The 114791-nt window shown below is 61.2% G+C and carries 105 protein-coding genes (2 of these 105 running past the window's edge); 64 read left to right on the forward strand and 41 right to left on the reverse strand.

The window, feature by feature from the left end; translation table 11 throughout:
* On the forward strand, positions 1-101 hold the end of the coding sequence (locus tag AC07XZ_RS03520) for a DEAD/DEAH box helicase (RefSeq protein ID WP_102685998.1). Its footprint begins 1240 nt before the window's first position; 101 of the gene's 1341 nt are visible here — the last part of the coding sequence; its start codon lies off the left edge, out of view; the stop codon is at positions 99-101.
* A 63-nt stretch (positions 102-164) separates the two neighbouring features.
* On the opposite strand, the gene AC07XZ_RS03525 is transcribed toward AC07XZ_RS03520, so the two are convergent.
* The 6 genes from AC07XZ_RS03525 to AC07XZ_RS03550 all read right to left on the reverse strand — a co-directional run bounded on the left by AC07XZ_RS03525 (position 165) and on the right by AC07XZ_RS03550 (position 3608).
* Positions 165-764 carry a hypothetical protein gene (locus AC07XZ_RS03525; protein WP_102685999.1) on the reverse strand — a complete coding sequence of 200 codons (600 nt, stop codon included), beginning with the start codon at positions 762-764 and terminating at the stop codon, positions 165-167.
* Positions 761-1360 (reverse strand): C39 family peptidase, encoded by a 600-nt coding sequence (locus tag AC07XZ_RS03530; RefSeq protein ID WP_102686000.1) that lies wholly within the window; start codon positions 1358-1360, stop codon positions 761-763. Before AC07XZ_RS03530 ends, AC07XZ_RS03525 begins: the two co-directional genes overlap by 4 nt.
* A gap of 249 nt (positions 1361-1609) precedes the next feature.
* On the reverse strand, positions 1610-1885 hold the full coding sequence (locus AC07XZ_RS03535; RefSeq protein ID WP_007956561.1) for a hypothetical protein: 276 nt from the start codon (positions 1883-1885) through the stop codon (positions 1610-1612).
* A 96-nt stretch (positions 1886-1981) separates the two neighbouring features.
* Positions 1982-2593 carry a Fic/DOC family protein gene (locus tag AC07XZ_RS03540; RefSeq protein WP_085605659.1) on the reverse strand — a complete coding sequence of 204 codons (612 nt, stop codon included), beginning with the start codon at positions 2591-2593 and terminating at the stop codon, positions 1982-1984.
* The gene (locus AC07XZ_RS03545) at positions 2590-2760 is read right to left on the reverse strand and encodes a YhfG family protein (RefSeq protein ID WP_007956564.1); all 171 of its coding nucleotides are present in this window, start codon (positions 2758-2760) and stop codon (positions 2590-2592) included. The genes AC07XZ_RS03540 and AC07XZ_RS03545 overlap by 4 nt, the downstream gene beginning before the upstream one ends.
* A 113-nt stretch (positions 2761-2873) precedes the next feature.
* Positions 2874-3608 carry a DUF899 domain-containing protein gene (locus tag AC07XZ_RS03550; protein WP_085747177.1) on the reverse strand — a complete coding sequence of 245 codons (735 nt, stop codon included), beginning with the start codon at positions 3606-3608 and terminating at the stop codon, positions 2874-2876.
* A 177-nt stretch (positions 3609-3785) separates the two neighbouring features.
* Here AC07XZ_RS03550 and AC07XZ_RS03555 point away from each other — a divergent pair, with 177 nt between their 5' ends.
* Complete coding sequence (locus AC07XZ_RS03555) at positions 3786-4178, forward strand: transcriptional regulator (RefSeq protein WP_102686001.1); 393 nt, start codon at positions 3786-3788, stop codon at positions 4176-4178.
* 61 nt (positions 4179-4239) lie between these two features.
* Here AC07XZ_RS03555 and AC07XZ_RS03560 read toward each other — a convergent pair whose 3' ends face one another.
* From AC07XZ_RS03560 to AC07XZ_RS03570, 3 genes are all read right to left on the reverse strand, one after another.
* Positions 4240-5109, reverse strand: a complete 870-nt coding sequence (locus tag AC07XZ_RS03560; RefSeq protein ID WP_102686002.1) for a DUF6279 family lipoprotein — start codon at positions 5107-5109, stop codon at positions 4240-4242.
* A 77-nt stretch (positions 5110-5186) separates the two neighbouring features.
* Positions 5187-5903 carry a TorF family putative porin gene (locus AC07XZ_RS03565; protein ID WP_085747175.1) on the reverse strand — a complete coding sequence of 239 codons (717 nt, stop codon included), beginning with the start codon at positions 5901-5903 and terminating at the stop codon, positions 5187-5189.
* 216 nt (positions 5904-6119) lie between these two features.
* Positions 6120-6308: a PFL_1563 family small protein gene (locus AC07XZ_RS03570; RefSeq protein WP_016985943.1), complete on the reverse strand. Its 189-nt coding sequence runs from the start codon at positions 6306-6308 to the stop codon at positions 6120-6122.
* Positions 6309-6659: 351 nt separating this feature from the next.
* On the opposite strand from AC07XZ_RS03570, the gene AC07XZ_RS03575 reads away from it, so the two are divergent.
* The 3 genes from AC07XZ_RS03575 to AC07XZ_RS03585 all read left to right on the forward strand — a co-directional run bounded on the left by AC07XZ_RS03575 (position 6660) and on the right by AC07XZ_RS03585 (position 9104).
* On the forward strand, positions 6660-7496 hold the full coding sequence (locus AC07XZ_RS03575; protein ID WP_085747174.1) for a CvfB family protein: 837 nt from the start codon (positions 6660-6662) through the stop codon (positions 7494-7496).
* Between the two features lie 45 nt (positions 7497-7541).
* Positions 7542-7946 carry a DUF2177 family protein gene (locus AC07XZ_RS03580; protein WP_085747173.1) on the forward strand — a complete coding sequence of 135 codons (405 nt, stop codon included), beginning with the start codon at positions 7542-7544 and terminating at the stop codon, positions 7944-7946.
* Positions 7947-8171: 225 nt separating this feature from the next.
* Positions 8172-9104: a DMT family transporter gene (locus tag AC07XZ_RS03585; RefSeq protein WP_102686003.1), complete on the forward strand. Its 933-nt coding sequence runs from the start codon at positions 8172-8174 to the stop codon at positions 9102-9104.
* On the opposite strand, the gene AC07XZ_RS03590 is transcribed toward AC07XZ_RS03585, so the two are convergent.
* On the reverse strand, positions 9049-10230 hold the full coding sequence (locus AC07XZ_RS03590) for an MFS transporter (RefSeq protein ID WP_102686004.1): 1182 nt from the start codon (positions 10228-10230) through the stop codon (positions 9049-9051). The genes AC07XZ_RS03585 and AC07XZ_RS03590 overlap by 56 nt on opposite strands.
* Before the next feature lie 104 nt (positions 10231-10334).
* Here AC07XZ_RS03590 and ptrR point away from each other — a divergent pair, with 104 nt between their 5' ends.
* The gene (gene ptrR, locus AC07XZ_RS03595; RefSeq protein ID WP_102686005.1) at positions 10335-11228 is read left to right on the forward strand and encodes a putrescine utilization regulator PtrR; all 894 of its coding nucleotides are present in this window, start codon (positions 10335-10337) and stop codon (positions 11226-11228) included.
* 142 nt (positions 11229-11370) lie between these two features.
* Positions 11371-11499, forward strand: a complete 129-nt coding sequence (locus AC07XZ_RS03600) for a PA1414 family protein (RefSeq protein ID WP_003184145.1) — start codon at positions 11371-11373, stop codon at positions 11497-11499.
* A gap of 94 nt (positions 11500-11593) precedes the next feature.
* On the opposite strand, the gene AC07XZ_RS03605 is transcribed toward AC07XZ_RS03600, so the two are convergent.
* The 6 genes from AC07XZ_RS03605 to speB all read right to left on the reverse strand — a co-directional run bounded on the left by AC07XZ_RS03605 (position 11594) and on the right by speB (position 17105).
* Complete coding sequence (locus AC07XZ_RS03605) at positions 11594-11842, reverse strand: phosphopantetheine-containing protein (RefSeq protein ID WP_102686006.1); 249 nt, start codon at positions 11840-11842, stop codon at positions 11594-11596.
* 43 nt (positions 11843-11885) lie between these two features.
* Positions 11886-12611 carry an MBL fold metallo-hydrolase gene (locus tag AC07XZ_RS03610; protein ID WP_085747170.1) on the reverse strand — a complete coding sequence of 242 codons (726 nt, stop codon included), beginning with the start codon at positions 12609-12611 and terminating at the stop codon, positions 11886-11888.
* 84 nt (positions 12612-12695) lie between these two features.
* Positions 12696-14075: a sodium:solute symporter family protein gene (locus AC07XZ_RS03615; RefSeq protein WP_102686007.1), complete on the reverse strand. Its 1380-nt coding sequence runs from the start codon at positions 14073-14075 to the stop codon at positions 12696-12698.
* A 79-nt stretch (positions 14076-14154) separates the two neighbouring features.
* On the reverse strand, positions 14155-15666 hold the full coding sequence (locus AC07XZ_RS03620; protein ID WP_085747168.1) for a purine-cytosine permease family protein: 1512 nt from the start codon (positions 15664-15666) through the stop codon (positions 14155-14157).
* A 55-nt stretch (positions 15667-15721) separates the two neighbouring features.
* Entirely contained in the window at positions 15722-16144 is a 423-nt protein-coding gene (locus AC07XZ_RS03625) for a YybH family protein (protein ID WP_102686008.1), read from the reverse strand.
* A 10-nt stretch (positions 16145-16154) separates the two neighbouring features.
* Positions 16155-17105: an agmatinase gene (speB, locus tag AC07XZ_RS03630; RefSeq protein WP_003222717.1), complete on the reverse strand. Its 951-nt coding sequence runs from the start codon at positions 17103-17105 to the stop codon at positions 16155-16157.
* Between the two features lie 294 nt (positions 17106-17399).
* Here speB and AC07XZ_RS03635 point away from each other — a divergent pair, with 294 nt between their 5' ends.
* Together AC07XZ_RS03635 and AC07XZ_RS03640 are read left to right on the forward strand one after the other, a co-directional pair.
* Positions 17400-18293 (forward strand): LysR family transcriptional regulator, encoded by an 894-nt coding sequence (locus AC07XZ_RS03635; protein WP_007956593.1) that lies wholly within the window; start codon positions 17400-17402, stop codon positions 18291-18293.
* Positions 18294-18298: 5 nt separating this feature from the next.
* Positions 18299-18892 carry a tRNA-uridine aminocarboxypropyltransferase gene (locus AC07XZ_RS03640; RefSeq protein WP_085747166.1) on the forward strand — a complete coding sequence of 198 codons (594 nt, stop codon included), beginning with the start codon at positions 18299-18301 and terminating at the stop codon, positions 18890-18892.
* A 72-nt stretch (positions 18893-18964) separates the two neighbouring features.
* On the opposite strand, the gene AC07XZ_RS03645 is transcribed toward AC07XZ_RS03640, so the two are convergent.
* From AC07XZ_RS03645 to AC07XZ_RS03655, 3 genes are all read right to left on the reverse strand, one after another.
* Positions 18965-20326 (reverse strand): HlyD family type I secretion periplasmic adaptor subunit, encoded by a 1362-nt coding sequence (locus tag AC07XZ_RS03645; protein ID WP_085747165.1) that lies wholly within the window; start codon positions 20324-20326, stop codon positions 18965-18967.
* A gap of 10 nt (positions 20327-20336) precedes the next feature.
* Positions 20337-22496 carry a type I secretion system permease/ATPase gene (locus tag AC07XZ_RS03650; protein WP_102686009.1) on the reverse strand — a complete coding sequence of 720 codons (2160 nt, stop codon included), beginning with the start codon at positions 22494-22496 and terminating at the stop codon, positions 20337-20339.
* Positions 22497-22661: 165 nt separating this feature from the next.
* Complete coding sequence (locus AC07XZ_RS03655) at positions 22662-24020, reverse strand: TolC family outer membrane protein (RefSeq protein ID WP_064383226.1); 1359 nt, start codon at positions 24018-24020, stop codon at positions 22662-22664.
* 531 nt (positions 24021-24551) lie between these two features.
* Between AC07XZ_RS03655 and AC07XZ_RS03660 the strand changes: the two genes are divergently transcribed.
* Positions 24552-33206 carry a retention module-containing protein gene (locus AC07XZ_RS03660; RefSeq protein WP_102686010.1) on the forward strand — a complete coding sequence of 2885 codons (8655 nt, stop codon included), beginning with the start codon at positions 24552-24554 and terminating at the stop codon, positions 33204-33206.
* A 107-nt stretch (positions 33207-33313) separates the two neighbouring features.
* On the opposite strand, the gene AC07XZ_RS03665 is transcribed toward AC07XZ_RS03660, so the two are convergent.
* The 4 genes from AC07XZ_RS03665 to AC07XZ_RS03680 form a co-directional block, all read right to left on the reverse strand.
* Positions 33314-33691 (reverse strand): DUF6124 family protein, encoded by a 378-nt coding sequence (locus tag AC07XZ_RS03665; RefSeq protein ID WP_102686011.1) that lies wholly within the window; start codon positions 33689-33691, stop codon positions 33314-33316.
* Positions 33692-34168: 477 nt separating this feature from the next.
* On the reverse strand, positions 34169-36127 hold the full coding sequence (locus tag AC07XZ_RS03670) for an Ig-like domain-containing protein (protein WP_102686012.1): 1959 nt from the start codon (positions 36125-36127) through the stop codon (positions 34169-34171).
* Between the two features lie 129 nt (positions 36128-36256).
* Positions 36257-36652, reverse strand: a complete 396-nt coding sequence (locus tag AC07XZ_RS03675) for a YbaN family protein (RefSeq protein WP_085747160.1) — start codon at positions 36650-36652, stop codon at positions 36257-36259.
* Positions 36653-36662: 10 nt separating this feature from the next.
* Entirely contained in the window at positions 36663-37250 is a 588-nt protein-coding gene (locus AC07XZ_RS03680) for a UPF0149 family protein (RefSeq protein ID WP_007958400.1), read from the reverse strand.
* Positions 37251-37527: 277 nt separating this feature from the next.
* Here AC07XZ_RS03680 and recQ point away from each other — a divergent pair, with 277 nt between their 5' ends.
* The 3 genes from recQ (at position 37528) to AC07XZ_RS03695 (ending at position 42309) form a co-directional block, all read left to right on the forward strand.
* Entirely contained in the window at positions 37528-39657 is a 2130-nt protein-coding gene (gene recQ / locus AC07XZ_RS03685) for a DNA helicase RecQ (RefSeq protein ID WP_007958398.1), read from the forward strand.
* 302 nt (positions 39658-39959) lie between these two features.
* On the forward strand, positions 39960-40394 hold the full coding sequence (locus AC07XZ_RS03690; protein ID WP_007958397.1) for a MarR family transcriptional regulator: 435 nt from the start codon (positions 39960-39962) through the stop codon (positions 40392-40394).
* 127 nt (positions 40395-40521) lie between these two features.
* Positions 40522-42309 (forward strand): motility hub landmark protein FimV, encoded by a 1788-nt coding sequence (locus AC07XZ_RS03695; protein ID WP_102686013.1) that lies wholly within the window; start codon positions 40522-40524, stop codon positions 42307-42309.
* Positions 42310-42315: 6 nt separating this feature from the next.
* Here the strand turns inward: AC07XZ_RS03695 and AC07XZ_RS03700 are convergent, their stop codons facing one another.
* Entirely contained in the window at positions 42316-44517 is a 2202-nt protein-coding gene (locus AC07XZ_RS03700; protein ID WP_102686014.1) for a patatin-like phospholipase family protein, read from the reverse strand.
* 71 nt (positions 44518-44588) lie between these two features.
* Here AC07XZ_RS03700 and AC07XZ_RS03705 point away from each other — a divergent pair, with 71 nt between their 5' ends.
* Positions 44589-44876, forward strand: coding sequence for an Rdx family protein (locus AC07XZ_RS03705; RefSeq protein WP_085747156.1), 288 nt, complete (start codon positions 44589-44591; stop codon positions 44874-44876).
* Here AC07XZ_RS03705 and AC07XZ_RS03710 read toward each other — a convergent pair.
* Positions 44870-45763 (reverse strand): DMT family transporter, encoded by an 894-nt coding sequence (locus AC07XZ_RS03710; protein WP_102686015.1) that lies wholly within the window; start codon positions 45761-45763, stop codon positions 44870-44872. The genes AC07XZ_RS03705 and AC07XZ_RS03710 overlap by 7 nt on opposite strands.
* 72 nt (positions 45764-45835) lie before the next feature.
* Positions 45836-46600, reverse strand: coding sequence for an AraC family transcriptional regulator (locus AC07XZ_RS03715; RefSeq protein ID WP_085747154.1), 765 nt, complete (start codon positions 46598-46600; stop codon positions 45836-45838).
* Positions 46601-46732: 132 nt separating this feature from the next.
* Between AC07XZ_RS03715 and AC07XZ_RS03720 the strand changes: the two genes are divergently transcribed.
* Complete coding sequence (locus AC07XZ_RS03720) at positions 46733-47548, forward strand: UDP-2,3-diacylglucosamine diphosphatase (RefSeq protein ID WP_007958385.1); 816 nt, start codon at positions 46733-46735, stop codon at positions 47546-47548.
* Positions 47549-47562: 14 nt separating this feature from the next.
* Here the strand turns inward: AC07XZ_RS03720 and AC07XZ_RS03725 are convergent, their stop codons facing one another.
* Both AC07XZ_RS03725 and AC07XZ_RS03730 read right to left on the reverse strand, forming a co-directional pair.
* A complete protein-coding gene (locus AC07XZ_RS03725) occupies positions 47563-48153 on the reverse strand; it encodes an HD domain-containing protein (RefSeq protein ID WP_085605701.1) in 591 nt (196 codons plus the stop codon).
* Positions 48154-48176: 23 nt separating this feature from the next.
* Entirely contained in the window at positions 48177-48488 is a 312-nt protein-coding gene (locus AC07XZ_RS03730; RefSeq protein WP_085747153.1) for an Mpo1-like protein, read from the reverse strand.
* A gap of 167 nt (positions 48489-48655) precedes the next feature.
* Between AC07XZ_RS03730 and AC07XZ_RS03735 the strand changes: the two genes are divergently transcribed.
* A complete protein-coding gene (locus AC07XZ_RS03735) occupies positions 48656-49717 on the forward strand; it encodes an AraC family transcriptional regulator (RefSeq protein ID WP_207252641.1) in 1062 nt (353 codons plus the stop codon).
* Here AC07XZ_RS03735 and AC07XZ_RS03740 read toward each other — a convergent pair.
* Complete coding sequence (locus tag AC07XZ_RS03740; protein ID WP_102686017.1) at positions 49674-51128, reverse strand: TrkH family potassium uptake protein; 1455 nt, start codon at positions 51126-51128, stop codon at positions 49674-49676. The two genes, AC07XZ_RS03735 and AC07XZ_RS03740, sit on opposite strands and share 44 nt — an antisense overlap.
* Positions 51129-51249: 121 nt before the next feature.
* Between AC07XZ_RS03740 and AC07XZ_RS03745 the strand changes: the two genes are divergently transcribed.
* Positions 51250-51816, forward strand: a complete 567-nt coding sequence (locus AC07XZ_RS03745; protein WP_102686018.1) for a nitroreductase family protein — start codon at positions 51250-51252, stop codon at positions 51814-51816.
* Positions 51817-52056: 240 nt separating this feature from the next.
* On the opposite strand, the gene AC07XZ_RS03750 is transcribed toward AC07XZ_RS03745, so the two are convergent.
* The 6 genes from AC07XZ_RS03750 to AC07XZ_RS03775 all read right to left on the reverse strand — a co-directional run bounded on the left by AC07XZ_RS03750 (position 52057) and on the right by AC07XZ_RS03775 (position 56164).
* Complete coding sequence (locus AC07XZ_RS03750) at positions 52057-53397, reverse strand: sensor histidine kinase (protein WP_102686019.1); 1341 nt, start codon at positions 53395-53397, stop codon at positions 52057-52059.
* A 67-nt stretch (positions 53398-53464) separates the two neighbouring features.
* Positions 53465-53914, reverse strand: coding sequence for a Spy/CpxP family protein refolding chaperone (locus tag AC07XZ_RS03755; protein WP_007958371.1), 450 nt, complete (start codon positions 53912-53914; stop codon positions 53465-53467).
* Between the two features lie 136 nt (positions 53915-54050).
* Positions 54051-54728 (reverse strand): response regulator transcription factor, encoded by a 678-nt coding sequence (locus AC07XZ_RS03760; RefSeq protein WP_007958370.1) that lies wholly within the window; start codon positions 54726-54728, stop codon positions 54051-54053.
* Positions 54729-54735: 7 nt separating this feature from the next.
* Positions 54736-55146, reverse strand: a complete 411-nt coding sequence (locus AC07XZ_RS03765) for an SH3 domain-containing protein (protein WP_085747147.1) — start codon at positions 55144-55146, stop codon at positions 54736-54738.
* Between the two features lie 120 nt (positions 55147-55266).
* A complete protein-coding gene (locus AC07XZ_RS03770) occupies positions 55267-55566 on the reverse strand; it encodes a YciI family protein (protein WP_011333002.1) in 300 nt (99 codons plus the stop codon).
* A gap of 1 nt (position 55567) precedes the next feature.
* Positions 55568-56164, reverse strand: a complete 597-nt coding sequence (locus tag AC07XZ_RS03775; RefSeq protein WP_007958367.1) for a septation protein A — start codon at positions 56162-56164, stop codon at positions 55568-55570.
* Positions 56165-56251: 87 nt separating this feature from the next.
* Between AC07XZ_RS03775 and AC07XZ_RS03780 the strand changes: the two genes are divergently transcribed.
* The 9 genes from AC07XZ_RS03780 (at position 56252) to arfB (ending at position 64664) form a co-directional block, all read left to right on the forward strand.
* Positions 56252-57115 (forward strand): PHP domain-containing protein, encoded by an 864-nt coding sequence (locus AC07XZ_RS03780; RefSeq protein ID WP_102686020.1) that lies wholly within the window; start codon positions 56252-56254, stop codon positions 57113-57115.
* 13 nt (positions 57116-57128) lie between these two features.
* The gene (locus tag AC07XZ_RS03785) at positions 57129-57758 is read left to right on the forward strand and encodes an L-threonylcarbamoyladenylate synthase (protein ID WP_102686021.1); all 630 of its coding nucleotides are present in this window, start codon (positions 57129-57131) and stop codon (positions 57756-57758) included.
* A complete protein-coding gene (locus AC07XZ_RS03790) occupies positions 57759-58577 on the forward strand; it encodes a segregation and condensation protein A (RefSeq protein ID WP_102686022.1) in 819 nt (272 codons plus the stop codon). It begins immediately after the preceding gene.
* Between the two features lie 11 nt (positions 58578-58588).
* The gene (scpB, locus tag AC07XZ_RS03795) at positions 58589-59596 is read left to right on the forward strand and encodes an SMC-Scp complex subunit ScpB (protein WP_102686023.1); all 1008 of its coding nucleotides are present in this window, start codon (positions 58589-58591) and stop codon (positions 59594-59596) included.
* A gap of 2 nt (positions 59597-59598) precedes the next feature.
* Positions 59599-59790: a DUF1289 domain-containing protein gene (locus tag AC07XZ_RS03800; protein WP_007958358.1), complete on the forward strand. Its 192-nt coding sequence runs from the start codon at positions 59599-59601 to the stop codon at positions 59788-59790.
* Positions 59791-59943: 153 nt separating this feature from the next.
* Complete coding sequence (rluB, locus tag AC07XZ_RS03805; RefSeq protein WP_085747142.1) at positions 59944-61161, forward strand: 23S rRNA pseudouridine(2605) synthase RluB; 1218 nt, start codon at positions 59944-59946, stop codon at positions 61159-61161.
* Positions 61162-62009: 848 nt separating this feature from the next.
* On the forward strand, positions 62010-63425 hold the full coding sequence (locus tag AC07XZ_RS03810) for an amino acid permease (RefSeq protein WP_102686024.1): 1416 nt from the start codon (positions 62010-62012) through the stop codon (positions 63423-63425).
* A 108-nt stretch (positions 63426-63533) separates the two neighbouring features.
* Positions 63534-64229: a pentapeptide repeat-containing protein gene (locus tag AC07XZ_RS03815; RefSeq protein ID WP_102686025.1), complete on the forward strand. Its 696-nt coding sequence runs from the start codon at positions 63534-63536 to the stop codon at positions 64227-64229.
* Positions 64230-64250: 21 nt separating this feature from the next.
* The gene (arfB, locus tag AC07XZ_RS03820; protein ID WP_011333010.1) at positions 64251-64664 is read left to right on the forward strand and encodes an alternative ribosome rescue aminoacyl-tRNA hydrolase ArfB; all 414 of its coding nucleotides are present in this window, start codon (positions 64251-64253) and stop codon (positions 64662-64664) included.
* On the opposite strand, the gene AC07XZ_RS03825 is transcribed toward arfB, so the two are convergent.
* The 6 genes from AC07XZ_RS03825 to phhA form a co-directional block, all read right to left on the reverse strand.
* Positions 64661-65860 (reverse strand): MFS transporter, encoded by a 1200-nt coding sequence (locus AC07XZ_RS03825; RefSeq protein WP_102686026.1) that lies wholly within the window; start codon positions 65858-65860, stop codon positions 64661-64663. The genes arfB and AC07XZ_RS03825 overlap by 4 nt on opposite strands.
* Before the next feature lie 83 nt (positions 65861-65943).
* Positions 65944-66123: a hypothetical protein gene (locus AC07XZ_RS03830; RefSeq protein ID WP_007958348.1), complete on the reverse strand. Its 180-nt coding sequence runs from the start codon at positions 66121-66123 to the stop codon at positions 65944-65946.
* 73 nt (positions 66124-66196) lie between these two features.
* On the reverse strand, positions 66197-66328 hold the full coding sequence (locus AC07XZ_RS03835) for a hypothetical protein (protein WP_256584349.1): 132 nt from the start codon (positions 66326-66328) through the stop codon (positions 66197-66199).
* 240 nt (positions 66329-66568) lie between these two features.
* Positions 66569-67762, reverse strand: a complete 1194-nt coding sequence (locus AC07XZ_RS03840) for an amino acid aminotransferase (RefSeq protein WP_085683027.1) — start codon at positions 67760-67762, stop codon at positions 66569-66571.
* Positions 67762-68118 (reverse strand): 4a-hydroxytetrahydrobiopterin dehydratase, encoded by a 357-nt coding sequence (locus AC07XZ_RS03845; protein ID WP_003222798.1) that lies wholly within the window; start codon positions 68116-68118, stop codon positions 67762-67764. The genes AC07XZ_RS03840 and AC07XZ_RS03845 overlap by 1 nt, the downstream gene beginning before the upstream one ends.
* Before the next feature lie 110 nt (positions 68119-68228).
* The gene (phhA, locus tag AC07XZ_RS03850) at positions 68229-69020 is read right to left on the reverse strand and encodes a phenylalanine 4-monooxygenase (RefSeq protein ID WP_011333014.1); all 792 of its coding nucleotides are present in this window, start codon (positions 69018-69020) and stop codon (positions 68229-68231) included.
* A 280-nt stretch (positions 69021-69300) separates the two neighbouring features.
* On the opposite strand from phhA, the gene AC07XZ_RS03855 reads away from it, so the two are divergent.
* From AC07XZ_RS03855 to fliG, 38 genes are all read left to right on the forward strand, one after another.
* Entirely contained in the window at positions 69301-70863 is a 1563-nt protein-coding gene (locus tag AC07XZ_RS03855; protein WP_011333015.1) for a sigma-54-dependent phenylalanine hydroxylase transcriptional regulator PhhR, read from the forward strand.
* Positions 70864-71067: 204 nt separating this feature from the next.
* A complete protein-coding gene (locus AC07XZ_RS03860; RefSeq protein ID WP_007958343.1) occupies positions 71068-71808 on the forward strand; it encodes a flagellar basal body rod protein FlgF in 741 nt (246 codons plus the stop codon).
* A gap of 45 nt (positions 71809-71853) precedes the next feature.
* Positions 71854-72639, forward strand: coding sequence for a flagellar basal-body rod protein FlgG (flgG, locus tag AC07XZ_RS03865; RefSeq protein ID WP_007958342.1), 786 nt, complete (start codon positions 71854-71856; stop codon positions 72637-72639).
* Positions 72640-72692: 53 nt separating this feature from the next.
* Complete coding sequence (flgH, locus tag AC07XZ_RS03870) at positions 72693-73388, forward strand: flagellar basal body L-ring protein FlgH (protein WP_085605729.1); 696 nt, start codon at positions 72693-72695, stop codon at positions 73386-73388.
* A gap of 27 nt (positions 73389-73415) precedes the next feature.
* Entirely contained in the window at positions 73416-74504 is a 1089-nt protein-coding gene (locus AC07XZ_RS03875; protein WP_074692277.1) for a flagellar basal body P-ring protein FlgI, read from the forward strand.
* Between the two features lie 11 nt (positions 74505-74515).
* Positions 74516-75808, forward strand: coding sequence for a flagellar assembly peptidoglycan hydrolase FlgJ (gene flgJ / locus AC07XZ_RS03880; RefSeq protein WP_102686027.1), 1293 nt, complete (start codon positions 74516-74518; stop codon positions 75806-75808).
* A gap of 21 nt (positions 75809-75829) precedes the next feature.
* The gene (gene flgK / locus AC07XZ_RS03885; RefSeq protein WP_085747132.1) at positions 75830-77875 is read left to right on the forward strand and encodes a flagellar hook-associated protein FlgK; all 2046 of its coding nucleotides are present in this window, start codon (positions 75830-75832) and stop codon (positions 77873-77875) included.
* A 13-nt stretch (positions 77876-77888) separates the two neighbouring features.
* Positions 77889-79460 carry a flagellar hook-associated protein 3 gene (locus tag AC07XZ_RS03890; RefSeq protein ID WP_102686028.1) on the forward strand — a complete coding sequence of 524 codons (1572 nt, stop codon included), beginning with the start codon at positions 77889-77891 and terminating at the stop codon, positions 79458-79460.
* Positions 79461-79577: 117 nt separating this feature from the next.
* Positions 79578-83171, forward strand: a complete 3594-nt coding sequence (locus tag AC07XZ_RS03895) for a glycosyltransferase (protein WP_102686029.1) — start codon at positions 79578-79580, stop codon at positions 83169-83171.
* A 217-nt stretch (positions 83172-83388) separates the two neighbouring features.
* On the forward strand, positions 83389-85146 hold the full coding sequence (locus tag AC07XZ_RS03900) for a calcium-binding protein (protein WP_102686030.1): 1758 nt from the start codon (positions 83389-83391) through the stop codon (positions 85144-85146).
* 244 nt (positions 85147-85390) lie between these two features.
* On the forward strand, positions 85391-86164 hold the full coding sequence (gene rfbF / locus AC07XZ_RS03905; protein WP_085605742.1) for a glucose-1-phosphate cytidylyltransferase: 774 nt from the start codon (positions 85391-85393) through the stop codon (positions 86162-86164).
* A complete protein-coding gene (gene rfbG, locus AC07XZ_RS03910) occupies positions 86146-87228 on the forward strand; it encodes a CDP-glucose 4,6-dehydratase (protein ID WP_102686031.1) in 1083 nt (360 codons plus the stop codon). Before rfbF ends, rfbG begins: the two co-directional genes overlap by 19 nt.
* Entirely contained in the window at positions 87225-87785 is a 561-nt protein-coding gene (rfbC, locus tag AC07XZ_RS03915; RefSeq protein WP_007958330.1) for a dTDP-4-dehydrorhamnose 3,5-epimerase, read from the forward strand. The genes rfbG and rfbC overlap by 4 nt, the downstream gene beginning before the upstream one ends.
* Complete coding sequence (locus AC07XZ_RS03920; protein ID WP_102686032.1) at positions 87782-89008, forward strand: class I SAM-dependent methyltransferase; 1227 nt, start codon at positions 87782-87784, stop codon at positions 89006-89008. The genes rfbC and AC07XZ_RS03920 overlap by 4 nt, the downstream gene beginning before the upstream one ends.
* Positions 89005-89856, forward strand: a complete 852-nt coding sequence (locus tag AC07XZ_RS03925; RefSeq protein ID WP_102686033.1) for an NAD-dependent epimerase/dehydratase family protein — start codon at positions 89005-89007, stop codon at positions 89854-89856. Before AC07XZ_RS03920 ends, AC07XZ_RS03925 begins: the two co-directional genes overlap by 4 nt.
* On the forward strand, positions 89853-90926 hold the full coding sequence (locus tag AC07XZ_RS03930; protein ID WP_085747125.1) for a class I SAM-dependent methyltransferase: 1074 nt from the start codon (positions 89853-89855) through the stop codon (positions 90924-90926). Before AC07XZ_RS03925 ends, AC07XZ_RS03930 begins: the two co-directional genes overlap by 4 nt.
* A 17-nt stretch (positions 90927-90943) precedes the next feature.
* A complete protein-coding gene (locus AC07XZ_RS03935) occupies positions 90944-91681 on the forward strand; it encodes a cephalosporin hydroxylase family protein (RefSeq protein ID WP_007958324.1) in 738 nt (245 codons plus the stop codon).
* Between the two features lie 55 nt (positions 91682-91736).
* Positions 91737-94652: a glycosyltransferase family 2 protein gene (locus AC07XZ_RS03940; protein ID WP_102686034.1), complete on the forward strand. Its 2916-nt coding sequence runs from the start codon at positions 91737-91739 to the stop codon at positions 94650-94652.
* Positions 94653-94682: 30 nt separating this feature from the next.
* A complete protein-coding gene (gene pseB / locus AC07XZ_RS03945; RefSeq protein WP_102686035.1) occupies positions 94683-95684 on the forward strand; it encodes a UDP-N-acetylglucosamine 4,6-dehydratase (inverting) in 1002 nt (333 codons plus the stop codon).
* A complete protein-coding gene (gene pseC, locus AC07XZ_RS03950; protein ID WP_102686036.1) occupies positions 95681-96838 on the forward strand; it encodes a UDP-4-amino-4,6-dideoxy-N-acetyl-beta-L-altrosamine transaminase in 1158 nt (385 codons plus the stop codon). Before pseB ends, pseC begins: the two co-directional genes overlap by 4 nt.
* A 30-nt stretch (positions 96839-96868) precedes the next feature.
* The gene (locus tag AC07XZ_RS03955; RefSeq protein ID WP_102686037.1) at positions 96869-97489 is read left to right on the forward strand and encodes a pseudaminic acid biosynthesis-associated methylase; all 621 of its coding nucleotides are present in this window, start codon (positions 96869-96871) and stop codon (positions 97487-97489) included.
* Positions 97486-98181, forward strand: coding sequence for a pseudaminic acid cytidylyltransferase (pseF, locus tag AC07XZ_RS03960; RefSeq protein ID WP_102686038.1), 696 nt, complete (start codon positions 97486-97488; stop codon positions 98179-98181). The genes AC07XZ_RS03955 and pseF overlap by 4 nt, the downstream gene beginning before the upstream one ends.
* On the forward strand, positions 98178-99680 hold the full coding sequence (pseG, locus tag AC07XZ_RS03965) for a UDP-2,4-diacetamido-2,4,6-trideoxy-beta-L-altropyranose hydrolase (protein ID WP_102686039.1): 1503 nt from the start codon (positions 98178-98180) through the stop codon (positions 99678-99680). Before pseF ends, pseG begins: the two co-directional genes overlap by 4 nt.
* A complete protein-coding gene (gene pseI / locus AC07XZ_RS03970; protein WP_102686040.1) occupies positions 99677-100729 on the forward strand; it encodes a pseudaminic acid synthase in 1053 nt (350 codons plus the stop codon). Before pseG ends, pseI begins: the two co-directional genes overlap by 4 nt.
* A 226-nt stretch (positions 100730-100955) precedes the next feature.
* Positions 100956-101882 carry a ketoacyl-ACP synthase III gene (locus tag AC07XZ_RS03975; RefSeq protein WP_085611535.1) on the forward strand — a complete coding sequence of 309 codons (927 nt, stop codon included), beginning with the start codon at positions 100956-100958 and terminating at the stop codon, positions 101880-101882.
* 86 nt (positions 101883-101968) lie between these two features.
* Positions 101969-103261 carry a motility associated factor glycosyltransferase family protein gene (locus tag AC07XZ_RS03980; RefSeq protein ID WP_102686041.1) on the forward strand — a complete coding sequence of 431 codons (1293 nt, stop codon included), beginning with the start codon at positions 101969-101971 and terminating at the stop codon, positions 103259-103261.
* Positions 103258-103524 (forward strand): hypothetical protein, encoded by a 267-nt coding sequence (locus AC07XZ_RS03985; RefSeq protein WP_085747116.1) that lies wholly within the window; start codon positions 103258-103260, stop codon positions 103522-103524. Before AC07XZ_RS03980 ends, AC07XZ_RS03985 begins: the two co-directional genes overlap by 4 nt.
* 243 nt (positions 103525-103767) lie before the next feature.
* Positions 103768-104619 carry a flagellin domain-containing protein gene (locus AC07XZ_RS03990; protein WP_007920059.1) on the forward strand — a complete coding sequence of 284 codons (852 nt, stop codon included), beginning with the start codon at positions 103768-103770 and terminating at the stop codon, positions 104617-104619.
* A gap of 71 nt (positions 104620-104690) precedes the next feature.
* Complete coding sequence (locus AC07XZ_RS03995) at positions 104691-105047, forward strand: flagellar protein FlaG (RefSeq protein WP_085605774.1); 357 nt, start codon at positions 104691-104693, stop codon at positions 105045-105047.
* A gap of 80 nt (positions 105048-105127) precedes the next feature.
* Positions 105128-106570 (forward strand): flagellar filament capping protein FliD, encoded by a 1443-nt coding sequence (fliD, locus tag AC07XZ_RS04000; protein WP_102686042.1) that lies wholly within the window; start codon positions 105128-105130, stop codon positions 106568-106570.
* A 129-nt stretch (positions 106571-106699) separates the two neighbouring features.
* Entirely contained in the window at positions 106700-107098 is a 399-nt protein-coding gene (gene fliS, locus AC07XZ_RS04005) for a flagellar export chaperone FliS (RefSeq protein ID WP_007958302.1), read from the forward strand.
* Between the two features lie 10 nt (positions 107099-107108).
* Positions 107109-107405 (forward strand): flagellar protein FliT, encoded by a 297-nt coding sequence (fliT, locus tag AC07XZ_RS04010; protein ID WP_007958300.1) that lies wholly within the window; start codon positions 107109-107111, stop codon positions 107403-107405.
* A gap of 172 nt (positions 107406-107577) precedes the next feature.
* Positions 107578-109053 (forward strand): sigma-54 dependent transcriptional regulator, encoded by a 1476-nt coding sequence (locus tag AC07XZ_RS04015; protein ID WP_003222863.1) that lies wholly within the window; start codon positions 107578-107580, stop codon positions 109051-109053.
* Positions 109054-109163: 110 nt separating this feature from the next.
* Positions 109164-110375: a sensor histidine kinase gene (locus AC07XZ_RS04020; RefSeq protein ID WP_102686043.1), complete on the forward strand. Its 1212-nt coding sequence runs from the start codon at positions 109164-109166 to the stop codon at positions 110373-110375.
* Between the two features lie 5 nt (positions 110376-110380).
* On the forward strand, positions 110381-111772 hold the full coding sequence (locus AC07XZ_RS04025) for a sigma-54-dependent transcriptional regulator (protein ID WP_102686044.1): 1392 nt from the start codon (positions 110381-110383) through the stop codon (positions 111770-111772).
* Positions 111773-111900: 128 nt separating this feature from the next.
* On the forward strand, positions 111901-112230 hold the full coding sequence (fliE, locus tag AC07XZ_RS04030) for a flagellar hook-basal body complex protein FliE (RefSeq protein WP_007958292.1): 330 nt from the start codon (positions 111901-111903) through the stop codon (positions 112228-112230).
* A gap of 15 nt (positions 112231-112245) precedes the next feature.
* Entirely contained in the window at positions 112246-114033 is a 1788-nt protein-coding gene (fliF, locus tag AC07XZ_RS04035; RefSeq protein WP_007958290.1) for a flagellar basal-body MS-ring/collar protein FliF, read from the forward strand.
* Positions 114026-114791: the 5' portion of a flagellar motor switch protein FliG gene (fliG, locus tag AC07XZ_RS04040; RefSeq protein WP_007958288.1), read on the forward strand. It continues 254 nt past the right edge of the window; the window shows 766 of its 1020 coding nt (coding positions 1-766); its start codon is at positions 114026-114028; its stop codon lies beyond the right edge, outside the window. The genes fliF and fliG overlap by 8 nt, the downstream gene beginning before the upstream one ends.

Genomic DNA, 114791 nt, shown 5'->3' on the forward strand with positions numbered 1-114791 from the left:
AGCGCAAGAACGCTAATCGTCCGAAACCAGACTCTCTGGTGAGCAGCGATGGCATGGCTCCGCTCAAGCGCCGCAAGCCGGAAGCGCCGGCGGCTGAGTAAGTCGTTTCAGGCAGGCAAAGAAAAACCCGGACATGGTCCGGGTTTTTTTATCGCCAGGGTTTATCAACTGCCCAGCAGGCCAGTGGTGTCGGCATCAAAGCGCCGCTTGGCCTGATCGGCTATCGGTTTGAGCTGCGCGAGCAGGGCTGCCTCGCTGTACAGCCCGGGCAGCGCCGACTCCTTGGGCGTCGGCTCGATCGGGATCAGCACATCTTCACCCGCCGCGTGCAGCCAGATCGCTACAACGTGCAGCGCCGAAACGAACAACACTCGCAGCTCAACGGTTTTGCCCTGCAACTGTGGCGATTGCTCGGCCAGTTTCAGCGCATCGACCGTAGCGGCCGCCAGGTTGCCGTGGTTTAACGAGGCGAACTCGACGTGACCGCGGACTTCGGCCAATTGCGCATCGGCAATCGACACACCGTCGGCAAACACCAGGTAATGCCAGTCACCGAGCCGGGCGTCTTTCAGGCCTTTGCCATCGCTCAGATCTTCCAGGCTGAGCGAGTAGCCGCGATAGGCCTCGCTCAGGCTGATTTTCGCAGGCGCCGCACTGGCGAACTGGCGATTGACGCCGAAGCCCTGGGTCTGCAACGCGGCCTGCAGGGCCGGACGCAAGGTCTGTACGCCGTTGGAAGGCGCTTTTGGATAAGTCAGTTTCATGATGCCGCCCCCTGGTTTTTCGCCGTGAAGTAAGTGTGAGTCCAGTTGCCGCCGCCATTGTAGGAACCGGGGAAGGCACTCAGCGCGCGGGTCGAATAGCCGTAGATCGAATCCGCAACCAGCACGTAATTGCCGTTGGTGCCATAGATCGCCAGAAAGTGCGCACCGCCGCCATACCAGGCGCAACGCAGACCGACAGGGCGGCCCATGTTGATTTGGTTCTGGATGGCCGACATCTGCAACGAACCCTGATTCATCCCGTTGTAGCTGCGGGTGGTTTGCAGGGCCGAATCCAGATAGCCGTAGACGTTGCACGGCCCCGGTTGGCTGCAGCAATTGCGGTCCAGTTGGGTGCTGGCCACGCCGCACTGCGTCCAGGACCCGGTGCCGTAGTAATTGCCGACCGAAGCGGAAACCGCCGCCCAGCACCAGTTGGTCTGGGTCTGCTGCTGCATCGTAAAGTTGAGACTCGAGGCAGCCAGGGCCCTGGCCTGTGGGGCCGCTTCGACCTCGACCAGTTGCGGGTCGAGCAGATGGCCGATCAGGCACCCGGGCAGGGTGTTGCCAGTGAATGCCGTTGTTTCAGTGGTTAACATTTTTCAATCCTCCATGAATGAAAACAAACGTTCCGCGTTTGCGGGATAACGGTATTGCCGAGCGATCGGTGTTCAAGGGTTGCCATCTCCGATGGCCGGTTCTGATCAGGCTCGGGGTAACCCTAGGTCTGAATATGCGTTTATGCAAATAATAAAATGCACTAATGCAAATTTCCGGACAAAAGGAAGCAGGCTTTGGTATCGATTTAGCCTGATCGATGCCGAAGCCTGCCGTTGTCTGAGCGGGTGTTATCCCTCGGTTTTTTTCTCCGCCGAACCCAGTTCCTTCAAGCGCTGATCGATCAACTGGCATTTGTCCGGGAGGTCGGCGGAGGCAGTGCCCAGGTCCATTTTCTGCAACTCGGCGTTGATCTCCTTGGCCTTTGTCGGGTTTTGCTCTGTGAGCTTCGCGACTTCCTTGGCCAGTTGCTCGCGTTTGGCGGTGGCTTCCTCCGGCGTACAGGCCCAGACGGGCAGGGCGCAGGCGAGCGTGGCGGCGAGGGTGAGCTTGAGCAGGGTTTTCATGGGGAATGGCCTCAGTTCCGGTTAAGGCGGGTTAACCGGTTGAGGGTTCTGGCTAGCGAAAAGTTCACTGCGACTGGCGTTGGGGGGATGCCTTGTTCAAAAGTCGACCTCGGCAATTGAAATGCCTATGCATCGGTTGAATACATCGACAAGAAGATCGTCATCACCGTGGTAGGAGTGAATACATGCCTTGATCCATTCCTCTTGATCGACCATCCCCCAGTCGATGAGATAACCGGCGTTGAAAATGATGTATTCAAACAGGATGCGCTGGGTTCGGCCATTTCCTTCCCTGAACGGGTGAGCCACATTGAGAGTGCCATACGAAGCGGCGACTGCTGAAACCAGTTGTTGACGGGAAAACCCTTCAAACCACCCAGCGTCCGCCATTTTCGAAAGTTCTCTTGCGACTTCACGCTCAATGTATTCCGGGCTGCAAAATCGCGTACTGCCTTTACTGATCGCCAGTGTCCGGATTTCGCCAGCCCATGGATAGATCGCTTCAAACAAGGTGCGGTGCACCCGTTTTAACGTTGCAAGGCTGTAGGGAGGAGGAATGAATTCCAAACGCGCAGAGGCGACTTCATTGATGTAGCGTTCTGCTTCATCCAGGTCTTCGGCGTTGCGTAAGTCGAGCAAATTGACAAGAACGTCAGTGCCCGGATAACAATCCGGGGCTTGGTCAGAACCGTATTTATCGTTGCTCAAGCTTTCAAGAGCTGGACCGCTCTCAAGGCAGCGGCCCTGGTGGGAAGTTTGATATCGCCATCAGTCGGAGATGGAACAAAGCCTTCCAGGCGCAGACTGGCCGCGAAATTGGCTCTGCGTTGCTTCGCGAACCAGGCTTTCTTGGTTTGCAGACTCAGCTTTTCCATATCGGCCTCTTGATGCGGGAATGCGCCAATTATAGTCGAACGAAGCCGTGACGGCTCGTTCGACCTAGCATCGCACATCCTGCGGCACCATTGAACCCGTTCACGCAGACGGGCTACCCATCATGGCAGCAACTGGATTTTGCGGCGCCGTCATAGCGGTCATGGTGCCGCACCCATTCCATGATCTCGTCCTCGTTCCGGCCCTTGGGCGTGAGGTCGAGGTAGTTGTAGGCACCGACCAGCAAGTCCAGGCCTCGCGCGTAGGTTGAGTAAGTGTGGAAAATCTCGCCGTTGTCAGCGCGATAAAACACGCTGAGCCCGGGCATTTCTTCCTCGGCGCTGTCGGTCTTTTCGTAGTTGTACGTAGCTTTGCCAGCGTCGACATCCTCAGCACGGGCGCACACGCCGAAGTCGTAGTTGAAATCGCAACCGTCCGACGACACCCAGTCGAATGTCCAGCCCATCCGCCGCTTGAAGGCCTGGAATTCGGCGAACGGTGCGTGGGACACCGCCACCAGCGCAATGTCGTGATGGGCCAGGTGCAGGTTGGCGCCGTCGATGTGGTCGCTGAGGAATGAACAGCCCGGGCAACCTTCCTCCCAGCCCTTGGCGAACATGAAGTGGTAAACGACGAGTTGGCTGTGCTTGCCGAACAGGTCGGCGAGTTTCAATTCGCCGTTCGGCCCCATGAAGCGGTAATCCTTGTCGATCTTTACCCAGGGCAGGGCGCGGCGTTTGGCGCTGAGGCGGTCGCGTTCTTTGGTGAAGGCCTTTTCATCGGCCAGATGCTGCTTGCGGGCGGCGAGCCATTCTTCGCGCGACACCACCGGATGATTCTCAACGTTCATGATGATTTCTCCTGCGGGGGTTGAAACCGTCTGTCTCAGACTAGTCGTTCAACCACCCGGGAAATCGACAGACCGCCGGTCGGTCGGGGCGCCGAATAATCCTGAACGGTGGCGCAACGCTCCGGTCACAACCTGTGAACGCGCCAAAAAATCACGCGCACCGGAGGTTGAATCAGGATGACGACTTATAACTGGGATTTGATTGAACGCCTGCTGCATGAAGTGCAGAACGGCGCGGGCCACAGCTTTGCGCCACGGTCTTTTGCCGAAGACTATGCGGCGGAGAAAGCGGCGGCGGGCCAGCCGATCGAGAATCTGGATCACCTGAAAACGCTTGCCTGCGACTATGAGCAACTGCTGCTGTTGCGCGGTTACATCCAGCCCCGTGGCGAAGACGAGGGCAGCACCGGCAACAACTTCAGCCTGACCCCGCGCGGCTCCAGTCTGTTGAGCCTGATCGACAGCAGCATTCCCGGCAATGATCATCCGCGCGAAGTGCTGGATGATCAGGAAGACGCGCTGGATGAGCTGACGTTCGATGAGGTAGCTTCCAAAGCGCAGATCGCCTGAGGTTTGCACAAAAAAATGTGGGAGCGAACGTGCTCGCTCCCACATGGGTTTCGCAGTGGTCTCAGCTTTTTTGTGCGGCCTTCAGGCACTTCAAATCATTGAAGTCCTTGCGCACTCCCTCGATCTTTTTCAACAGGCGCTGGCGCTGCTGCGGCGTACTGTCGGCCATCAGATCGACGAACAGCGAACGGGCCTGCGCCTCCGTATTGGCGTAGGCCTTTTGGTAATCCGCTGTCCATAACCGCTCGCGATTGACCAGAAGCGTCTCGATCCGTTGTGGAAATTCAGGACTGTTGCGTTGCGCCACCGCCGCGCTGAACTGCTTCTGCCAGTGAGCACGGTTGGCAATCCACTGGGTGTTCTGATCGCCCAGAGCGGTCGACCAGGCCATCACCCGCTGTTCCTGTTTGGCGTTCAACGGGCCGAGCCAATCGTTGAGACGCTTGTCCATGCGCGCGCCACGCTCGGCAATCTGCTGTGAAAGCGGTGGCTTGAGGTATTCCTGTTGGCGTTTCTGCAGGTCTTTGGCAAAGGCGTCGTTCATTTCAGCGACCTGCCGATCATCCAGGCCTTGCAGCAATTCAATCGCCGACGGGGTGATTTCCCGGGCGGTTTCGGCGATTGCCTGCTTGGCCTCTGCGGTGCGGGCCTGAAGTGCGGCGTCGGTGACCTGATTGGTCTCGACCATGGTTTGCAGGCGATCAAGCCAGTCCAGATAACCCGGTAACTGCGTGGTGCAGTGCCAGCTCAGGTGTTCCCTGAGGCGTTCGTTGAACCAGCCTTTCTGCTCGCCGTTCATGTCCAGGTAGTCGCTGAGCGTCCACGGAATGATCACGTCGAGATTGCGATAGGCCAGGCCGACACGGCTGCAGGCGCCGAGGGCGAGGGTCAGGATCAGTAGAATCGCGATGCGTTTGAACCAGCTAGACATGGGCGAGTCCTTGCGAAAGCCAGCCTTGAGGGTCTGATGCTCATGTGAACGCAGGATGGCCCCGGCAGTTCAGCCAATCAATAGAACGCGCGTTCGGCCTTGAGCGTGACCAGCCCGTCGCACTGACTGTTATGCCCGGAATAGGCTGAGCAATCGCTGCCGCTGAGGCTCGAATTGCTGTAGATCAGGTCGAGGTCGATGCCCATGAACGGCCGGGAAAATTTCACCGACCAATCGGTAAAACTGCTGACATACCCCCCGTCCACCGAGACCGGCGTGTTGAGCTGATGGGTGGTGTATTTCATGCTGATCCCGATGCCGAACGGCTGATTGCCGCCCAGGTCGGCAAACAGGGTGTTGTTCTGTTTATCCGGGTCGTTGCTCAGGGCGATGCCGATCCGGCTGCCGAGCAAGGTCAGGCCACCGAACAGTTCCTGGCTGTCGAGGGTGTCGACCTTGGGATAGCTGTAATGGATCATCCCGACTTCGTAGCCGAGGGTCTGATCGAAAGGTTGTTTAAAGCCGACGTAGGAATCGATTTCGAGATTCTTCCCCGGCGTGAGGCCCATGCTCGGTGCGTACTGACCGACATACAGGCCGCTGTCGTGGCTCAGGTCCAGGCCGCCGTGGAACGAGCCGACCGCCGAAGGCTTGACCAGCCCCTGGGCCATGCTGCGGCTGGGCGTGGTGCCGAGCTTGAGGTCGAAGTCACCGAGCTCACGCTGGAAAATCTGCGCGTGCGCCACCGGGCTCGCCAGCAGGCCTACAAGCAATAAACAGGAAGATTTGAGCATGCGTCACTCCTTGAGCAGCGAGCGCAGGTGCGACAAACCTGCTGAAACGCTTGATCCAGACGCGTGCAAGGATACCGGCGAATGATCGGCATCGAGGGCCGTTCGTCGATTTTTGCAGTTTTGAATGTTTGATTAAACGTAAGAGAGGTCTTGCGAGGGATCCGGTCCAGACGCTTCGAAGCTCAAAGCGCCTTTGGACAGGTGTGCTGCGGGGTGTTACTTCTTGCCCAGGCTGATCTGCTTGGACGGGCCGAACGTCTGGCCGCTGACGCCCTTGGCAATTTGCTGGATCTCGCCGCCGGACTTGAGGAATGCCGCGATCTGATCGTTGATCGATTCGCTGGTTTCAACGGCTGGAGCTGGCTTTGCTTTGCTGGTGGATGCTTTTACACGCATGGCGGCCATTAACCTGTAGAAAAGTAACTCGGCCAGGCATCGTACAGGAATAACTTGACAATTGCTTGGTAAATATCCCTCGGAATAACCCAGCGTGCAGGTGGATTATTCTCGATTAATTATTCGAAATATCCCGCTAACCTGCTGTTTTAAATAACAACATTTATTCGATTTGAGGATGCTGGCCGGCCTCGGGATCAGGCAAAAGCCGTCACGCTGGCCTGACGAGTGGTGCTCGTGCGGCGCGAAATCCAGGAAAATCAAGGCCTCCCGCAGATTTTCACTCGGCCGTCCGATCTGGCGACCGACGAACCCGGCAAAACCGGGTAGAATGCCGCCCACGCAATGAGGGTATTGGAAATGGCTTTAGTCGGGCGTTACAACAGTTTGCAAGTGGTTAAACACACTAACTTCGGTTTATATCTGGACGGCGGTGCCGACGGCGAAATTCTTTTGCCCAACCGTTATATTCCTAAAGATATTCCCAGCGAAGATGAAGACTGGCTCAATGTTTTCATTTATCTGGACAGTGACGACAAACTTATTGCCACCACTGAAAAACCAAAAGTTCAGGTCGGTGAATTTGCCAGTTTGAAAGTTGTTGAAGTCAACAGCATCGGCGTGTTCCTCGACTGGGGCCTGCCGAAGGATCTGCTGCTGCCTTACTCCGAAGAAAAACGCCAGATGACCGCCGGCGAGTACTGCGTGGTGCATGTCTACCTCGACAAGCACACCCGCCGCATCACCGCGACCGCGCGCCTGGATCGTTATCTGGACAAGACCCCCGCCAACTACAGCGTGGGCCAGGAAGTTGATCTGCTGGTGGCCGAATCCACCGACATGGGTTTCAAGGCCGTCATCAACAACAAGCACTGGGGTTTGATTCACAAGAATGAAATCTTCAAGTTCATGCGTTCCGGCATGCGCGAGAAAGGCTTCATCAAGGAAGTGCGCGCCGACGGCAAGATCAGCCTGAGCCTGCAACCGGTGGGGCAGGAAGCAGCCAGCAGCCTGAACTCGAAGATCCTCTCCAAGTTGCGCGAAAACGATGGCACCCTGGCCGTCAGCGACAAGAGCGACCCGGCGCTGATCAGCAGCCTGTTCGGTGTCAGCAAGGGCAACTTCAAGAAGGCCATCGGTTCGTTGTACAAGGAAGGCAAGATCGTCATTCACGCCGATCGCATTGAACTAACCTGAGCCTGACGTGGCCCATGTTGCATGGGCTTACTTGAGGTCGGGCAGATGAAAAAACCACTGATTGCCTACGTCGCCACGCTGCTGACGTTTCTTCTGCTCGACGGCGTCTGGCTTGGCGTGCTGATGGCGCCGACCTATCGCGAACTGCTCGGTTCGCTGATGCTCGAAAAACCGTTGCTGGTGCCAGCAGCGGTTTTTTATTGCCTGTATGTTTTCGGCTGTGTGGTGTTCGTGGTGTTGCCGTCGCTGACCTGGCAACGCGCCGCCCGGATGGGAGCGCTGCTCGGGCTGGTCGCTTATGGCACCTATGACCTGACCAACTGGGCGACATTGCGCGGCTGGTCGGCGCAGGTGTCGCTGATGGATTGGGCTTGGGGGACGTTCGCCACGGCGCTGGCCTGTACGGTCGGATTTGTTGTGGCCAGCCGGTTTGGCAGATCAGCTCGTTGATCTTGGTCGCCTGACCTGACGCCATCGCTGGCTTGCCAGCGATTGACGGCGCAGTCGTCAGCCATTCTCCGCTGACGTTGCAGGAGCATGAAATGTCTTTTCCAGACGGCTTTTTCTGGCTGACTGGTTAATAATCCACTCACTACTTTTCGCCCCGGACAAAGAGCCGGGGCTTTGTTTGACCATTGGAAAAACTGCCATGTTGTGTGTGTTAGAGGTGTCGAGGTGAGCGTCAGTCGGCGCAGTGCCGACGGGTTTGCCCTGCAAGTGATGATCGGCCTGTGCCTGATCTGGGGCGTGCAGCAGGTGATGATCAAGTGGGCGGCGACCGACATTGCGCCGGTGATGCAGGCGGCGGGGCGGTCGGGGATATCCGCGTTGCTGGTAGGACTGCTGATCTGCTGGAAGGGCGGCTGGGATCAGGTCGGCGCTACCTGGCGCGGCGGCTTGCTGGCCGGTGCCTTGTTCGGGCTCGAATTCCTGTTCATCTCCGAAGGCTTGCAGTTGACCACCGCCGCGCACATGTCGGTGTTCCTCTACACCGCGCCGATCTTCACCGCGCTGGGCGTGCATTTTCTGTTGCCGAGCGAGCGCCTACGACCGGTGCAATGGGTTGGGATCTTCCTCGCATTTGTCGGCATTGCCATCGCGTTTGCCGGCGGCGTGTCGTGGGACAACCTCGACCGCCGGATGTTGATGGGCGATGCCCTCGGCGTGCTGGCCGGTGCCAGTTGGGGCGCGACCACCGTGGTGGTGCGCGCCTCGCGCCTGTCCGAGGCGCCGGTGACCCTGACCCTGTTCTATCAACTGATCGTCGGTTTCATCGGCCTGTTGCTGATCGCGCTGCTCAGCGGCCAGATCACCCACGTCAGCCTGACCGTCGTGGCCGTGGGCAGTGTGCTGTTCCAGGGGCTGGTGGTGTCGTTCTTCAGTTACCTGACCTGGTTCTGGCTGCTGCGCCGTTATCTGGCGGCCAACCTCGCGGTGTTTTCCTTCATGACACCGTTGTTCGGCGTCACGTTCGGCGTGGTGCTGCTCGGCGAAGAACTGAGCCTGAACTTCATCATCGGCGCCGTGCTGGTGTTGCTCGGCATCACCTTCGTCAGCGCGGAACAGTGGGTGCGTCGGCGTTTGCGCAAAGCCCTCGGTCAGCCGTAACCGATTTGCAGGCCAGACCGCCGGCAATCAGCAGGCCGCTGCCGGCAATCACCAGCGCCGGTTGCAGGCCGCCGCTGAAATGGCTGCTGACCGCCGCCAGCAACGGCCCGCTGAGTTGACCGACGGCGAAGCACGCGGTGAGCAGGCCGGCGTTGCGCTGGGTGGCGTGGGGCGCCAGTTCCCGGGAGCGTTGCATCACCAGTTGCATGCAGGCCAGGAACGGCGTGCCGCACAGGACCACGCCCAATGCCAGACCGAGGCCGCTGCCCAACAGGCAAGCGAACACCCCGGCAGCCTGCAGCCACAACGTCGCCATCAACCAGTGCCGGGTGGTTTGCGGATCGTGCCGACGCAAACTTACCAGCAAAACGCCAATTGCGGCACCGAGGCCAAAGCACGGCCAGAACAGATCGGCCTGCCACTGCCCGTGAAATTGCGCGTTGGCCATCTGTGACAGAAACGTGGCCGGGATGATGTAGCCCACGCCATACAAGGCATACACCGCCGCCAAGCGCCCAATGCCACGATTTGATGAACTCACGGCAGCCGGCACGACCGGCACACCGCCGCCCGGTTGCGGCAGGATCCGCACGATTCCCAGCAACATCACCAGCGCCACGGCGGCATAGATCAGCCACAGAGTCGCGGAAGTCTGCTGCGCCAGATGTGAGAACAGCGCCAGCAATCCCGTCAGAAAAATCCCCAGCCCCGGCCCGGCAAAGACCAGCGCGCCCAATCGCGGACGACCCGCCGCCGCAGCCAGCGGCTGACTCAACGCAGTAATCATCACCAGCACCCAGGCACTCGCCACACCGGTACCGAAGCGCAGCAACAAATGCGACCAGAAACCGTTGGCCCAGAACGATGCCAGCGTCAGCAACACACACAACCACAGACCGCCGTGCAGGCGCCGCTGCACTTGATCCGGCCGGCGGGAAAACATCGCATCCACCGCGCCGAGCAGATAACCGAGGTAGTTGGCCGCCGCAATCAGACCGGCGGCAGTCAGGTCGATCTGCCCTTCACTGAGCAGGTGCGGCAGTTGCGGGGTGAGGGCGAAACGCCCGATGCCCATGGCCATCATCAGGGCAATGAAACAGGCGGATAAGCGAATCAGCGGTGACATGTTCTGAATTCCGTTGGAGGTTCAATGACCGTCAGGCTAGGACTGATTGACTTTCTTTAAAATTGAATAATAGTGAGTAACTTGTTCTGTTCAGGAGAAAGGTTGTGGAGTTCAGCCAATTGCGGATCTTCCAGGCCGTGGCAGAGGAGGGCTCGATCACCCGCGCCGCCGAACGTTTGCACCGCGTGCCGTCGAACCTGTCGACCCGGCTCAAACAGCTGGAGGAGCAACTGGGTGTCGAACTGTTCGTCCGTGAGCGTCAGCGTTTGCAGTTGTCGCCTGCGGGAAAAGTCCTGCTGGACTACACCGGCAAACTGTTCGCCCTTCGCGATCAGGCGAGTGCAGCGGTGATGGGCGGGCAACCGGCGGGGGATTTCGTGCTCGGCACGCTGTACAGCACGGCGGCGATCCATTTGCCGGCGCTGCTGGCGCGCTATCACAAGCAATATCCGGCGGTGAATCTTCAGGTGCAGTCCGGGCCCAGCGGTGAATTGCTCGAAGGCCTGCTCACCGGGCGTCTCGACGCGGCGCTGGTGGACGGCCCGCCGCAATTGGCCGGGATCGACGGTGTGCCACTGTGCAACGAACGGCTGGTGCTGATCAGCGAGGCCGATCACCCGCCGATACGCAGCGCCAGGGATGTCGAAGGTCGGGCGGTATTCACCTTTCGCCATGGCTGCGCCTATCGTGCGCGGCTGGAAGCGTGGTTTGCCCACTATCAGGCGGCGATGGGGAGGGCGATGGAGATCGAGTCCTATCAGGGCATGCTTGCCTGCGTGATTGCCGGCAGTGGTGTGGCGCTGATGTCGGAGTCGATGCTCGCAAGCCTGCCGGGGCGCGAAAGCGTGGCGGTGCACCCGCTGGCCGAGCCTTTTGCCAGTGCGACAACATGGCTCATGTGGCGGCGGGGCATGGTCGGTGCCAACCTCAACGCATGGATCGAACAGCAGCAGACGCTCTATCCCGTGGCTGGCGAAGACGTGCGGGACACGGCTTGAACGTACGGTCAGGGATTTGGATCAATTCAGTAACAGATCATTGCGGATTTGGCCGAGCATTGCGTAGGACTTCGGACTATTATCAGTGCGAAGCGGCCTCAGAATTCCGGACGCTCAGCACCACCCTGAAGGGGGCATGACGATGAAAGAGAAAATTCAAAACTGGCTGCACGATTTGGGTGTTGCCCTCGGCTTGATCGAACCGCCTCTGCAACCGGTCCCGATTCGCACCGATGACGAACAGCGTCGGCGTCAGCCACGTCGGCGGTAATGCCCCGCTTTGAAGGATCAAAGGATTTAAACGACAAAAGATCGCACCCGGCTGTCGCTCCATTGGAGTGGCGGGCGGGTGCGATCTTTTGTTTTCAGTGACGCCCGATTTCCATCAGAAACTGGCTCAGGTCATTCGCGGTCTTCGCGGTCTTGAGCATCCGGTCCTCTTCGGCGGTGAAGGCCGTCAGGCCGAATTCATCTTCCAGATGGAAGATCAGATCCTCGATATCCGCTTTTTCCAGCCCCAGCTGCGCGAGGCTGGTGTTGTCGTCGAATTCACGATTTTCCAGCAGGCGCAGGATGAACCGGTGCACGGCAGCACGCACGGCAGCTCTTCTCATGGCAGATCTTTGTGTTGTTAGTCTGACTGAAGTACAGCAGGCCTCAGGCGTGGCGGCGCAACCATTCGTCAATCATCCCGTGCAGATGCTCTGCGGAAAAACTGCCGAAGTGACCGCCATGCACGGTGCGAATCTTCAGAGCCTGTAAGCGGCGCAGGCTGGCGGCGTAGTCGTCGAGGTTGGAATGGTAGGCGTCTTCGATCAACGGCCCGTCGTAAATGATGTCGCCGCTGAACAGGGTTTCGCTGGCCGCTTCGTAGAGGCTGATCCCGCCCGGTGAATGGCCCGGCGTGTGCAGCACCTGCAACGCGCGGTTGCCGAGGTCCAGCACATCGCCATCCTCGACAAAACCGGTGGCCGGCGCAGCCTTGACCCGGTATTCGGCGTAGCACAACGGGCAATCCGGGTGCGCTTCGAACATGTCGTCGCCGACGAAGGCCCGGCTCAGATCGTTCTCGCCATCCGGCGCCGCCAGAATGTCCGCTTCGGCCGGATGCACCAGCCGTTCGGCAAATTCGTGGTGCCCGGCGATGTGGTCGAAATGGCAATGACTGGCCACCGCCACCAGCGGCCGTTCGGTCAGCCACGGCAGCTGTTCGCGCAGGCTGACCAGCCCGGAACCGCTGTCGAGCAGCAGATCCTTGTCCCGCCCCTGAACGTGCCACAGGTTGCAGCGATAGAACGGGCGGATGAACGGCTCGTGAATCAGCCGAATGCCGTCGCTCAGGGTTTGCACTTCGAACCACTGATCGCGAGAAACAATCTTCATCAAGCATTTTCTCCAGACGAAAAAAACGGGTGTGGCAACCGACGCCACACCCGCCGAAGAAAGCATCAAGTCGTTATAGCGAGCTTAGACCGCGCTGGCCACCGGGGCAGGGCGACGGGAAAACAGGCTGACCACCACAAAACTCACCAGACCCACAGCCAGGCTGTAGTAGATCGGCGTGTTGGCATCCAGACCGTCCTTGAACATGAACAGCAGGGCGGTGGCGAAACCCAGGCCCATGCTGGCGATGGCGCCGGCAGTGGTCGCGCGTTTCCAGAAGATCGCACCGATCAGCGGGATCAGCATGCCGCCCACCAACAGGTTGTAAGCGAGGGTCAGAGCGCTGATCACGTCGTTCACAACCAGAGCAATACCCAGCACCACGACACCGGTCAGCAGGGTGAACAGACGGTTCACACCCAGGCTCGACTGTTTGCCGCCACGCAGTTTTGGCAGCAGGTCTTCGGTCAGGGTGGTGGCAGCGGCGAGCAGGCCGGCGCTGGCGGTGGACATCATCGCGGCCAGGGCAGCGGCGATCACCAGACCACGGATGCCGTCCGGCAGCGACAGTTTGACGATCGCGGCGAAGGCGTTGTTGACGTTGTCCAGATCCGGGATCAGAACGTGCGCCGCCATGCCGATCAGGGCACAGGCCAGACCGTAAAGGATGCAGTAGATGCCCGCGAAGCTACCGGCGTACTGAGCGACTTTTTCGTTCTTGACGGTGAACACCCGTTGCCAGATGTCCTGACCGATCAGGATGCCGAAGAAGTAGATCATGAAGTAGGTGATGATCGTGTCCCAGCCGATGGTGGTGAAGCTGAAGGCGGTGGCCGGCAGTTTCAGCACCAGCTCGTCCCAGCCGCCGACGCGGTACAGGCAGATTGGCAGGAGGATGAACATCAGGCCGACGGTCTTGATGATGAACTGGACGATGTCGGTCAGGGTCAGCGACCACATGCCGCCGATGGCCGAATACACCACGACCACGCCACCGCCGAGCAGTACCGAGATCCAGAACGGCAGGCCGAACAGCACTTGCAGCACGGTGCCGATGGCGAGGATCGAGGTCACGCCGATCATCAGCGCGTAGGCCAGCATGATCGCCGCGCTCGCCGAGCGGGCCATCGGGTTGTAGCGTTTTTCCAGGACCTGGGTAACGGTGTAGATCTTCAGTTTCAGCAGCGGCTTGGCCAGGAACAGGTTCAGCGCCACGATGCCGCAACCCAGTGCCGCGCACAGCCAGAAACCGGAAATGCCGTGCACGTAGCCCAGGCGGACGGTACCGACGGTGGACGCGCCACCGAGAACGGTCGCGGCCATGGTGCCCATGTACAGGCTCGGGCCGAGGTTACGCCCGGCGACCAGGAAGTCCTCGTTGGTCTTGGCCTTGCGCATGCCGAAGTAGCCGAGCAAGAGCATGCCGGCGGCGTAGATGAGGACGACGAATAAATCCAAAGCCATGATGGCGTGTCTCCGATTGTCTTTTTTATGGGGTGGAACACTGTGGGAGAAGGCTGACCCCCACAGGCGATTCGTTTATTCAGGCAGCCTGACGCAGCGCCGCTTCAGCCGGCGCATGCGCGCCTTTGCTGCGGGGATCCTTCGGGCCGTAGACCAGCGCCGGTTCCGGGAACAGGCTCAGCAGCATCAGGTACATCACCGACGCCAGACCGAGGGTCACCAGCAGGCTGATGTCGATGCCGCCGGCCAGTTCACCGAGCGGGCCGACGAACTGCCCCGGCAGGTTGACGAAGCACAGGCCGACCGCCGCGCTCGGGATCCACGCACCCAGACCGCGCCAGTTCCAGCCGTGGCTGAACCAGTAGCGTCCGCCTTGCTCGCCGCGCGTGAACACTTGCAGGTCGTCCGGGCAGTAGAAGCCGCGACGTACCACCAGGCCGATGATCATGATCACCATCCAAGGGGTGGTGCAGGTGATGATCAGCACGGCGAAGGTCGACACGCTCTGCACCAGGTTCGCCGCAAAGCGCCCGATGAAGATGAAGGCAATCGACAGCACACCGATCAGGAGCGTCGCCTTGACCCGCGACAGCAGGCGCGGGAACACGCTGGACATGTCCAGCCCGGTGCCATACAGCGATGTGGTGCCGGTGGACATGCCGCCGATCACCGCAATCAGGCACACCGGCAGGAAGAACCAGCTCGGCGACACCGCGAGCAGACCGCCTACGTAATTGTTGGCCGCGATGTAGTCCGGCGCCTGGATCGCGACGATGGTCGCGGTGGTCAGGCCGAACAGGAACGGGATGAAGGTGGCGATCTGCGAGAGCACCACCGCCGCCATGATCCGCTTGCGCGAGGTCTCACGCGGGATGTAGCGGGCCCAGTCGCCGAGGAACGCGCCGAAGGAAATCGGGTTGCTCATGGCCACCAGCGCGGCGCCGATGAACGCGGCCCAGAAGCCCGGCTGGCCGAGGCTGACGGTGCCGGCGTAGTGCGAATCGAAGGGACCGGCGAAGGCAAAGATGCCCAGCAGGAACAGCAGGCTCGCGCTCCACACCGCGACCTTGTTCACCCACAGCAGGAAGCGGAAGCCGTAGATGCACACGGTCAACACCAGAATCGCGAACAGACCGTAGGCCAGGCCCAGGGTCAGGTCGGTTTCCGGCAGGCCGATCAGGCGTTTCGCACCACCGATCAGCGCATCTCCCGAACTCCACACCGAGAGCGAGAAGAAGGCGATGGCGGTCAGCAGCGACAGGAACGAACCGACGATCCGCCCGTGCACGCCGAAGTGCGCACCGGACGACACGGCATTGTTGGTGCCGTTGAGCGGACCGAACAGGCCCATCGGTGCGAGGATCAGCGAGCCAAGCAGCACGCCCGAGACAATCGCCCAGACGCCCGCCTGGAAGGACAGGCCGAACAGCACCGGGAAACTGCCGAGCACGGCGGTGGCAAAGGTATTCGCGCCGCCAAAGATCATGCGGAACAAGTCCACGGGACCGGCGGTGCGTTCGTTGTCCGGGATCTGTTCGACCCCGTGGGTTTCAATCTGCGTAAGGCTTTGGTCTTTGTTGTTGTTATTCATGATCTGCTCCGATCATAAAGGCGCGCTCATCGTGCGTGAGCGTCACCTGTCTTGGCTAAGGGGATGGCAGCCCTTCCGGCATTGCGGACAAATGTTCGTGGCAGGCCAGCCAATGGCCTTGTTGTTCTAGGCTCGACGCTTGTTTCTTGAAAACAATCGTCTCGCGCTCCTGGCTGAAATGTTGCTCCCCTTGCATGCGCAGCTCGGTGGCCACGTCATGGATGAAAATCGCCACGTCACCCTGCAGGCTGACGAAGGCGTTGCTCGAGGTGCAGGACAGCACCTCGAAGCCATCCTCGGCGCGCCAGCTGTCCCACAACGCCTGATAGGCATCGCGCGACAGCAGGGGCTGTTCGAGGGTGTAGAACACGAAGCTCGCATCGGCGTTGAAGGCGCCGAAGTAGGCTTCGCGATCGTTGCGGGCGAAGGCGGACACCAGATCGGCGGCCGCTTTCAGAACCTGATCACGTTCGTTCATGACCCGACCCTCAGCGGTGGACCACGCCCGGCAGTACGCAGAGCATTTCGTACAGCAGGTTGGCGGCCAGCAGCGAGGTGTTGCCGGTGGTGTCATAAGCGGGCGAGACTTCTACCAGATCGCAGCCGATCAGGTCGAGGCCCTGGCAGCCGCGAACGATTTCAATCGCCTGAATGGTCGTCAGACCACCGATTTCCGGGGTGCCGGTGCCAGGCGCCCAGGCCGGGTCGATGCCGTCGATGTCGAAGCTCAGATACACCGGGCCGCCACCGACTTTCTCGCGCACTTCGGCCATCAGCGGCGCCAGCGACTTGTGCCAGCACTCTTCGGCCTGAACGACGCGGAAGCCCTGATCGCGGCTCCAGTTGAAGTCGTCAGCGGTGTAGCCCTGCGCACGCAGACCGATCTGCACCACGCGATCGCAGTCCAGAAGACCTTCTTCGACAGCACGACGGAAGGTCGTACCGTGGGCGATCTTCTCGCCGAACATGTGATCGTTGACGTCAGCGTGAGCATCGATGTGTACCAGACCGACCTTGCCGTGCTTTTTGTGGATGGCACGCAGGATCGGCAGGGTGATGGTGTGGTCGCCGCCCAGGGTCATCGGGATCACGTTGTGCTCGAGGATGTTGTCGTAGGCTTCTTCGATGATGCGCACGGCGTCGAGCAGGTTGAAGGTGTTGATCGCCACGTCACCGATGTCGGCAACCGACAGCGAGTCGAACGGCGCAGCGCCGGTGGCCATGTTGTACGGGCGGATCATTACCGATTCGGTGCGGATGTCGCGCGGCCCGAAGCGGGTGCCGGGGCGCAGCGAAGTACCGATGTCCAGTGGCACGCCAACGAAGGCAGCGTCCAGGCCGGCAGCGGTCGGTACATGGGGGAGTCGGAGCATGGTGGCGATGCCGCCGAAGCGCGGCATTTCGTTGCCGCCCAGTGGTTGGTGAAGAATCTTGTCCACGGGTAGGGCCTCATCGTCTTTGTTTTATTTATGTCGGCGCACCGTATTCGCAAGGGGCACGGGCACCGCTGTGGGCCGATTCTGCGAAATGTAGTGGGGCGGAAGAATCGCTACGGGCAAATACTTAGTTCAGAAATTTCTAAACTAATGCCAGACTTCCCCTACGTGCTCGTTCCCACGCTCTGCGTGGGAATGCATCCACGGACGCTCCGCGTCCAGCCGTAATCGCAGGTGACGCAGAGCGTCACGGGCGGCATTCCCACGCAGAGCGTGGGAACGATCCTTGGAGTAGACATGGCCAACGCTTTACCCGACCTGAAACTGTTGCGCATCTTCGTCAGCGTCGTGCGTCATCAGGGGTTTGCCAACGCGCAGCAGGAACTCAACCTGTCGACCTCGGCGATCAGCACCTACATGAGCCAGCTCGAAGCCGCGTTGGGTCTGGTGCTGTGCCATCGCGGGCGCGGTGGATTCAGCCTGACCAGCAAGGGTGAGCTGTTCCATCAGGAAACCCTGCGTCTGCTGGCCGAGCTCGAAGGTTTCGAGCAATACGCGGCAGCGCTCAAGGGCGAACTGCGTGGCACGCTCAACCTCGGGGTGATCGACTCCACGGTCAGCGACAAGGCCCTGCCGTTCGCCGAAGCCATCGGCGCCTACAGCCAGGAACACCCGGCGGTGCATTTGCATCTGTCGGTGATGAGCCCGTATGAACTGCAACTCGGCGTGCAGGACAACCGCCTCGATCTGGCCATCGGTGCATTCTCCACGCGCATGAGCGGTCTGGTGTACATGCCGCTGTACCGCGAGCAGCACTGGCTGTATTGCAGCAGCCGTCACCCGTTGTTCAACGAACGGCGGATTCCCGAGCAGGTCATCACCCAGCAACGCATGGTCGGACGCGGTTACTGGAGCCAGGCCGAACTGGCGCGCCACGGTTTCAAACACAGCGCTGCGACCGTGGAAAGTATGGAGGCGCAGCTGATTCTGGTGCTGTCCGGCGCTTACATCGGTTACCTGCCGGAGCACTACGCCCAGGCCTGGGCCGACAAGGGCGATTTGCGGGTGCTACTGCCGGCGACCTTCGGTTATCAGGCACCGTTTTCCATGATCATGCGCCGTGGCCGCAGCCGCGAGCCGCTGATCCAGACTTTCCGCGATCTGCTCAAAGCGCAGCTCAATCAGGCATAAAGAACATGTCCAGACCCCAATGCCCGCGCTGCCTGCGCCCACAAACCCATTGCCTTTGCCCGCTGATCCCCAGCCTCGACAGCCGCACCCGGGTGTTGCTGTTGCAGCACCCGAGCGAGGTCAATCACGCGCTCAACACGGCTCGGCTGGCGGCGCTCGGTTTGAACAATGCCGAGCTGATTGTCGGTGAAGTGTTCGAGGATTTGCCCGCGCTGTTGAACCGGCCGGGGTATCGGGCGCGGTTGTTGTTCCCGGCGGACGATGCGCAACCGATGCAGGCTTACGCCGCGTCCGATGAACCGCTGTTGCTGGTGGTGCCGGATGGCACGTGGCGCAAGGCGCGCAAGATGCTGCACCTCAATCCGCTGCTGGCGGCGTTGCCACGGGTGACTTTGGCGGAGGGTGGGGTGTCGCGGTATCGGCTGCGCAAGGCACCGGGGCCGGGGGCGTTGTCGACGATCGAAGCGATTGTTCAGGCGTTGCAGACGCTGGAAGCGCCGGTCTCTTTCGAGCCGTTGCTCAAGCCGTTCGAGGCGTTGATCGAGGGGCAGATTGCGGCGATGGGGGAGGCGACTTTCCAGAAGAATCACGGAGGCTGATCGGACGGGTACTGATCGCCTGATCGTTCCTACGCAGAGCGTGGGAACGATCAACGTGAGAGCGATCAATCACTAGCGTTCGCGCATCGCCTCGGTCCGCGCTTTGAGCACCGGTTTGAGCAGGTAATCCAGCACGCTTTTTTCTCCGGTGATGATGTCCACCGTCGCCACCATCCCCGGAATGATCAGCAGCGGTTTCACATCCCCGCCCAGATGATTTTTGTCGGTACGCACCTGGATCAGGTAGAAGCTGTTGCCTTTGTCGTCGGTGATGGTATCGGCGCCGATCAGCTCAAGTTTGGCGCTGAGCCCGCCGTAGATCGTGTAGTCGTAGGCGCTGAACTTGACCATGGCTTTCTGGCCCGGATGCAGAAACGCCACGTCCTGCGGCCGGACCTTGGCTTCGATCAACAGGTTGTCTTCCAGCGGCACGATTTCCACCATGTCGCTGCCCGGCTGCACCACGCCGCCGATGGTGTTGACCTTCATCTGCTTGATAACCCCGCGTACCGGCGAAGTCACGGTGGTGCGGCTGACGCGGTCGTCGATGGCGATGCTCGACGCGGTGATTTTCGACAGGTCCGTGCGTTTCTCGTTGAGCTCCTTGGCCGCTTCGGAGCGGAAGGTCTGTTCCGATTCGTCGATCTTGCTCTTGATCTCGTTGATCGCCGATTCGGCCCGGGGAATGGCGAGCGTCGTGGCATTCAACGAACCGCGAATTTCCACTGCGCTACGACGCAGGCGGAGAATCTCCACGGGCGAAACCGCGCCGGTTTTCACCAGCGGTTCCGACATGTTCATTTCCTGTTGCAGCAGCGTCAGGCTCGAACTGTATTGCCCCTGTTTCGACCGAAATTCCGCCAGCTCCTGTGCCTTCTGCCGCAGCTGTTCGCTGAGGGTCCGTTGCTCGCTGGCCAGCCGGCGTTGCCGTTGTTCGTACAGCGAGCGCTCGTCCTCGGCGACTTGCGGGGCCTTAGCGATCACCTCGTCCGAGAGCTTGAACGGCCGGCCTTCGGCTTCGGCGGACAAGCGTTCGACCTGCGCGGTCAGGGCATAACGATCGGCCTCGCTCTCACCCTTGTTCGACAGAAACCGCGTGTCATCCAGCCGCAGCAAGGTATCGCCCTTGCTGACCATTTGCCCTTCACGCACGAAGATCTCGGTGACGATCCCGCCTTCGAGGTTCTGGATCACCTGAACCTTGCTCGACGGAATCGCCTTGCCTTCGCCCATGGTCACTTCCTGGAGCACGGCGAACTTGGCCCAGACCAGCGCACTGATTAGCAGCGCCGCCGCCAGCCACACGGTAATGCGCGACCAGCGCGGCGAATCCTGCAGCGAGGCACCGGCGGTTTCCGGCATGAATTCGGCTTCGGCGCTTTTACCGAAGCTGTCGAAATAACCGCGGGGTTTTGAAGAGGAAGAAGCAGACATGGGGCAACTCCTAGACCGCTGCCGAGCCGACCCGGCCCTTGCGCAGTGCATCGATGACCGCTTCTTTCGGACCGTCGGCGACGATCCGGCCGTTGTCCAGCACCAGCAACCGGTCCACCAGGCTCAGCATCGAGGTGCGGTGGGTGACCAGCAACAAGGTTTTGCCCTGCACCCAGCCGTGCAGCTTCTGGCGCAGGACGTCTTCGCTGCTGTTGTCCATGGCACTGGTGGGTTCGTCGAGCAGCATGATCGGCGGATCGAGCAACAGCGCCCGCGCCAGCAGCACCGCCTGGCGCTGGCCACCGGAAAGCAGTTGCCCGCGCTCGCCCACCGGCCGGTCGAAGCCTTGCGGATGCTGCCGTGCAAGCTCGGTGACGCCGGTCAGTTCGGCCACTTCAAGCATCCGCGAATCGCTGATATAGCGGGCGCCGAGGGTCAGGTTGTCACGCAGGCTGCCGGCCAGCAGCGGCAAGTCATGGGCGACGTAACCGATCTGCTGGCGCAGGTCGGCGACATCCAGTTGCCGCAGGTCGAGGCCGTCGAGCAGCAACTGGCCTTCTTCCGGTTCGTAGAAGCCCATCACCAGCCGCGCCAGGGTGCTTTTGCCGGAGCCGCTGCGGCCGATGATACCGATCCGCTCGCCGGGTTTGACGCTGAAGCTGACGTTATTCAGGGCCGGCGCGTTCTGGCCGTTGTAGTGGAAGGTCACCGCGTTGGCGTCCAGCGCGCCTTGCAGTTGCGTGCGCTCCAGTGGCCGTTGTTTGCCGTCGCGCTCCTGAGGCAGGGACATCAGCGCGTCGGTGCTTTTCATGGTCAGTTGCGCTTGCTGGTAACGAGTAATCAGCCCGGCGATCTGGCCCAGCGGTGCGAGCACGCGGCTGCCGAGCATGTAAGTCGCTACCAGCGCGCCGACGCTGAGGTTACCGGCGATGATGCTGTAGACCCCGGCCACAATCGTCGCCATCCCCGAAAACTGCTGGATGAACAGTGTGCCGTTGGTGGCCAGCGCCGAGAGATTGCGCGCATGGCTGTCGAGGCGGGTGAGGGCGCCGTGGGTGCTTTCCCATTTGTGCTGGCGCTCGCTTTCGGCGCTGCACGCCTTGAGGGTTTCCAGGCCGCCGAGGGTTTCGATCAGCAACGCCTGACGCTCGGCGCCGAGGCTCAGGCTTTTCTGCACGGTGTCGCGCAGACGGGCCTGAATGATCATCGCGAAGACGATCGTGATTGGAAACGCCAGCAGCGGAATCACCACCAGCCAGCCACCGAGCAGGCCGATCACCACCAGCATCAACACCACGAAAGGCAGGTCGATCAGGCTGGTCAGGGTCACGGCGGTGAGAAATTCGCGCAGGCCCTGAAAGTCGTGAATGCTCTGGGCGAATCCGCCGATGGTCGCCGGCCGGGCCTTCATCGACATGCCGGTGATGCGCTCGAATAAAGTCGCGGAAAGGATCACGTCGGTCTTCTTGCCGGCGGTGTCCAGCAGATGCGCACGTACCACCCGCAGCACCAGTTCGAAACCGGTGCCGATCAACAGCCCGATGGCCAGCACCCACAGGGTCGACGTGGCCTGGTTCGGAACCACACGGTCGTAGGTCTGCATGACAAACAGCGGCACCATCAGGCCCAGCAGGTTGATCAGGAAACTGGCGAGGATCGCGTCGCTGTACAGCCATTTCGACAGCTTCAGGGTGTCGCGAAACCACGCTTGCACCCTTGGCACCAGCGGCGAGCGCAGGTCTTCCAGTTCATGCCGTGGCCGGGCGAACAGGGCTTGGCCACTGTAGTGTTCGGTGAGTTCTTCACGACTGACCCATTGCTCGCCGCCGTCGGCTTCGCTGGGCAGGATCAGCGCCTTGCCGTCTTCGGCAAAACGTCGCAACACCGCCGTACGCCCGTTGCCCAACAGCAACAGCACCGGCAGGTTCAGCGGTGAAATGTCCTTGAGTTCCCGACGCAACAAGCGCGCCTGCAACCCGGCCCGGGCGGCGGCGCGGGGCAGCAGGTCCAGGCTCAGGCGTTGTTTGTCCAGGGGCAGCCCGGCGCTCAGGCTGGCGCGACTGACCGTCGCGCCATGGAGTTTGCAGAGGATCAACAGACCGTCGAGCAACGGGTCATCGAAGCTCAGCCGCGGATCGATCCCGGCGTTACCGGGTTGCATGCTGGTCATATTGATCGCTCCCCTGGCATTACTTCAGTTGATCGTTCCCACGCTCTGCGTGGGAATGCCTCTAGGGACGCTCCGCGTCCAGTGACGCGGAGCGTCACGGGCTGCATTCCCACGCGGAGCGTGGGAACGATCAGATCACAGCTTTCGGCAGCTCCGGCAGAGTGGTTATTTCAGCTCGGGCAAGCGTGCTTCGTTCTTCACCTCGGTCGCGGCAATCGCATCGGCCGGCAGCACCACGCGCTGCTTGCTCAACAACTGGCCCATGTTCGCCAGCACGCGGTACATCGAGTATTCCTCGGTGTAGCGGATTTCGGTGTAGCGACGGTTGGCGTTGTACAGCTCGTTTTCACTGTCGAGCACATCGAGCAGGGTGCGCTGACCGAGGCCGAACTGATCCTGATACGCGGCGCGTACACGCTTGGTGGTTTCGGCGTATTCGCGGGCGGTCGGGGTTTGTTTCTTGGCGTTGAGCATGGCGTTCCACGCCAGGTGAATGTTCTCGTTGAGCTGACGCAGGGCGTTGTTGCGGATGTCCATCGCCTGGTTGATCTGGTGCGCGTCGGAGGCCAGTCGCGCCTTGTCGCTGCCGCCACGGAACAAGTTGTAGTTCATCACTACGCCGACCCGCCATTCGTTGTCGTGGCCCTCGTCACCCTGCACGTTGTTGTTGGCGCCGACCGCCGCTTCTGCGTCGAAGCGTGGGTAGAACGGCGACTTGGCAACTTCATACTGACTCTCGGCCGATTGCACGTCGGCCTGGGCAGATTTCAGGTACGGGTTGTTCTCGACCATGCTCTGCTGGGCTTCAGGCAAGGTGGCGGGCAATTCGCCGCGGGTAGAGGCCGGGGTTTCCAGCTCATCGGGCATGCGCCCGACCACGCTGTAGAAGTTCGACTCGGCGTCGGCCAGATCGACTTCGGCGGTGTCGAGGTTGTTCTGGGCCAGCGCCTTACGGGCGACCGATTGATCGGAGTCGGCGGTGCTGCCCACGCCACGCTCGGTGCGCAGGCCGATCTGATCGTTGACGCGCAAGTGCGCCTGCAGGTTGTTCTTGGCCAGGGTCACCAGTTCACGGCGCTTGAGCACTTCGAGGTAGACCTCGATGGTGCGCAGGGCCAAATCCTGGGCGGTGCCTTGCGCGTAATAGGCGCGCGAGTTGGAAACGCCCTTGGTGCGTTCGACTTCGTTGGCGGTGTTGAAACCGTCGAACAGCATCTGCCGCAGCCGCAGCTCGGACTGGGTGTAGTTGAGGATTTCGGTGTGGTGGTTACCGAAGGCCCGGGTGTTGGTGTTGTCGCTGTAGCCGCGCCCGTAAGCAGCGTTCAGATCCACCGACGGATAGAAGCCGCCCTTGGCGACCTTCACCTGTTCATCAGCTGACAGGCGCGCGTCCACGCGCGAGGCCAGTTCCGGATGGGTGGCGATGGTGCTCTGGATCGCTTCGGTGAGGTTCATGGCCTGGGCTTGAGAAGTGCAAGCCATGGCCAGCAAAACCGCGCTGCAGAGGGGGGTTAGTACGCGCATGGGTGCATCTCCCTGAGTCCTGATGGTGTTTCGCTGTCGCCAATTTATTGACGATATTTTTAGTAAAAAGCGTTTCATGCCTGTAACAACAGAGCTAAGAACATCCTGAAGCGTAGCTAAGAAAAAATTTTCATAAGGGTTATGCCAAAAAAAACTTATGCGCTTCGCCAAATCCAGCACATTGTTCCACTCGAAAGCCTTTGTTTTATGCGCTTTAGGGAGTGCAGAAAGGCTTGAGGAAAGTTCCACTCACTTTGCGACATACGGCGAAGTACTGCTAAAGGGGAGGGACGCGTAGCGGCTGATGAGCGACAGTTTTTTGTCACTCGGGTGATTCACCACCGTTACGTAGCGCTAGTGGGCGTGCTGCATCGAACAGAGATTCCAAGTGCTTGATGGCGCTGGCGTTTCTGGATTTGCACAACCTGCGAAACGAACTGTCGAGGTGCGAGCGTCGCCCCGACAACCCGCTTGAGCCATGGGCTGCTTCGCGAACCAGCGCCGACGGTGGTCGGCAGCGGAGGAATGCACATGGCAACGCTCATCGGGATCGTCACTAAAGTCATTGGTCAGGTTTTCGCTCAGTCGGCGGACGGCACTCGTCGCGCACTGGTCGAAGGCGATCGGCTGTTTGCAGGGGATCAATTGATCACCGGGGCGGAGGGGGCGGTTGCCGTTCATCTGCAAAACGGCCAGGAACTGACCCTCGGCCGCGACAGCAGCCTGACCATGACCGGCCAGTTGCTCGCCGATCAGGCGGCTCACGTCAATGCACCGGAAGCGGTGACCCCGAGCGAGTCGCAACTGACCGACGTCGAACAGATCCAGAAAGCCATTGCCGCCGGCGATGACCCGACCCAAACCGCCGAAGCGACGGCGGCTGGTCCTGGCGCCACCGGTGGTGCGCCGGGCGCACTGGGTGGCGGCCACAGTTTCGTGTTGTTGACTGAAGTGGCGGGCCGGGTCGATCCGGTCATCGGTTTCCCCACCGCCGGTTTCAATGGCATTCCCGAGTTTCCCGAAGAACGCCACAACGCGGTGATCGACAACGGTGACGACACCGCGCCGCCCGCTCCACCACCACCGCCAGTCAACAACCCGGTAACACTCACCGGGCTGTCTGTTGCCGGTGGTGAATTGAATCTCAACGAAGCCAATCTGCCCGACGGTTCCGCCGCCAACCCTGGCGCGCTGACCCAGACCGGCAGCTTCACGGTGTCGGCACCGGACGGCCTGAGCAGCCTGAGCATCGGCGGCATCAACGTGATCGTCGGTGGCGTGCCGATCGGTTTCCCGCAATCGATCACCACACAACTGGGCAATACCCTGACCATCACCGGCTACAACCCGGCCACCGGTACGGTCAGCTACAGCTACACACTCAATGGCAACGAAACCCACGCGGCGGGCGACGGTGCCAATAACCTCAGCGAACAATTCACCGTGATCGCCGGCGACAGCAATGGCGACACCGCCACCGGCACGCTGGACGTCAACATCACCGACGACGTGCCGAAAGCGTTCGATGACAACAACGGTACGGCGACGGAGACTCAACTGACGCTGACCGGCAACGTGCTGACCAACGATGTGCAGGGCGCCGACCGCGTACCCGTCGGCGAAAATGCCGGCCCGATCACCCCCGGTACATTCGTCGGGACTTACGGCACCTTGGTGCTGAATGCCAACGGCACCTACACCTACACGCTGAATACCAGTGATGCGGACTTCAAAAATCTGCATGGCGGTGGCAATGGCACCGAGACTTTCACTTACACCCTGACCGATGCCGACGGCGACACCAGCACCGCCAACCTCGTGCTGCAGATCCACAACAACGACGATCCAGTGATCATCAACGGGTTGAACGTCGAGGGCGGTGAACTCACCGTTTACGAGAAAAACCTCGGCGACGGTAGCGCCCCGGATTCGGGAGCCCTGACCCAGAGCGGCACCTTCACCATCACCGCACTGGACGGCGTCACTACGCTGACCATCGGCGGCATTGCCGTGGTCACCAACGGTGTGGCGGCAGGCTTCCCGCAATCCATCGTCACTCCGTTGGGCAGCACCCTGACCATCACCGGTTTCAACGCCGCCACCGGCGTCGTCAGCTACAGCTACACGCTGGTCGACAACGAAGCGCACCCGAATGCCAACGGCGCCAACGTGCTCAACGAGCAGTTCGCCGTGACCGTGGTCGATGACAACGGCACCACCGCCAATGCGACGCTGGACGTGAACATCGTCGACGACCTGCCAAAAGGCGTGGACGACAGCAACGCCGGCACCGCGTCGGAAACCAATCTCACGCTGAGTGGCAACGTCCTGACCAACGACGTGCAAGGCGCTGACCGCGTGCCTGTCGGCGAAAACGCCGGCCCGATCACCGCCGGCACTTTCACCGGTACTTACGGCACGTTGGTGCTGAACGCCAACGGCACTTACACCTACACGCTGAATACCAGTGATGCGGACTTCAAAAACCTGCACGGCGGCGGCAACGGCACTGAAACCTTCACCTACACCATCACCGATGCCGACGGCGACACCAGCACCGCCAACCTGGTGCTGCAAATCCACAACAACGACGATCCAGTGATCATCAACGGCCTCGACGTGAATGGTGGTGAACTCACCGTCTACGAGAAAAATCTCGGCGACGGCAGCAGCCCCGATGCGCCAGCCCTGACCCAAAGCGGCACCTTCATCATCACCGCACTGGACGGCGTCACTACGCTGACCATCGGCGGCATTGCCGTGGTCACCAACGGCGTGGCAGCAGGCTTCCCGCAATCAACCGTCACCCCGTTGGGCAGCACGCTAACCATCACCGGTTTCAACGCTGCAACCGGCGTTGTCAGCTACAGCTACACCCTGGTCGACAACGAAGCGCACCCGAATGCCAACGGCGCCAACGTGCTCAACGAGCAGTTCGCCGTGACCGTGGTCGATGACAACGGCACCACCGCCAATGCGACGCTGGACGTGAACATCGTCGACGACCTGCCAAAAGGCGTGGACGACAGCAACGCCGGCACTGCTTCGGAAACCAACCTCACATTGAGCGGCAACGTCCTGACCAACGACGTGCAAGGCGCCGACCGCGTACCAACCGGCCCGAATGCCGGCCCGATCACGGCGGGCACTTTCACCGGGACTTACGGCACCCTGGTGCTGAACGCCAACGGCACTTACACCTACACGCTCAATACCAGCGACGCCGATTTCAAAGCGCTGCACGGCGGCGGCAACGGCACTGAAACCTTCACCTACACCATCACCGATGCCGACGGCGATACCAGCACCGCGAACCTCGTGCTGCAGATTCATAACAACGACGACCCTGTGATCATCAACGGCCTCGACGTGAATGGCGGAGAACTCACCGTCTACGAGAAAAACCTCGGCGACGGCAGCAGCCCCGATGCGCCAGCCCTGACCCAAAGCGGCACCTTCACCATCACCGCGCTGGACGGCGTCACCACACTGACCATCGGCGGCATCGCTGTAGTCACCAATGGCGTGGCAGCAGGTTTCCCGCAATCTACCGTCACTCCCTTGGGCAGCACACTGACTATCACCGGCTTCAACGCTGCAACCGGCGTCGTCAGCTACAGCTACACCCTGGTCGACAACGAAGCGCACCCGACTGCCAATGGTGCCAACGTGCTCAACGAGCAATTCGCCGTGACCGTAGTCGACGACAACGGCACCACCGCCAACGCGACGCTGGACGTAAACATCGTCGACGACCTGCCAAAAGGCGTGGACGACAGCAACGCCGGCACCGCCTCGGAATCCAACCTCACCTTGAGTGGCAACGTCCTGACCAACGACGTGCAAGGCGCCGACCGCGTACCGACCGGCCCCAACGCCGGCCCGATCACCGCAGGCACCTTCACCGGGACTTACGGCACCCTGGCATTGAACGCCAACGGCACGTACACCTACACCCTCAACACCAACGATGCAGACTTCAAAAACCTGCACGGCGGCGGCAACGGCACTGAAACCTTCACCTACACCATCACCGATGCCGACGGCGATACCAGCACCGCCAACCTCGTGTTGAACATCCACAACAACGACGATCAGGTGTACCTCAACGGCCTCGACGTCAACGGTGGCGAACTCACCGTCTACGAGAAAAACCTCAGCGACGGCACCAGCCCCAACACCCCGGCACTGAGCCAGAGCGGCACCTTCACCGTCACCGCCCTCGACGGTCTGCAAACCCTGACCGTGGGCGGCATTGCCGTGATCACCAATGGTGTGGCAGCAGGCTTCCCGCAATCGACCGTCACCCCGCTGGGCAGCACGCTGACCATCACCGGTTACGACCCGGCCACGGGCGTGGTCAGCTACAGCTACACCCTGGTGGATAACGAAACCCATCCGACCGCCAACGGCGCCAACAGCATCACCGAGAACTTCAACGTGGTGGCGACCGACACCGATGGCAGCTCCGCCACCGGGCAGATCAACGTCAACATCATCGACGACCTGCCGACCGCCAAACCCGACGCGACGTCGGTGCAGGAGGGCGGCACCGTCAGCGGCAACGTGCTGGACAACGATATCGGCGGCGCCGACGGCCCGGCTGCCAGTGGCGCGGTAGTGGGCGTGCGCGCCGGTTCCGACACCTCGACCTCGGCCATCGGCGGCCTCAACAGCAACATCAACGGCACCTACGGCTACCTGACCCTCGACGCCAACGGCAACGCGGTCTATCACAGCAACCCGAATGCCGTGAGTGGCCCGGGTGCGGTGGATGTGTTCGTGTACACCGTGCGCGATTCCGACGGCGATGAAAGCACCACCACCATCACCATCGACGTCTACAACAGCAAACTGTGCGCGGTCAGCGACACCGATGTCACCGTCTACGAAAAAGCCCTCGATCTGACCAAGGACGGCCAGGATCTGGCTCCTGGCACGGTCACCGGCAGCGATCCGACCAGCACCGGGGAAACCGCGTCCGGCACGCTGGTCGGCTCGGTCACCGGCGCGGTCGGTGCGATCAGCTACGCGCTGGTCGGCAGTGCCACCGGCAACTACGGGCAGATCGTGCTCAACCCCAACGGCACGTACACCTACACCCTGACCTCACCGGCCAGTACCACCCCGCACGCCGACGACGGCGCCAACACCCTGACCGAAACCTTCACCTACCAGGCCACCGATTCGCTGGGCAACGTCGTCACCAGCACCCTCGTGGTCAGCATCGTCGATGACGTGCCGAAGGCGATCAACGACAGCAACGCCGGCACCGCGTCGGAAACCCAGTTGACCCTCAACGGCAACGTGCTGACCAACGACGTGCAAGGCGCCGACGTGGTGGCGACCGGGCCGAATGCCGGCCCGATCACTCCCGGCACCTTCACCGGCACTTACGGCACCCTGGTGCTGAACGCCAACGGCACGTACACCTACACGCTGAACACCAACGATGCAGACTTCAAAAACCTGCACGGCGGTGGCAACGGCACCGAGACCTTCACCTACACCCTGACCGATGCCGACGGCGATACCAGCACCGCCAACCTGGTGCTGAACATCCACAACAACGACGATCCGGTGGTCCTCAACGGCCTCGACGTGTATGGCGGCGAGCTGACTGTCTATGAGAAAAACCTCAGCGACGGCACCAGCCCCGATACCCCGGCACTGACCCAGAGCGGCACCTTCACCGTCACCGCGCTCGACGGTCTGCAAACCCTGACCGTGGGCGGCATCGCCGTGATGACCAACGGCGTCGCGGCCGGCTTCCCGCAGTCGACCGTCACCCCGCTGGGCAGCACGCTGACCATCACCGGTTACAACCCGGCAACCGGCGTGGTCAGTTACAGCTACACCCTGGTGGATAACGAAACCCACCCGAATGCCAACGGCGCCAACAGCATCACCGAGAACTTCAACGTGGTGGCGACGGACACCGATGGCAGCACTGCGACCGGGCAGATCAACGTCAACATCATCGATGACCTGCCGACCGCCAAGGCCGACACCGGCTCGGTGGCGGAGGGCGGCACGGTCAACATCAGCGTGCTGGGCAATGACGTCAGTGGCGCGGATGGCGCGGCGATCGTGGTCGGCGTGCGCGCCGGCGGCAATACCGCGACCTCGGCCATCGGCGGCCTCAACAGCAACATCAACGGTAACTACGGTTACCTGACTCTCGATGCGGCCGGCAACGCGGTCTATCACAGCAACCCGAACTCGGTGAGCCCGCCGGGCGCTACCGACACCTTCACTTACACCATCCGCGACAGTGACGGCGACGAAAGCACCACCACCATCACCGTCAACGTCGCTGACAGCAAACTCGTGGCCTCGACCGATCAGGACGTGACCGTCTACGAAAAAGCCCTCGACCTGACCAAGGACGGACAAGACCTGGCCCCCGGCACAGTCACCGGCAGCGACCCGGGCAGCACCGGCGAAACCGCGACCGGCACGCTGGTCGGTTCGGTCAGCGGCGGCAGCGGGGCGATCACCTATACCCTGGTCGGCAGCGCCACCGGGACTTACGGGCAGATCCAGCTCAACGCCGACGGCACCTACACCTACACCCTGACCTCGGCGCCGAAAACCACGCCGAACGCCAACGACGGGCCGAACACCCTGAGCGAAAGCTTCACCTACAAAGCCACCGATGCGCTGGGCAACAGCACCACCAGCACCATCGTGGTCAACATCGTCGACGACGTGCCAAAAGCGGTAGCGTCGGAGCGTTCGGTGGCGGCGGTGGAGATCGACTCCAACATCCTCATCGTCCTCGATATCTCCGGCAGCATGGCCGACGCTTCTGGCGTACCGGGTCTGTCGCGGTTGGAACTGGCGAAGCAGGCGATCAGCGCCTTGCTCGACAAGTACGACGATCTGGGCGATGTGAAAGTGCAGCTCGTCACCTTCAGCAGCAACGCCACCGACCGCACTTCGGTGTGGGTCGATGTCGCGACGGCCAAGACGATTCTGGCCGGCCTCAGCGCGGGCGGCGGCACCAACTACGATGCGGCCGTGGCGACCATGTACAACGCGTTCAACACCTCGGGCAAACTCACCGGGGCGCAGAACGTCGGCTACTTCTTCTCCGACGGCAAACCCAACGAAGGTGACATCGGCACCGCCGACGAAGCGACGCTCAAGGCGTTTCTCGATGCCAACAACATCAAGAACTACGCGATCGGCCTGGGCAGCGGCGTGAGCAACGCCAACCTCGATCCGCTGGCGTACGACGGCATCACGCACACCAACACCAACGCGGTGGTGGTCACCGACCTCAACCAGCTCAACTCGGTGCTGTCCGGCACCGTCGAAGGGGCGCCGGTCACCGGTTCGTTGATCGGCGAGGGCGGCACGTTCGGCGCCGATGGCGGGTTCATCAAATCCATCGTGGTCGACGGCACCACCTACACCTATGACCCGAAAGCCAACGGCGGTCAGGGTTCGCTGGTCGCCAGCGGCGGCGCCAACCACGGCACGTTCAACACGGTGAACAACACCCTGAGCATCGCCACCAATAACAGCGGCACCCTGGTGGTCAACCTCGACACCGGCGACTACAGCTACACCTCGCAGAAAACCACCGCCGTAGTGATCACCGAGAACATCGGCTTCACCCTCAGCGACAACGACGGCGACCTCGCCAGTTCGACCCTGACCGTGAAAGTGATCCCCAACGCGCCTCCGGTGGCGGCGGACGACCACATCATCACCAACGTGCTGTCGGGCAACATCGTGGTGCCGGGCGAACTGCTGCTGGCCAACGATATCGACCCGAATGGCGATACGCTCAACGCCACGCCAATCTCGTTCAACACCGGCTGGATCTCCAAATCGGCAGACTTCACCGGCACCGGCGCGATCAGCTTCACCGGCACCAACGCCAACACCGCCGCCAACCAGAACTTGGCCAACGTGCGTAACTCGTTCAGCGCCAACGCTGCGACCATGACCGCCGTGCTGGTGGTCAGCGGCTACCTCGGCGCGGTGACCAACACAAACGCCAACGATGAAGACCGCATCACCGTCAACCTGCGCCAGGGCGAAACCCTCAACCTGGACCACAACCTGGCGGCCGGTCACATCACCATGGAGTACTCGATCAACGGCGGCGCCTGGATCGCCCTCGCGGACGGCCAGACCCTGACCGCATCGTCCGACGGCGTCTACCAGATTCACATCACCAACATCAGCAACACCACGGGCAACAACGTCAACGCGGCGGAAAACTACCAGCTGACCATGACCCTCAACTACGCCGGGGCCCACGACATCACCCCGGATTACCACGGCACCTACACCGCCAACGACAACCACGGCGGCAGTGACACGGCGAACGTGACCATCAGCTATCAAGATGGCCACACCCTCACTGGCACCTCGGGCGATGACGTACTGGTGGCCGGCACCGGCGACAACATTATCAACGCCGGCGACGGCAACGATGTGTTGACCGCAGGCTCCGGCAACAACGAACTGCACGGTGGTGCCGGCAACGACTTGCTCTACAGCGGCCCGGGCAACGACCTGCTCGACGGCGGAACCGGCATCGACACCGCCAGCTATGCCCACGCCACCGCCGGGGTGACGGTCAACCTCGGCCTGCTCGGTGCGCAAAACACCGTCGGCGCGGGCACCGATACCCTGACCGGCATCGAAAACCTCGTCGGTTCGAACTTCAACGACACGCTCACCGGCGACAACAATAACAACGTGATCAACGGCGGCCTGGGCAACGACATCCTCAACGGCGGCGGGGGTGATGACCTGCTGATCGGCGGGATGGGCAACAACACCCTGACCGGTGGGCCGGGTGCCGACACCTTTCAGTGGCTCAAGGGCAACAGCGGTCACGACCTTGTCACCGACTTCACCCCCGGCACCGACAAGCTCGACCTGTCGCAACTGCTGCAAGGTGAAAACGGCACGTCGGCCTCACTGGATGACTACCTGCACTTCACCGTCACCGGCAGCGGCGCCTCGGTCATGACCAGCATCGACGTCAGCGCCATGGCCGGCGCCACGCCGAACCAGACCATCGACCTGGCCGGCGTCAACCTGGCCAGCCACTACGGTGTGACGCCGGGGGCGGGTGGTTTGATTGCCAGTGGGCATGACACGGCGACGATCATCAACGGAATGTTGAATGATCATTCGTTGAAGGTGGATACGGTGTAAGCCGGAGCTGAAACGACAAAACCCGCCGCCCCGAGTAATCGGGACGGCGGGTTTTTCTTTGCGCGTAGATCGTTCCCACGCAGAGCGCGGGAACGATCAGGCGGCGGTCAAGCTACAGCGGGCGCCTCAGCCTTCAACTCCAGATTATCCAGCACCCGATTCACCGCCAGCTCACCCAGCATGATCAACTGCGCAATCCCCAACAACACATGCCGATGCGACCCATCCACCAAACCGGCAAAGTCATTGGCCATGACCTTGGCCGAAGTCAGGGTTTCGCAGGCGTCGGCCAGCAGCTCTTCGCTGTCGATGCCGGGGGCGATGAGGTAGCGGGTATTGGGTTTGAGCAGCGGTTTTCGGGGGAGGAGGGGATTGAGATAGTGATCGAGGGCGCGTTCGGCGGCTTCGTGGAATTTCTTGGAATCGAGGGTTTCGTAGGGGGAAGTCGGGTCGGCTTCAGGAGGGTTTGGCGTGGGTTTGATCATGGCGAATCTCCGTGATTGGATTTAGCCGCCACGACTCATCGCTAAACAAGTAAAGGTGGCGGCTGTACGCAGGTTAGCGATCCGGGTCACAGAAACCCCGGGTAGACCCGAAGGTCTCCCACGCACAGCCACCATTACGCCAAGTGCAGAGAAGAGACTGCAATCGGGATTGGGTGTTGTTGCGTCTGTCTGGAGCCGGATCGCTAAACCCGATCGCTGTTTTTCAGCGACCGCCAAACAATAGAACCCACCCCCAAGGCGCACAAGCCGGCGGATTCTGGCGGATGCGTAGGCAAAGGCGCAAGGTGGCGTGGCTTTGCGGAGATAACTTTCAACGCTGTTAAACAGGTCTGGCGTCGGCATTGAACGAAAAAGCCCGCGCTCCCGGTTAAACGGGAAGGCGGGCATTCATGGTTGAGACTGGTAAAAAAATGGCGTCCCTTTGTCCTTGTTCACCAGTTCAATGAGGCGAAGAATTCACGTTGAGCGAAATGCGAACGCCGGTCCAGGAAATTGCGAATGGCCGGAGCGGTCGTACGCAATCGCGGTAAGATTGCCGTCAGGTAACCGGACAAAACCCGCTACAAGCCCATCTCTTGTAGGAGCTTGCCATGTGACCCAATTACGAGGGTCGTTGTTTGGCAGCATTTGTCTGAAGAAGTCCCCAAGGTTAGAGAAGTTTGTGATGAAGGCATTGAGCACCGGGCCTGCGTCGTTCGCACCAGGTAGCTGAATGCCACCCATCGAAGAGGCCCAACGATCAAGACCATCAAAGTCTAATCTTTCGGTGATGGGTGTCAGAAGCAGCGTGAATACGTTTGTCACAACGCCATGATATGAAACCTGAGATCTCCCTCCATCTATAGCAATAATGGTAAAGAAACCATTTCTAAGCCCAGTTACTTTACCCGCGCGAGTGACGCTCGCAATGGTGGGATTCAAGCTGGCGTACTCAATGCCGGGGATCCCGCCCATGGCTTCTCTGACCATTGTGTTACCTGGTACTTCTTTGGTCGTTGTTGGGAATGGGGCGAGAAGCTTCACGCCATTCAAGTTCATCTGTGAGGTGTTAATGGACAATGGCTTCACGATTGTTGTTATCCATTGCTCGGAAGTCTGCCCGTCTGCGTACAAAGCCTTGACTGCGTACTTGTGAATGTCTTGAGTCTGGCTGGTAAGTGTATAAGTCCATTGGCCAGAAATAGGAACCAGGATCGTGTCTTGCACAACGCCTTTGTCCAATAACTGGATCTGCTGATCGGCACTCGCATTGCCGGTGAATGCAAGTGTGGTCGCGGTGGTAAATCCCCCATTCGCAACAGGTGTGCCAGTGGTGGTGTTTTCATTCACGTTTGTGATAGTTGGAGCTACCAATGCTTCGACTGTGTAGATCTGATCAGGAAACGGTGTGGCTGTGGCAAAGCTATTGGTCCCGTCCAACGACACCCAGAACTTGAGCGTCAACGACTTTCCGTCACCCAGTGCAGACACGTAATTGTTGAGCAATGTCTGTACATACTGGCCCTGACTGATCCACGTCGGGTTGGTTTGGGCCGGTAGTCCATTCCATAGCTGCAGATCATGCGCAGTACCGTTGGCCTTGAAACTTTCTACTCTCATCCAGCATGCCTGTTTATCCGCCATGCCTGTCCAGGTCAGTGCGTGAATAGTCGCGTTTTTTCCCTTCAAGTCGTTTACGTCCAGTACTCTGTTGTTCGTTTCCGCTTCCACAATGATTGGCGGATTCAGTACACGCTGGTTGGCACTGATAGTGATCGAGGTCGTCGCCGACACGCCGCTGTTAGTGAGTTGATCGACCACGTTGCCAGAAACCGGGTGAGTTCCATCACCAATCGACTGGAGATCGGCGGCCGTCAGGGTGTATGTGATCGGTTTAGTGGGATCGGGGTTGGTGAACGTGAGGCGCCAGGTGCCAATTATCAGCGTGACCTTGTCGTATGCCCGCGCGTAACCGACGGTGATGATGATGACCGCGGTCTTTCCCGGAACAATGCTGGGAGGATGGCTGATGGTGATGGTGGGTGCCGGGTTGTGGTACAGCAACTGGAGCGTGGGCGAGTCATCTTTATTGCCGCTGACTCGAGTCACCTGGTAGCGCACATCGTTGACACCGTTGGTGAACCAGAACTCCGGCAAAAGCAGAAGGAGGCGCTTGCCCTCTTCACCTGGCCGGATGGTTTTGCTGACGTTGGTGCGAACGTTGTTGACGATCAGCGTCATGACATCGAAAGCCGCCACGACCCAATTCTGCAAACCGGTGATGGGCTCGATGATGACCTCCAGCCCATCCGGTGTGAATGCAGCTTGGGAGACGCCTCCATGAGCAATCGTCGACGGCTGCACCGGGGCTATTTGCGGCGGGTACACCGGAAACAGGGCCAGCGCATCGCTCACTGCTTGTGATTGAATATTCATTGCGGTCTCCCCGGCATGCCGGCCAATAGAGTCAGGCCTCTATAACACAGCGAGAACGCGGAGCTGCCTACTGTCAGATCTGACAGGGGAATGAGGGTTTTCGACGAGCGGTTGTTCGGGTATGGCGCCTCAGAACTTGCGCAACGTCTTCTGCCGCAAGATATAAACCGTCACCAGCACCGCACTGGTCAGCATGAACCCGCGCGCCCATGGCAGAGGCACCAGGTAGCACGAGAACAGAATGCTCGCCCACATCAGCCCGATCGCGTAGACCTTGCCCTTGAGCGGAATGCCGTTGCCGTCGAGATAGTCGCGGATCCATGGCCCGAGCCGGGGATGCTCGACCAGCCATTGATAGAAACGCGGAGAGCTGCGGGCGAAGCAGGCGGCTGCCAGCAGCAGGAAGGGGGTAGTTGGGAGAACAGGCAGGAAAATCCCGATCACCCCCAGTGCCACGCTCAGCCAGCCGATGGCCAGCAGGATGTAGCGCAACATCAGGGGACGGTTGCCTATGGGGTTGTCCATAGGCCGGATCTTAGTGGTGACGTGGCTTGAGGATCGCCGGTTTTTCGTCGGGCGCCTGGCACAGCAGGTACAGCGCGGTCAGGGCTTCCGGGATCTGCACGATCATGTCGTCCATCAGGTTGGCATCCTTGGCGATGTCTTCGAACTCAGGCTGTTCGTCGAACAGGCCCGAACCGACCATGATCGGCAGGAGCATTTCGCTGACTTCTTCTTCGGCGGTTTCGAACCAGGCCGCTTCGCGCAGGAACACGCCTTCCATGAAGCCGATGCACCAGCCGCGCAGTTCGGAATCGTCCGGGTCGTCGCCCAGGTCCAGTTCGCATGGCAGCTCGAATTCTTCATCGGAGGCCAGTTGGCGGGCGATGTGGGCTTTCAGGCCGATCAGCGTGGCTTCGATCTCTTCACGCTGGGCTTCGCTGCTGTAATGCGGCTCTTCGGCGAACAGGGCGTCGATCCATTCACGATCCGGAACCACGTCGGCGCAGATCGACAGCGCCGTCAGGTAACCGTGAGCGGCCACGTAGTCCAGCGCCTCTTCATGCAGCTCGTCGGCGTCGAGGAAGACTTGCAGGCGGGTTAGTTGCTCGGCGAAGGACATTAAAGGGCTACCTTGGGGGAATAAACAATGCGGGAATTCTAGGCCTTCTTGAGCCCTCAAGCCAGCCGCACGGCAGATTTGCCTGCACAAGCTTCTTATCGGCGGTGCCCTTTGCCGGGGAGGGCTCGGGTATACTGCCGCGCTTTGCGATCCCTGCCGGTGTCGCGGCTGATTGTGTAGGGCGCGATGCAATGCGCGCTTACGTTTTGTTTAAAGCAGCCTCGGCTGTCTTGAACCAGCCTGTGCAGGGATGTTTCGGTGGATTTTTGGAGTTTTTATGCTCGAACAGGCTCAACGCGTCCTCAAGGACATCTTCGGCTACGACAGTTTCCGTGGCCGTCAGGGTGCAATCATTGAGCGCGTGGCCAGTGGCGGTGATGCCCTTGTCCTGATGCCGACCGGCGGCGGCAAGTCCCTGTGCTTCCAGGTGCCGGCGCTGCTGCGCGATGGCCTGGCGGTGGTGGTGTCGCCGCTGATCGCGCTGATGGACGATCAGGTCGCCACCCTCGAAGAGCTGGGCGTGGCAGCCGCCGCGTTGAACTCCACATTAAGCGCTGAACAACAGCGCGACCTCGCCAACCGGATCAAACGCGGCGAAGTGAAAATGCTCTATCTGGCGCCGGAGCGTCTGGTGCAGCCGCGCATGCTGTCGTTCCTGCAAGGCTTGAACATCGCGCTGTTCGCCATCGACGAAGCGCACTGCGTATCGCAATGGGGCCATGACTTCCGCCCGGAATACCTGCAACTGGGGCAGTTGGCGGAAATGTTCCCCGACGTGCCGCGCATCGCCCTGACCGCCACCGCCGACAAGCGCACCCGCGAAGAAATCGTCACTCGCCTGCATTTGCAGAATGCCGAGCGTTTCCTGTCGAGCTTCGACCGGCCGAACATCTTCTACCGCATCGTGCCCAAGGAGCAGCCGCGCAAGCAGTTGCTGGCGTTCCTCGCCGAGCGGCGCAGCGATGCCGGCATCGTTTACTGCCTGTCGCGCAAGAAGGTGGAAGAGGTGGCCGCGTTTCTCACCGAGCAGGGCTTCCCGGCGCTGCCGTATCACGCCGGTCTGCCCAACGATCTGCGCGCCTATCACCAGAAGCGCTTCCTCAACGAGGAAGGCCTGATCATGGTCGCCACCGTGGCGTTCGGCATGGGCATCGACAAACCCAACGTGCGTTTCGTCGCCCACCTCGACCTGCCGAAATCCCTCGAGGCCTATTACCAGGAAACCGGACGGGGCGGCCGTGATGGTCTGCCGGCGGACGCGTGGATGGCCTACGGTCTGCAAGACGTGGTGATGCTCAAGCAGATGCTGCAGAACTCCGAGGGCGACGAACGCCACAAGCGTCTGGAGCAGCACAAGCTCGACGCGATGCTCTCGCTCTGCGAAGAAACCCGCTGCCGCCGTCAGGCGCTGCTGGCGTACTTCGACGAAGACATGCCCGAGCCTTGCGGGCACTGCGACAACTGCACTGACGGCGTGCAGACTTGGGACGCCACCGAGCCTGCGCGCCAGGCGCTGTCGGCGATCTATCGCACCGGCCAGCGTTATGGCGTCGGCCATCTGGTGGACGTGCTGCTGGGCAAGGACAATGAAAAGGTTCGCAGCTTCGGCCATCAGCACCTGTCGGTGTACGGCGTCGGCAAGGCGCTGAGCGAGAGCGAATGGCGCTCGCTGTTCCGTCAGTTGGTTGCCCGCGGTCTGGCCGATGTCGATCACGAAGGTTACGGCGGGCTGCGCCTGAGCGACACCTGCCGGCCGCTGCTCAAGGGCGAAGTGAGCCTGGAGCTGCGCCGCGACCTCAAGCCGCAAGTCAGCGCCAAGAGCGGCAGCAAGAGCCCGGCCAGTCAACTGGTGCGCGGCGAAGAGCGCGAACAGTGGGAAGCATTGCGTGCCCTGCGGCGCAAACTGGCGGAAGAACACGGCGTGCCGCCGTATGTCATCTTCCCCGACTCGACCCTGCTGGAAATGCTCCGCAGCCAGCCGACCTCGCTGGCGGACATGGCCCGGGTCAGCGGCGTCGGCGCGCGCAAGCTGGAGCGTTACGGCGAGGCCTTCCTCGAAGTGCTCGGCGGCGAGGCCGAGGCGCCGAAAGTGGTGGCCGACGTGCGTCACGAACTGATCACCCTGGCCCGCGCCGGTATGACGCCGTTGCAGATATCCGGCCAATTGCAGTGCTCGGAAAAGAACGTCTACACCATGCTCGCCGAAGCCATCGGCAAGCAGCAGCTGTCGCTGGAACAGGCGCTGGATTTGCCGGAAGACCTGATGGGGGAAGTCCAGGATGCGTTCCTCGACGGCGAAGGCGAGTTGCCGTCGGTCGCCGAAGTGGCCGAGCTGTTTGCCGGTCGCGTACCGGAAGGCGTGCTTTATTGCGTGCGGGCTGCGCTGCAATCTGAATTCGAGATGTAACTCGACCCTTTCCCCTCACCCCAGCCCTCTCCCCCAGGAGAGGGGGCCGACCGAGTTGTCTTGCGCTATACGTCGACCTGAAATACCGGGTCGATTGTGGATTCAACATAGAGCATTCAGGTCGGCGTATTTCCTGAATATTCCCCAATCGGTTCCCTCTCCCTCCGGGAGAGGGTTAGGGTGAGGGGCTTTTCAGATGTAACGATTCAGTACAAGTCCCCTCTTGCCTATAGGCAAATGTCATGCTTAGCTGACTAATAATTAGTTTTTCTCTATTTGTTCAGTCTAATCATGAGTGTTTTATGCCGTTAACCGATCAACACCGTTTTGGCATGCAATTGGCCCAGATGTCTCGTGGCTGGCGTGCCGAACTGGATCGCCGGCTGGCCGGTCTGGGCTTGTCCCAGGCACGCTGGCTGGTGCTGCTGCATCTGGCGCGTTTCGAAGAGGCGCCGACCCAGCGGGAGCTGGCGCAAAGCGTCGGCGTCGAAGGGCCGACCCTGGCCCGTCTGCTCGACAGCCTTGAAAGTCAGGGACTGGTGCAACGCCAGTCCGTGATGGAAGACCGCCGGGCGAAAAAAATCGTGCTGTGCTCACCGGCGCTGCCGCTGATCGAACAGATCGAAACCATCGCTACACAACTGCGCAAGGAGTTGTTCGAAGGCGTCGATGAGGCGGATCTGAAGGTGTGCATGCGGGTTCACGGGCACATTCTGGCCAATCTGGAAAAGTCTTGAGGCACAACCGCGTGCCGTTTTTTTGAGAGATCGCGCTGGGCGGACTATAAGAACTACTGGGCAATATCGTGTTCGTACCGGATGTGCGAACGCATAGAAGTCGGTTTTGCTTATTTAAGGGATGCTCATGCTCGGAAGTCGGCACGTGGTACTGCGTTGCGCCAACTCGCTGTTGGTGGCCGGTGTTCTCACCTGGTCCACCGCGTCATTGGCGCTGGGGCTCGGTGACATCACCGTGCATTCAGCCCTCAATCAGCCGCTCAAGGCTGACATCGCCCTGGTGGATGTCGGGGGCGTCAGCGAAAACGAACTGACGGTTCGTCTGGCCTCGGCGGACGAATTTGGCCGCGCCGGCATCGAGCGCGTGTTCTTTCTCAATGACCTCAAGTTCACCCCGATCCTGCGTGGCAATCGCAACATGATCCGGGTGACGTCCAGCAAACCGGTCAACGAACCCTTTCTGAATTTCCTGGTGCAGCTCGATCAGCCCAATGGCCACCTGCTGCGCGAATACACCGTGCTGATCGACCCGCCGGGCTCACCGGGAATTGTCCCGGCCACCGATGAGCCAACTGCGCGTGCGCAATCGTCGGAATTCCCGACCCCCGAGACTCCGTCTGCAACCACGCCGGCCAAACCTGCTGCGCCTGTTCAGCCACCGACACCGGTCGCCGACGCGCAGGCCGAGCAACTGGCGGCGAGCCTTGTGCAGAATCAGCAACTGCAAAAAACCATCGATGAATTGAACGTGAAGCTTCAGGCCCAGGAAGTGCTGATCGCTGACGGCAAGAAACAGCTCGGTGATTTGCAGGCCCGTCTGATTGAAGTGCAACAGGCGCCGCCGGCACCTGTCCCACCCGTTGCACCTGCGCCTGCGCCGGTCATTGCCCCGGCCGAGTCTCAGGAGGATTCACTCAACTGGCCGCTGCTCGGCGGACTGCTACTGGTACTGGGATTGCTGGTGGCAGGGCTGTATGTGCGTCGGCACCGCCAGCAAGCGCAAGGGGCTGAGGCGCCGACACCGTTCCTGCCGGTACGAAACGACCCCCCGGTCGACGACGCCGAACCGATGCAGCCGAGTTCCGTTCACAGTGCGGTCGAACATCGTGAGGAACACGCCAATGGCGATGTGCTGGAAGCGGTCGGCATTTATCTGGCCTACGGACGCATGGGCGAGGCTGCCGGTTTGTTGCGTGATGCGTTGCAGCGGGAACCGGAGCGCATCGACCTTGGCGTGCAGTTGCTTGAAGTGCTGGGGCGGCAGGGTGACACGCCGGCCTATGACGAGCAGGAAAGCCGTCTGCGCCAGCTCGGGGTCGAGGATCAGCGCTTGCAGGAGATTCGCGCCCGCTACCCGAAACTGGTCAGCGCGGCACCTCTGGTTGCGGCGGCCCCGGTGATCGCCGCGCTGCCGATCGAACCCACCACGCCTGTGGAGCCGGTGGCCGAAGACAATTTCGAACTGAACCTGGATCAGCTCTCGATGGCTTCCAGTTGGGATCTTGAGGAAACTCGCCCGACTGCTGCCGCACCTGAACAGGCGCCATCAACGCTGGGTTCCGATCTGCAGGTACTGCCACAGGATTTCGAGTTGCCGGAAACCCTGCCCGACGACGCCGAAACCGCCGAGCTGGAATGGATCGTCGAACCGGAAACGCAGCCGCTGGACGAGGACTTTCTCAACGAGTTTGGCGATCCCGGCACGACGCTCTCACTGGAGCCACTGGAGCTGCATGCCCCGGAGCTGGACCCCGAACCCTCGGACACCGCCAACGCCGGCAAACTCGAACAGGCCCAGACCTGCATCGACGACGGCGATATCGACAGCGCCATTGCCTTGCTCAACGAACTGCTCAAGGAAGCCGACGAACCCCTCAGGCAAACAGCGCGCACGTTGTTGGCGGGGATTCGCTGACCGTTGTCAGAAGGTCTGGCCGAGGTTCAGGTACACCGCCTGTTCATCCGCATCGTTCAGTCCATAGCTGAAGTTCAGCGGCCCCAGCGGCGTATCGAAGCCGATGAACACACTGGCGGCGTTGATATAGCCGCTGTCAAATACATTGTCGTTGTTCCAGGCCCGGCCGCGTTCCAGCGAGGCGCCGGCGTACAGCGGGAAGTCCAGCGGCAGGTACGAACGCGGGGTGAGGCGGCGGTAATACACCGCACGCATCAGACTGACGTTCTGCCCGGAGATCGCGTCTTCGCGGAAACCGGACAATTGCCGGGCGCCGCCGAGCAGGAAACTGGAGGTCACCACGTTGGCATCGTCCAGCGTGCGACCATAACGACCGCCGAGAATCAGCGTATCCGGGCCACTGCTCATGGCCTTGTCCAGTTTGAACTCCCACTGCCGGTAGCGCGTGTCGGAGCCCAGGCTCGGTTCGAACTGCACCAGCGTCAGGCCGATGTCTTCGCCTTCGTGGGGGTAGTAGACGTTGTCCAGCGAGTCGAAGGAATACTTCAGTGCATAGAACCCTTCGTTGAAGTTTTCGCTTGGCAGGTCCTGATCGCCGATCCGCACATCAGCCTTGCCCCAGGCCTCGCCAACCCCGAAGCGCACTTCGCCGCTGTTGCCGATCTGCCGGCCAAAGTTGAGGCCGAAGCCGTAGCGCTCGACGCGATACTGGGCGATCGGATCGTTGTCCAGAACCGAGTCGACGTTCTGTGCGGCAAACGAAGCATAAGGCGCCAGGAAGTAGCGAGAGCCGACGTCCAGCGGCTGATAGAACTCGCTGTACAGCTCTTGTTTATCGCCGATCTGCGCCCGGGTCAGCCATTCCGCACCCAGTCGGTTGATGCCGTTCACGCGGTAACTGGCGCCGAGGTTGAAGGCGCTGTCGCCACGCATGTCGTCTGACAGGCTGAGGCCGACCCGCAGATAATCGGTGCCGGTGCGTTTGCCGCGCGCGCTGATCACCAGCGTGTGATCCGCGCCTTTGTGCACCACGCGGTATTGCACCTGCTCGAAGTAATCGAGGCCGTACAGGGTGCCCATGTCGGTTTGCAGGCGACCCAGATCCAGCGGTTCGCCGATGTGCTGGCGGATGTAGTAGCGGATCACGTCATCGCCGACTTTCGAGTCGTTCTCGACCTTGATCGCGGTGATGATAGGCGTGCGCTGGCCCGGCGCGCGGGCGGCGTTGAGTTCGGCGTCTTGCGACTGCAGGGGTTTGAGGCGTGCGAGGCGCACGTTCAGGGCCTGGGTCGCGCGGTAGCCGGCGTCGATCATTTCCTGGCCGCGACCGAAGTCGGTGGCGCCGAAACTGGCCAGCGGCGGCTGGATCAGCACGTCATCGGGATGCAGGGTCGCCAGTTGCTCTTCGGAGTTGCGCCGGGTCATCAGGGTGATCGACTGGTTCAGCACATCGACCACGGTCAGCAGTTGCTTGCGGTTGCGCAGCGGGGTGCCGATGTCGACCACGATGGCCACGTCGACGCCCATTTCACGGGCCACATCGAGTGGAATGTTGTCGGTCATGCCGCCATCCACCAGCAATCGGCCGTCGAGTTCGACCGGAGCGAACACTGCCGGGATCGACATGCTGGCGCGGATCACCTGGGGCAGGTGGCCCTTGCGGAACACCACTTTTTCGCCGTTGGCGATGTCGGTGGTCACGGCGCGGAACGGGATCGGCAGCTTGTCGAAATCCCGGGTGTCGCTGGTGTGGGCCAGCAGGCTTTCCAGCAGCAGCGCAAGGTTCTGGCCCTGAATCACGCCCAGTGGCAGGCCGAGGCTGCCGTCATCGCGAAAGCTCAGCTTCTGTTTCACCAGAAAGTCGCGGTCGTCCTGTTTGCGCCGGAACGGTACGTCTTCGCGGGGCGGGGCGTCGGACAGCGCCTGCTGCCAGTCGATGGTCAGGGCGAGTTTTTCCAGCTCGTCGATCTTGTAGCCCGAGGCGTACAGCCCGCCGACCACCGCGCCCATGCTGGTGCCGGCAATCGCATCGATCTTGATGCCTTGTTCTTCCAGAGCCTTGAGCACACCGATGTGCGCCAGGCCACGGGCCGCGCCGCCGGACAGCACCAGACCAACTTTCGGGCGCGTCGCCTCACTGGCATGGACGCTGACACCAGCGAACAGGGGTAGGAAACCAAGCAACAGGCAGATCAGAAGACGACGCATCGTGAGTCTCGGGGCGAGCGATAAAGCCAGCTATTATAGCGGCGCCCTCTGGCTCAGGAGTTTCAGCGATCATGACCGTCACAAAACCGGAAATCGTCATTACCTATTGCACGCAATGCCAGTGGATGTTGCGCGCCGCATGGCTGGCGCAAGAGCTGCTCAGCACCTTCGGCGACGATTTAGGCAAAGTGTCACTGGTGCCGGGCACCGGCGGGATATTCCACATCACCTGCAACGACGTGCAGATCTGGGAACGCAAGGCCGACGGCGGTTTCCCGGAGGCCAAGGTGCTCAAGCAGCGGGTGCGCGACCAGATCGACCCTGACCGCGACCTCGGCCACAACGACCGTACTCAGTGAGAGGCTGCCTCGGCCGCGACGGTTTTCTTGTCGTTGCTGCCTGACATCCGGCTCGACACCACGATCGCAACAATGATCAGCGCGCCGCCGATCAACATGCGCAGGGTCGGATCTTCATCGAACAGCAGCCAGGCCACGGTAATCCCGTACACCGGCTCCATGGCGAACACTACCGCAGCGGTGCGCGCCTTGATTACCGCGAGGCTGGCAACGAACAAACTGTGGGCGACGCCGGTGCAGAACACCCCGAGCAGACCGATCCACAACCAGTCGATGGCGCGCACTTCGCTCAGTTGCGGCGCCGCCACCGGCAGCACACACAGTGCCACCACCACGTTCTGACACAGTGCCGCCTGCACCGCCGGGATGCGCCCGGAGCTGGCGCGGTTGGTCAGGGACAACAGGGAAAACAGCAGGCCGGACAGGATCGCCCAAAGCAGGCCGGTGGTCGCGCCGCTGGCCAGATCGAACGCCGGGGTCACCAGCACCAGTCCGACACTGACCAGCACCACCAGTACGATTTCATTGATGCGGATGCGTTCGCGAAAGATCAGCCCTTCGAGGATCACCGTGAAGGCCGGGAAACTGGCGAAACCCAGGGTCGCAATGGCGACGCCCGCGACCTTGACCGCAATGAAGAAACTCACCCAGTGCCCGGCCAGCAGCACGCCGCTCAGGGCCAGTCGTCGCCAGTCCACGGCCTGCAGTTTCTGCCAGCCGCCCTGTTGGGCGAAGCGGGCGAAAAACGCCAGGGCCAGCACGGCAAACGCGGCGCGTCCGAACACGATGACGGCGGGCGTTGCGGCCGCGAGTTTGCCGAAAACACCGGTCAGGCCGAACATCAGTGCGCCGATATGCAAGGCGCCGAGGGCGGTACGGGGAGTCATTGCAGTCCTTTTTCCAAACACCATTACAGGCACACATTGAAACGTGTAACGGCCGAAAAGTCTGTCGGCAGGCTATCGACTTTTGTCGTCAGCCTCGCGTCGCAATTGTGTAGGAGAGGTACCAAATTCACGCAGGACGGCGGCCGAGAACGCACTTTGCGAGTTGTAGCCGACACGGCTGGCCACTTCACCGACAGGCAGCGTGGTGTTGCGCAACAGCGCTACAGCTTTGTGCAGACGGCGACTGCGAATGTAGTCCATCGGTGTCTGCCCGCATTCGGCGACGAACCGCGCATGCAGCCGGGCGCTGGACAATCCGGCGACACGCGCCAGATCCGCGACTTGCAGCGGATAGGCCGCGTACTGCTCGATGTGCGCGTCGAGTGCCGCGTAGGGCAGGCGGCGCGCGACGATTTCGGCGGGTGGCACGTGGTTCAGGCTCGCCAGCAGCAACACCGCGCCCTGTTGCGCAATCAGCGGATCGTCAACCGGACTGTTCGCCAGCCAGCTGACCAATTGACCTTGCCCGGCATCCAGCGACAACCGCGCGGCGTTATCCAGCAGACGGCGGCTGGCATCGGCGTGATTACCCAACGAGCGCGTCAGCCATTGCTCGTCGGGCACATCCAGCACCAGACAGCGGCTGCCCTTGGGACTGCCGCACGCGTGATGCGCGCCGGCGGGGATCACCACGAAGCTCTGCTGCAATACCTGGCTGCCACGCCCTTCGACTTCGAAATCCAGCGCGCCGGACAGGCCGAACACCAGTTGCGCGTGGTCGTGGCTGTGGGCGATCAGGTCGTGGCTGTAATGGCGCAGGGTCAGGATCGGTTGCATGGCGGTCTCCGGGCGAGCCGCCAGTCTACACCGGCGCAGGGGCGACGCGTTTGTCACACGACTGACGCATACCTGTCATGGTCGATTAACCGGGCGCGCGCAGAGTGGCGAAAACATCGCAGAGGGTTGCCCATGACCAGCGCCGAGCTCGCCAGACCCAGCCGTAAACAACGGGTTCGCACCCTGTGGATCTCCGACGTGCACCTGGGCACGCGGGATTGCCAGGCCGAGCATCTGTCGCAATTTCTCAAGGGCTATCACGCCGACAAGATCTACCTGGTCGGCGACATCATCGACGGCTGGAAACTGCGCGGCGGCATGTACTGGCCGCAGGCGCACACCAACGTGATCCGCCGTTTGCTGACCATGAGCAAGCGCGGCACCGAGGTGATCTACGTCACCGGTAACCATGACGAATTCCTGCGCCGCTATTCAAAACTGATTCTGGGCAATATCCAGCTGGTCGACGAGGCGGTGCACGTCACCGCCGATGGCCGGCATCTGCTGGTGATTCACGGTGACCAGTTCGACGTGATCACCCGCTATCACCGCTGGCTCGCGTTCCTTGGCGATTCAGCCTACGAGTTCACCCTGACCCTCAACCGCTGGCTCAATCACTGGCGGGCGAAATACGGTTATGGCTACTGGTCGCTGTCGGCCTATCTCAAGCACAAGGTGAAGACGGCGGTCAGCTTCATCAGCGACTTCGAAGAAGCCATCGCCCATGAATGCGTGAAGCGCGAGTTGCACGGTGTGGTCTGCGGGCACATCCACCACGCCGAGATCCGCAAGGTCGGCGAGGTGGATTACCTCAACTGCGGCGACTGGGTGGAGTCATGCACGGCGCTGATCGAGCACTGGGACGGCACGATCGAGCTGTATCGCCTGGCCGATGCGCAGGCGCGGGAAGCGGAATTGAAAGCGGCGAAGGTGGCCGAGCTGGCCTGAGTTTTCAAGTCAACTCAGGCCGGGCTGTGCTCTTCCATCGCCGCTTTGTAGATCGAGTTCTTCGGCTGGGCGAACAGCCTTTCCATCATCGGCTCGAAGAAGCTCAGCGGCAGGGTGTCGTACTCGGGGTCGAACGCTGCCGCGTCATATTTGGCGCAGAACTCCGCGGTCGCCAGAAACTGCGGGTGGTCGCTGAATTGCTCGCGCAGGTGCCGATCCATGCCCAGGTGATGGAAGAAGTAGTAGCCCTGGAAGATCCCGTGCTTTTCCACCATCCACAGGTTCTCGGCGCTGACGAACGGCTTGAGGATGGCGGCGGCGATGTCCGGGTGATTGTAGGAACCGAGGGTGTCGCCGATGTCGTGGAGCAGGGCGCAGACCACGTATTCCTCGTCGCGGCCGTCGCGAAAGGCGCGGGTGGCGGTTTGCAGCGAGTGGGTCAGGCGATCCACCGGGAAACCGCCGAAATCGCCTTCGAGCAGTTTCAGGTGGGCCATGATCCGGCCCGGCAACTGACGGGCGTAGGCGCTGAAATCCGCCGCAATGATCGCCCAGTCGTCCTGTGTGCCGTCCTTCATGTGGGTGAAACGGGCAGTGGCATTCATCGGCAGTCCTCTTGTCGGAATTTCTAGAACGGCACGCGGCCCAGGATCATGTCGCGGTACATGACGAAGTCGCCGAGCAGGCTGTAGAACGGGTGCTGGAAGGTGGCCGGGCGGTTTTTCTCGAAAAAGAAATGACCGACCCAGGCAAAGCTGTAGCCCGCCAGCGGCAACGCAAGTAAAAGCAGCCAGGCGCCCTTGGCGATGGTCAGGGCGAGAATGAAGATCACCAGCGTCGTGCCGATGAAATGCAGGCGACGGCAGGTGCTGTTGCCGTGCTCGCTGAGGTAATACGGATAGAACTCGGCGAAGCTGTTGAAATGCTTGATGGTTTCCACGACTGCGATCTCTGTGGTTATTGTTCTGATTGCAAGTTGTTCGGCGGGTAGCTTATTTGAGTCTAGAGTGATCAATGGCGTCGGCCAGTGACAATCGGCGCCACTTTACTATCCTTGGGAAATCGGCCGTAGTATGCGGCTCACCATGTCATCCAAGAAAAAACGCCATGAGCGAACGAACGACTTCTGCAAGCTGGGCGATGGGGATTGTCAAAGCACTGGAAATGGACGGCCTGGATTGCCGGGTTTTGTTCAGACAGCTGGGGCTCGACTACGCGGCGCTGGAGGACCCGGACGCACGCTTCCCGCAGGATTCCATGACCCGACTCTGGCAACGGGCGGTCGAGCTGTCCGGCAATCCGGCGATCGGCCTGAATATGGGCAAGGTGGTGCGGCCGGCTTCGTTTCATGTAGCGGGCTATGCGCTGATGTCCAGCAATACGCTGGCGGAAGGTTTTCAGCGACTGGTGCGTTATCAGCGGATCATCGCCGAAAGTGCCGACCTGAGTTTTCGCCTGCTCGACGAAGGTTATGCGCTGATTCTGACGGTACACGGCGATCATCTGCCGCCGACCCGGCAAAGTGCCGAAGCCTCGCTGGCCTGCGCGCTCGCGTTGTGCGGCTGGCTGACCGGACGCACGCTGCACCCGCGCAAAGTGCTGGTGCAGGGCGACCAGCCGGATGATCTTGAACCCTATAAACGAGCCTTTCATGCACCGCTGGTGTTCAACGCGCCGTATGACGCGCTGATCTTCGAGCGGGCCGACATGGAAGCGCCACTGCCCACCGCCAACGAGGCGATGGCGCTGCTGCATGACCGGTTTGCCGGGGAATATCTGGCGCGGTTTTCCGAAAGCCGCGTGACCCACAAGGCGCGTCAGGTGTTGTGCCGCCTGCTGCCGCAGGGCGAACCCAAACGCGATACGGTGGCGCAGACCCTGCACCTGTCCCAGCGCACCTTGCAACGACGCTTGCAGGAGGAGGGCACCAGTTTTCAGCAGTTGCTCGACGACACCCGCCGCGAACTCGCCGAGCAATATCTGGCGCAGCCGAGCATGACCTTGCTGGAGATTGCCTATCTGCTGGGCTTTGCCGACCCGAGCAATTTCTTCCGCGCCTTCCGCCGCTGGTTCGACACTACGCCCGGCGATTACCGGGCGCGGTTGCTCGAGGCGCCGAAGGCGATCAGTGACGCCAGAACGCCGGAATACACAGTACAAACACCGTAATGATCTCCAGTCGGCCGAGCAGCATGCCGAACGACAGAATCCACTTGGCCGCATCCGGCAGGCTGGCGAAGTTGCCGGCCGGGCCGATGGTCTCGCCCAGGCCCGGGCCGACGCCGGAGACGGTGCTGGCGGCACCGGTCAACGCCGTCATCCAGTCCACGCCCAACAGCGACAGCAGCAGGGCGATCACGCAAATGGTGATCGCGAAGAAGAACGAGAACGTCAGAATCGACCGGACGATCTCTTCGTCGAGGCGATGACCGTTGTACTTCTGCTTGATCACCGCACGCGGGTGAATCAACTGGTTAAGGTTGGCCTTGAGCAAAATGTAGGCGACCTGGAAACGGAAGATCTTGATCCCGCCCGCCGTCGACCCGGAACAGCCACCGACGAAGCCCAGATAGAAGAACAGCATCAGCGAGAAGTTGCCCCACAGGCTGTAGTCGCCCAGCGCGAAACCGGTGGTGGTGACCACTGACGTCACGTTCAGCGCCACATGCCGCAGCGCGTCCAGCCAATGCAGGTTGGTGGTCCACCAGTACCAGGTGCCGAGCACCAGCCAGGTCGCCAGCAACATACCGAGCAAACCCTGCACCTGTTGATCCTTGATCAACGCCCGGCGGTTGCCGCGCAGCGTCGCCACGTACAGGGTGAACGGCAGGCTGCCGAGAATCATCACCACCACCGCGACCCAGTGCACCGCCGGTTGCGTCCACTTGGCCAGTGACTGGTCGGAGGTCGAGAACCCGCCGGTGGAAATCGCCGACATCGCGTGGTTGATCGCATCGAACGGGCTCATCCCGGCCCACCAGAACGCCAGGCTGCCGAAAATCGTGATGCCGACATACGCCGCCACGATCAGCCGCGCCACCATGTGCGAGCGGGGCATGACCTTTTCCGAGCGGTCCGAGGATTCGGTCTGGAACAGGCGCATGCCACCGATGCGCAGCAGCGGCAGGATCGCCACCGCCATGCCGATAAAGCCGATACCGCCGATCCAGTGCAGCAGCGAGCGCCACATCAGGATGCCGGGGGACATGTCGTCCAGATGGTTGAGCACGGTCGACCCGGTGGCCGTGATGCCGGACATGCTTTCGAAGAACGAGTCGGTGTAGCTGATGTGCTGTGTCAGCAGAAAAGGCAGTGCGGCGAAAATGCACACCACCAGCCAGCTGCTGACGGTCAGCAGGTACATGTCCCGGGGGCGCAGGTGAATGTGTTCCGGACGACCGGGAATCACCAGCGCGAGGCCGGCGAGGAAGGTGATCATGCTCGCCCAGAGGAACGACGGCAGATCGCCGGTGCGCTCGAAAATCACCAGGGTGGCCATGGGCACGACCATGGCGATGGCCAGGGTGATCAGGAAGATGCCGATGATGAAACCAATGATCCGTAAGGTCGGCAACGCCATGAAGTCCGCTCGGGCTGATGTGGGAAGGGCGCCATTCTACCTGCGGTGCAAGGCATGTAAACCGACGCGTCTGGATCACTTGCAGCTAGAATAGCCGGACATTTTTTTCAGGAGGTGGCCGATGCAGGCTCTCGACGCTTTGCTCAACCGTGTTTCCGTTCCACGACTGATCGATCCGGCCCCCACCGCCGAACAGCGCGAAGTGCTGTTCACCGCCGCGACCCGCGCACCGGATCACGGCCATTTGCAGCCGTATCGCTTCCTGACCGTCGAAGGCGCGGCGCGTGAGCAGATGGGCGAGTTGCTGGCCGAAGCTGCAAAAATGCAGGAAGGCGAAGTCACCGAAGCGATGATCGACAAGGCCCGCAACGGCCCGCTGCGGGCGCCGCTGGTGGTCGTGGTCATCGCCAAATTGCAGGAACACGTCAAATACCCGAAGGCCGAGCAGTTGCTGGCGGCGGGCTGTGCGGCTCACGGCATTCTGCTGGCGGCTTACGCGCAGGGGATTGGCGCGGTGTGGCGCACGGGTGATCTGGCTTATTCGAAACATGTCGCCAAGGGTTTGGGCCTGACGGATGACGAAGAGGTGATTGCCTTCCTTTACCTCGGCACGCCGCAGAAAGAACCGCGGGTGGCCGAGAAGGTTGATCTGGCGGAGTTTGTCAGTGCCTGGCCGGGTAAGGCTTAAAGGGCCTTAAAAGCTTAAAAAGCGCCCTCACCCTAACCCTCTCCCGGGGGGAGAGGGGACTGATTGGGGGATGCTTCAGAGGTTCACCGACCTGGAAGAGCTTTGCCGAGTCCGGAATTGACTCGGTTCACGTGCTTGGCAGATCCATAATCGACTCAATTTTTCAGGTCGATGTTTAACGCAAGACTACTCGGTCGGCTCCCTCTCCCTCCGGGAGAGGGCTGGGGTGAGGGCAGCTTTTTAGGGCTGGACAATCGCCCCAGGCTCCAGCGGTAACTCAAGACTGGCCACAAACCCGCCCTGCGGGTGATTGGCCAGCACCAGTGTCCCGCCATGCCGCTCCGCCGCCCGCCGGGCAATCGCCAGCCCCAGGCCATGACCCGCAGCGGTCTGCCCCGGCGCCCGATAAAACGGTTCGCCCAACTGGCTCAGATGCTCGGCCAGCACCCCCGGCCCATGGTCACGCACGCTGACCACGATCCGCTCGCCCTGACGTGAGGCCCGCATTTCAATCGACTGCCCCACCGGGTTGAAGCGCTGGGCATTGCGCAGCAGGTTGTCCACGGCGCGTTCGATCATGGTCGGCCAGCCCGTCAGATTGAGCGCAGGCTCGGCCTCCAGACGCACGGTCTGCTCTGGCGAGCCCAGCTGCGCGTCCTTTTGCAGGGTGGCGAGCAAGGCATTCAGATCCACGTCTTCGGCGCTGGCGTTGTCGGCATCGACCCGCGCCAGCACCAGAATTTCACTGATCAGCGCTTCCAGCCGATCACACTCGCGGGTCAGGCGAGGCCAGAGTTTTTCCCGTTCTTCCGGGCTGGCCCGTTCGGCCAGTGCCAGGGCGATGCGCAGGCGTGCCAGCGGCGAGCGCAATTCGTGGGAGACATCACGCAGCAACTGACGCTGACTGCCGATCAGGCTTTGCAGACGGGCACCCATGCGGTTGAAGTCATTGGCCAGCACACCGAATTCATCCCGACGGTTGGCCAGTTGCGCCAGGCTGTTCTGTTGATAGGTGGTCTGGCCGAGGTCATGCACTGCACCGCGCAGGCGACTGAGCGGGCGAGTGATGGAAAACGTCACCAGCAGGCTGAACAGGGTCAGCACCACCAACGCAATGCCCAGCGCACTCAATGGCCAGAGTAGGCTTTCGCGGTGCCAGGCGTCGAGTTCGGGGTGCGGGATGCGGTAGATGAAGAGGTAGGTGTCGCCGCTTTTGTCGCTGGTGAATTCGTCGGTCAGACGGCGCCATGGCAGGCGACGGTCATCGTTGTTCTGCCGCGCCTCGAAGGCGGCCGCGCGCCGGGGGAAGGTGCCGCGCACCACCGGGTCGCCGGTTTCGTTCAGCACTTGCACGTCGATGTGGTACTGGCGCTTGCGCTGTTCGAGGATGTCCTGGGCGGCGTTTTCGCCCTGGGCTTCGTAAGTCTGCGTCCATTCGGCGGCCAGAGTGTTGAGGCCCGGATGGCGGCTGAGGATCCACGCGTCCTGGTTGAGCATGTGCCCCAGCAGAATGGAAAGCCCTGCAACCAGAGCGATGGCCAGCCAGAAGCTGGCGAGGATACGCCAGAACAATGAACGCACAGAAAATCCTCAAGCAAAGAAAACCCAACGGCGGTGAGCCGTTGGGTCGGGGCGTGACGCTAGAACATTATTGCGCCTTTTGCGGCTGTTGCGCTTTCCAGGCTTTGAACTCGGCCCATTCGGCGCGACGCTCGGCCTGTTTCTTCTGGATCTCGTCGAATTTCTTCTGTTGATCCGGTTTCAACACGGCGCGGACATCGGACTCGGCTTTCTTGTGGTTGGCCGCCATCTCGTCCTTCATGGCTTTCTGGTCGGCTGGCGAGAGTTTCTCCAGGTATTTTTCGACCGTCTGCTTACGCTCGTGCATCTGCTCGCCCATGATCTTGCGGATCTGCTCGCGCTGTTCGCGGGACAGGTCCAGCTGGCTGTACGGGCCTTTGCCGTGCATGCCGTGCATCTGACCGCCATGGCGCGGGCCGTCCAGCGGGCCACCCATCGGGCCGCCATCCTGTGGCATGGCCATGGCGACGGTCGGCAGGGCAGCGGCAAACATCAGAGCGATAAGAGTCTTGCGCATGGTGAATCTCCTTTGTCTCGTTCCCGGTACGTTCCGGATGAGTACAGATTACGGAGATCAAGGTCAGCGGCGGTCAGCGCTGTGTAAAGCTTGGGTAAACACGTTTTCGCGCCGACCTGACAAAACTGACAGACGATCAGAGGCTGTAGTAGTAGCCACGACTGCGCAGGGCAACGATGCGCGGGCGGCCGTCGGGGTGCGGGCCGATCTTTTTGCGCAGGTTGCTGACGTGCATGTCGAGGCTGCGGTCGTACAGGGTCAGCTTGCGACCGAGGGCGATCTGCGCCAGTTCCTGTTTGTCCAGCGGCTCGCCCGGTTGCTTGAGCAGGGCTTCGAGCAGGCGACTTTCGGACACGGTGAGGGTGAATTCCTTTTCGTCGATACTGACCACGCCGCGCACCGGGCTGAAGCTCAGGTCGCCCAGTTCGAGCTGGGTCGACACGGCGGCCGGATGACTGCGGCGCAGCACGGCGCGCAGGCGGGCGGTCAGTTCGCGCGGATCGCAGGGTTTGGCCAGGTAATCGTCGGCGCCCAGTTCCAGGCCGAGGATCCGGTCCAGCGGCTCGCCCCGGGCCGAGAGCATCAACACCGGCAGGTCGGCGTGATCGCTGCGCAATTGCTTGAGCAGTTCCAGACCGCTGCCGTCGGGCAGCATCACGTCCAGCACCACGGCCGCCGGCGCGGTTTCGGCCAGCGCCTTGCGGGCGCTCTGACCATCGTGGCAGGCCCGGACCTGAAAGCCTTCCTGGCTCAGCCAGCTACTCAGGAGTTCGCACAACTCCTGGTCATCATCAATCAGTAACAGCTCGCTCATGACTCACTCAATTTAGCCATTGCCGACGTTTTCGGCTTGCTCCACTGGCAAAGATACCGCAGAGCAGCGCCAATAGCGCTACCCCGGCCCCGGTGACGAACCATTGCTGCTGTTCGGTCAGCAGGCGCGGCAGCGGGCTGGCCTGGGCTTCCTTGAGTTGCAGCTTCAGACGCTGGTTCTCTTGGCGCAGCCGGGCGAGCTGGGCGCTTTCGCGGGTGTTGTCGGCATTTTGCAGTTGTTTGCTCAGTTCTTCCCGTTGCTGCTCGCTGGCCTTCAGGCGCTGCTGCAACTCGGTGATCTGGCTGCCGGCGCTCAACGAAAGCGGTGTGGAGCTGCCGCCTTCGGTGCTTTCTTCACCATGGGCGGGCGCCACGATCGACAACGTGACCAACATCAGACACAACGGACCCTTGCGCATCGCGACTCCTGTTTCCAAATGGATATTGGGCAGGTTGTCGGCCGGCAAACGAGAATAATGAGCGATTGAGAACGCGATGAACCGACAAGGTTCATCGCGTGGGGGGATCAGCGGGGGAGGTTACGGCAGGACTTGCTTGAACGGCTTGACGATCACGTTGGCGTAAACGCCGGCGGCGATGTACGGGTCGGCATCGGCCCAGGCTTGCGCCGCGCTCAGGGAATCGAATTCGGCAACGATCAGGCTGCCGCTGAAACCTGCTGCGCCCGGATCATTGCTGTCGACCGCCGGGTGCGGGCCGGCCAGCACGATGCGGCCTTCGCCCTTGAGCACTTGCAGGCGTTCAAGGTGTGCCGGGCGCGCAGCGAGGCGGGCTTCCAGGGAGTTGGCGACGTCGGTGGCAATGATGGCGTAGAGCATGTCAGTCCTCGGTTTTTGGCGTTGTGGTATCGGCGTCGTGCAGGTGACGGGACAGGTAGATGCCTTGAGCGACCAGGAACAGCACGGTCAAGCCCAGGCTGCCGAACACCTTGAAGTCCACCCAGTAGTCCTGGAAGGTGAAGGCGACGAACAGGTTGGCGGCACCGCAGAACAGGAAGAAACCGATCCAGGCGATGTTCAAACGGGTCCAGACCGGATCCGGCAGGGTCAACGCGTGGCCCATGATGCGCTTGATCAGCAGGCGGTCACCGATGAAATGGCTGCCGATGAAGGCCAGGGCGAACAGCCAGTTGACCACCGGGGCTTTCCATTTCAGAAAGGTTTCGCTGTGAAAGGCCAGGGTCAGGCTGCCGAACACGAGGCAGGCGACCAGCGTCAGCCACTGGCTCTTCTCCAGCTTGCGCTGCTTGATGAAGATCGCGCCGTACACCACCAGGGAGCTGATGATCAGCACGGCGGTTGCACTGTAAATGCCGCCTACCGTCAGTTCATGGCCGGCAACGTCGACGGTGCGTGGATCGAGTTTGTAGACGATGAAGAACAGCAGAAGCGGGATGAAATCGATGAATTGTTTCACAGTGAGAGCCAGAAGCTGGATGTGGCGGCATAATAACAAACATATGGGCGCGCGATAGCGCCAGCTGATTTGAGGTTACACATCCCCGTGAATGTTGATTTGCACTGCCACAGCACGGCCTCCGACGGCGCCCTGGCGCCTGCGGCACTGGTTGCGCGTGCGTTCGAGAACGGCGTGCGAGTCCTGGCCCTGACCGATCACGACACCCTAGAAGGCCTCGCCGAAGCGCGCACGGCCGCCGAGGCGCTGGGCATGCAACTGGTCAACGGCGTCGAGTTGTCCTGCACCTGGGGCGGGGCGACCATTCACGTACTCGGCTACGGTTTCGACGTCAACGCCGCGCCGCTGGTCGAGGCGATTGCCCAGTTGCACGACGGCCGCTGGCTGCGGTCTGAGGAAATAAGCCGCAAGCTCGCCCTCAAGGGCATGCCGAATGCGCTCGACGGCGCGCGGCAGATCCAGCAGGAACTGGGCGACAGCGGCAACGCGCCGGCCCGCCCGCATTTCGCCGACTGGATGGTGCGTGAAGGTTTTGTAAAGGATCGCGCCGAAGCATTTCGCAAATGGCTCGGCGCAGGCAAGCTGGGAGACGTCAAGCTGCACTGGCCGACCCTCGAAGACACCGTCGGTACGCTGCGCGCCGCCGGCGCCTGGGTCAGCCTAGCGCATCCGTGGCACTACGATTTCACCCGCAGCAAGCGCCGAAAGCTGATTGCCGACTATATTCAAGCGGGCGGGCAGGCGATCGAAGTGGTCAACGGTCATCAGCCTGCGGAACAGGTGGGCAGCCTGGCAATCCTTGCCCGTGAGTTCGGTCTGCTGGTCAGCGCCGGCAGTGATTTCCATGGCCCTGGTGGCTGGTCCGAGATCGGCCAGTACCGGTCGGTGCCGGAGGACCTTCCACCCCTGTGGTGTCGGTTCAAACATGACACAGTTATTGCCGCCGTCTGAACAGGTAGAGAATGTGAGTCAATTTTTCCAGATTCATCCGGAAAACCCGCAAGCGCGCCTGATCAAACAGGCGGTCGAGATCATCCGCAAGGGCGGAGTGGTGGTCTATCCCACTGACTCCTCCTACGCAATCGGCTGCCAGATCGGCGACAAGAACGGCATCGAGCGCGTTCGACGCCTGCGTCAGCTCGACGAAAAGCACAACTTCGCACTGATCTGCAGCGACCTGTCGCAGTTGGGCAATTACGCCAAGATCGACACCGGGACCTTTCGAATCCTCAAAGCCCACCTGCCGGGGCCTTACACCTTCATTCTCAACGCCACCCGCGAAGTGCCGCGCCTCTTGCTGCATCCGAAGAAGCGCACCATCGGTCTGCGGGTGCCGAGCCATCCGATCGCGCTGGCGCTGCTGGCCGAACTGGGCGAGCCGTTGATGAGCGTGACCCTGATCATGCCGGGCGATGAAGACCCGTTGAGCGATCCGTACGAAATGCGCCAGTTGCTCGAGCATCAGGTCGACCTGATCATCGACGGCGGTTCCGGCGGTATCAAGGCCTCCACCGTGATCGACCTCACGGGCGATGATCCGGAAGTGATCCGCGTCGGTTGCGGCGATCCTGCCCCATTCATGGTCGAGGCCTGAATGTCCGCAGTGGAAAACGTAGATCCCCAGGCCGGTGCCCAGCAGGAACTGCCGTTTGCCATGGTCTATGGCCAGGCCGTCACGGAAATGCCGCTGGACCTGTACATCCCGCCCGACGCGCTGGAAGTCTTCCTCGAAGCCTTCGAAGGCCCGCTCGATCTGCTGCTGTACCTGATCCGCAAACAGAACATCAACATCCTCGACATCCCGGTGGCGGAAATCACCCGCCAGTACATGGGTTATGTCGAGCTTATGCAGTCGGTGCGTCTGGAACTGGCCGCCGAATACCTGGTGATGGCCGCGATGCTGGCCGAGATCAAGTCGCGGATGCTGTTGCCCCGGGCCGAAACCGTCGAGGACGAAGAGGACGACCCGCGCGCCGAGCTGATTCGTCGCCTGCAGGAGTACGAACGGTTCAAGGCTGCCGCCGAAAGCATCGATGGCCTGAGCCGGGTCGGTCGCGACGTGATCGTGCCCAAGCTCGACGCCCCGGAAGCCCGCGCGCGCAAACTCTTGCCCGACGTGGCGCTGGAAGAAATCCTGATGTCCATGGCCGAGGTGCTGCGCCGGGGCGACATGTTCGAAAGCCATCAGGTCAGCCGCGAGGCGCTGTCCACCCGCGAGCGCATGAGCGATGTGCTGGAGCGGCTCAAGGGCGGCGGATTTGTGCCGTTCGTCGAGCTGTTCACCGCCGAGGAGGGCAAGCTCGGCGTGGTGGTGACCTTCATGGCGATCCTTGAACTGGTCAAGGAATCCCTGATCGAGCTGGTGCAGAATGAGCCGTTCGCCGCGATCCACGTGCGAGCCCGAGCCGAATAACGAGTCCCGATATGAACCTGACTGAACCCCGCGAGCTGGCGTCCCTGCTTGAAGCCTTTCTGTTGGCCTCGGGAAAGCCGCAATCCCTCGAGCGCCTGTATGAACTGTTCGAAGAAGGCGAGCGCCCGGAACCGCCGGTCTTCAAGAAAGCCCTGACCCTGCTCGGCAAATCCTGCGAAGGCCGGGCGTTCGAGCTCAAGGAAGTCGCGTCGGGCTATCGCCTGCAAATCCGCGAGAAGTTCGCGCCGTGGGTCGGCCGGTTGTGGGAAGAACGTCCGCAACGTTATTCCCGAGCATTGCTGGAAACCATGGCGCTGATCGCCTATCGCCAGCCGATCACCCGGGGCGAAATCGAGGACGTGCGGGGCGTGGCGGTCAACACCAACATCGTCAAGACGCTGATCGAGCGCGAGTGGATTCGCATCGTCGGTTACCGCGACGTGCCGGGCAAACCGGCGATGTTCGCCACCACCAAGGCGTTTCTCGATCACTTCAACCTGAAGAACCTTGACGACCTGCCGCCGCTGGCCGAGTTGCGCGAAATCGAGGCGGATCCGGTGCTCGACTTCGACGACGCTCCCGTGCCACCGGGCTTGCAGGAGCTGGCCGACGCCAGTGCCGAGCCGGATGAGCCGAAGGAAGAAACCAGTTTCCACACCCTTCTGCTGGAACTGGACAGCATGGAGGAGGGGATCAAGACCGACTTTGACGACTTGCTGCGTGACGGGGCGGGCGGTGAATCGATGCCGACCGGGGTTGAGTTCGATCCGGTCGAGCCGCCGGTTGAGGATGAGTTCGAAACTGAATTTGAGCATGAGCCTGAATTCGAGCCCGAGCCTGAGCAGGAAGACGATGTGCTCGGCGTGGCCGAAGCCCGGGAAAAGCTGCTGGCCGCCGTCGCCCGGCTTGAACAGCCCGAACCGGAACCCGCCGCCGAGGAAGAGTTGAGCGAAGAAGAAGCCGAGGCCCGCGCCCTGGCCGAAGCCATCGAAGCCGAACGTCGCGAGTTCGAGGATTGAGCATGAGCTCGACCAAAGACCCGTGCATCAGCGTCTGCAAGTTCAGCGACGACATCTGTCTGGGCTGCGGCCGCAGCAAGCGCGAGATACGGGCCTGGAAGAAACTCGACAAGGACGACAAGCGCACTGTGCTGGCCGAAGCCGCGCTGCGTCTGATCAAGCTCGGGGCCACCGGTCGGCGGAAAAAGAAATAACCTTGCCCTGATCGACTAGTCTCTGATGCGCGCGCGGCCACATCCGCGTATGATTCGCGACCCTTCGGCGATCCCTTCGCCCGAAAACCCAGATTTCAACGCTTCAGCGGCTCATTCAGCGCCGCTGAACAGACCACACCGGGAGGTGCCCAGATGAGTGACATCAATCAGAAAGACGACCAGGAAATCGGCCCAGCAGGCGAAAAGCTGCAGAAAGTCCTCGCCCGTATCGGCGTCGGCTCGCGCCGTGATGTCGAATCCTGGATCGCTGCCGGCCGCATCAAGGTCAATGGCAAAGACGCCACCTTGGGCCTGCGTGTCGACATGCACGACGCCATCACCATTGATGGCAAAGTCATCAAGCGCGAAGAAGCCGCCGAGTCGGTGCGCCGCGTGATCATGTACAACAAGCCCGATGGCGAGATCTGCACCCGTGACGACCCGGAAGGCCGTCCGACCGTGTTCGACAAGCTGCCGCGTCCGAAAGAAGGCCGCTGGATCAACATCGGTCGTCTCGACATCAACACCACCGGTCTGCTGATGTTCACCACCGACGGTGAGCTGGCCAACCGCCTGATGCACCCGTCCTACGAGATGGACCGTGAGTACGCGGTGCGTGTGCGTGGCGAAGTCGATGACGAGATGATCGAGCGCCTGAAGGCCGGCGTTGTGCTGGAAGACGGCCCGGCGCGCTTCACCGACATTCAACAGGCACCGGGCGGCGAAGGCTTCAACCACTGGTATCACTGCGTGGTGATGGAGGGCCGTAACCGTGAAGTGCGTCGTCTGTGGGAATCCCAGGGCCTGGTGGTCAGCCGCCTGAAGCGCGTGCGTTTCGGCCCGGTTTTCCTCAACTCCGACCTGCCGATGGGCCGCTGGCGCGAAATGAGCCAGTACGAAGTCGACGTGCTGAGCGCCGAAGTCGGCCTGACCCCGGTGGCCATGCCGCAACTGAACGCCAAGAGCAAAGACAAGCTCGACCGGATGCAGCGCAAGTCGTCGCGTCCGATGGCCCGTACCGAGCGCGTGCGCACCCTGCGTCCGGCCAACGGTGCACCGATTGGCGCCGGTCCACGTCCGGTCCGCGAGCCGCAGATCGAAGGCGAGCGTCCAGGCCGCAAGCCGGCAGCGCGTCCGGATGGCGAGCGCGGTCCACGCACTCCGCGTCCGGCCAATGGCCGTACCGAGCGGGGCGAAGGTCGCGGTACGCCGGTGGCGGATCGTCCAGCCGATACCAAGCGTCCGGCCAAGCCGGCGCCGAAGCGTCCAGGCATCAAGCTGGCTGACGATGACAAGCCGTCGGGCAAGCGCCGTGGCGCACCGGCCGGTTCCGGCCAGCGTCCGGGTTTCGGTCGCAAGAAGCCGGAATAACGCGGTTGTAAGCTTCGAGCGGCAAGCTTCAAGCTGAAAAACAGAAACGCCAACCTTAGGGTTGGCGTTTTTTTTTGGACTTTTTATTTCTTTTTTCAGGCGTGTTTTTCTTGTTTTAAAACAAAAAACTTAACGCCTTTCAAATAGTTAGTCAGCTAGCGTCAATCGCTGCTCCGGGCTTCGATGGGTCTGGAGTGGAAACTTTACGTTACGCACTGTCAGTGAATATTTACGAAAAGGCCGTCGCAGACCCTTAAATCGGGTGTCTTTATCAGACTGTAAGGAAAATCTGCCGGAGCCAGTCCCGCCGGGCCTTGCGCGGCGCTCTGGCGCGCTTGTTTCAGCGACGTTTGGAAGGTGAGATGCGCTGCATGCCTGTCGTGCAGGTGCATAACAAGAAGGAGGCGCAATGAACGCCGATATCCATTTTCACTTCTCCACGTGGGGCGGATTTTCCATCGTCCACGCCGATGGCCTGCAAAGGCCTGACTCAATTTTTGCAGCCGCCCGGGCCTCCCGGGGTGGACACATGCAATCCCGGCAACCGACACGCTGATCCGGCGAGGTCTGGCAGCAGGGGGTTAGCGGTGTACAATGCGCCGCGTTTTAACTGTGACCCTCTGCGTAATCGCGCAAACCTCAAGGTTTATCCGCCTTGTTCACTCCGCCGCGTCACAAGCGTGTCGGGTTCGATTTCGTCACAGATAAAAACAAACAGGTGACGCATGACCGTTGTAAAAAAGCTGAATTCCTGGTGCCTGCGCTGGGGTTTGATCAAGGTTGGCTGAAATCGCAACCTTGCAGCAACGTCTACTGAACATCATCAAACCTTGCGTGAGACCTTTTTCATGAGTGGACAAAACTCGCAATCAGGCGAGCTGAAACGCGGCCTGAAAAATCGCCATATTCAACTGATCGCCCTCGGTGGCGCGATCGGTACCGGATTGTTCCTCGGCTCGGCCGGGGTGCTGAAATCCGCCGGCCCGTCGATGATCCTCGGCTATGCCATCTGCGGCTTCATCGCCTTCATGATCATGCGCCAGCTCGGCGAAATGATCGTCGAAGAGCCGGTGGCCGGCTCCTTCAGCCACTTTGCGCACAAATACTGGGGCGGTTTTGCCGGTTTCCTGTCGGGCTGGAACTGCTGGATCCTGTACATCCTGGTGGGCATGTCGGAGCTGACTGCGGTCGGCAAGTACATCCACTACTGGGCGCCGGAGATCCCAAGCTGGGTCACTGCTGCCGCGTTCTTCGTGCTGATCAATGCGATCAACCTGGCTAACGTCAAAGTCTTCGGTGAAGCCGAATTCTGGTTCGCGATCATCAAGGTCGTGGCGATCGTCGGCATGATCGCCCTGGGCAGTTATCTGCTGGTCAGCGGCCATGGCGGCCCGCAGGCTTCGGTCAGCAATCTGTGGTCCCACGGTGGCTTCTTCCCGAACGGCGTCAGCGGTCTGGTAATGGCCATGGCGATCATCATGTTCTCCTTCGGCGGTCTGGAGATGCTCGGTTTCACCGCAGCCGAAGCCGACAAGCCGAAAACCGTGATCCCGAAAGCGATCAACCAGGTGATTTACCGGATCCTGATTTTCTACATCGGCGCACTGGTGATCCTGCTGTCGCTGACCCCGTGGGACAGCCTGCTGGAAACCCTCAACGCTTCGGGCGATTCCTACAGCGGCAGCCCGTTCGTGCAGGTGTTCTCGATGCTTGGCAGCAACACCGCTGCGCACATCCTCAACTTCGTGGTACTGACCGCGGCATTGTCGGTGTACAACAGCGGCACCTACTGCAACAGCCGCATGCTGCTGGGCATGGCCGAGCAGGGCGATGCGCCGAAAGCGCTGGCGAAGATCGACAAGCGCGGCGTGCCGGTGCGTTCGATCCTGGCGTCGGCGGCCGTGACCCTGGTGGCGGTGCTGCTCAACTACCTGATCCCGCAACACGCGCTGGAACTGCTGATGTCGCTGGTGGTTGCAACGCTGGTGATCAACTGGGCGATGATCAGCTTCTCGCACTTCAAGTTCCGCCAACACATGAACAAGACCCACCAGAAGCCGCTGTTCAAGGCGCTGTGGTACCCGTACGGCAACTACATCTGCCTGGCGTTCGTCCTGTTCATCCTCGGCGTGATGCTGCTGATCCCGGGCATTCAGATCTCGGTGTACGCGATCCCGGTGTGGGTGGTGTTCATGTGGGTCTGCTACGTGATCAAGAACAAGCGCAGCGATCAACGCGCGGTGCTTGGGGCCGCGGCCAAGTAGGCAACGGACGACAACAAAATAGCCGGCTTCCGCCGGCTTTTTTGTGGCCGGTCCTACGCGAAGTGACGATAGACTGCCGGCGCCAATTGAATCGCGAAGGAGTCGGGCATGGATCAGGTGCAAACGCACTACGAGGTCGAAGGAGACGCGCTGACGCGTGATGATGTGCAGGCGTTGATCGCGTCCCAGCGCTTGCCGCTGCGGTTTATCGGGGTGGATTTCACCGATGTCGATCTGTCGCGACTGACGCTGGATCGCGCCGATTTCCAGCGCTGCATTCTGCTGCGCACGCAATTTCTCGGTGCTCGCCTCGAAGCGACTCAATGGAAGGGCTGTCGGGGTGCCCACGCAGTGTTCGAAGCGGCCCAATTGCTGGAGGCCTCGTTCAGCAATTGCGATTTGAACAACACACGCTGGCAGCGGGCGAAACTGGCGCAGGTCGCTTTCACCGGCTGCAAGCTGACCGGTGCCAACTTCAGTCACACCTCCAGCCTGGGTCTGTCGTTCAGTGAGACCCGACTCAACAGCGCATTTCTGGGCGGCATGTCGTTCGCCCGCACGACGTTGAACGGTCTGGATTTCTCCGATGCGGACTTGAGCGATGCCGACTTTCGCAAGGCCGAGTTCATCGAGTGCAGCCTGGCTCACGCACGGATCAATGGCGCCAGGTTTACCGATGCCGACCTGCGCGGTGCCGATTTGAGCGGTTTTCGGCTCAACGATGCCAAACTGTTCAAAGGGGCGGTGATTTCCCGGGCCCAGGCCTCGATGCTGTTGTCCGAACTGGGGTTGTCTGTCGCTTAGCGACTTGAAGGTAGAGTTTCCATGCTGGTGATTTCCAACAATGTGCATCTGCCGGACGCAGAGATCGAACTGACGTACATCCGCGCCCAGGGCGCCGGAGGGCAGAACGTCAACAAGGTCTCCAGCGCCGTGCACCTGCGCTTCGACATTCCGGCCTCGTCCTTGCCCGAGTTCTACAAAGAGCGGCTGCTGGCGCTGCGCGACAGTCGCATCACCGGCGACGGTGTGCTGATCATCAAGGCCCAGCAATACCGCACGCAGGAACAGAATCGCGCCGATGCGCTGGAGCGTCTGACCGAGCTGATTCTCAGCGCCACCAAGGTCGAGAAGAAGCGCCGGCCGACCAAGCCGACGCTGGGTTCAAAGAAGCGTCGGCTCGAATCGAAAACCAAGCGCGGCAGCATCAAGGCCGGGCGCGGCAAGGTGGATTTCTAGTCTTCGCGGTACTTAGCCGTGTAGCGGTACAGATAGACGCTCAATGCCAGACCGCTCAGCGCGGCGAGGGCGGCGAACAGGAAGATCGAGGCAAAACCGAAGCCCGCTGCAATCGCACCCGCCAGCGGCCCGGTGATCCCCAGCGACAAGTCGATGAACAACGAATAGGCCCCGACTGCCGCGCCTCGGCTGGAGGCCGGCACCAGGTTCACGGCTTCCACGCCCAGCGCCGGGAACACCAGCGAGAAACCGAAACCGCTCAATGCCGCACCGGCCAATGCCCAATGCGCGTCCGGCGCCAGCCACAACAACAGCAGACCCAGGGTTTCCACCGACAGGCAGGCAATCGCCACGCGAAAGCCGCCGAGGCGGTTGATCAGGTTGCCGAACAGCAGCCGCGCACCAATGAAGCTGGCGCCGAACAGGCTCAGGCACAGCACCGCGTTATCCCAGTGCTGCGTGGCGTAATACAGGGTGATGAAGGTGGCGATGGTGCCGAAACCGATCGAGCCCAGCGCCAGTCCGCAGCCGTGCGGGAAGACGCGACCGAGAACGTGCATGAATGGCAGACGCTCGCCGGCCACGATCGGCGCGGCGGTTTTCGGCCAGGCCAGCAGCAATCCCAGGCTGGCGAGCAGCAGAATGCTTACGCCCATGCTCCACAGACCGAAACGGCTGACCAGCCATACCCCGAGCGGCGCACCGACCGCCAGCGCACCGTAACTGGCGATGCCGTTCCACGAGATGACTTTGGCGGTGTTGGCGGCACCGACGCGGCCGATGCCCCAACCGATCGAGCCTGAGCCGACCAGGCTTTCAGCGCTGCCCAGCACCAGACGGCCGACGAACAGGCTGATCAGGCTCAGCAGCGGCAGGTGGGGCGTCCACGCCGAAATCAGCATGAACACACCGCTCAAGCCACACCCGGCCAGACCAATCATCACCGCACGTTTACTGCCCTGGTTGTCGATGATCTTGCCGGCATACGGGCGACTGAGCAGCGTGGCGAGGTATTGCACGCTGATCACCAGCCCGGCGATGACCGCGCCGAAGCCCAGGTCGCTGTGCACGTAGCCCGGCAGCACCGCCAGCGGAATGCCGATATTCAGATAACCGATGAAGGTGAACAGGACGATGGAAACGACTTGCAGCGTGACCGCCAAGGGGCGCTGGGGTTCTGGCATAGAGGACGACATGAATTACGATCCACGGGAAGAGCAGAATAGATAGGCTGCTCATGATACCGATGCGGACGCGTCTGGAGCGGGGAAAAGTAAAACTATTTGGCCGGGGCGACCAATTGCGTGGTGACCAGTGCGGCCAGCGCGTTTTCCTCGCTGCCGAAACGGGCGAGCAGGGCGGCCTGTTTCTCGGGCGAGAGACGGCTCCAGATCTCGATCATCTTCTCGGTGGCACCGATCAGGATCTCGGCCTGTTGTTCATCGAATTCTTTGGACATGGCGGCTCAGGTTTCAGGCAGTGTGGAAAGCGCATGTTAGCGCTTTCCACACGGTCTGTACGGCGGGTGTTGCTTACTCTTCGCTGTCGGCCGGACGGCTGTCGGCGGCTTCTTTCGGCTCGGGCTGTTGGGCACCGGCTTGTTGCGTGGTCGTCTGCTCAGTTTCGTGCAGGCTTGGGAAGGGGAGATTCGGAATCTCGTGCATGGTTGCGCTCCTCGCTAAGTCTGTTGATAGATCTGGTAGATCCGCGCTTTCAGAAAGCCTGCGAAGGATACAGCAGGAAAAGTGACAAACAGATTTTTAAATCCATTTGTTTCGACGGGCGGGATTGTCTAGACAAGTGCGACAGGGTGACGCAGGGCAAATGTGGGAGCGAGCCTGCTCGCGATGAGTGCGCCAGATCGTTCCCACGCGGAGCGTGGGAACGATCAAGACAAGGGGGAGTTATTTGCAGACGTTGGCGATCGCTTCTGCCAGCAAGTCGAGACGCGTCGCATCAATCCCGGCAACGTTGGCCCGGCCCGAGCTGACCATGTACACGCTGTGATGCTCGCGCAGGTTTTTCACCTGTTCCGGCGACAGACCGGTGTAGGAAAACATCCCGCGTTGCACGCCAATGTGTGCAAAACGCTCGCGCAGGCCGTGCGGTTCCAGCGCTTCCACCAGACCGCTGCGCAATTGGGCGATGCGCAGGCGCATGGCTTCCACTTCGTCGGCCCAGCGGCGTTTCAGCTCCGGGTCGGCGAGGATCGTGGCGACGACAGCCGCGCCGTGATCCGGTGGCGTCGACCACAGGTTGCGGGCGATGTGCGCCAGCTGGCTGCGGATGTCGATCAGCTTGTCAGCGGTTTTCGCGCTGACGATCAGCGCACCGGTGCGATCGCGGTACAGGCCGAAGTTCTTCGAGCAGGAGCTGGTGATCAGTAGCTCGGGCAACTCGGCGGCGAACAGTCGGGTCGACCACGCATCCTGCTCCAGACCGTCGCCGAAGCCCTGGTAGGCAAAGTCGATCAGCGGCAGCAGATCGCGGCGACGGACCACCTCCAGCACCCGCTGCCAGTCGTCGTGGCTCAGGTCGAAACCGGTCGGGTTGTGGCAGCACGCGTGCAGCAGCACCACATCGCCTTTCGGCACTTCATTGAGCACGGCGAGCATCGCATCGACGTCGAGGCGGTTGTCGCTGCCGACGTACGGGTAATGGCTGATCTTGACCCCGGCGGCCGCGAAAATCGTTTCGTGGATCGGCCAGGTCGGGTTGCTCAGCCACACGCCTTTGCCCGGCAGGCATTGCGCGATGAAGTCTGCCGCCAGACGCAGGGCGCCCGTGCCACCCGGGGTCTGGGTGGCGCCGGCGCGTTGCTCGGCGATCAGTGCCGAATCGGCACCGAGCACCAGCTCGTTGATGACCTTGCCGAACAGCGGATTGCCGTGGCCACCGATGTAGGTCTTGGTGTCCTGGCTCTCGACCAGACGCGCCTCGGCGATTTTCACCGCCTCGGGGATTGGCGTCAGGCCCTGGGCATCCTTGTAGACGCCCACGCCGAGGTCGAACTTGCGCGGGTTGGAGTCCTGCGCGTAGGCCTCCATCAGGCCGAGGATCGGGTCGCCGGGCACCCGGCCGATGGCGTCGAAGTGCATTACTTGCGTCCTTCTGCGGTCTTGGCCACTTCGTCAGTGCGCGCGGCCATGATGAAGTCGTTGCGGTGCAGGCCTTTGATCGAGTGGCTCCACCAGGTCACGGTGACTTTGCCCCACTCGGTCAGCAGGCCCGGGTGGTGACCTTCGGCCTCGGAGATCTCGCCGACGGCGTTGGTGAAGGCCAGCGCGTGCTTGAAATTCTTGAACAGGAAGACTTTTTCCAGCTGCATGATGCTGTCGCGTACTTCGATGTTCCAGTCAGGGATCTGCTTGATCAGGATCGGCAGCTCTTCATCGCTGACTTGTGGGGCATCTGCACGGCAGGCTTCGCAATGGGCTTGGTTCAAAGTGGACATGGTGGACTTCCTGAAATCTGAAGGTGTTTTTTTATATTGGCGGTCAGTGTCGCCACGCTAAACCAAAGTGGCGACGACGGACAGACTCACTTGTAAGCAAAAGTCGCGGGTCACGCGGCTTTTGGTTTTGGCGGAAACTTCGGTGCGTGCAGACCCAGCTGCATGCCTTGCTTGACCATGGCCATGATGTCTTCGTGGGCCAGGTCGAACAGGCGCTTGAGGTTCGGCAGGACGAAATACAGCGGTTGCAGGATGTCGATGCGATACGGCGTGCGCATTGCTTCCAGCGGATCGAAGGCTTGATGCTCGGGCTCGTCCGACAGCGAGTAAACGGTTTCTTTCGGCGAAGACAGGATGCCGCCACCGTAGATGCGTTTGCCTTGCGGGGTGTCGACCAGGCCGAACTCGATGGTCATCCAGTACAGGCGCGCCAGATAAACGCGTTCTTCCTTGGTCGCCTGCAGGCCGAGCTTGCCGTAGGTGTGGGTGAATTCGGCGAACCACGGGTTGGTCAGCAGCGGGCAGTGGCCAAAGATCTCGTGGAAAATGTCGGGTTCTTGCAGGTAGTCCAGTTCTTCACGGGTGCGGATGAACGTAGCCACCGGAAACTGCTTGCTGGCGAGCAATTCGAAAAAGGTCTGGAAAGGGATCAGCGCGGGAACTCGGGCAACCTGCCAACCGGTGGTCTCGCCGAGCACCTTGTTGATCTCGCCCAGTTGCGGAATGCGGTCGTGGGGCAGACCGAGTTTTTCGATACCGTCCAGGTATTCCTGGCACGCGCGACCCTCGATCACTTTCAACTGGCGGGTGATCAGCGTGTTCCACACCGCGTGTTCTTCGGCGGGGTAGTCGATAAAACCTTGCGCATCGGGCTCGCGGGCCACGTATTGCGTCTGCTTCATACTGCTCTCCTGCGAGGGGAATTTCGTTCTTGTTATGTCCTGCGATGAACTGAGAAATACCCCGGAACGTTCGTTGTTGCAGCAGGTTGAAGACTGCTGGAGTAGGAAAAGTCTCTTTAATTCGTAAAATTTTCGTTACGCTTCGTGCGATAAGTCGTGTTTGCGGTGACTGTCGGGTTTGAAAAGGCCGATGGCTGTCACATAATCTTGACGACTATCTTGCGCGCTGCGCAGAAAATTCCGGCGCCAGACCGCCTCTTCACCTGTTTCGGGCCTTTATATGCGTATCAAAGTCCACTGCCAGAACCGCATCGGCATCCTGCGCGACATTCTCAATCTGCTGGTGGAGTACGGGATCAACGTCGCCCGTGGCGAGGTGGGCGGTGAGCATGGCAACGCGATCTATCTGCATTGCCCGAACCTGATCAACATTCAGTTCCAGGCGTTGCGACCGAAGTTCGAGGCGATTGCCGGGGTGTTCGGCGTCAAGCGGGTAGGGCTGATGCCTAGCGAGCGGCGGCACATGGAGTTGAATGCGCTGCTCGGTGCGCTGGAGTTTCCGGTGCTGTCGATCGACATGGGCGGCTCCATCGTGGCGGCCAACCGTGCGGCGGCGCAGTTGCTCGGGGTGCGGGTGGACGAGGTACCGGGTATTCCATTGTCGCGTTACGCCGAGGATTTCGACCTGCCGGAACTGGTGCGCGCCAACAAATCGCGAATCAACGGCATGCGGGTCAAGGTCAAGGGCGACATCTTTCTGGCCGACATCGCGCCGCTGCAATCGGAACACGACGACAGCGAGGCCATGGCCGGTGCCGTGCTGACCTTGCACCGCGCGGACCGCGTCGGCGAGCGCATCTATAACGTGCGCAAACAAGAGTTGCGTGGCTTCGACAGCATCTTCCAGAGCTCGAAAGTGATGGCGGCGGTGGTGCGTGAAGCACGGCGCATGGCACCGCTGGATGCACCGCTATTGATTGAAGGCGAAACCGGCACCGGCAAAGAATTGCTGGCACGGGCCTGCCATTTGGCGAGTCCGCGCGGACAGTCGCCGTTGATGGCGCTCAACTGCGCGGGGCTGCCGGAGTCGATGGCCGAGACCGAACTGTTCGGCTACGGCCCCGGTGCCTTTGAAGGCGCGCGCGCCGAAGGCAAGCTCGGGCTGCTGGAGTTGACGGCGGGCGGCACGCTGTTCCTCGATGGCGTCGGCGAAATGAGCCCGCGCTTGCAGGTGAAATTGCTGCGCTTCCTGCAGGACGGCTGCTTCCGGCGGGTGGGCAGCGATGAAGAGGTTTACCTGGATGTGCGGGTGATCTGCGCAACCCAGGTCGACCTGTCGGAATTGTGCGCACGAGGTGAGTTTCGCCAGGACCTGTATCACCGCTTGAACGTGCTTTCGCTGCACATCCCGCCACTGCGCGAATGCCTCGACGGTTTGACGCCGCTGGTGGAGCACTTCCTCGATCAGGCCAGCCGACAGATCGGCTGCCCGCTGCCGAAACTGGCGCCGGCGGCGATGGACCGGCTCAGTCACTACCATTGGCCTGGCAATGTACGGCAGCTGGAGAACGTGCTGTTCCAGGCGGTTTCGCTGTGCGATGGCGGGACGGTCAAGGCCGAGCACATTCGCCTGCCGGATTACGGCGTGCGTCAGCCGCTTGGCGATTTCTCCCTCGAAGGCGGGCTGGACGAGATTGTCGGGCGCTTCGAGAAGGCGGTACTGGAGCGACTGTATTCAGAGCATCCGAGCAGCCGGCAACTGGGCAAGCGGCTCGGGGTTTCGCACACCACGATTGCCAACAAGCTGCGTGAGTATGAAGTCGGCAAGGACGCGTCCGAGTGATCACGGCTGGATCGGGTGTTTGCCGCCAAGCGGCATGACACCGCCGGTTTTTCGACTTCGATACATTTCCCTCATCCTCGCAAAATCCCTCAAGTCCTTTGTTTACCGGGCCCTCAGCCGCCAGAAAAAAGTTGGTCTGCAAATTGCTTATGGCTCAGCAGTACAGCGGTGGGCGGCAAACGTCCGGCATGCAGAGGAAAGAGTGTGGACAAGTACCTTTATGTGGCAATGACCGGCGCCAGCCAGAACGCACTGGCGCAAAAGGCTCATGCCAACAACCTGGCGAACATCTCCACCAATGGTTTTCAGCGCGACCTGGAGCAGGCGCGTTCGATGCCGGTGTTCGGTGACAGCTTTCCGGCGCGTGCGTTTGCCATGAGCGAACGGCCCGCCACCGACTTCACGCCGGGCTCGCTGGTGCAGACCGGCCGTGACCTCGACGTCGCCGTGTCGGGCAACGGCTGGATCGCCGTGCAGAACCCTAATGGCGGTGAAAGCTACGTGCGCACCGGCAGCCTCAATATCGATGCCCTCGGCGTGTTGCGTGCCGGCAACGGCATGCCGGTCATGGGCAATGGTGGACCGATCGCCGTGCCGCCGGAGCAGCAGGTGGAAGTCGGTGAAGACGGCACCATCAGCATCCGTGCGATGGGCGAGGGTCCGCGCGTCATGGCCGAAGTCGACCGCATCAAGCTGGTCAACCCGGACATCAAGAACATGAACAAGGGCCTGGACGGTTCGATTTACACCAAGGACGGCCAGCCTGCGCCGGCCGATGCCAACGTCAAACTGGTGTCGGGTTTCCTGGAGTCGAGCAACGTCAATGCCGTGGAAGAGATGACGTCGGTGCTGGCCCTGGCCAAGCAGTTCGAACTGCACGTCAAGATGATGAATACCGCCAAAGACGACGACCAGGCCATGGCTCGGGTCTTGCAGATCAGCTAATTATCAGAACGTCGCGCCGTAAAACAGGCGCACGAGGAGAATCGAATGCTTCCGGCTCTATGGGTTGCCAAAACCGGTCTGTCCGCCCAGGACACCAACCTGACCACCATTTCCAACAACCTGGCGAACGTGTCGACCACGGGTTTCAAACGTGACCGCGCCGAGTTCCAGGACCTGCTGTACCAGATCAAGCGTCAGCCAGGCGCCCAGTCGACCCAGGACAGCGAACTGCCGTCAGGTCTGCAAGTGGGTACCGGTGTGCGCATTGTCGGCACCCAGAAAAACTTCACCGCCGGCAGCCTGCAAACCACCGAGCAGCCGCTGGACATGGCCATCGACGGTCGCGGTTTCTTCCAGATCCTGCAGCCGGACGGCACCACGTCCTACACCCGTGACGGTACTTTCCACCTCGACTCCAACGGCCAGATCGTCAACGCCAGCGGTTTCGCCCTGGAGCCGGCGATTGTCATTCCGAACAACGCCCAGACCTTCACCGTAGGTCGTGACGGCACCGTGTCGATCACCGTTGCCGGCAACGCCGCGTCGCAAGTGATCGGCAACCTGCAAACCGCCGACTTCATCAACCCGGCCGGTCTGCAAGCGGTGGGCAACAACCTGTTCCTGGAAACCGCCGCTTCCGGTGCACCGCAAGTCGGTACTCCGGGCCTGAACGGTTTCGGCACCACCCTGCAGAACACCCTGGAAACCTCCAACGTCAGCACCGTGGAAGAGATGGTCAACATGATCACCACCCAGCGCGCGTACGAGATGAACTCCAAGGTGATCTCCACCGCCGACCAGATGCTCTCGTTCGTAACGCAGAATCTGTAATCAAGTCTATGAGGCGGCCATGAGGTCGCCTGCAACACCGTGAGGTAAGGGTCATGAAGCGCTTTGTATCTGTTGTGGCATTGAGTGGGGTCGTCTCGCTCGCGGGCTGCGTCGCTCCGACGCCCAAGCCCAATGATCCTTACTACGCCCCGGTGTTGCCGCGCACACCGTTGCCGTCGGCCGCCAACAACGGCTCGATCTATCAGGCCGGTTTCGAACAGAACCTGTACAGCGACCGCAAGGCGTTCCGGGTCGGCGACATCATCACCATCACCCTGAACGAGAGGACCCAGGCCAGCAAGAACGCCAACTCGCAGGTGGCCAAGAACAGCAAGACCGGCATCGGTCTGACGTCGCTGTTCGGCAGCAGTGCGACCACCAACAACCCGATCGGCAGCAATGACCTGAGCCTGAGCGCCAGCTACGAAGGCGACCGCGCGACCAAGGGTGACAGCAAGGCCGCCCAGGGCAACACCCTGACCGGTTCGATCACCGTGACCGTCGCCGACGTGCTGCCCAACGGCATCATCGCCGTGCGTGGCGAGAAGTGGATGACCCTCAACACCGGCGACGAGCTGGTGCGGATCGCCGGTCTCGTGCGGGCCGATGACATCGCCACCGACAACACCGTGTCCTCGACCCGGGTCGCCGATGCGCGCATCACCTACTCGGGCACCGGCTCGTTCGCCGATGCGAGTCAGCCAGGCTGGTTCGACCGTTTCTTCCTCAGCCCGCTGTTCCCTTTCTAGGTGGCTACGTTGAATTTCAGAAGTCTCATGATGGCCGCGTTCCTGTTGTCGGCGGCCTTCAATGCACAAGCCGAACGGTTGAAGGACATCGCCAGCATTTCCGGCGTGCGTTCCAACCAGTTGATCGGCTATGGCCTGGTGGTCGGTCTTAACGGCACCGGCGACCAGACCACGCAGACCCCGTTCACCCTGCAGACCTTCAACAACATGCTCTCGCAGTTCGGCATCAAGGTGCCGCCGGGATCTGGCAACGTGCAGCTGAAAAACGTTGCGGCGGTATCGGTGAGTGCCGATCTGCCGGCGTTCGCCAAGCCGGGTCAGCAGGTCGATATCACCGTGTCGTCCATCGGTAACTCCAAGAGCCTGCGCGGCGGCACCCTGTTGCTGACCCCGCTCAAGGGTATCGACGGCAACGTTTACGCCATAGCCCAGGGCAACCTGGTGGTTGGCGGTTTCGACGCCGAAGGTCGTGACGGTTCGAAGATCACCGTCAACGTTCCGTCGGCCGGTCGCATCCCTGGCGGTGCGTCGGTCGAGCGTTCGGTGCCGAGCGGTTTCAACCAGGGCAACAGCCTGACGCTGAACCTCAACCGTTCCGACTTCACCACCGCCAAGCGCATCGTCGACAAGATCAACGACATGCTCGGCCCTGGCGTTGCCCAGGCCATCGACGGCGGTTCGATCCGTGTGACCGCGCCGCTCGATCCGAGCCAGCGTGTCGACTACCTGTCGATCCTGGAAAACCTCGAAGTCGACCCGGGTCAGGCCGTGGCGAAAGTCATCATCAACTCGCGTACCGGCACCATCGTCATCGGCCAGAACGTGAAGGTATCGCCGGCCGCCGTGACCCACGGCAGCCTGACCGTGACCATCACCGAAGACCCGATCGTCAGCCAGCCAGGCCCGCTGTCCAACGGCCAGACCGCCGTGGTACCGCGCTCGCGGGTGAATGCCGAGCAGGAAGCCAAGCCGATGTTCAAGTTCGGCCCGGGCACCACCCTCGACGAGATCGTCCGGGCGGTGAACCAGGTCGGCGCAGCGCCGGGTGACCTGATGGCCATCCTCGAAGCACTGAAGCAGGCCGGCGCGTTGCAAGCCGACCTGATCGTGATCTGAGGACGGCGACCATGGATATGCGCAAAAGCGGTCTGGTCAGCAGCAGCGATTCGGGTTCGTACTCCGACCTCAATCGTCTGAACCAGCTGAAGGTCGGCGACAAGAACAGCGACGGCAACATGCGCAAGGTTGCGCAGGAATTCGAATCGCTGTTCCTCGGTGAAATGCTCAAGTCGATGCGTTCGGCCACCGAAGCGCTGGGCCAGGACAACCCGCTCAACACGCCGGCCGCCAAGCAGTATCAGGAAATGTACGACCAGCAACTGGCGGTTTCCATGTCCCGCGAGGGCGGTGGTATCGGTCTGGCCGACGTGCTGATCAAGCAGATGTCGAAGAACAAACCGATGGCGCCGGGCGAGGCTGCGGCCGCATCCGCCGCCAAGCAGGAAGAAGCCAAAGCCAAGGCCGCTGCCGTAGCCACGCCGATTGCCGCCGGCACCGTGGCCACCAATGGCCCGTTGTCGCGACTCAACGGCGAGCGTCCACTGTGGGCGTCGCGTTCGGTGCATGCGCCGAACACCGAACTGACCCATCGCAATGACATGGAAATGATCAACCAGCGTCGTCTGGCGTTGCCGCCGAAACTGGCGGATCGCTTGCTCGCAGGTCTGGTGCCGTCGGCCACGCCGGCAGCGGCCACTCAACTGCCGCAACGCGCCACGACCGCCGCTGTCACCGGTTCCGGCCCGCTGTACAACGGCGACTGGCTGGACCGTGCCGAGGCAGACAAGGCTTCCGGCGGGCAGATGCAGATTTACGGCCGAGCCATGGCGCAGATCCCGCTGGCACCCGCCAAGCGCGCGTTCAGCAATGCCGACCAGTTCGTCAACACCATGCTGCCGATGGCCGAGGAAGCCGCCGCCCGCATTGGCGTCGATCCGCGTTATCTGGTGGCTCAGGCTGCACTGGAAACCGGCTGGGGCAAATCGGTCATGCGCGCCCAGGACGGCAGCAGCAGTCACAACCTGTTCGGTATCAAGGCGAGCAGCAACTGGAAGGGCGATTCGGCCCGGGCGATCACCAGCGAGTTCCGCAACGGGCAGATGGTCAAGGAGACGGCCGAGTTCCGTTCCTATGCCTCGTACAAGGACAGCTTCCACGATCTGGTGACTTTGCTGCAGAGCAATAATCGCTATCAAGATGTGCTGAAGTCGGCCGATAACCCAGAACAGTTTGTACGCGAATTGCAGAAGGCCGGTTACGCGACCGACCCGAACTACGCGACGAAGATTTCGCAGATTGCCAGGCAGATGACGGTCAATCAGAACTACGCTGCGGCCGGCGTTCCAACAACGCCCTTATAAACACAAGGTAAGGTTTGAATCATGAGTTTGCTCAATATCGGGATGTCGGGGTTGAACGCGAGTTCTTCCTCTCTGGCTGTGACAGGTAACAACATTGCCAACGTCGACACCGCCGGTTATTCACGCCAGCAAACTGTGCAGGGCACCAAGTCCTCGATTCAGTACGGTAACGTGTTCATCGGTACCGGTACGACCCTCGCCGACGTGCGTCGGGTGTACAACTCCTACCTCGAATCGCAGCTGCACACCGCCACCTCGCTGAGCAGCGAAGCGGCCGCCTATGGCGCGCAGGCGACAGCGCTGGACGGCTCGCTGTCCGACACCAACACCGGCCTGACCGGCGTGTTGCAGAAGTTCTTCACCTCGATGCAAGGCGTATCGACCTCGGCCACCGACGACACATCCCGTCAATCGGTGCTGACCGGCGCGCAAGCCCTGACCAGCCGCTTCAACGCACTGGCCAAGCAGCTCAACGACCAGAACACCACGCTCAACGGCAACCTTGGCGACATGGCGGCCCAGGTCAACAAACTGGCCACCTCGATTGCCAATCTCAACCAGAAAATCGGCGAGATTTCCACCAGCGGCGGCCAGCCGAACGATCTGCTCGACACCCGTAACGAAGCCGTACGCCAGCTCTCTCAGCTGGTCGGCGCGCAGGTCGTCGAGCGCGGCACCAGCTTCGACGTCTACGTCGGCAGCGGGCAGCCGCTGGTTGTCGGTAACACCACCAATACCCTGAGCACCGTGCCGAGCAAGGATGACCCGTCGCGCATGGGCATCCAGATGGATCGCGGTTCGAGCACCATCGACATCACTTCGGTGATCAGTGGCGGCGAAATCGGCGGTCTGCTGAGCTATCGCAAGGAAGTGCTCGACCCGTCGCTCAACGAGCTGGGTCGTGTGGCGCTGGTGATCGCCGATCAGGTCAACCGCCAGCAAGCCCAGGGCATCGACAAGAACGGTGACTTCGGCGCAGCGATTTTCAACAACATCAACAGTGCCGCGCTGATCAGTCAGCGCAGCATTGCCCAGGCGGGCAACAGCGCGGGTTCGGGCAACCTTGACGTGACCATCAAGGACACCGGCAAGCTGACCACCAACGATTACCAGGTCACCTTCACCAGCGCGACCAACTACACGGTCAAGCGCTCGGACGGCACCGACATGGGTTCGTTCAGCACCACGACCACGCCGCCTCCGGTGATCGACGGTTTCACCCTGGCCCTCAATGGCGGTGCCCTGAGCGCCGGTGACACCTTCAAGGTGACTCCGACCCGTGGCGCGGCCTCGAGCATCCAGACCGTGCTCACCGACCCGAAGAAAATCGCGGCGGCGGCACCGTTGACCGGCGTGGCCAGCACCAATAATTCCGGCACCTACACCCAGCCGACGCTGACCGACACCATCGATATCTACAACCCGACCTCCCAGGCCGAGTTGCAGAACGCGCTCAAGTATTCGACTCCGGTCAAACTGGTGTTCGGTGCGGTCGCCAGTGGCAGCCAGTCGTACAACATGGTCGACGCCAAGGGCAACACCATCGGCACCGGGACCATCGTGCCGGGGCAGGCCAACACCCTGAACCTGAAGATCGGCATGGTCGACTCCACCGGCGCACCGGTGATGGATACCAGCGTCACGCCGAACGTGCAGAAAACCTTCACCGTGCAGACCACCGTGGGCGCGACGCCGAAAGCCGGCGAAACCTTCACCATGAGCCTGACCGGCGCGGCGTCTTCGGACAACCGCAACGCCCAGGCACTGGTTGGTCTGCAGACCAAGCAGACCGTGGACACCGGCTCGGGCAGCAAGGGCATCAGCCTGACCGACGCCTACAACAAGCTGGTGACCAACGTCGGTACCAAGGCCGCTCAAGGCAAGTCCGACATCGAGGCCACCACCGCCATTCTGGATCAGGCGCAGGGCGCGCGTGATTCGCTGTCTCAGGTCAACCTGGACGAAGAGACCGGCAACCTGGTCAAGTACCAGCAGTACTACACAGCGTCTTCGCAGATCATCAAGGCTGCGCAGGAAACCTTCGCCACGCTGATCAACAGTCTTTAAGGAGTCGTAATTCATGCGCATTTCCACCGCTCAGTATTACGCGACGCAAGCTGCTCAATATCAGCGCAACTACAGCAAGGCTGTCGCGACCGCGAACGAAGCCAGCAGCCTGCAGCGCATCAACACCGCCGCCGACGATCCGATCGGCGCCGGTCGCTTGCTCAAGCTCGGTCAGCAGGCCGCGATGCTTGATCAGTACAAAGGCAACATCGACACCACCAAGAGCGCGCTGACCGTTCAGGAATCCACACTGAACTCCATCACCACTGCTTTGCAGCGCGCGAAGGAAATCGGTCTGGCCGCCAACAACGGCATCGCCACCGATAAGGACCGCCAGGCTTACGCCGCCGAACTGAGCCAGATCCAGCAACAAGTGCTGGGCCTGATGAACTCCAAGGATGCCAACGGCAATTACCTGTTCTCCGGTTCGAAGACCGACACCGCGCCGTACTCGCAGAACGCCGATGGCACTTACACCTACAACGGTGACCAGACCCAGATCAACCTGGGCATTGGCGACGGCCTGTCGGTAGCCACCAACACCACCGGTTGGGACGCGTTCCAGCAGACCATCAACACCAGCCGCACCCACACCACAATGACGGCTCCGGCCGTCGATGACGGTCGCGTGGTGCTGACCAACGGTACGGTCGGCACCGCCGCCACCTACAACGCCAAGTTTACGGCCGGTCAGCCTTACACCGTGGACTTCATCAGCAGCACTCAGCTCAAGATCACCGATGCCCTGGGCAACGACGTGACTTCCGAGGCCAGCCAGAACGGTCTGATCAGCAACAGCAACGGCGCCAACCAGACGGTCAGCTTCCGTGGCGTCGACATGAAGTTGAACATCAACCTCAAGGCTGGCGATACCAACCCGGACGCGGTCATTGCCGGTCATAGCTTCCAGCTGTCGGCTTCGCCGGACTCGTTCACCGCTTCGCGCAGCCCGGGCAACCCGTCGACCGCGGTCATCACCGGTTCCAGCGTGACCAACCAGGCAGCCTACGACGCGGCTTTCCCGTCGGGTGGCGGCGCAGTCCTGAAGTTCACCAGCGCCACCGCGTTCGACCTGTACGCGGCGCCTGTCACTGCCGACAGCAAGCCGATCTCGTCGGGTACCGTGGCTGGCGGCAACGCCACGGCAGCGGGCGTGACCTTCGCCCTCGGTGGTACGCCGGCGGCCGGTGACCAGTTCTCGATCCAGTCCAACAATCACCAGACCCAGAACGTGCTCGACACCCTGGGCCAGATGGTCACGGCGCTGAACACCCCGATCGACGGTGATCCGGTGGCCAAGCAGAAATTCCAGGGTGCCATGGAAGCCGGCCTCGGCAACATCGACAGCGCCGCCAATCAGATCGGCAGCGCGGTGACGTCCATCGGTGCCCGTGGGTTGTCGCTGGATGACCAGAACACCACTAACGAGAGCCTGCAGCTTGCAAACTCCACCACTCAGGGCACGATCCGTGATTCGGATCCGGCCGAAGTGATGACCCGCCTGACCTTGCAGCAGACCATGCTGCAGGCCTCGCAACTGGCGTTCAGCAAAATCTCTCAGTTGGGCCTGTTCAACAAGATCTGAAGCCTGAGCGGGCGCGCAAGCGCCCGCTTGCTCTGACCGCTCTGTATCAATCGTCTTTTTTTGCGGTTTCAAAGGGCTCGCTGTTCCGGGCGGGTTCCCGCCGCTTGCGAGTCCGCCGTGAATTCACTCCCCCTTGTCAGCCTCGTCATCCCTGCCTTCAATCCGCGTTTTTTCGAACGGGCCTTGAACAGTGCCGTGAGCCAGAATTACGGCAATCTCGAAATCATTGTGTGCGATGACAATCGCGGCAACGAGATCCAGGACATCACAGCGTCAGTGAGCGAGCAGACAGGCGTGGCCGTACGCTACGTGCGCAATCCACGGACGCTGGGGCTGGTCGACAACCTCAAGGTCTGTCTTGAGCAGGCACAGGGCGAATTCATCAAGTTCCTGTGCGATGACGATTTGCTCTATTCGGCTTGCATCGAGCAGCAGGTCCATGAAATGCGGCATGCCGAAGTCAGCCTGGTGGTGGCTCAGCGGCTGCTCTGGGATGCCAACGACATCATTCTGCCGGCGCGTATTGAAAACACCCCGTTGTCGCCAGTCAGCGCACTGCTCAAGGGCGACGATGTCCTGGGCATTTTTGAAAAATTCCCGGTCAATGTTCTCGGTGGATTCAGCAGTGCGCTGATGCGCCGCGCCGACGTTGTCGAGCTTTTGCCGGCGTTGACCGAGGAGGGTGCCTGCTTCGTCGCGACGCTGGATTTTGCCCTGTATGTCTGTCTGCTGCGGCGTGGCAACCTGGCGGTTTCCAATAACGTACTCAGCGCCGAACGTCTCTACCCGGAGCGTTTGAGTGCGCAACAACCGATGAAGGATGCGGCAGAAGTCGAGCGCGAATGGATTTCGCAAATGCTCAAGGCGCGCAGTGGTGAGTCGGCGCCTGCACCGGGGTGGGTGCGTTATGTTCCGTTGACCCGTGTCGAAGAGTCGCCACGGGTGTGGCAAGAGCTGCCCCTGAGCCGAACCCTTGGCTCCAAACAGAGCCGTCAGGAGTGGGGCGTAGGCGTCAACAGCTTCAGCTTCGGCGAACTCTACGCACAGTGGCTGGCATGCCGGGTGCTCACCGAGCAGCAGCGCCACTGGTTGCCGGAAACGCTCGCCAGCTGGCCGCAGCAGCCGCGAATCGTGCCGATCATCATTGACCGGCAGGGCAGTCGCGATGGTCTGGAGCGCACACTGGAGGCGCTCGCTGCCCAGGATTACCCGCCGGAACTGATCCTGGTGCTGTCCGTTTCGTGTCACGAGGCGACCCTCGACGGGCGCGTGTTTCACATGCCGTTGCAGGATGACGGACTGGAACAGATCAACACACTGCTGCCGCAGCTCGAAGGCGCCGACTGGTTCTATCTGTTGCAGCCAGGTGATTGCCTCGTTGCGCCGGCGTTGTTGGTCATGGCCGACCGGATCGCGCACAGCCAGACCCTGACCTGTCTTTACAGCGACGAGGGTAGCCTGCGCACCGGCGAATCGGCGGAGCCTGCGTTCAAGCCGGACTTCAATCTGGATCTCATGCGCAGTTATCCCTACGTCGGGCGCGCCCTGGCGTTCAAGCGCGAGCGCTTTCTGGCGCTCGGCGGCTTTGCACCGGCGTTTGCCGAGCTGGCCCCCCATGATGTGCTGTGGCGGATGGTCGAGAGCGACGGCCTGAACGTTGTGGGACACATTGCTGAAGTGCTGCTGGAGTCCAAATTCGATCTTTCCCAATGGCTGACCGAATCGGGTGTCGTCGCGCAAAGTCCACGAATTCTCGAAGCGCATCTGCAACGGCTGGGGATTGTCCATGAAATCCGTCGTGGTGGCAGCGAGCTGCTGAATCGCGTGGATTATCACCACGCCCGACGCCCGCTGGTGTCGGTGGTCATTGTCACTCAGGACCAGACTGCTGCCGTGCAGCGCTGTGTGGAAACGCTGCTGGAAAAGACCGCTTATACCGAGTACGAATTGCTGCTGGTCGACAACGGCAGCGAAAGCGCTGAAGCGCGGGTATGGCTGGACGGCATGGCGCAACTGGGCAGCGACCGGATCCGCGTGCTGAGCTATCCGCAACAGGGCAATGCCGCCGCTGTGCACAACTTTGTGATCAGCCAGGCGCGTGGCGAGTATGTGTTGCTGCTCAACGCCTTTGCGGTGATTACCCAGGCCGACTGGCTCGATGAACTGCTCAACCATGCGCAGCGCCCGGAAGTCGGGGTGGTCGGTGCCAAGCTGTTCAATCCCGACGGCGGGGTGCTGCATGCTGGCCTGATTCTCGGTTTGAACGGGCCGGTCGGGCTGCCGTTCTATGGCCAGCCCATGCAGTCGGACGGGTACATGTTCCGCCTGCAGGCGGTCCATAACCTGAGTGCTGTCGGCGGCGATTGCCTGATGATTCGCAAGTCGGTTTTCGACGCTGCGGGTGGGCTCGACGAGCAGGACCTGAAGCAGTCGCTGAATGTCGTGGATCTGTGCTTGCGGGTTGGCCGCGAAGGCTACCTGGTGGTGATGAGCCCCCATGCCGTGCTGGCGGTGGGCGCGCGCCCAAGCGTTGCGGCGACGGCGGAAGACGAAGCGCTGCTCGCCGAGGAAAGGGACACGTTCTACCAGCGCTGGTTGCCGACCATTGCACGCGACCCGGCCTACAACACCAACCTGACGCTGCAGGGTGTGGGTGCCACCAACTTCAGTCTGGAACCTGGCTTGCGTACTGGGTGGAGTGCCTTTTCCAGGGCGCAGTTGCCGAATGTGCTGGTGGTGCCGATCAACGCCTCTGCCATCGGGCACTACCGCATGAGTCAGCCGATGATCGAGCTGCAGGCGGCCAACCGGGTCGAGGGGCGCATTTGCTACGGCTTGCCGTCGATCATCGATATCGAGCGTCAGTCGCCCGATGTGATCGTGTTGCAAGGGCGCTATTCGGAACACGCCATCGATGAAATCCCTCCGCTGAAAAAGTATTTCAATGCGCGGCGCATCTTCGAGCTCGATGACTATGTCATCGACGTTCCCCATCGCAATGCGCATATCCGCAACATGCCGAGCAAGCAGGACATGGAGCGTATGGTGCGACGCGCCATTGGTCTGTGTGATCGAGTGGTCGTGTCGACCCAGCCATTGGCTAACGTGCTGTCGGACATGCATCACGACATTCGTGTCGTACCGAACATGCTGTCCAAGGACTTGTGGAGTCACTTGCGCAGTCAACGCCGTACCTCGAAAAAACCGCGGGTCGGTTGGGGTGGCGGTACCAGTCACCACGGTGACCTGGCCGTCATCGCCGATGTGGTGCGCGAGCTGGCCGACGAAGTCGACTGGGTTTTCTTCGGCATGTGCCCGGACGATCTGCTTCCGTACATGCATGAATTTCACGGCGTGATCGATCTGGAGATCTACCCGGCGAAACTGGCCAGCCTGAACCTTGACCTGGCCCTGGCGCCGCTGGAATTCCACGTATTCAACGACTGCAAGAGCAACCTGCGGCTGTTGGAATACGGTGCCTGCGGTTATCCGGTGATCTGCACGGACACCGAAGCGTATCGCGGTTATCTGCCTTGCACCCGGATCAAGACCAACAGCACGGACGAGTGGTTGCAGGCGATCCGCATGCATCTGGCCGACCCGGATGCCAGCTACCGCATGGGTGACGAGTTGCGCGAGGTGGTCCTGCGTGACTACGTGCTGCGCGGCGATAACCTGCGGTATTGGGAGTACGGCTGGCTGGCGGACTGAACCGCGCTCGACAACCAAAAAAGGCGACCTGAAGGTCGCTTTTTTTTCGGCCGTGAAATGCGTATTTACATTAAATGCCGATGGATTTGCGCGCGAATTAAAGCTTTGGTTTTTCCCTGTCGATATCAACGTATTCCGCGACTTATCAGTGGGCTGTGGCGGGGTGTGATCGCCACGCACGCAGGGACAGATTCATAACAAGGCAAGGAAGAAGCAAATGGCAATCGTAAATGGATCGATTGAAGCAGATGTCCTGATTGGCACCCAGGACAATGACGAACTCTATGGAATGGAGTCGGATGATCAACTGTTGGCCAGCGGGGGATCGGACGTGCTGGACGGCGGTGAAGGGTTTGATACGGCGACCTATTACGGCATGAGTTCGGGAGTCGGTGTCGAGGTTGGCGCTGGCGCCGTTACGGTCACCGGGGCCGATGGCAAGGTCGACACGCTGGTGTCGGTGGAGAAGGTGGTCGGCAGTTTCTACAACGACACCTTTACCTCTTCCGTGGGTGGCGTGACGCTGGACGGCAGTGGCGGTGATGACGTGTACAACGTCACTGCCGAAGGCGTGTCCCTGATTGAAGAAAACAACGGTGGCTACGACGAACTGCGCACCAGCCTGAATACCGCCAAGATGGACCCGTTCATCGAGAAGCTTACCTTCACCGGTACCGGCGATTTCAAGGGTTACGGCAATGCCAGTGACAACGAGATCATCGGTGGCGCGGGTAATGACTGGCTGTGGGGTGGCGCCGGCGCTGATCACTTCGTGGGTGGCGAAGGTTTCGATACTGTCAGCTATTCCGACAGCCTCGAGGGTGTGAGAGTCCAGGACTTCGAGAACTACGACGCATTGACCATCGCCGCTGGCGACACCTTCACCGGCATCGAGGCGATTCAGGGATCGAATTTCGATGACGTGGTGTATCTGCTCGATAACGCCATGATCGTGGATGGCGCCGATGGCTACGACACCGTGAGCTACCGTCACTCCTTTGATGGCGTCAGTATCGGCATTGGTCAGCAAGCAGGTGCGGATGTCACGTTGCTGAATGTCGAGAAAGTCATCGGTACTTCGTTCGATGACCGATTCACCGCCAACGTCGCGGGCGTGACGCTGGAAGGCGGAAGAGGCGACGATGTGTACATCATCAACAGCGCCGGTGTGAGCATCGTCGAGACGGACCTCTTTGGTGGTACCGACCACGTGTACACCAGCCTGTCGTCGATGCACATGGATCCGTTCATTGAAAAAATGACGTATACCGGCACCGCAGACTTCACGGGCTACGGTAATGACGGGGACAACGTCATCGTGTCGGGCGCCGGCAATGACGTCCTGTACGGCGGCGCGGGTGCCGATCGCTTCGAAGGCGGAGCCGGTGTCGACACCGTCAGCTACGAAGACAGCAATGAGGGTTTGAGCGCCTCCCTCGGCTGGGGCCCGCAGAGTGGTATCGCCCTCTACGACACGTACATCGACATCGAAAACCTGCGTGGCAGCCATTTCAATGACGTGCTGCAAGGTGATTGGGGCGACAACATTCTGGAAGGCGGAGCTGGCGACGATTTCATTCAGGGTGGCGGGGGTGCGGACATTCTTTATGGTGGCCTGGCATCCGGTCTGGATGGCGAGACGCCGCAGAACGATACGCTGATTGGTGGCGATGGCGATGACACCTATGTGGTGAATGCCCCCGGCCTGGTATCCATTCAGGATATGGCCAGCAGCTACAACGACACCCTGATCATGAACACCATTGCCAACCTCAGCCAGTTGAGCGTTACGCGTGTCGGCGACGATGCCTACCTGCACGGTGCCAATGACGGCAGCAGCGGTGTGCCGGCCAATGGCGTGAAGCTGGTGGACTGGTATGTGGGTGGGTACAACAACATCGAGCATCTGCAGACCGCTGACGGCCAGGTCTATGACCTGCCGGCCATGATCGATGGGTTCGCGATGTTTGGCTGATCCGCCCGATTGATTGAAGTAGCTTGATGAAGGGATGATTCCGGCAACGGACTCATCCCTTTTTCATGTCCGGATGTCCCGCCGACGCAGGGCTGGCGGAGCTGGCGCGTTTCCTGCAAGTCCCCCTCAAATCGCCATAAAACGAGCGCTCGCGGTCATTCACCTGCGCCCGGACTGGCAAAGGTTCAGCCGCAAAGGCCTGCAACAGCGAGGCCAAGCCCTGTGACGTAGAAGAGGGGAGACGATGAAGGCAGTTATTTTGGCGGGTGGCCTCGGCACGCGCATCAGTGAAGAGTCGCACCTCAAGCCCAAGCCAATGATCGAGATCGGCGGCAAGCCAATTCTCTGGCACATCATGAAGCAGTATTCCGCCCACGGAATCCACGACTTCGTGATCTGCCTCGGCTACAAGGGCTACGCGATCAAGGACTTCTTCGCCAACTACTTCCTGCACACCTCCGACGTCACGTTCGACATGCGCAACAACCGCATGGACGTTCACCAGAACTACAGCGAGCCGTGGAGCGTCACCCTGATCGACACAGGCGAGGAAACCATGACCGGTGGCCGTCTGCTGCGTGCCGGCCGTTACCTCAAGGATGAAGAGGCGTTCTGCTTTACCTACGGCGACGGTGTCTCCGACATCAACATTGCTCAACTCGTTGACTACCACAAGGGTCACGGCCGTCTGGCGACCGTCACCGCCGTGCAGCCGCCGGGCCGCTACGGCGCCCTCGAACGGCATGGCGATCAGGTCCTCGGCTTCACCGAAAAACCGCGCGGCGACGGCGGCTGGATCAATGGCGGCTTTTTCGTGCTGTCGCCAAAAGTGCTGTCGTACATCGCTGGCGACGAGACCACCTGGGAAGCCGAACCGCTGGCTCAGTTGGCCCAGGACGAACAACTGAAAGCCTTCGAGCACGAAGGCTTCTGGCATCCGATGGACACCCTGCGCGACAAAAACCACCTCGAAGCGCTGTGGCAGAGCGGGGAGGCCCCATGGAAACAATGGGCCTGAGTCCTGAGTTCTGGCGTGGCAAGCGGGTTCTGATTACCGGTCACACCGGTTTCAAGGGTAGCTGGCTGACCCTGTGGCTGCAAAGCCTTGGCGCGCAGGTCAGCGGTTTTTCCCTCGACCCGTCGACCGAGCCGAGCCTGTTCGAACTGGCGCGCGTGAGCGAAGGCATCAACGATCAGCGCGGCGACCTGCGTGATCTGGGCGCCTTGCTCGAGATCATCGCCGACACCGAGCCGGAGATCGTCCTGCATCTGGCGGCCCAGCCGCTGGTGCGTGAGGGTTATCGTGATCCGCTCGGCACTTATTCGAGCAACGTCATGGGCACCCTCAACCTGCTCGAAGCGATTCGCCAGGTCGGTTGCGTGCGGGCCTGCGTGCTGGTGACCACCGACAAGGTCTACGCCAACAAGGAATGGCTGTGGCCGTACCGCGAGGACGAAGCCCTCGGTGGACACGACCCTTACAGCAGCAGCAAGGCCTGCTGCGAGTTGCTGGCGCAGTCTTACGCGGCATCGTTCTTCCCGGCGGACAAGTACGCCGAGCACGGTCTGGCCCTGGCCACCGCGCGGGCCGGTAACGTGCTGGGCGGCGGTGATTTCGCCCCTGAACGGCTGATTCCCGACGTGCTGAAAGCCTGGTCCGCAGACGAGCCGGTGACCCTGCGTTACCCGCAAGCCGTGCGCCCGTGGCAGCACGCGCTGGAGCCGCTGGCCGGCTACCTGCAATTGGCCGCCGGCCTTTATGAAGAAGGCCCGGAATACGCCGGAGCGTGGAACTTCGGCCCGGGTGAGGCGGACATGTGCAGCGTCGGCGAAGTGGTCGAACTGCTCTCCAACCGCTGGCCTCAGGCCCGTGGCCTGCGCCTCGAAAAGAGTGACCTGCACGAAGCCGGTCTGCTGCGCCTGGACAGCAGCCGCGCCCGTCAGGTGCTGGGCTGGCAACCGCGCTGGACGTTGCAGCAATGCCTGACCCAGACCCTCGACTGGCATCTGGCGTGGCAGAACGGTGACGACATGCGCACCGTGACCCTCGGCCAACTGAACCTGTACCGGGGCGCGCTGTGAGCGAGTTTTCCTTGAAACCGTTGCCGCTGGCCGGGTTGTTCAGCGTCCAGCACAAACGCTTCGAAGATCAGCGCGGGCACTTCGCCCGGCTGTTCTGCGAGGGCAGTTTGAAGGCGTTCGGCAGTGAATTTCACATCCGCCAGATCAACCATTCCTGCACCCGCGAAAAGGGCAGCGTGCGTGGCCTGCATTATCAGAATGCCAACGCGCCGGAAGCCAAGTTGATCACCTGCCTGCGCGGTGAGGTGTGGGACGTGGCGGTAGACCTGCGCCCGGACTCGGAAACCTTCCTTCACTGGCACGCCGAGCACCTGAAGGCCGGTGACGGACGCAGCCTGCTGATTCCGGCCGGTTTCGCTCACGGTTTCCAGACCCTCACCGAAGACGCCGAACTGCTTTATCTGCACAGCGCCGATTACGCGCCGGAGCATGAGGGCGGCCTGTCGGTGAACGATCCACGGCTGGCGATTGCCTGGCCGTTGCCTGTCAATAATTTGTCAGCGCGTGATTCCAGCCATCCCGCGCTCGATCAACACTTTGCTGGAGTGCGTCTATGAACTGCCGTGGGTGCGCCGCACCGTTGAGCCTGCCGCTGATCGACCTCGGCACCTCGCCACCGTCCAACGCCTACGTGCATGCCGATCGGCTGGAGCAGGCCGAACAATGGGTGCCGCTGAAGGTCGCCGTGTGCCAGCAATGCTGGCTGGTCCAGACCGAGGATTACACCTCCGCCGACAGCCTGTTCGATGCCGAGTACGCCTACTTCAGTTCGTTCTCCAGCACCTGGCTGGCCCACGCCGAGCGTTATGTGGCCGAGATGGTCGAGCGCTTCGGCCTGACCGCTGACAGCCGCGTGGTGGAAGTCGCGGCCAACGACGGCTACCTGCTGCAATACGTGGCTGGTCGCGGCATCCAGTGCCTGGGCGTGGAGCCAACCCGCAGCACCGCGCAGGCAGCACGGGAAAAAGGCCTGGAGATTCGTGAACTGTTCTTCGGTCGCGACACCGCCGCACAGCTGAAAAGCGAGGGCTGGGGCGCCGACCTGATGGCCGCCAACAACGTGCTGGCTCACGTGCCTGACATCAATGACTTCCTTGGTGGTTTTGCCGCACTGCTCAAGCCGACCGGCGTCGCTACCTTCGAATTCCCGCAACTGCTGACGCTGATGGCTGGCGCACAGTTCGACACGCTGTATCACGAGCACTATTCCTACCTGTCCCTGACCGCCGTGCAGACACTGTGTGAACGCAACGGTCTGGAAGTGTTCGACGTCAGCCAGTTGACCACCCATGGCGGATCGCTGCGGGTGTTCGTCCAGCGCAAGGACGGCGAACGCCGCGCCGTGCAGCCAGCGGTGCAACAGCAGTTGCAGGCCGAACTCGACGCCGGGGTGAAAACCACCGGGTACTACGCGACGCTGGCGCCGGCTGCCGAACGTATCAAGCATGATCTGCTGCGTTTTCTGTTGCAGGCCAAGGCCGACGGCAAACGTGTGGTCGGCTACGGCGCCGCTGCCAAGGGCAACACCTTGCTCAACTACGCCGGGGTCAAACCGGATCTGCTGGCCTGGGTCGCCGATGCCAATCCGCACAAGCAGGGCAAGTACCTGCCGGGCAGCCGCATCCCGATTGTCGCGCCGGCGCAGATCGATATCGAGAAGCCGGATTACGTGCTGGTGCTGCCATGGAACCTGTTGCATGAAGTCAGCCAGCAGCTGGCTCAGGTGCGTCAGTGGGACGGTCGCTTCGTGATCGCCGTGCCTGAGTTGAGCGTGCTGTGAAGGTTCTGGTCACCGGGGCCACGGGCTTCGTCGGTCGCCATCTGGTTAGCGCATTGCTGGCCCGTGGCTGCACGGTGCGGGCGGTTGCACGCGACGCGCAGAAAGCCGCGGACATGCCGTGGATCAAGGACGTCGAGTTCGTGAGCGCGGATATTCACGCGGCGGATCTGAATGTCGCGGCGCTGACCGAGGGTGTCGATGCACTCGCGCACCTGGCGTGGCCGGGGTTGCCGAACTATCGGGCGTTGTTCCATTTCGAGCACAACCTGATGGCCGACTATCGCTTCATCAAAGGCGCGGTAGAGGCGGGCGTGAAGCAGGTGCTGGTGACCGGCACCTGCTTCGAGTACGGCATGCAGAGCGGTCCGTTGAGCGAACAGAACGACGCGCAGCCGGCCAATCCTTACGGTCTGGCCAAGCACACCCTGCACCTGTTTTTGCAGAATCTGCAACAGGAGCATCCGTTCACCCTGCAATGGGCACGGCTGTTCTACCTGCACGGCGCCGGGCAGAACCCCAACAGTCTGTTGGCCGCGCTGGACCGGGCGATTGATGCCGGCGATGCGACGTTCAACATGTCGGCGGGTGAGCAGCTGCGCGATTTTCTGCCGATTGAAACCGCTGCCGCTCATCTCGCCGCGATCCTGCACAAGCGCGATTTCGACGGCGCAATCAACTGCGCCAGCGGCCAGCCGGTTTCGGTGCGGGCGCTGGTCGAACAGCGCGTGCGTGAGCGCGGCGCGACCATTGGCCTGAACCTCGGCCACTATCCGTATCCGACCCACGAGCCGCTGGCGTTCTGGGCGGTGACCGAGCGCTTGCAACAGTTATTGGGAGAGTCGCAATGAGGCACGAGTTGTATCGGGTCACCGACCTGCCGGTGCTGCAGAACCGCACCTTTGCCGATCCCGAATCGGCGAAGGCATCGGCCCGCGCCGACATGTTGCTGGTGCAGGATGAGCGCAGCGGTCTGATCTTCAATGCGGCGTTCGACGCCGACAAGCTCAGCTACGACGCCGACTACCAGAACGAGCAGGCGCATTCCGGCCAGTTCCAGAAGCACCTGAGCGATGTCGAAGGCATCATTGCCCGGCACTTCAAGGGTCAGGAACTGATCGAAGTCGGCTGCGGCAAAGGCTATTTCCTGGAGCTGCTCAAGGGCCTGGGTTATCGCATCACCGGCATCGATCCGGCCTACGAAGGCGAGAACGCCGACGTGATCAAGGCCCCGTTCACCCGAGGCCTGGGCCTGGAGGCGGACGCCATCGTGCTGCGTCATGTGCTGGAACACATTCAGGATCCACTGGGTTTTCTGGCGGTGATCGCCGAAGCCAATCAGGGCGGCGGGCAGATCTACATCGAAGTGCCGTGCTTCGACTGGATCCTCGAACACCGCGCCTGGTTCGATCTGTTCTACGAGCACGTCAATTACTTCCGCCTCGATGATCTGCGCCGGATGTTCGGCACTGTGCACGAGGCCGGTCACCTGTTTGGTGGCCAATACCTGTACATCGTCGCTGACCTCGCCACGTTGCGCCTGACCCCGGAACAACCGGTGCCACGCCTGGCCTTGCCGGACGATTTCACCGCCAGCCTCGAGCGCGCGGTGCAGATCATCCAGGGCGCGCCCGAGCAGGGTTCGGCGATCTGGGGCGCCTCGTCCAAAGGCGTGATCTATTCGCTGTTCCTGCAACGCGCCGGCGTGGCGGTGGATCGCGTGGTCGATATCAACCCGGCCAAGCAGGGGCGTTACCTGCCCCTGAGCGGCGCCCGGGTGTCCTCGCCGCAAGAGGCGATGGACGCCTTGCCCGAGGGCGCCAACCTGTTTGTGATGAATTCCAATTACCTCGAAGAGATCAAGCGGATGACCGGTGGACGTTACGTCTATCACGCCGTCGACAGCGCTTCGTTCCAGTGACCCTTGAGATTTTGAAAATGACCGACAACAGCATCAACAAAGCTTTCGAAGCCGAATGCCGCGAGCAGATCGCCCAGCAGGGTGACGACCAGAAACTGACGGGCCTGGCCCGCGATTTCTTCAACGAATCGGCCAAACACAAGTACAGCTACCACTTCTCGTGGATGGGCCGTCCGATCATCCAGCTGCCGCAAGACATGATGGCCATGCAGGAAATCATCTGGCAGGTGAAGCCGGATCTGGTCATCGAGTGCGGCATCGCCCACGGCGGTTCGATCATCTACTACGCCTCCCTGCTGGAACTGCAAGGTCACGGTGAAGTGCTGGGCATCGATCTGGACATCCGTCCGCACAATCGCGAAGCCATCGAAAGCCATCCGATGAGCAAGCGCATCAAGATGATCGAAGGTTCGAGCATCGACCCGGCCATCGCTGCCCAGGTGCGCGCGGCTGCCGAAGGCAAGAAAGTCATTCTGGTGCTCGATTCCAACCACACCCACGACCACGTGCTCGAAGAGCTGCGCCTCTACGCGCCACTGGTTTCGGTCGACAGCTACTGCGTGGTGATGGACACCGTGGTTGAAGACATGCCGGCCGATTTCTTCCCGGATCGTCCATGGGGCCCGGGCGACAACCCGAAGACCGCCGTGTGGAAATACCTGGAAGAGAACAAGGATTTCGAGATCGATGTTCAGCTGCAGAACAAGCTGCTGATCACCGTGGCGCCGGACGGCTATCTGCGTCGCGTTCGTTAATTCGCAACATCACCAAAGCGTTGTCTCGGCGAGTCGCCGGTTGTGGAGAGAAGTTATGCAAGGCAAGTTCGGTTCTGAATTGACGCTACCGCTCAACGAGCTGTTGACCGTGGTGCTGATTACGCACAATCGTCCGGCGTTCCTGCGTCGGGCGGTGAAGTATTACAGCAGCTTGCCCTGCAAAATCATGGTGCTGGACTCCACGATCGAGCGGCCCGAGGGGGATTTTTCCCCCGTTGATTATCACCACGTGCCGCAGTTTGCCTACTGGGGCATGCAGGCCAAGCTGGCTTACGGTGTCGAGCGACTGACCACGCCGTACATGGTGCTGGCAGCCGATGACGACTTCATCCTGCACGATTCGCTGGCCGAGTCCGTGAGCTTCCTGCACGCGAACCAGGACTATGGCATGTGCCACGGCTATTGCCTGATGTACCTGACGCTGACCAACGGCGTGAACTACTACCGTCGGGACAAGAAGGTTCAGGAAGACTACGCGTCGGAGCGGGCTCAGGATCGGGTTATCGATTACATGAGTCAGTACATCCCGCCGTTCTATGCGGTGACGCGTACCGACCTGATGAAAACCTGGCACTCGGCATTGCCGGCCGGCACCAATTTTCAATGGCAGGAAATCGGCCACGTGTATTTCCTGCTGGCCAGTGCCAAGGCACGGATTCTGCCGATTCCCTATGTGGTCCGCGAGATCAACTACGGCGTCTCCGAGCACAACACCGATGTGTTCCATTCGCTGACCTACGTCGATAGCAAATCGGTCGCCGAGCGAGAGGCCTTTGCCGAGTTCCTCACCTCGTTGCCTTGCGCTATCGAAGGGCTGGACGCCATGCAGGCCAAAGCGTTTGCGCTGGAAAGTTTCGACGCGATGGCCGAGAGCCTGCGCAGCGGTCGTGCACTGACCGCGGAACTGATTTTCGAATCGGTCTGGAGTCAGGAAAAGAAGGTGCCGGATCGTCGTTTCGGGCCGCTGCAGTACGTCGAAATGCCCTTCTACAACCAGGCGTTTTTCGACCGTCTGGAACAGTTCGAATTCATGCTTCACGCCATGCCGGCCGGTCGCATTCAGCTGGAAGGGCTGGAGGGCGTATGGACGCGTCAGGCGCACTTGCTGCAGGCGCGCAATAACGACACGGCAGAAAGCGTGACTGACCGGTTGTGGCAGGCGCACGACCTCAATGCGTTCAACCAGACGGTCGTCAAACGCCTGTCGACGCAACTGCAGGCGTCGGATGAGGACGAAGCGGCGCATGCCCTGAACGACTGGATCGCTCGCCTCGAGGCGTTTGCGGACGATGACCAGCAGGCCATGTTCGACAAAACGAAGTCCGGTCGCCTGCTCAAGTGGCTGGCTGCCCGCGAGCCGTCCGCCGAACAATCGCAGGCGATTGCCCGTCACCTGGCGGTCAACGGCGGCGGCCCGCAGTTCGGTATTTTCCTGCTGGACCTGGATAACGACATCGACAAGTTGCAGGTCTCGCTCGACAGCCTGCTTGAGGGCCACTGCAAAGCGTTCAGGATTGTCGTGTTCACCACCGGTGAAGCGCCGAGCGCGACCACCGCGCAGAACACCCTGCACTTTGTCCGCGTGACCCAGAGCAACTTTGTCGACAAGCTCAATCAGAGTGCCCAGCAGTCGCCTTGCGACTGGCTGTTGCTGGCACAGGCCGGCGATCAGTTCACCGCCAGCGGCTTGTTGCGCGCCAGCCTGGAACTGATGGACGCGGCCCAGATACGTGCAGTCGCCACCGACGAGATCCAGCGCCAGGAGAGCGGCGCGCTGGTTGACGTGTTCCGCCCGGGTATCAATCTTGATCTGCTGCAAAGCGTGCCGTCGCTGATGGCGCGTCACTGGCTGGTCCGTCGCGACGTCCTGCTGGATGCGGGTGGCTATCAGGCCGACTTCAACAAGGCGCTGGAACTGGACTTGCTGCTGCGCATCATCGAGCAGGGTGGTCTGGACGGTCTGGCACACCTTGACGAACCCTTGCTGATCACTCAGGCAGTGGCCCCGGAAGAGAATGCCCACGAGCGTCAGGCCTTGCTGCGCCATCTGGGTAATCGTGGCTACAAGGCCAAGGTCAACTCGACCCTGCCGGGTACCTGGCAGATTGATTATCGTCATGCCGAGCAGCCGCTGGTGTCGATCATTGTGCCGGTCATCGATGATGTGCGTGCGTTGCAGCGCTGCCTGGAAAGCGTGGTGCTCAAGACCCGCTACAGCCGCTTTGAGGTCCTGGTGGCGGCCAATCCGAATACGTCCGCCGAGGTCAACGATTGGCTGGGCTCCCTGCAGCACGCCAAGGTGCGCGTGCTGCGTGCCGATCAGCCGTTGTGTGACTCAGCGCTGTGCAACGCCGCCAGCGAGCAGGCGCAAGGCGATTATCTGGTGCTGTTGGCGGCGGACAGTGAGGTGGTCAACCCGAACTGGATCGACTTGCTGCTCAACCACGCACTGCGGCCGGAAGTGGGCATCGTCGGTGGCAAACTGGTGAGCCGCGACGGCAAGGTTGCTCAGGCCGGCTTGATCCTCGGTCTCAACGATGGCGTCGGTTCGCCGTTCATCGGCGAGAAGCACAGCGCCGAGGGTTACATGCAGCGCCTGGCCGTCGAGCAGAATTACTCGGCCGTGTCCAAGGTCTGCCTGATGATCGGCAAAGAGCTGTTCAATGCGCTGGGCGGTCTCGATGAAGTGACGTTCGCTGATGGCTTCAGCGATGTCGACCTGTGCCTGAAGGCGGGTCAGGCCGGCTATCTCAATGTGTGGACGCCACTGGTGCAGGTGCTGCACACCGGCGAGCTGCCGCAGGCACCGCAAGCCCTGGCGGCCTTGCGTGAAAAATGGAGCACGGCCTTTGCGCAGGATCCGGCCTACAACGCCAACCTGGCGCTGAACGGCAAAGGCTTTACCCTGGGCGAAAATACCTCGATCAACTGGGCACAGTTGCTCGCTTGAGCCTGCCGGGCAGGGAACAGGAATCAGAACATGTTCAACGGTAAGTCGATTTTCATCTCCGGTGGCACCGGCTCGTTCGGGCGCAAGTTCATCGCGCGCCTGCTCGAGCAATACCAGCCCAAGCGCGTGGTGGTGTTCTCCCGGGATGAGCTCAAGCAATACGAAATGCAGCAGACGTTCAACGCGCCGTGCATGCGTTACTTCCTCGGTGATGTGCGCGACGCCGATCGCCTGCGCCAGGCCATGCGCGGCATCGATTACGTGGTGCATGCCGCGGCGTTGAAGCAGGTGCCGGCGGCGGAATACAACCCGACCGAATGCATCCGCACCAACGTCAACGGCGCGGAATACATCATCGCCGCTGCCATCGACAACGGCGTGAAGAAAGTTGTCGCGCTGTCCACCGACAAGGCCGCGAGCCCGATCAACCTGTACGGCGCCACCAAGTTGCTGTCGGACAAGTTGTTCGTCGCGGCCAACAATATCGCCGGTGAACAGCAGACGCGTTTCGCCGTGGTGCGCTACGGCAACGTGGCGGGTTCGCGCGGGTCAGTGGTGCCGTTCTTCAGCAAGCTCATCGCCGACGGCGCGACAGAGCTGCCGATCACCGATGAGCGCATGACCCGGTTCTGGATCACCCTCGATCACGGTGTGCAATTTGTGCTCGACAGCTTTGCGCGGATGCACGGCGGTGAAGTGTTCGTGCCGAAGATTCCGTCGATTCGCGTGGTCGATCTGGCGCGTGGCATGGCCGAGCATCTGCCGCACAAGAACGTCGGCATTCGTCCGGGCGAGAAGCTGCACGAGTTGATGGTGCCGCTGGACGATGCGCGGATGACCCTGGAGTTCGCCGATCACTACACCATCCAGCCGTCGATTCGCTTCACCAGCGTCGATGTGGATTTTGCCGAGGACAAACTCGGTGAGCGTGGCGTACCGGTTGGCGAAGACTTCGAGTACCGCTCCGACACCAACCCGCACTTCCTCTCGGTAGGACAGATCGCCGACCTGCACGCGAAGCTGTCGGTATGATCCCCTACGGTCGGCAAAGCCTCGACCAGGCGGACATCGACGCGGTCGTCGAGGTGTTGCAGTCCGACTGGTTGACCCAGGGCCCGACTATCGAGCGCTTCGAGCAGGCGATGGCCGAGCGTTGTCAGGCCGACTTCGCCGTGGCGGTGTGCAACGCCACGGCGGCGCTGCACATTGCCTGTCTCGCGGCGGGGCTCGGCGCGGGCGACCGCTTGTGGACCACGCCGAACACCTTTCTCGCGTCGGCCAATTGCGGCCGTTACTGCGGCGCCGACGTTGATTTCGTGGACATCGATCCGCTGACCTGGAACCTCGATGCCGAAGTCCTGGCGAGCAAACTCGATGCTGCCGAACGGGACGGCACGCTGCCCAAAGTGCTGGTGGCGGTGGCGTTCTCCGGGCAGAGCTGCGACATGCGGCGGATTGCCGAACTGGCCGAGCGCTACAACTTCACGGTGATCGAAGACGCTTCCCACGCGGTCGGCGCAAGCTATGCCGGGCGTCCGGTGGGCTGCGGTGAATTTGCCGCGATGACCGTGTTCAGCTTCCACCCGGTGAAGATCATCACCAGCGGCGAAGGCGGCATGGTGCTGACCAATCGCCCGGAAATGGCCGAGCGCCTGCAACGCCTGCGCAGCCACGGCATGACCCGCGATCCGCAGCAGATGACCGAGCCCAGCCACGGCCCGTGGTACTACCAGCAGGTCGAGCTGGGGTTCAATTACCGGATCACCGATCTGCAAGCCGCGCTGGGCCTGTCGCAATTGAGCAAGCTGGACGAATTCATTGCCCGTCGACGGGAGCTGGCCGCGCGTTACGACCGCTTGCTGGCGTACTTGCCGGTGACTGTGCCGAGCCTCCAGCCGGAGGCCGAATCGGCCTGGCATCTTTATGTGGTGCGTTTGCAGACCGAGCGCATCAGCCTCAGTCACCGTCAGGTGTTCGAAGGCTTGCGTGCCGCCGGCATCGGCGTGAACCTGCACTACATTCCGCTGCATCTGCAGCCGTACTATCGTGACCTGGGTTTTGCCGAAGGTGACTTCCCCGAAGCCGAGCGTTATTACGCCGAAGCGATCAGCCTGCCGCTGTTTCCGTTGCTGAGCGATCAGCAGCAGGACTATGTGGTCGAGCAATTGCGTCGGTTGACTGAATGATTGCCGCCGTGGCGGTGGATGGAAACGGTAATGCGTGATCTGAGCGAGCAGGAACAATTCTGGCAAGGCGAATTCGGCAACCAGTACGTCGATCGCAACGTCGGCCAGCCACTGGTGGCGGCCAATCTGGCGTTGTTCGCCAAGGCGCTGACCCGGGCCGGACGGATCGACAATTTGCTGGAACTGGGCACCAACGCCGGCAACAACTTGCAGGCGTTGCGTCAGTTACTGCCCAGGTGCGAGCTGTTCGGCGTCGAAATCAATGCCAGCGCCTGTGCCCAGGCCCAGGCGCTGGAGATTGCGAACATCTGGCACGGTTCGCTGTTCGACTTTCCCCGCGAGCGCCAATACGACCTGACCCTGAGCAAAGGCGTGCTGATCCATCTGGCGCCGGAACTACTGGCGACGGCGTATGCGCAGTTGTATGCGTTGAGTTCGCGCTACATCCTGATCGCCGAGTACTACAATCCGTCGCCGGTGGAAGTGTCCTATCGCGGCAACAGTGGAAAACTGTTCAAACGCGATTTTGCCGGGGAAATGCTTGACCGTTATCCTGATCTGCAACTGCTGGATTACGGCTTCGGGTATCGCCGCGACCCGCAATTCCCGGTCGACGACATCACTTGGTTCCTGCTGGAAAAACGTCCTTGAACAACGTCGCAATCATCCCGGCCCGTGGGGGCAGCAAGCGCATCCCGCGCAAGAATCTCAAGCCGTTCGACGGTGTGCCGATGATTGTCCGTTCGATACGCACGGCCCTCGATTCAGGGTTGTTCGAGCAGGTGATGGTCAGCACCGACGACGCAGAGATCGCGGACGTGGCGCGTGCCAACGGTGCTCAGGTGCCGTTCATGCGTCCGGCGGAGCTGGCCGATGATTTCACCGGCACCGCGGCGGTGATCGCGCATGCCTTGCAGCAACTGCCGGCCTTCGATTATGCCTGCTGTGTGTACGCCACGGCGCCGCTGTTGCAGGCGCGGTTTCTGCGTCAGGGCCTGGAGTTGCTGGCGCAGCATCCGGACAAGTCCTTTGCTTTTTCAGTCACTGATTTCGGCTTTCCGGTGCAGCGCGCCCTGACCCTGGACGGGAAGGGCGCGCTGACGGCGTTGTACCCCGAGTTTCGCAATACTCGTTCGCAGGATCTGCCGGCTGCCTTTCAGGATGCCGGCCAGTTCTATTGGGGCCGCAGCGAGGCGTGGCTGGGTGGGGAGGTGCTGTATTCGCCGGCCAGTCTGCCGGTGATCCTGCCCCGGCATCTGGTGCAGGACATCGATACCGCCGAAGACTGGAAGCGTGCCGAGTACCTCTACGCCGCCCTCAAGGCTGGCGGAGAGTTGCAATGAGAGTGCTGATCCGCGCCGACGCCTCGCCGACCATTGGCAGCGGCCACATCGCCCGGTGCCTGACGCTGGCGCGAGTGCTGCGCACCCAAGGCAGTCATGTCGCGTTTGCCTGCCGTCGTTTGCCGGGGCATCGGCTTGATGCGTTGCGGAGCGAAGGCTTCGAGACCTTCGCGTTGCCGGAGCGCTACGCCGGTGAAGACCCGGAGCAGGCCATCGAATCGATGCTGCCGTGGCAGGCGGATATCGATGCACTGGCGACGCAGCTGGAAGGGCGGACCGGATTTGACTGGGTGATCGCCGACCATTACGGCCTCGACCATCACTGGCAGACCGCGGCCCGTCGCTTCGCGCCACGGATCGCCGCCGTCGATGATCTGGCGACTCGCCGCTACAGCGTGGATCTGCTGCTCAATCAGAACCTCTCGGGGCTCAGCGAAAACTATCAGCCGCTGCTGCCGACCGGTTGTCGAACGCTGCTCGGTCCACGCTTTGCCATGCTGCGCGAAGAGTTCAGTGGCCCGGCCATCGAGATCAAACCGGTGGCGCGCCGGGTGCTGGTGAATTTCGGCGGCTTCGATGCGGCGCGCCAGACCCATCACGCGATGCTGGCGCTGACGGATTTTTCGGCGCTTGAAGTGGATTTCGTCGCCGGTGCCGACAACCCGGCCTGGGCAGAGATGCAGGCGTTGGCCGAAACGCGGCCGCGCTGGCGGCTGCACAGTTTTGTCAGCGATTTTCATCGGCGCATGACCGAGGCCGACCTGTTTATCGGTGCCGGCGGCGGCACCAGTTGGGAACGCGCGGCCCTGGGCCTGCCGACGATTTGCATTGCGGTGTCGAACAACCAGCAGGCCAACGGCGAGGTGATGGCGGCGGCCGGCGCGCATGTGTTCATGGGCGCGCGGGAGCAGGTCGGCGTCGAGCAACTGCGCGATGCCATCGGCTTTGTCGTGGGCAATTTTTATCTGCGCCAGAGCTTGGCCGAGCGTTCGCGGCATCTGGTCGACGGGCGCGGCGCGTTGCGGGTCGCAGCTGCACTGGCCGGTGCGGTGCTCAAGTTGCGTCTGGCGACGCCGGATGACGCGCAGTTGCTGTTCGAGGGGCGCAATGCAGAGGCGGTGCGCCGCTGGTCACTGGACAGCGGGGCGATTGACTGGACGCAACATATGAACTGGCTGGGCGCGAGCCTGCGCAATCCTCAGCGGTTGCTGCTGGTGGCCGAGGCGGATGACGGCCCGGTCGGTGTCCTGCGCTACGATCTGCGCGGCTTTGAGGCGGAGGTTTCGCTGTATCTGTTCGAAGGGCGTCTGGGGCTCGGCTGGGGCAGGGCGCTGCTGGCGCAGGGGGAGACTTTTGTGGCTGCGCACTGGCCGCAGATGACCGCCATCACCGCCCAGGTATTGCCGGCCAATCAGCCCTCGATGAATGTTTTTCGTGACGCCGGGTTTACCCAGAGTGCCTGCGCGTTCAGCAAGGTTTTGAAGGAATCCCGTCAATGAGCAGTTTCAAGATCGGCAACCGCCGGATCGGTGCCGATGCGCCGCCGTTCATCATCGCTGAAATGAGCGGCAACCATAACCAGTCGCTGGACGTCGCCTTGCAGATTGTCGAAGCGGCGGCAAAGGCCGGTGCCCATGCCTTGAAGCTGCAAACCTACACCGCCGAAACCATGACCCTGGATCTGGCGGAGGGCGAGTTCTTCATCAAGGATCCGAACAGTCTGTGGGCCGGTACTTCGCTCTACGACCTGTATGAAAAGGCCCACACGCCCTGGGAATGGCATGCGCCGATCTTCGCCCGGGCCAAAGAGCTGGGCATGCTCGCGTTTTCGACGCCGTTCGATGACAGCGCCGTGGACTTTCTCGAAAGCCTCGATGTGCCGGCCTACAAGATCGCCAGTTTCGAAAACACCGATCTGCCGTTGATTCGCCGTGTCGCAGCGACTGGCAAACCGCTGATCATTTCCACCGGCATGGCCAGCATCGCCGAACTCGACGAAACCGTGCGCGCCGCCCGTGAGGCCGGCTGCAAGGATCTGGTGCTGCTCAAGTGCACCAGCACCTACCCGGCGACGCCGATCAACAGCAATGTGCGCACCATCCCGCATCTGCGTGAGTTGTTTGGCTGCGAGGTCGGGCTGTCCGATCATTCGATGGGCGTTGGTGTGTCGGTGGCAGCGGTGGCGCTGGGCGCGACGGTAGTGGAAAAACACTTTACCCTCGACCGTGCGGCCGGTGGCGTGGACGCCAGTTTCTCGCTGGAGCCGGCGGAACTGGCCAGCCTGGTGGTCGAGACCGAGCGCGCCTGGCAGGCCATGGGCCAGGTCCATTACGGCGTGACCGAGGCCGAGAAAAAGTCGCTGGTCTACCGCCGGTCGCTGTACGTCACGGCCGATATGGCGGCCGGTGAACCCTTCACGGCGGCCAATGTGCGCGCGATTCGTCCCGGTCTCGGTCTGCCGCCCAAGCACACCGATGCCGTCCTCGGGCGCCATGCGCGCCAGCCGATCAAACGCGGTACGCCGCTGGGCTGGTCATTGGTCGAATGACCCGATCTGTCACCGATTCGGCAAAATAGCGTGACCTGCGAGTCATAACGCGCATCTTCACTGTATTGTAATGACCGGGGAGATGGCGCCTGGCCCGATTTCGGTTCCAGTGATAGCCCTTTGCGCTTCCCGTGGCTGCCCGTTGTGGCGGCCGTTTTCTGTTTGTCGGCGCCCCTCGAATCCTTGCGAGCGGTGGTATTGGGCTGTTTATTATTGGGAAGCCGTAATGATTGGCATAAAAAGCATTGCGAGCTACGTTCCTGTAGCCGGCGTGGACAATTACGCACAAGGTGCAAAATTCGAGAAGGATGAGGAATTCATCCTCGGCAAGATCGGTTCGGCCTTCCTCCCACGCAAAGACGCGGAACAGGAAACCTCCGATCTGTGCGTTGAAGCGGCCAATGCGCTGTTTGCCAACAACCCTGAACTGAAACGTGAATCCATCGATGCGCTGATCGTCGTCACCCAGAACGGTGACGAGGAAGGCCTGCCGCACACCGCGGCCATCGTCCAGGACAAACTCGGCCTGCCGACCAATGTCGCGGCGTTCGATATTTCCCTGGGCTGCTCCGGTTACGTCTACGGCATCTACGCGATCAAAGGCTTCATGGAAGCCGCCGGCCTGAAGAATGGTCTGTTGATCACCGCCGACCCGTATTCGAAGATCGTCGATCCGGAAGACCGCAACACCACCATGTTGTTCGGTGATGCCGCCACTGCCACCTGGATGGGCGAAGACCCGGTCTGGGCGCTGGGCAAGGCCAAGTTCGGTACTGACGGTTCCGGCGCACCGCACCTGAAAGTCACCGATGGCGTGTTCTTCATGAATGGTCGTCAGGTGTTCAACTTCGCGCTGCTCAAAGTGCCGGCGCACTTGCACGAACTGCTCGACGATTCCGGTCTGAAAGCCGATGACATCGATGCCTTCTGCATTCACCAGGGCAGTGCGGCGATTGTCGATGCCGTGGCGCGACGCTTCGAAGGCGAGCCGGAGAAGTTCATCAAGGACATGGTCGAGACCGGCAACACCGTGTCGTCAAGTGTGCCGCTGCTGCTGGAAAAACACGTGATGGATTCCGACTGGAACCGCATCGCGATCAGTGGTTTCGGTGTCGGTCTGTCGTGGGGTTCGGCGATTATTTATCGTCCTTGAATCCGCTAAGAACGACGGATACAAAAATAGCGTTCAAGGGTTAACCTTGAACGCTATTTTTTTGCCTGAAGGGAGCGCGAGGCGCCATGAGTGAGTTTTTCCAGGCCAATGCTGAAGTCGTCGAGCGACGCTGGCCGGCGCTGTTCGCACGATTGCTGAACGAAGACAGTTCGGCGATTGAGGCCGAACTGACGCAAGGGCTGGGCTCGACGCTGAGCATTGGCGGCATTCAGCTCACCAGCCGGCATGATCGTGTCCGCGAGGCGCAGATACAGGCCGCCAGCCTACCGGCGGACAAGCCGCAACTGCATGTCTACGGCACCGGCCTCGGGGATTTGCCCGCGGTGCTGCTGGAGCGCGCCGGGCTTGAGCGCTTGTATGTGCACATCCTCAATGGCGCGCTGTTTGCCCTGGTGCTGCAACTGCTCGATCAGCGTGAGTGGCTGCAGGATCCGCGAGTTGAATTGCTCTACGCCGGCAACCTGCCCGACATCTGCACGCCATTCTTTGCATTGCCTGCCGAAATGCTGCTGGCCGATGACTTCAACGCGAAGATTCGTGATCGACTGGTCAGCGAAGTGCACTTGAGCTTCAACAACCGTGAGTTCGATCCGCAGTCACCGTTCATTCAACAGCGTCTGCAGGACTGCTTGCCGGTATTGCTTGCCGACGATGATGTGGCGACGCTGTTCGGCACCTGCACCGGTCGGGAGATCTATGTGATCGGCACCGGGCCGACGCTGGAACAGCATTTCGAACGTCTGGCCGCGATCCGCGAGCGGGCCGAGCGTCCGTTGTTCATTTGCGTCGATACCGCCTACCGGCCGCTGCGCGAGCACGGGATCGTGCCCGACTATGTGGTGAGCATCGATCAGCGCATCAGCTTCCGGCATTTGCCTTTCGAGGACTCCGACGGCATCCCGCTGGTGTACCTGCCCATGAGTGATCCCGAGGTGCTGAGGGCCTGGAAGGGCAAGCGTTACGGCGGCTACTCGGCCAGTCCGGTCTATGCGGCATTGCGTGAACAGCACCCGAGGGCGCTGCTGCATGTGGGTGGCAGTGTGATTCACCCGGCCGTGGACCTGGCGGTGAAGATGGGCGCTGCACGCATCACGCTGTTCGGTGCCGATTTTGCTTTCCCGATGAACAAGACCCATGCCGGCTGGAATGACGGTGACCTGGGGCCGTCGGTGAATCAGGCGCGGCACTGGGTGCGTGACGGGTATGGCGAGCGCGTCAGTACCCAGCTCAATTTTCGCGGTTATCTGTGCGTGCTGGAGCGATACATCGCCAGTCAGCCGCAGGTGGCATTTTTCAACAGCAGCCGGGCGGGTGCGCAGATTGCCGGAACAGCGTTCAATCAGGAGTTTGTGCAATGACTGCACTGCAAAGCTGGGTAGACGAATGCCATCAGTGCGCCGGGTTGTTCCGCCTGGGACGTGATGTCGAGGCGGCGTTGACCATGGTCGATGTGTTCGAGGGCGCGCAGCAGTCATTGCTGTCGGCCGGCACGCAGACGCAGCAAGTCTGGGCGCAATTGCTCGCACAAATGCTCGAGTGCCAGGAGCGTCAGGACTGGCTGGGACTTGCCGATTTCATGGAGTACGAGTTGATTCAATTGCTGGAAGAATCGTCCGCCTGAAGAGGAGCGAAGGCGCTGGCCCGCCGGTTTGCGCCACGGACGGTTTTATGACGTCATTTTTTCGAAGGTGAAGTGCTGCTAAGTCTTTGTTTTCTAGGGGGTGGCAGGGTGATGGCAAATTTTTTCAAAAAAGCCCTCAAGCAACCTGCAAACCCGACGATAACTATTACGAAGGTTCTCTAGGCCATACCCGGCGGTTGCCAGGGCCGGAAGCCGCAGTACCCAACCAACGAGGAATTCGTCATGGCTTTAACAGTAAACACCAACACCACGTCGTTGAACGTTCAGAAAAACCTGAACCGCGCTTCCGACGCTCTGTCGACTTCGATGCAGCGCCTGTCTTCCGGCCTGAAAATCAACAGCGCTAAAGACGACGCCGCTGGCCTGCAGATCTCCAACCGTATGTCTTCCCAGATCCGCGGTAACACCCAGGCAATCCAGAACGCCAACGACGGTATCTCCGTTGCCCAGACCGCTGAAGGCGCTCTGCAAGCTACTACCGACATTCTGCAGCGTATGCGTGAACTGGCTGTTAAAGCACGTAACGGTACCAACGGCACTGCTGACCAGACCGCTACCAACGCTGAATTCGCTCAGATGTCCGACGAGATCACCCGTATCTCGGCTTCGACCAACCTGAACGGCAAAAACCTGCTGGACGGTTCGGCTGGTACTGTAACCCTGCAAGTGGGTGCAAACACCGGTTCGGCTAACCACATCGACCTGGTACTGAGCTCCAAGTTCGACGCCGTCAGCCTGTCGGTTGGTAGCGGTACTCTGTCCCTGACCGGTGCTACCGTAACTGGCGCTTCGCAGAACATCGACAACGCGATCACTGCAATCGACGCCGCTATCGCTGCAATCGGTGCAACTCGTGCCAGCCTGGGTGCTTCGCAAAACCGTCTGACCAGCACCATCCAGAACTTGCAGAACATCACCGAGAACACCACTGCTGCACAAGGTCGCGTACAAGATACCGACTTCGCCGCAGAGACTGCTAACCTGACCAAGCAGCAAACCCTGCAACAGGCTTCGACCTCTGTTCTGGCTCAAGCCAACCAACTGCCTTCCGCTGTACTGAAGCTGCTTCAGTAATTTCGGAATGAGTTTTAGCGGGGGAGTGCGCTTGCGTGCTCTCTCGCTTTTTACGTTATGAGGTGATGAGCATGGACATGAGCGTCAAGCTTAACGTGTCTTATCCGGCTCCCAAACCAGCCAATACCGTTACCGACAAGCCGTCGGAAACCAAGCCTCAGACCGTTGATGCTGTTCCTGCCTCGAAAAAGAGCCAGGAAGCAGATGAAACCAAGCTGAAGCTGGCGGTGCAGGAGATCGAGAAGTTCGTTCAGTCGATCAAGCGCAATCTGGAATTTTCGATCGACGAGCATTCCGGCAAGGTCATCGTCAAGGTGATCGCAAGCGAGACGGGCGAGGTCGTACGACAGATCCCCTCCGCAGAAGCCCTGAAGCTGGCAGACAGCCTCGCCAACGCAAGTCACGTGTTGTTCGACGCCAAAGTCTGATAGCTGGCATGAATAGTGTTTGAAGTTCTTTAGGCGCAGGTATTGGTCAAAAGACTGGCAACAACCCAAGGGAGATGCACATGGCAAGTCCAATTTTACCGGGTTCGGGCCTGGGTTCCGGCCTGGACATCGGTGCGATCGTTACTGCGCTGGTCAACGCTGACAAATCGCCGAAGCAGACGCAGATCGATAACCAGACCAAAACCAACACGCTGAAAATTTCCGGTGTGGGTGCTCTGAAGAGCGCGCTGACCACCTTTCAGGCGGCATTGGCCACTCTGGGCAGCAAGACCAATCCCGCATTCGCCGGCTACACGGCGACATCGAGCGTGCCTGGAACGCTGACTGTAACTTCCGATAACACTGCGGTTTCGGGCTCTTACAGCGTTGTCGTGAAAGAACTGGCTACCGGTTCGAAGGTCGCCTCTGCAGCCTTTGCCGGCGGTGCATCCAGTGCCATTCCGAGTGGTACCCTGAAAATCAGTCAGAATGGCACTGATTACAATGTCACCATCCCGGCCAATGCGACCTTGCAGAGCACGCGTGATGCGATCAACAAGGCTCAGGGCAGTAATGGTATTTCCGCCAACATCGTGACCGACGCCACTGGCGCCTCTCGTCTGGTGATCGGTTCGAACAAGACCGGTGCGGGTTCCGATCTCACTGTCAGCGGTATTGCCGGTCTGGAAATCGATGGCACCAAAGTCATGTCGGCTACGCCGGCGGCAGGTGATTCCGGTTCCGTGGGCGCGCTCGCCAAGGATGCGTCCCTGACCATCGATGGCCTGGCAGTCACCAGCAAGAGCAATACGGTTACCGGTGCGATCAGCGGCATGACCCTGAATCTGGTCGCTGCCAGCGCGACGCCGTCCACGGTTACCGTTGATACCAATACCAAAGGGCTGCAGACGTCGCTTCAGCAGTTCGTCGATGCCTACAATTCGCTCAAGACCACCGTTGACAGCCTGTCCAAGGCCACGCCGGATGAAGACGGCAAGCTGACCGTGCAGGCGGCGTTCACTGGCGATTCCTTGCCGCGTTCGTTGATTGCGAGCATTCGCGCCGAGTTTACCGGCGCGGGCGCGGGTGGCTCGATGGCCTATCTGTCGGAAGTGGGCATCATGACCGACTCCATTACCGGTAACCTGAAGCTCGACACCACTGCCTTCAACAAGGCCATGGCGGCTCCGGGGGCAACGGGTCAGGTACAGCAGTTGTTCAGTGGTACCAATGACACCAACGGTCTGCTGGCGCGCATGAGCAAGGCGGTTGACCCGTATCTCAAGACATCGGCCGACGGCAAGACTCAAGGTCTGCTGGATCAGCGACTGACGATCCTGAATGCCAATAGCCGGACGATTACCGATCAGCAAAAAGCCCTGGATGTCCGTGTGGCCAACCTGACCAAGACGTTGACTGCCAAGTACAACGCCATGGACTTGCTGGTAGGGCAGATGAAGGCGACGGCGAGCAACATTACGTCGTTCTTCAGCTCGCTGAACGCTCAGCAATCCGCGAAGTAACATGCAAAAACGACAAAAACCCGGCTACGCTTTCGAGCGTGCGCCGGGTTTTTGTCTTATGGTCTAAAGTTTTTCGACTCGCTGGCGATACACTGTTCATACGAGTCATTGTGGCAAATGAGGTAGAACATGAATCCGATGTTAGCCCTTCGGCAATACCAGAAAGTAGGTGCGCACGCTCAGACCTCTGAAGCGAGCCCTCATCGCCTGGTGCAAATGCTGATGGAAGGCGGTCTGGACCGTATCGCCCAGGCCAAAGGTGCGATCGAGCGCAAGGACATTCCTGCCAAGTGCACGTCGATCAGCAAGGCCATCGGCATCGTCAGCGGGCTGCGTGAAGGACTGGATCTGGAAAATTCCGCGGATACGCTGGCTGATCTGGACGGTCTTTACATCTACATGATGAAGCGTCTCGCCGAGGCGAACATCAGTAGCGATCCGCGTATTCTTGATGAGGTTGCCGGCTTGCTGAGCACCGTCAAAGAAGGCTGGGATGCGATCGCGCCTGCGCCCGCTCCGCAGTTCTGAGGAGATCACCATGAGTCTTGTATTGCAGCGAATCGAAGAAACCCGGGCAGCGTTGGTCGGAGCACTGGCCGAGCGCAACTGGGAGGCCATCGGTCAACTGGATCTCGATTGCCGTTCCTGCATGGAAGATGTCTTGAGTGAGGCTTCGGTGGACGAGGTCGCATTGCGCGACAACCTCGAGGAGTTGCTGCATGTCTACAAGCAGCTGCTTGAAGTCGCCATGGGTGAGCGTCAGGCGATAGTCGACGAGATGTCGCAGATCACCCAAGCGCAGAACGCGGCAAAGGTTTACCATCTGTTTGGTTAATTAACCCCCAGTTAATCCAGACATGTGCGCCATAAATTTGACTGTGCACGGTTTTTTGACTTAACTAGTGGCTGTTTTCAGATTTCAGGCGTCTACAGGCACAAGGTGTCCTGCAAGCGTCTCGCTTGCCCCTCATTTTGGGCATTGAGTTGACTAGGGAAGTTGCTATTGCATGTGGCGTGAAACCAAAATTCTGCTGATCGATGACGATAGCGTCCGCCGCCGCGACCTGGCGGTGATCTTAAATTTTCTTGGCGAAGAAAATTTACCCTGCGGAAGCCATGACTGGCAGCAGGCAGTCGGCTCTTTGTCGTCTAGTCGTGAGGTCATTTGCGTACTGATCGGGACGGTCAATGCTCCTGGTGCGCTTTTGGGCTTGCTAAAGACACTCTCAACCTGGGATGAGTTCCTTCCGGTTTTGCTGATGGGCGATAATTCTTCGGTGGACCTGCCCGAAGACCAACGCCGCCGGGTACTTTCAACCCTCGAAATGCCGCCGAGCTACAGCAAGCTGCTGGACTCCCTGCACCGTGCCCAGGTCTATCGCGAGATGTACGACCAGGCCCGAGAGCGCGGCCGCCATCGCGAACCCAACCTGTTCCGCAGCCTCGTCGGCACCAGCCGCGCGATCCAGCACGTGCGTCAGATGATGCAGCAAGTGGCCGACACCGACGCCAGCGTGTTGATCCTCGGCGAGTCCGGGACCGGCAAGGAAGTGGTTGCGCGCAACCTGCATTACCATTCCAAGCGTCGTGACGCGCCATTCGTACCGGTCAACTGCGGGGCGATCCCGGCCGAGTTGCTGGAAAGCGAACTGTTCGGCCACGAGAAGGGCGCCTTCACCGGCGCGATCACCAGCCGTGCCGGCCGCTTCGAGCTGGCCAACGGCGGTACGCTGTTCCTCGATGAAATCGGCGACATGCCGCTGCCGATGCAGGTCAAGCTGCTGCGCGTGTTGCAGGAGCGCACCTTCGAGCGCGTGGGCAGCAACAAGACCCAAAGCGTCGACGTGCGCATCATCGCCGCGACTCACAAGAATCTCGAAAGCATGATCGAGATCGGCACCTTCCGCGAAGACCTCTACTATCGCCTGAACGTGTTCCCGATCGAGATGGCGCCGCTGCGTGAGCGCGTCGAAGACATTCCGTTGCTGATGAACGAGCTGATCTCGCGCATGGAGCACGAGAAGCGCGGTTCGATCCGCTTCAACTCCGCCGCCATCATGTCCCTTTGCCGCCATGGCTGGCCGGGCAACGTCCGCGAGCTGGCCAACCTGGTGGAGCGCATGGCGATCATGCATCCGTACGGGGTGATCGGCGTGGTCGAGTTGCCGAAGAAATTCCGCTACGTCGACGACGAAGACGAGCAAATGGTCGACAGCCTGCGCAGCGACCTGGAAGAGCGCGTGGCGATCAACGGCCACACGCCGGACTTCACCGCCAACGCCATGCTGCCGCCGGAAGGTCTCGACCTGAAGGACTACCTCGGTGGTCTGGAGCAGGGCTTGATCCAGCAGGCGCTGGACGACGCCAACGGCATCGTTGCCCGCGCCGCCGAACGCCTGCGCATTCGCCGCACCACGCTGGTGGAGAAGATGCGCAAGTACGGCATGAGCCGTCGTGAAGGTGATGAACAGGCGGATGATTGACGCCTGTTTTTCAACTGCTTCATTTATAAGCGGTTTTTTTTAGGCACGGGTATTGCTACGTCCCTCGCAACGTTCCGTTTAACTGACGGTCAGCCAAGCGAGAGAGCACAATGCCCCAAGCCTCCCAGATGTCTTCTGTTCCCGAGTCCTCGGGGCAACTGCCGTCCGTAGAGCAGGCGAGCCGCCAGGGGCTTGAGCAGGCATTCGCCCTGTTCAACCAGATGTCGAGCCAGTTGACCGACTCCTATAGCATGCTCGAAGCCCGGGTCACCGAGCTCAAGGGCGAGTTGGCCGTAGTCAGCGCCCAGCGCATGCAGGAACTGGCGGAAAAAGAACGCCTGGCCAACCGTCTGCAAAACCTCCTCGATCTGTTGCCCGGCGGCGTCATCGTCATCGACGGTCACGGCATCGTGTGCGAGGCCAATCCGGCCGCCATCGATCTGCTGGGCCTGCCTCTGGAAGGCGAGCTGTGGCGCCATGTCATCGCCCGTTGCTTCGCGCCTCGTGAAGATGACGGCCACGAAATTTCCTTGAAGAACGGTCGACGCCTGTCGATTGCCACCCGCTCGCTGGATGCCGAGCCGGGGCAGTTGGTACTGCTCAACGACCTGACTGAAACCCGTCACTTGCAGGATCAGCTTGCGCGCCACGAGCGACTGTCTTCCCTGGGTCGGATGGTCGCTTCGCTGGCTCATCAAATTCGTACGCCGTTGTCCGCCGCCTTGCTGTACGCCAGTCATTTGACCGAGCAGGAACTGCCGGTCGCCACCCAGCAGCGCTTCGCCGGTCGCCTCAAAGAGCGTCTGCACGAGCTCGAGCATCAGGTGCGCGACATGCTGGTGTTCGCTCGCGGAGAATTGCCGCTGACTGATCGCATCACGCCCAATACCTTGATGCAATCGTTGCAGGCCGCGGCGCTGACCCATGTGCAGGATCTGCCGATCCGCTGGCAATGCGACAGCCATGCCGGCGAGTTGCTGTGCAATCGCGACACGCTGGTCGGGGCGCTGCTCAATCTGATTGAAAACGCGATTCAGGCGAGTGCCGGTGAGGTGCGTCTGAAGGTGCATTGCTATACCCGCGACAACACTCTGCGTTTGTGTGTCAGTGACAGCGGCAGCGGTATCGATGCGACAGTGCTGGCGCGGCTGGGCGAGCCGTTTTTCACCACCAAAGTCACCGGGACCGGCCTGGGCCTGACCGTGGTCAAGGCCGTGGCGCGTGCGCATCAGGGAGAATTGCAGCTGCGTTCGCGGGTCGGGCGCGGTACGTGCGCGCAGGTCATCCTGCCGTTGTTTTCTGCTGTACAGGGAGCTGAGTGAAGGTCATGGGCATCAAGGTTCTGCTGGTCGAGGATGACCGCTCGTTGCGCGAAGCGCTGGCCGATACGCTGTTGCTGGCCGGTCACGACTATCACGCGGTGGGTTCGGCCGAAGAGGCGCTGAACGCCGTCGAGCGCGAAGCGTTCAGTCTGGTGGTCAGCGACGTCAACATGCCGGGCATGGATGGTCATCAATTGCTCGGCCTGCTGCGCGCGCGACAACCGCAATTGCCGGTGCTGCTGATGACCGCCCATGGCGCGGTCGAGCGCGCGGTCGATGCGATGCGCCAGGGCGCGGCGGATTATCTGGTCAAGCCGTTCGAGCCCAAGGCTCTGCTGGATCTGGTGGCGCGCCACGCCTTGGGCAGCCTTGGCGCCAGTGACGCCGAAGGGCCGGTCGCGGTCGAGCCGGCCAGTGCTCAATTGCTGGATCTGGCGGCGCGGGTTGCGCGCAGCGATTCTACCGTGCTGATTTCCGGCGAGTCCGGCACCGGCAAGGAAGTGCTGGCGCGCTACATCCACCAGCAATCCCATCGCGCCAGTCAGCCGTTCATTGCGATCAACTGTGCAGCGATCCCGGACAACATGCTCGAAGCCACCCTGTTCGGTCACGAAAAAGGCTCGTTCACCGGCGCCATCGCGGCCCAGGCCGGCAAGTTCGAACAGGCGGACGGCGGCACCATTCTGCTCGATGAAATTTCCGAAATGCCTCTGGGCCTGCAAGCCAAGCTGCTGCGGGTGTTGCAGGAGCGGGAAGTGGAGCGGGTCGGCGCCCGCAAGCCGATCACTCTCGATATTCGCGTGGTGGCCACCACCAACCGCGATCTGGCCGGTGAAGTGGCGGCGGGGCGGTTCCGTGAAGACCTCTATTATCGTCTGTCGGTATTTCCGCTGGCCTGGCGTCCGTTGCGCGAGCGCACCGCCGATATCCTGCCGCTGGCCGAGCGTCTGTTGGCCAAACACGTCAATAAAATGAAGCACGCGATGGCGAAGTTCTCGCCCGAGGCGCAAGCGTGCCTGATCGGTTATCCGTGGCCGGGCAACGTGCGCGAGCTGGATAATGCGGTCCAGCGGGCCTTGATTCTGCAGCAGGGCGGGTTGATCCAGCCGCAGGATTTCTGTCTCTCCGGGCCTGCGCTGTTCGCCCCGTTGCCGTCGGTTGTGCCGGTTGCGCCGGTCATTTGTGAAGTCGAAATCGAGGCGGATTCGGCCGGTGCGCTGGGCGATGACCTGCGTCGCCGCGAGTTCCAGATGATCATCGACACCCTGCGTACCGAACGCGGTCGACGCAAGGAAGCCGCCGAAAAACTCGGCATCAGCCCGCGCACCCTGCGTTACAAACTGGCGCAAATGCGCGATGCGGGCATGGATGTCGAAGGCTACCTGTTCGCCACCTGACGGGTGGCGCAAACGTTTGAAACGGCTTTTCTGAAAGCGGTGCCCATGAGCTGGCACCGTTGTTGCTAACACCTGAGTACCCGCCGAGTGAGTGTCAAAAAATTGCGGGCCGCCCAAGAGAGTAGACCATGAGCCAAGGTATTGAATTTAATCGGTTGATGATGGACATGAAGGCCATGCAAATGGACGCCATGTCGAAGCCGAAATCGATTGCCGCTGCCCCTGAAGTGGCAGGCAGCAGCTTTTCCGACATGCTCGGTCAGGCCATCAACAAAGTCAGTGATACCCAGCAGGCGTCGACTCAGTTGGCCAACGCATTTGAAATCGGCAAGAGCGGCGTCGATCTGACGGACGTGATGATTGCCTCGCAAAAAGCCAGCGTGTCGTTCCAGGCTCTGACCCAGGTGCGCAACAAGCTGGTTCAGGCTTATCAAGACATCATGCAGATGCCGGTTTAAGGACGAGATTGAGTCATGGCAGAAGCAGTCGCCGATAACGTTCCGGCCAAGGCCACCCCGATAGACGGCAAACCGCCGTTGTTCGGCCTGTCCTTCCTGGAAAACCTCTCCGAGATGACCGTGCTGCGTCAGGTGGGCCTGTTGGTCGGCCTGGCCGCGAGCGTGGCGATTGGCTTTGCCGTGGTGCTGTGGTCGCAGCAACCGGACTACCGGCCTCTGTACGGCAGCCTTGCCGGCATGGACGCCAAGCAGGTCATGGACACCCTGGCCTCCGCCGACATTCCCTACACCGTCGAACCGAATTCCGGCGCCTTGCTGGTCAAGGCCGATGACCTGTCCCGTGCGCGGCTCAAGCTCGCGGCCGCTGGTGTCACTCCCAGCGACGGCAACATCGGTTTTGAAATCCTCGACAAGGAACAGGGTCTGGGCACCAGTCAGTTCATGGAAGCGACCCGTTATCGTCGCGGCCTCGAAGGCGAACTGGCCCGCACCATTTCCAGCCTGAACAACGTCAAGGGCGCGCGCGTTCACCTGGCGATCCCGAAAAGCTCGGTGTTCGTGCGTGACGAACGCAAGCCAAGCGCTTCGGTACTGGTGGAGCTGTATTCCGGTCGTTCGCTGGAGCCAGGCCAGGTCGTTGCCATTATCAACCTGGTGGCAACCTCTGTTCCCGAGCTGAGCAAATCGCAGATCACCGTCGTCGACCAGAAGGGCAACCTGCTGTCGGATCAGGCGGAAAATTCCGAAATGACCATGGCCGGCAAGCAGTTCGACTACAGCCGCCGCATGGAAAGCATGCTCACCCAGCGCGTGCACAACATTCTGCAACCGGTACTGGGCAACGATCGCTACAAGGCTGAAGTCTCGGCCGACGTCGATTTCAGTGCCGTCGAATCGACCGCCGAGCAGTTCAACCCGGATCAACCGGCGCTGCGCAGCGAGCAGTCGGTCAACGAACAACGCACCGCCAGCAATGGCCCGCAAGGTGTGCCGGGTGCCCTGAGCAACCAGCCACCGTCGCCGGCTTCGGCGCCGCAGACCACCGGTGGCGCAGCCGCCCCGGCGAGCATGGTGCAACCTGGCCAGCCACTGGTTGATGCCAACGGTCAGCAGATCATGGACCCGGCTACCGGCCAGCCGATGCTCGCGCCGTACCCGGCGGACAAGCGTCAACAATCCACCAAGAACTTCGAACTCGACCGCTCCATCAGCCACACCAAACAGCAGCAAGGTCGCCTGAATCGCCTGTCGGTGTCGGTGGTGGTGGACGATCAGGTCAAGATCAACCCGGCCAACGGTGAAACCACCCGTGCGCCGTGGAGCGCGGACGAATTGGCGCGCTTCACTCGTCTGGTACAGGACGCCGTCGGCTTCGACGCCAGCCGTGGCGACAGCGTCAGCGTGATCAACATGCCGTTCTCCGCCGAGCGCGGCGAAGTGATCGCCGACATTCCGTTCTACTCCCAGCCATGGTTCTGGGACATCGTCAAACAAGTGCTGGGTGTGTTGTTCATCCTGGTGCTGGTGTTCGGCGTGCTGCGTCCGGTGCTCAACAACATCACCGGTGGCGGCAAAAGCAAGGAGCTGGCCGGTCTGGGCGGCGACATGGAACTCGGTGGCATGGGCGGTCTGGATGGTGAACTGTCCAACGATCGCGTCAGCCTCGGCGGCCCGACCAGCATCCTGCTGCCGAGCCCGAGCGAGGGTTATGACGCTCAGTTGAACGCAATCAAGAGTCTGGTGGCAGAAGACCCGGGTCGTGTGGCCCAGGTCGTGAAAGAGTGGATTAACGCAGATGAGTGATAACCGAGCCGCCGTCGCCAAACTGTCCCGGGTCGATAAAGCCGCGATTCTGCTGCTGTCCCTGGGTTCGACCGATGCCGCACAAGTGCTGCGCCACATGGGCCCCAAAGAGGTCCAGCGAGTCGGCGTGGCCATGGCCCAGATGGGCAACGTCCACCGTGAGCAGGTCGAGCAGGTCATGAGCGAGTTCGTCGACATCGTCGGCGATCAGACCAGCCTGGGCGTCGGCTCCGACGACTACGTGCGCAAAATGCTCACCCAGGCCCTGGGTGAAGACAAGGCCAACGGCCTGATCGACCGCATTCTGCTGGGTGGCAACACCAGTGGCCTCGACAGCCTGAAATGGATGGAGCCGCGCGCCGTTGCCGACGTGATCCGTTACGAGCACCCGCAGATCCAGGCGATCGTGGTCGCGTACCTCGATCCGGATCAGGCCGGTGAAGTGCTGGGCAACTTCGACCACAAGGTGCGTCTGGACATCATCCTGCGCGTCTCGTCGTTGAACACCGTGCAGCCGGCCGCGCTGAAAGAATTGAACCAGATCCTCGAGAAGCAGTTCTCCGGCAACTCGAACGCCTCGCGCACCACCCTGGGTGGCATCAAGCGGGCGGCGGACATCATGAACTTCCTCGACAGCTCGATCGAAGGCCAGCTCATGGACTCGATCCGCGAAGTCGACGAAGACCTGTCCGGTCAGATCGAAGACCTCATGTTCGTGTTCAACAACCTGGCCGATGTCGACGACCGCGGGATCCAGG

Source organism: Pseudomonas sp. GW458-11-26-14-LB4 (assembly GCF_059423925.1).

What these genes read in the sequence shown, in the direction of transcription:
- AC07XZ_RS03930 (WP_085747125.1), top strand. Translation starts at nt 89,853, where the DNA reads ATGAGGCACGAGTTGTATCGGGTCACCGACCTGCCGGTGCTGCAGAAC.
- AC07XZ_RS03855 (WP_011333015.1), top strand. Translation starts at nt 69,301, where the DNA reads ATGCGTATCAAAGTCCACTGCCAGAACCGCATCGGCATCCTGCGCGAC.
- AC07XZ_RS03990 (WP_007920059.1), top strand. Translation starts at nt 103,768, where the DNA reads ATGGCTTTAACAGTAAACACCAACACCACGTCGTTGAACGTTCAGAAA.
- pseB (WP_102686035.1), top strand. Translation starts at nt 94,683, where the DNA reads ATGTTCAACGGTAAGTCGATTTTCATCTCCGGTGGCACCGGCTCGTTC.
- AC07XZ_RS03845 (WP_003222798.1), bottom strand. Translation starts at nt 68,118, where the DNA reads ATGTCCACTTTGAACCAAGCCCATTGCGAAGCCTGCCGTGCAGATGCC.
- AC07XZ_RS03975 (WP_085611535.1), top strand. Translation starts at nt 100,956, where the DNA reads ATGATTGGCATAAAAAGCATTGCGAGCTACGTTCCTGTAGCCGGCGTG.
- AC07XZ_RS03610 (WP_085747170.1), bottom strand. Translation starts at nt 12,611, where the DNA reads ATGAAGATTGTTTCTCGCGATCAGTGGTTCGAAGTGCAAACCCTGAGC.
- AC07XZ_RS03545 (WP_007956564.1), bottom strand. Translation starts at nt 2,760, where the DNA reads ATGGAAAAGCTGAGTCTGCAAACCAAGAAAGCCTGGTTCGCGAAGCAA.
- AC07XZ_RS03765 (WP_085747147.1), bottom strand. Translation starts at nt 55,146, where the DNA reads ATGCGCAAGGGTCCGTTGTGTCTGATGTTGGTCACGTTGTCGATCGTG.
- AC07XZ_RS03995 (WP_085605774.1), top strand. Translation starts at nt 104,691, where the DNA reads ATGGACATGAGCGTCAAGCTTAACGTGTCTTATCCGGCTCCCAAACCA.
- AC07XZ_RS03550 (WP_085747177.1), bottom strand. Translation starts at nt 3,608, where the DNA reads ATGAACGTTGAGAATCATCCGGTGGTGTCGCGCGAAGAATGGCTCGCC.
- AC07XZ_RS03635 (WP_007956593.1), top strand. Translation starts at nt 17,400, where the DNA reads ATGGCCAACGCTTTACCCGACCTGAAACTGTTGCGCATCTTCGTCAGC.
- AC07XZ_RS03800 (WP_007958358.1), top strand. Translation starts at nt 59,599, where the DNA reads ATGAGCTCGACCAAAGACCCGTGCATCAGCGTCTGCAAGTTCAGCGAC.
- AC07XZ_RS04020 (WP_102686043.1), top strand. Translation starts at nt 109,164, where the DNA reads ATGCCCCAAGCCTCCCAGATGTCTTCTGTTCCCGAGTCCTCGGGGCAA.
- AC07XZ_RS03700 (WP_102686014.1), bottom strand. Translation starts at nt 44,517, where the DNA reads ATGCGTCGTCTTCTGATCTGCCTGTTGCTTGGTTTCCTACCCCTGTTC.
- AC07XZ_RS03770 (WP_011333002.1), bottom strand. Translation starts at nt 55,566, where the DNA reads ATGCTCTACGCCATCATTGCCACCGACGTCGCCAACTCCCTGGAAGCC.
- AC07XZ_RS03560 (WP_102686002.1), bottom strand. Translation starts at nt 5,109, where the DNA reads ATGTCTAGCTGGTTCAAACGCATCGCGATTCTACTGATCCTGACCCTC.
- AC07XZ_RS03890 (WP_102686028.1), top strand. Translation starts at nt 77,889, where the DNA reads ATGCGCATTTCCACCGCTCAGTATTACGCGACGCAAGCTGCTCAATAT.
- AC07XZ_RS03720 (WP_007958385.1), top strand. Translation starts at nt 46,733, where the DNA reads ATGACCAGCGCCGAGCTCGCCAGACCCAGCCGTAAACAACGGGTTCGC.
- pseG (WP_102686039.1), top strand. Translation starts at nt 98,178, where the DNA reads ATGAGAGTGCTGATCCGCGCCGACGCCTCGCCGACCATTGGCAGCGGC.
- AC07XZ_RS03535 (WP_007956561.1), bottom strand. Translation starts at nt 1,885, where the DNA reads ATGAAAACCCTGCTCAAGCTCACCCTCGCCGCCACGCTCGCCTGCGCC.
- rluB (WP_085747142.1), top strand. Translation starts at nt 59,944, where the DNA reads ATGAGTGACATCAATCAGAAAGACGACCAGGAAATCGGCCCAGCAGGC.
- rfbG (WP_102686031.1), top strand. Translation starts at nt 86,146, where the DNA reads ATGGAAACAATGGGCCTGAGTCCTGAGTTCTGGCGTGGCAAGCGGGTT.
- AC07XZ_RS03715 (WP_085747154.1), bottom strand. Translation starts at nt 46,600, where the DNA reads ATGCAACCGATCCTGACCCTGCGCCATTACAGCCACGACCTGATCGCC.
- AC07XZ_RS03660 (WP_102686010.1), top strand. Translation starts at nt 24,552, where the DNA reads ATGGCAACGCTCATCGGGATCGTCACTAAAGTCATTGGTCAGGTTTTC.
- rfbF (WP_085605742.1), top strand. Translation starts at nt 85,391, where the DNA reads ATGAAGGCAGTTATTTTGGCGGGTGGCCTCGGCACGCGCATCAGTGAA.
- flgG (WP_007958342.1), top strand. Translation starts at nt 71,854, where the DNA reads ATGCTTCCGGCTCTATGGGTTGCCAAAACCGGTCTGTCCGCCCAGGAC.
- AC07XZ_RS03690 (WP_007958397.1), top strand. Translation starts at nt 39,960, where the DNA reads ATGCCGTTAACCGATCAACACCGTTTTGGCATGCAATTGGCCCAGATG.
- AC07XZ_RS03790 (WP_102686022.1), top strand. Translation starts at nt 57,759, where the DNA reads ATGTCCGCAGTGGAAAACGTAGATCCCCAGGCCGGTGCCCAGCAGGAA.
- AC07XZ_RS03980 (WP_102686041.1), top strand. Translation starts at nt 101,969, where the DNA reads ATGAGTGAGTTTTTCCAGGCCAATGCTGAAGTCGTCGAGCGACGCTGG.
- AC07XZ_RS04025 (WP_102686044.1), top strand. Translation starts at nt 110,381, where the DNA reads ATGGGCATCAAGGTTCTGCTGGTCGAGGATGACCGCTCGTTGCGCGAA.
- fliE (WP_007958292.1), top strand. Translation starts at nt 111,901, where the DNA reads ATGAGCCAAGGTATTGAATTTAATCGGTTGATGATGGACATGAAGGCC.
- AC07XZ_RS03810 (WP_102686024.1), top strand. Translation starts at nt 62,010, where the DNA reads ATGAGTGGACAAAACTCGCAATCAGGCGAGCTGAAACGCGGCCTGAAA.
- AC07XZ_RS03825 (WP_102686026.1), bottom strand. Translation starts at nt 65,860, where the DNA reads ATGTCGTCCTCTATGCCAGAACCCCAGCGCCCCTTGGCGGTCACGCTG.
- pseC (WP_102686036.1), top strand. Translation starts at nt 95,681, where the DNA reads ATGATCCCCTACGGTCGGCAAAGCCTCGACCAGGCGGACATCGACGCG.
- AC07XZ_RS03525 (WP_102685999.1), bottom strand. Translation starts at nt 764, where the DNA reads ATGAAACTGACTTATCCAAAAGCGCCTTCCAACGGCGTACAGACCTTG.
- AC07XZ_RS03835 (WP_256584349.1), bottom strand. Translation starts at nt 66,328, where the DNA reads ATGCACGAGATTCCGAATCTCCCCTTCCCAAGCCTGCACGAAACTGAG.
- AC07XZ_RS03745 (WP_102686018.1), top strand. Translation starts at nt 51,250, where the DNA reads ATGCAGGCTCTCGACGCTTTGCTCAACCGTGTTTCCGTTCCACGACTG.
- AC07XZ_RS03530 (WP_102686000.1), bottom strand. Translation starts at nt 1,360, where the DNA reads ATGTTAACCACTGAAACAACGGCATTCACTGGCAACACCCTGCCCGGG.
- fliS (WP_007958302.1), top strand. Translation starts at nt 106,700, where the DNA reads ATGAATCCGATGTTAGCCCTTCGGCAATACCAGAAAGTAGGTGCGCAC.
- AC07XZ_RS03565 (WP_085747175.1), bottom strand. Translation starts at nt 5,903, where the DNA reads ATGCTCAAATCTTCCTGTTTATTGCTTGTAGGCCTGCTGGCGAGCCCG.
- flgH (WP_085605729.1), top strand. Translation starts at nt 72,693, where the DNA reads ATGAAGCGCTTTGTATCTGTTGTGGCATTGAGTGGGGTCGTCTCGCTC.
- AC07XZ_RS03710 (WP_102686015.1), bottom strand. Translation starts at nt 45,763, where the DNA reads ATGACTCCCCGTACCGCCCTCGGCGCCTTGCATATCGGCGCACTGATG.
- AC07XZ_RS03735 (WP_207252641.1), top strand. Translation starts at nt 48,656, where the DNA reads ATGAGCGAACGAACGACTTCTGCAAGCTGGGCGATGGGGATTGTCAAA.
- AC07XZ_RS03570 (WP_016985943.1), bottom strand. Translation starts at nt 6,308, where the DNA reads ATGGCCGCCATGCGTGTAAAAGCATCCACCAGCAAAGCAAAGCCAGCT.
- AC07XZ_RS03650 (WP_102686009.1), bottom strand. Translation starts at nt 22,496, where the DNA reads ATGACCAGCATGCAACCCGGTAACGCCGGGATCGATCCGCGGCTGAGC.
- AC07XZ_RS03665 (WP_102686011.1), bottom strand. Translation starts at nt 33,691, where the DNA reads ATGATCAAACCCACGCCAAACCCTCCTGAAGCCGACCCGACTTCCCCC.
- AC07XZ_RS04015 (WP_003222863.1), top strand. Translation starts at nt 107,578, where the DNA reads ATGTGGCGTGAAACCAAAATTCTGCTGATCGATGACGATAGCGTCCGC.
- AC07XZ_RS03670 (WP_102686012.1), bottom strand. Translation starts at nt 36,127, where the DNA reads ATGAATATTCAATCACAAGCAGTGAGCGATGCGCTGGCCCTGTTTCCG.
- AC07XZ_RS03985 (WP_085747116.1), top strand. Translation starts at nt 103,258, where the DNA reads ATGACTGCACTGCAAAGCTGGGTAGACGAATGCCATCAGTGCGCCGGG.
- AC07XZ_RS03900 (WP_102686030.1), top strand. Translation starts at nt 83,389, where the DNA reads ATGGCAATCGTAAATGGATCGATTGAAGCAGATGTCCTGATTGGCACC.
- AC07XZ_RS03645 (WP_085747165.1), bottom strand. Translation starts at nt 20,326, where the DNA reads ATGTCTGCTTCTTCCTCTTCAAAACCCCGCGGTTATTTCGACAGCTTC.
- AC07XZ_RS03615 (WP_102686007.1), bottom strand. Translation starts at nt 14,075, where the DNA reads ATGGCTTTGGATTTATTCGTCGTCCTCATCTACGCCGCCGGCATGCTC.
- AC07XZ_RS03580 (WP_085747173.1), top strand. Translation starts at nt 7,542, where the DNA reads ATGAAAAAACCACTGATTGCCTACGTCGCCACGCTGCTGACGTTTCTT.
- AC07XZ_RS03655 (WP_064383226.1), bottom strand. Translation starts at nt 24,020, where the DNA reads ATGCGCGTACTAACCCCCCTCTGCAGCGCGGTTTTGCTGGCCATGGCT.
- AC07XZ_RS03955 (WP_102686037.1), top strand. Translation starts at nt 96,869, where the DNA reads ATGCGTGATCTGAGCGAGCAGGAACAATTCTGGCAAGGCGAATTCGGC.
- AC07XZ_RS03935 (WP_007958324.1), top strand. Translation starts at nt 90,944, where the DNA reads ATGACCGACAACAGCATCAACAAAGCTTTCGAAGCCGAATGCCGCGAG.
- AC07XZ_RS03575 (WP_085747174.1), top strand. Translation starts at nt 6,660, where the DNA reads ATGGCTTTAGTCGGGCGTTACAACAGTTTGCAAGTGGTTAAACACACT.
- AC07XZ_RS03555 (WP_102686001.1), top strand. Translation starts at nt 3,786, where the DNA reads ATGACGACTTATAACTGGGATTTGATTGAACGCCTGCTGCATGAAGTG.
- AC07XZ_RS03725 (WP_085605701.1), bottom strand. Translation starts at nt 48,153, where the DNA reads ATGAATGCCACTGCCCGTTTCACCCACATGAAGGACGGCACACAGGAC.
- AC07XZ_RS03620 (WP_085747168.1), bottom strand. Translation starts at nt 15,666, where the DNA reads ATGAATAACAACAACAAAGACCAAAGCCTTACGCAGATTGAAACCCAC.
- AC07XZ_RS03830 (WP_007958348.1), bottom strand. Translation starts at nt 66,123, where the DNA reads ATGTCCAAAGAATTCGATGAACAACAGGCCGAGATCCTGATCGGTGCC.
- AC07XZ_RS03695 (WP_102686013.1), top strand. Translation starts at nt 40,522, where the DNA reads ATGCTCGGAAGTCGGCACGTGGTACTGCGTTGCGCCAACTCGCTGTTG.
- flgJ (WP_102686027.1), top strand. Translation starts at nt 74,516, where the DNA reads ATGGATATGCGCAAAAGCGGTCTGGTCAGCAGCAGCGATTCGGGTTCG.
- AC07XZ_RS03705 (WP_085747156.1), top strand. Translation starts at nt 44,589, where the DNA reads ATGACCGTCACAAAACCGGAAATCGTCATTACCTATTGCACGCAATGC.
- AC07XZ_RS03605 (WP_102686006.1), bottom strand. Translation starts at nt 11,842, where the DNA reads ATGAGAAGAGCTGCCGTGCGTGCTGCCGTGCACCGGTTCATCCTGCGC.
- recQ (WP_007958398.1), top strand. Translation starts at nt 37,528, where the DNA reads ATGCTCGAACAGGCTCAACGCGTCCTCAAGGACATCTTCGGCTACGAC.
- AC07XZ_RS03600 (WP_003184145.1), top strand. Translation starts at nt 11,371, where the DNA reads ATGAAAGAGAAAATTCAAAACTGGCTGCACGATTTGGGTGTTGCCCTC.
- AC07XZ_RS03590 (WP_102686004.1), bottom strand. Translation starts at nt 10,230, where the DNA reads ATGTCACCGCTGATTCGCTTATCCGCCTGTTTCATTGCCCTGATGATG.
- AC07XZ_RS03680 (WP_007958400.1), bottom strand. Translation starts at nt 37,250, where the DNA reads ATGTCCTTCGCCGAGCAACTAACCCGCCTGCAAGTCTTCCTCGACGCC.
- fliF (WP_007958290.1), top strand. Translation starts at nt 112,246, where the DNA reads ATGGCAGAAGCAGTCGCCGATAACGTTCCGGCCAAGGCCACCCCGATA.
- flgK (WP_085747132.1), top strand. Translation starts at nt 75,830, where the DNA reads ATGAGTTTGCTCAATATCGGGATGTCGGGGTTGAACGCGAGTTCTTCC.
- AC07XZ_RS03625 (WP_102686008.1), bottom strand. Translation starts at nt 16,144, where the DNA reads ATGAACGAACGTGATCAGGTTCTGAAAGCGGCCGCCGATCTGGTGTCC.
- phhA (WP_011333014.1), bottom strand. Translation starts at nt 69,020, where the DNA reads ATGAAGCAGACGCAATACGTGGCCCGCGAGCCCGATGCGCAAGGTTTT.
- fliD (WP_102686042.1), top strand. Translation starts at nt 105,128, where the DNA reads ATGGCAAGTCCAATTTTACCGGGTTCGGGCCTGGGTTCCGGCCTGGAC.
- AC07XZ_RS03760 (WP_007958370.1), bottom strand. Translation starts at nt 54,728, where the DNA reads ATGAGCGAGCTGTTACTGATTGATGATGACCAGGAGTTGTGCGAACTC.
- AC07XZ_RS03675 (WP_085747160.1), bottom strand. Translation starts at nt 36,652, where the DNA reads ATGGACAACCCCATAGGCAACCGTCCCCTGATGTTGCGCTACATCCTG.
- AC07XZ_RS03920 (WP_102686032.1), top strand. Translation starts at nt 87,782, where the DNA reads ATGAACTGCCGTGGGTGCGCCGCACCGTTGAGCCTGCCGCTGATCGAC.
- AC07XZ_RS03815 (WP_102686025.1), top strand. Translation starts at nt 63,534, where the DNA reads ATGGATCAGGTGCAAACGCACTACGAGGTCGAAGGAGACGCGCTGACG.
- arfB (WP_011333010.1), top strand. Translation starts at nt 64,251, where the DNA reads ATGCTGGTGATTTCCAACAATGTGCATCTGCCGGACGCAGAGATCGAA.
- AC07XZ_RS03755 (WP_007958371.1), bottom strand. Translation starts at nt 53,914, where the DNA reads ATGCGCAAGACTCTTATCGCTCTGATGTTTGCCGCTGCCCTGCCGACC.
- AC07XZ_RS03740 (WP_102686017.1), bottom strand. Translation starts at nt 51,128, where the DNA reads ATGGCGTTGCCGACCTTACGGATCATTGGTTTCATCATCGGCATCTTC.
- pseI (WP_102686040.1), top strand. Translation starts at nt 99,677, where the DNA reads ATGAGCAGTTTCAAGATCGGCAACCGCCGGATCGGTGCCGATGCGCCG.
- AC07XZ_RS03840 (WP_085683027.1), bottom strand. Translation starts at nt 67,762, where the DNA reads ATGCACTTCGACGCCATCGGCCGGGTGCCCGGCGACCCGATCCTCGGC.
- AC07XZ_RS03640 (WP_085747166.1), top strand. Translation starts at nt 18,299, where the DNA reads ATGTCCAGACCCCAATGCCCGCGCTGCCTGCGCCCACAAACCCATTGC.
- scpB (WP_102686023.1), top strand. Translation starts at nt 58,589, where the DNA reads ATGAACCTGACTGAACCCCGCGAGCTGGCGTCCCTGCTTGAAGCCTTT.
- AC07XZ_RS03940 (WP_102686034.1), top strand. Translation starts at nt 91,737, where the DNA reads ATGCAAGGCAAGTTCGGTTCTGAATTGACGCTACCGCTCAACGAGCTG.
- AC07XZ_RS03875 (WP_074692277.1), top strand. Translation starts at nt 73,416, where the DNA reads ATGATGGCCGCGTTCCTGTTGTCGGCGGCCTTCAATGCACAAGCCGAA.
- fliT (WP_007958300.1), top strand. Translation starts at nt 107,109, where the DNA reads ATGAGTCTTGTATTGCAGCGAATCGAAGAAACCCGGGCAGCGTTGGTC.